The organism is Sphingomonas sanguinis (assembly GCF_001476905.1).
In the GTDB taxonomy this organism is placed as follows: Bacteria; Pseudomonadota; Alphaproteobacteria; order Sphingomonadales; family Sphingomonadaceae; genus Sphingomonas; species Sphingomonas sanguinis_B.
In genome coordinates this window covers 57672-173014 of record NZ_LDTE01000010.1, presented here as the reverse complement: position 1 = coordinate 173014, position 115343 = coordinate 57672, and the positions used below count along the sequence as shown (strand labels likewise).

Genomic DNA, 115343 nt, shown 5'->3' with positions numbered 1-115343 from the left:
AGGGTATAAGCGCGCGCATAGTCACGACCTACGGTCAGCGCATCGGCGAGCAGATCGGCATGACGCGCCCGTGCCGCCAGGCCGAGGAGGTGGCGACACGCCTCGCCCAATTCGCGCGCCATGTCCTCGTAATCGGGATCGGCGTCGGTCAGCTTCTTGGACGCCTTGCGCGGTTCGCCCTTCGCGGTGAAGACCGTGCCCATCAGTTCTTCGAGCGAAGCCACCCGCCCCGCCCGGTCGCTAGCGATCCAGCGCTCCAGCACCGCCGCCGCCTTGTCGCCGGTCGCAGTGCCCCAGGCGCGGTTCGCCCCCGCCAGCCGGACCACCGCGTCCTCGTCGATATCCTCGACACCCTCGGCAATCGCCTCGTCGATGTCGCCCGACGGCAGGTCGAGCGCACGGCGGAGCCAGGGCTGGATACCGGTTGGCAACGCCTCCAGCGCGCCCGGCGCACGGGCGCAGGCGGCGAGGAAGGCTTCCGCCCCGCCCTCGCCCAGCCGCAACGACAGCGCGCCGACCGTCTCGACCGGGCCGACCCGGCCCTCGCGCTCGGCGTTTTCCAGCATCCGGGCCAATGCCTCGCGTGCCAACACCGCCTCCTCGCGCGCCTCCAGCGGGCGGAAGCCCGGCGCAAGGCCCGCCTCGACCGGGAAGGCCGCGAGCAGCCCCTGGCAGAAGCCGTGAATGGTCTGGATACGCAATCCGCCGCCCGGCGCGTCGAGCACACGGGCAAACAGCGTCCGCGCCCGCTCGCGCAAGTCCGGGGTCGCCGTCTCACCCAGCGCGCGGAGGTCGGCGAACAGCTCGGTCTCGGGCATCCGCACCCAGGCGGCGAGGCGGCCGTTGATCCGCTGCGCCATCTCCGCCGCACCCGCCTTGGTGAAGGTCAGGCACAAGATCGCCTCAGGCGCGACACCCGCCAGCAGCAGGCGGAACACGCGGGCAGCCAGCACCTGCGTCTTGCCCGTGCCCGCCGAGGCGGACAGCCAGACATGGGCTTTGGGGTCGCTGGCGGCGGCCTGCGCGCCCTTCAGCGGCGGCAGATTGGCCATGGGACGCGCGCTCACTGGCCCACGCTCCACAGGCGGGAGTCCCCGTCCGCTACCGCTGCACGATCACCGATCACGGCCATACCATTCATCCCGCCGCATCAGCTGGTCATATTCCGCATAGGGCGCATATTCGGGCACCAGCTTGGCGGTGAAGGGCGCGTCGCCCGTCAGCCACTGGCCCGCCGCCTCGGCAAAGTTCGCCGCCGCGATGGCGACGAACTCGTCGGTCCGTATCCGCTCGCGCTTACCATCGGGATCGACCGGCGTCGCGATATAGCCCAGCCCCTCGCGCCCGCGCCCCAGCGACCAATATTCAAAGCCGCCCGCCTTGCCCGTCACGCCCTGGAACCCGCCCCGCTCGGCGATCAGGCCGAGCAGGCCGAGCTGCAGGCTGAACCCCTCGCGCACCGCCGTGGTCGAGGGTGGCTTGCCGGTCTTATAGTCGATCACCACCAGCGATCCGTCCGCCGCCCTGTCGATCCGGTCGAACCGGCCGGTCAGCGTGACGCCCGCGAGCTTCGCCTCGCCCTTGCCCTCGGCGCTCAGGACATGGCGTCCCTCGCCCGCCTTGGCGGCGACCTCGGCGGCGATCCAGTCGATCGCCTCGATCAGCCGGGGCTGCCACAGCGCACGCATCATCGGATGGGTATTCTGGTCGCGCAGCATCGCCAGCGCGCGGGGGCGAAGCGCCTCGACGTCACAGCGATCCTCCTTCCACCACATCTCCAGGACGTCGTGGACGGCGGTTCCGCGCCACGCCGCACTGGGATCGGCATCGACCGGATCGAGAGGCGACAGGCGCAACACGCGGCGCGCATAGAAGGCATAAGGATCGGCCTTCAGCCGGTCCACCTCGGTCACTGAAATGGTGGTGGGGCGAAGCGCGGCGGGCGGCTTGGGCGCGGGCCGGTCGACCGGAGCGTAATCCTCCGGGCGATCAAGCTCGACCGCCCAAGCAGCCAAGCTCGGATGCGCCTCGAACCGATCGCCCGCCATCGCCTGAAGCCGCAGCCAGAAACGCGAGGCCAGGGTCGGCCCGCTGGCATCGCGGCGGGCGCGGGTCAGGATCGCGCGGGGTGCCCCCATCGCCTGCGCCAGATCGTGCGCGGCGATGCCGATCCGCTGCTCCAGCCCGACCAGCCCCAAGAGCGAACGGATACGCGGCGCCAGCCACGGATCGGGCGCGGGTCGGCCCGGCCAGACACCCTCGTTCAGGCCGCTTGCGATCATCAGGTCGGCGGTCTGGAGACGCGCCTCGATCGGGCCGTATATGGCGAGGCGCGGATGCTGGCCTTCACGCGGGATGGCGCGGATGGCGATCTCGTCGAACAGGCTGCGCAGCAGGCCTGGCAGTTCGGCCGGGTCGACCCGCGCGGGGCCATGATCGGCCTGTTCCTCATAAGCCGCCAAAAACTCGGCCGCCGCGCGTCCTGCCGGGCCGGTCCATAGCGCATCGCCGCACAACGTCTGCCCACACTCGCGCAGACAGGCGAGCAGCCCACGCAACGATTGCGGCCCATCGCCAAAGGTCCGGCCCACCGCCTCCAGCATCGGCGCCGCCTTGGCCCAGAAGGCGGACGCGGGCGGCTTGTCGGCGACATGCGCGGCGATGCCGTCCAGCCCCGGCGCAGGGCGCGGCCCCCGCAGCGCCCGATCGAGCGCGCGGACGCCGTCGAGCCACTCGACCCGATCCATCTCCCCCCGGATCAGCGGATGCTTGAGGAGCGCCAGCAGCGGCAGGGGCGCGAAATGCTGTGCCGCCGCTTCGGCCAGTTGCAGCAGGAAGGTGCCCGGCAACAGGATCGACAAAGGCCGCCCGGCCGTATCGTCGATCAGGATGTTCCAGCGCCGACAATGAGCCGCCACCCGCCGCGCCAGCGCGCGGTCGGGGGTGACGAGCGCGGCGGTACGACCCGGCTCCTCGACCGCCTCGCGTAGCGCCAGCGCGATGGCCTGCGCCTCTTCCGCCGGGGTGGCGAGTTCGATGGTGGAGACGCCCGACAGCCGCCGGTCTTCGGCAGGCAGATCGGTCCATTTGCCGGTAAAATCTGCCGGGGCCATGGCGTTGGCGATGGCCCGTCCGCGCGCAGAGCCTGCATCATAATCGCCGCCACCGCGCCAGACCGTCACCTCGCCCCGCGCGACGCTCATCCGGTCGAGCAGCAGCTTCAACGCATATTGCGGATGGGTCTCGACCGACCGGCGGGTGCGACCCGTCTGGGGATCGGGCTTGTGCGGGCCCAGCGAATCCCACTCTTCGTCGGGCATGGTCAGGTCCAGCCCGGCGAACACCACCGATCCGCCCGGCATCTCCGACACGCAGCGCAGCAGCCGCGCGACCGCAGGCGCGGTATCGGTGACACCCGCCGCACAGACGAACCCGGCGGGCTGGGCCTCGCGCCACCGCGCGGCAACCCGGTCGAGCAACAGGGTTCGCCGCCTCGCCGCGTCGATCCGCCCCATCTTCGCCAGCACGGCGGGCCAGCGGTCGAGCACCACCGAAAAGGTCGCCAATGCCGACTGCCAATGCTCGGTCAGCTCGGGACCCAGGTCGAGCTGGGCCAGTTCCGCCGGATCGACCTCCTCGACCAGCATCTGGTCCAGCGTGCGCGCCAGATCGCCCGCCAGCCTGACGGCCTCCGCCGCCGTCACCGGCTGGCCCGCCCGCTGCCGCTCCTGCTCGACGAGCCGCGCCAGGATCATCCGGCGCGCCGACGGCGCGATGGCGGGTGGCGGCGGGGCTTCGGCATCGGCGGGATCGAGCGCGGAGCCGGCCGCTTCACCCAGTTCAGGATCGCCCAGCGCCACCATGCGCGGCAGGATCAGGCCGCCGCCGCTCGCGCGCACGAACGCCTCGGTCACCGCGCGGACACCGCGATTGGTCGGCAGCAGGATCATGCCCTGCGCCAGCGTCAGCGGATCGCCCCCGGTGCGCCGCATCAATCCGGCGACCAGCGCATCGGCGAACCCGCGATGCGCCGGAATGGTATGGAGCCTCGGGCGGCGGGGTTCAGCCATCCGAGAGGATCAGCTCCGTCTGCGGAATGGCACGCGGGGTGCCGACATCGAACCACAGCCCCTGATGAACTTGGCCGAAGGCACGTCCCGCCTCGATCGCGCGGTTCCAGAACAGGTTGGTCGAGAACGGCCCCTCGGGCGCGTCCGCGATCAGGCGGGGATGCAGGATCTGAAGCCCGGTATAGGAAAAGGGCGCGACCCGGCTACGCGCTCGGCGAGCGGTAATCCGGCCATCGGCACCCAGATAGAAATCGCCCTGCCCATCATGATTGTGCGCCCGCGCCAGCGGCACCATCAGCAGCAGCGCGTCCATCGTCGCGTCGTCCCAGCGCGAGGCGAGCAGGCGGATCGCATCGACCGGCCCGTCGATCCACAAATTGTCGCTGTTGATGACCAGGATCGGCTCATCGCCCAGCAAAGGCCTGGCCTTGACCAGCCCGCCACCGGTTTCGAGCAACTGCTCGCGCTCGTCGGAGATGATGACCTCGATCCCCGGAAAACGATCCTTCAGATGCGCTTCGAGCTGGTCGGCGAGATAATGGACATTGACCACTGCCCGTTCCACCCCAGCCGCGACCAGCCGGTCGAAGACATGATCGATCAACGGCTTGCCCGCCACCGAGACCAGCGGCTTGGGCCGCGTGGCGGTCAGCGGGCGCATCCGCTTGCCCAGCCCCGCCGCCATCACCATCGCGGTGCGCGGCACCCGGCCACCGGGGGTCGGGCGGATCGAGAGCTGGCGGGTCATTGCGAGAGCACCTTCGGGTCGCCGCGCAGTTCGGGCGGCACGTTATCGTCGAACCAGGCGGCCACCGGGGCCAGCACCGGATGCGTCAGGTCACGTTCCAGATAGGCCCAGACGCGCGGGCACAGCGCGGCATAACGCGGCTTGCCGTCGCGCTTCCACAGGCGGGTGAAGATGCCGATGATCTTGGCGTTCCGCTGCGCACCCAGGACATGATAGGCGTTCAGGAACGCATCGCCCTCGCCGGTCGCGGCCAGATAGCGCTTGAGCATCGCCTCTTCGATCGACGGCTCGACATCGCGCCGCGCATCCTGGAGCAGCGAAACAAGGTCATAGGCCGGATGCCCCGCCAGCGCGTCCTGAAAGTCGAGCAGGCCCAGCGTCCGCCCGGGCCCGACCAGCATCAGGTTCTCGACATGATAATCACGCAGCACGGTGACGGGCTTGTCGGCCAGCGCATGGGCGAACACCTGATCCCAGGCGGCACGATAGCCCTCGACATCGACGTCGAGGCCAACGGCGGGCGTGTACCATTCGGGCAAGAGCGCCGCCTCACGGTGGAGGACGGCGGTGTCGTACGGTGCCAATCCCTCGGGGGCGTGGTTTCGCAGCGCGGCGAGCAGGTCGACCGCATCGCTATAGAGTTGCACCGTCACGTCGGGATCGGCCTCAATCGCCTCGCGCATCCGGTCGTCGCCGAAATCCTCGATCAGGACCAGGCCGCGCGCTTCGTCGGCACCCAGGATCGCTGGCGCAGCAAAGCCCTTGCCGACCAGCCAGCGCGCGATGGCGATGAAGGGGCGCGGGTCCTCATGCGGCGGCGGCGCGTCCATCAGGACGGCACGGCGCGCCTCCAGCGTCACCCGGAAATAACGGCGAAACGAGGCATCTCCGGCGAGCGGGGCGATCACCGCCCCCTCCCATCCCAGCGTCGTCAGAAAGGCGGCGGCATCCGCCGGCGGGGTCATATCGGCCATCGGTTTTCCCAGCCCGAGGGCACTTGCGCTGTCAAGATGCGTCCGCCGTCCGGGTCCATCTCCAGGGTCAGCGCCAGCGCCTGCGGCCATACCCCCTCGCCCGCCCGGTCCGGCCATTCGACGATCAGCGCGGAGTCCCACAAGGCTTCGTCCAGCCCCAGTTCCTCCATCTGCTCCGGCCCGTCGAGCCGGTACAGGTCGACATGAAGGACCGGAAACACCGTCTCGGGCGGGGCATAGGGCTGGACGATCGCGAAGCTGGGGCTCGGGGCTTCGCCGGGCAGGCCAAGCGCGGCGAGCAGCCCGCGCGCCAGACTGGTCTTGCCCGCTCCCAGCGCCCCGGTCAGCGTCACGACGTCACCCGGCTGGATATGCGCGGCCAAGCGGCGGCCGAAATCCTCGGTGGCGGCGGCATCGGCCAGCCGGATCGTCATGGCTTTTCCTTTTCGCTCACGCGCCGGGGCAGTTCGACCGTGACCAGCGTACCCTCGCCCGGTTCGGACAACAGGGTGATGGTGCCGCCATGCGCCTCGACGAACTGCTTGGCGAGCGGCAGGCCCAGGCCCAGCGCGCGTTCGCCGGTCGCCTTGATCCCAGGCTCGGCAAAGCGGTCGAAGGCGCGGGCGACCGATGCGGCGTCCATGCCCTGTCCGTCGTCCGACACCACGATCCGCGCGCGCGCCGAATCGCCATCGGCATGGAGCAGGATGCGCCCGCCTTCAGGCGTCTGTTCGACCGCGTGGCGGAGCAGATGCTCGATGGTTTCCTGCAACCGGCGACGATCGCCGGTGATGCGCCCCAAGGAGCGCTGAATTTCAATGGCGAAGTCCAGCTTGCGCCGCCCCGCGATCGGCCGGATCGTGTCCGCCGCTGCGCGCGCGACGCGGGCCAGCTCCACATCCTCGCGCGTGATCTCGGCATCCGCCTGCATCCGGGTCAGGTCGAGCACGTCGTCGACCAGCAGGCCCAGCCGCTCGGTCGATTCCAAAATTGCCTCGACATAGGTCGTCGCGGTGTCGGGCAAGGGCCCGGCGAAACCGCCGTGCAGCATCTCCGCAAAACCGCTGATCGAGGTCAGCGGCGTGCGCAGTTCATAGCTCATATTGGCGACGAAGGCGGTCTTCACCTTGTCCGCCGCCTCCAGCGCGTCGGCACGGTCGCGCAAGGCCTGCTCGGCCCGCCTGCTGTCGGTGATGTCCAGCAGGGTGAACAGCGCATTGCCGTCGGGCAGCGGCACGCCCGCGAACTCGAAATGCCGCCCATCGGCAAAGGCGACACGCCCGCCGCGCTGCTGCCGTTCGAGCGTGGCCGAGCGGACCAGATCGACGATCAGGCCCGACCGCCCCGGCGTCGCCAGCCTCTCGGCAATGCGCTCTGCAAAGGTGTCGACGCGCGGATGGCTGGTCAGGAAATCCTCCTCCAGCCCCCACAGCGCGCGGAAACGGTTGTTCCACAACTGCAACCGGCCATCGGCGGCGAACACGCCGAGCGCCTCGAACAAATTGTCGAAAGTCGCGGTGCGCACCCGGAGCAGCGTGTCGCGCGCGGAGGCCAGTTGCACCTCCTCGGTCCGATCCTCGAAGATCACGAGCAGCCCGCCATCGGGCAGCGGCTGCGCCACGACGCGCAGATGCGTGCCGCCGGGCAGATGCCATTGCTCCTCGATGCCCGTTCCCGCCTGGCGGAACCACTCGATCCGCTCCGCCTTCCAGCCGGGGAAATCGCGGACCTCGGGGCTGCGATTGGCCTCGCGCATCCGCTCCAGGATACGGTCGAACTCCGGGTGATCAGCCAGCCATTCGGTGCGCATCGCAAACATGCGGCGGAAGGGCTGGTTGCAGAAGACCAGGCCGCGATCCGGCCCGAAATGCGCCACCGCCGCTGACAGCCGGTCGAGCATCGCGCGCTGCGCCTCGGCGAAACGCTTGGCCCCGGCGCGCGACTGTTCCAGGTCCTCGATATCGACCGCGAAGCCCGCAATACCCCCGGTAGGCAACGGCACGTCGAAGATGCGCAAGGCCCGGCGCGCGCCATCGATGGTCGCGGGCAATACCTGTTCGTGCGGCCGCCCCTGGTCGCGCGCCGCCGCCGCCCCGGCAAGCGGACCACCGCGTCCCGATCCCTCGACCAGTTCCAGGCCGCGTCCGACGACATCGGCGGCATCGCGCCCCTCGACCGCCTCGACATAGGCGCTGTTGACCATGGCGAGCCGCAGGTCGGTGCCGCGATACCACATGGGCAACGGCGCCGCCTCGATCAGCCCGGTCAGCGCCTGGAAGGCGTCGCCCAGCCGCCGTGCCTCGGCATCCAGACGCGCGATTTCGTCCTGCGCCTCGGTCATGTCGAACGCCCAGATGACGACCTCGCCCGCCGCGCCCTGATCCGCCGGTGCGCGCGCGCCCTCGAACAACAGGGTGCGCGTCGATCCCTGCGGGCGAACGACCCGGCGGAAGCGCCGCCCCGTCTTCTGCGCCGCGTTCAGATCGGCGGCGAGCAGCGCCCGGTCCTCCGCCGTCAGCCCGGCATCGTCGCTCGACAATTCCTCCAGGAAACGCGCCGCATCGATCAGGCCCAGCCAGTCGGCCAGGCGCGGCGGCATCTCCACCCGACCGTCGGTGCGGATCACCATCGGCTGGGCGGGCCCCGAGCGCATCAGCGCATCGAGCCGGTCGCGCTCCAGCCGCACGGTCGACGCCTCCGACCGCGCGCGAATGCCGAGGAACAGCAGGACCATGCCCAGGATAATGATCCCGCACGCCCCCGCGCCCAGCAGAACCGCCTCGACGTTACCGATCGTGATCATCCGTGAGGGTCTGGGCGAGGACGCTGCATCGGCCCATCTCTAGCGCGATCGGCGGGCGATACGCCATATGCAAGACGTGGCCTTTCCGGCCTCCGCCCATGAAAAAGGGGGCCGCCCTTTCGGACAGCCCCCGATTTTCGTCCGACCGAGGCCGGAAAGCGGGATCAATAGCGATAGTGATCCGGCTTGAACGGGCCTTCGACCGGCACGCCGATATAGGCGGCCTGCTTCTCGCTCAGCTTCGACAGCTGGACGCCCAGCTTTTCGAGGTGGAGCGCGGCGACCTTCTCGTCCAGGTGCTTCGGGAGCACATAGACTTCGTTCTTGTAGTTCTCACCCTTGGTCCACAGCTCGATCTGGGCGAGCGTCTGGTTGGTGAACGAGGCCGACATCACGAAGGACGGGTGGCCCGTCGCGCAGCCCAGGTTCACCAAGCGCCCCTTGGCCAGCACGATGATCTGCTTGCCGTCCGGGAACTCGACCAGGTCGGTGCCGGGCTTCACTTCGGTCCACTTGTAGTTCGACAGCGCCGCGATCTGGATCTCGCTGTCGAAGTGGCCGATGTTGCAGACGATCGACATGGGCTTCATCGCCTTCATGTGATCGGCGGTGATGACGTCGGCGTTGCCGGTCGCGGTGACGAAGATGTCGGCGCGCTTCACGGCCTCATCCATGGTCACGACCTCGAAGCCCTCCATCGCCGCCTGCAGCGCGCAGATCGGGTCGATTTCGGTCACGAGCACGCGCGCGCCGCCATTGCGGAGCGACTGGGCCGAGCCCTTGCCCACGTCGCCGAAACCGGCGACCGCGGCGACCTTGCCCGCCAGCATGACGTCGGTGGCGCGACGGATCGCGTCGACCAGCGATTCCTTGCAGCCGTACAGATTGTCGAACTTCGATTTGGTGACCGAGTCGTTGACGTTGATCGCCGGGAAAGGCAGCTCGCCCTTCTTCGCGATCTCGTACAGGCGGTGCACGCCGGTCGTCGTTTCTTCCGACACGCCCTTCAGGTTCTTGACCGTCTGGGTCAGATAGCCCGGCTTCTTGGCGATGAACGCCTTGACCGAACGCTGGAACTCGACTTCCTCTTCGTTCTCGGGCTCGCCGAAGCTCTGACCGGCTTCGAGCTTGGCGCCCCACAGCGCGAACATGGTCGCGTCGCCGCCGTCGTCCAGAATGATGTTGGCGGTGGTGCCGTCACCATTCTTGTCCCAGTCGAAGATGTCGCCGACATAGTCCCAGTACTCGGCCAGCGTTTCGCCCTTCACGGCGAAGACGGGGATACCGGCGGCGGCGATCGCGGCGGCGGCATGGTCCTGGGTCGAGAAGATGTTGCAGGTCGCCCAGCGGACGTCGGCGCCGAGCGCGGTCAGCGTCTCGATCAGCACGGCGGTCTGGATCGTCATGTGCAGCGAACCGGTGATGCGCGCGCCCTTGAGCGGCTGGGCTGCGCCGAATTCCTCGCGCAGGGCCATCAGGCCGGGCATCTCGGTCTCGGCGATCTTGATCTCGGCGCGGCCGAAATCGGCCAGGCCGATATCCTTGATGACGTAATCGTTCTTGGTGGCGGCAGTCGTGGACACGACGAAACTCCGTGCAAAATGGGGCCGACCAAGACGCTGAAGCACGCCGATCGGCACGCGCCACGCCTTAGCCGCGATCGCCTTAGGGATCAAATATAAAGATATCTTTATATGCTTGAGTGTCGCCTGCTCAGGCGGTGCCGCCGCCCGTCACCAGCAGGCGCGGGTCGATCCCCGCCGTGCCGAACGCCGCCTGCCAGCGATCCTCGGGCGCGACGTCGAACAGCACCTCGCGCTCGCCGCCGACCGTGAACCAGCAGCCGGGCTCGCGCAGTTCCTCCTCCAGCTGGCCCGCATCCCATCCGGCATAGCCGAGCGCCACGACCCAGCGTTCGGGCCCCTGCCCCTCGGCAATGGCCCGCAGCACGTCGACCGTGCTGGACAGGACCCAGCGGCCGCCGACATCGACGCTGTCCTGCCCCTGCCAGTCATGGCTGTGCAGCACGAAGCCGCGACGCGGCTCGACCGGGCCGCCATAATGGACCGGCGCGTCGGGCGCGTCGCCATGCGCGATCTCGAACTGGTCGAGCAACGTGTGGAAGCCGATGCCGTCGATCGTCGCGCCCAGCCCGATGCCGAGCGCCCCGCCCTCGTCATGCGCGCACATGGCGATGACGGCATGATCGAAACGGTGATCGGCCATGCCCGGCATGGCGAGCAGGAATTGGCCGGAAAGATAAGTCAGTTGATCCACGTACCCGACTATAGGGATCACCACGCCCGCTCGCCATGCTTGAAATCGCGGGGCGTCCTGCCCCATGAACGCCCGCGCAAGCCCGGCACCCTGCCGCGGCCTTTCCCGCAGGACGAAGCATCATGACGATCAAGGTCGGAGACCGCCTCCCCGCCGCTACGCTGGTCAAGGCGACGCCCGATGGCCCGGAACAGGTCAGCACCACCGATTTCTTCGCGGGCAAGCGCGTCGCACTGTTCGCGGTGCCCGGCGCCTTCACCCCCACCTGCTCCGCCCAGCACCTGCCGGGTTTCATCGCCCAGGCCGACGCACTGAAGGCCAAGGGCGTCGATGAGATCGCCTGCACCTCGGTCAACGACGTGTTCGTCATGAAGGCCTGGGGCCAGACCAATGCGGCGAGCGCGATCACGATGCTGGCCGACGGCAATGCCGATTTCGCCAAGGCGGTCGGCCTGACCATGGACGGCTCGAAATTCGGCATGGGCACGCGCAGCCAGCGCTACGCGATGCTGGTCAATGACGGCGTAGTCGAGCAGCTGTTCGTCGAGGCACCCGGCGAGTTCAAGGTCAGCTCGGCCGAGCATCTGCTGGGCGCGCTCTGACGCGATGCCGGTCTGCCCCCGATCCGGCGAAGCGCGCCCCGGACAGGGTGGTCGGTCGGATCGGGGGCGGAACAGCGCTGGCCGTAGCGGCGTTTTCAGCTAACGTGGACGGAAACGAGAGAGGAGCACTGGCCATGACCACCTATGTCCCCCCCGAAAAGCAGGCAGCGCCCAAGAGCTTCACCGAAAAGGCGCAAGACGCGGCGAAGGCCGCAGGCGGCAAGGTGAAGGAACACCCCTATGCCGCCGCCGGAATCGCGGCTGGCGTGGCCGCTGCCGTTGCGGGTGCCGCGTTCGGCGCATCCAAGCTGCGCAGCCCTTCCGACGACGAAAACTCCATTCACGGCGCCTGACTTGGGCGTCCAGGCACGCGCGGGCGATCCCGGTCGTCCGCGCGCTTGCCAGTGTCACAATCAGGGCTTAGCTCTGAACGATGACTCAAGCCGCAACGATCGTCGAGGAACTCGACCGCCTCTACACCGCCTCCGTCACGCGTCTGAAGGACGCGCTGACGCTCTACCTTCGTGATGGCACCACGCCGACGCCGGAAGACCGCGCGCATGGCTGCTTCGCCTACCCAGAAATCCGGCTGGTTTATCGTGGCGAGGGCGGACGCCCCGCCCCGATGCGCTCGTTCGGACGTCTGGTCTCGCCCGGCGATTACCGGATCAGCGTCACGAAGCCCGCGCTGTTCCGGGATTACCTGATCGAGCAGCTGACCCTGCTGATCGAGGATTACGACGTCTCGGTCGAGGCGGTGCCCGGTCACCAGGAAATCCCCTTCCCCTATGTGCTCGACCCCGGCCACGCGCTGAGCCTCGACACGGTGTCGGCGGCCGAACTGGCACGCTTCTTCCCGGCGACCGAGCTGGCGCATATCGGTGACGAGATCGCCGATGGCCTGTGGATGACCGCCGACGGCAACCGGCCGCTGGCGCTGTTCGACGGGTTGCGCACCGATTTCTCGCTCGCCCGGCTGCGTCACTATACCGGCACCCCGCCCGAGCATTGCCAGCGCTTCGTGCTGTTCACCAACTATCACCGCTATGTCGATGAATTCGTTCGCTGGGGCGCGTCGCAGCTGGGCGAGGGCTCGCGCTTCACCGCCCTGTCGGGTGCGGGCGGCATCGTCATCGAGCGGCCCGAGGATGTCGACAAGATCGTCACCGACAGCGCGTGGCGGCGGCACCAGATGCCCGCCTATCACCTGGTCGCTAAGGACGGCACCGGCATCACCCTGGTCAATATCGGCGTCGGCCCGTCCAACGCCAAGACGATCTGCGACCATCTCGCGGTCATGCGGCCCGAAGCGTGGCTGATGATCGGCCATTGCGGTGGCCTTCGTCCCAGCCAGCGGATCGGCGACTATGTACTCGCCCATGCCTATCTGCGCGACGATCATGTGCTGGACGACGTGCTGCCCCCCGAAATCCCGGTGCCCGCCATCGCCGAGGTGCAGGTCGCCCTCGCCAAGGCCGCCGAGATCGTCTCGGGCCAGTCGGGCGACGAGTTGAAACGTCGCCTGCGCACCGGCACGATCGTGACCACCGACGACCGCAACTGGGAGCTGCGTTACTCCAAGTCGGCGCTGCGCTTCTCGCTCAGCCGCGCGGTCGGCATCGATATGGAGTCGGCGACGATCGCGGCGCAGGGCTATCGCTTCCGCGTGCCGTACGGGACGCTGCTCTGCGTGTCCGACAAGCCGCTGCACGGCGAGCTGAAGCTGCCCGGCCAGGCCAACCGCTTCTATGAACGTGCGATCAGCGAGCATATGCGGATCGGCATCGAAACCTGCGAACAGCTGCGCCGCGAGGGCAACAAGCTGCACAGCCGCAAGCTGCGCGCGTTCAACGAGCCGCCCTTCCGCTGATTGGCAACCGGGGGCGGGCGCAAGCGTTACGGTGACGAACCGAAGCTGCTTTGTTGGAATGGGGGATTTCGTCATGGTCGATACCACGGACCCGAAAAAGCCACGCCCGCCCCGCCGCCGCGCCGCGCCCAAGGCGGCGGGCACCCCGGCCCCGCGTAAACGCCCCGTGGCCAAAGCAGAGCCGGCGATCGACGACGCCGTGCCTATAGTCGAACCGTTCGAGGGCACCGAAGTCCCCGCGACCGAGGCCCCGGCCAAGCCCAAGGCTCCGCCCAAACCCCGCTCGACCAAGCGTACCGCCCCGCGTAAGGCACCGCCGCGCAAGCCCGCCGCCATCAAGCCCGCCCCCGCGCCGGTGTTGGGCAAGCACGGGCTGGACCGGGTCGGCGGCAAATGGGGTGTTGCCTCGATCCTGGGCAGTCTGGCGGCGGCGGCCGGGCTCACCGCCGCGCTGTTGTCGCTGAAGGGGAGCAGCGCGAAGCGGGACAAGGACAACAAGAAGGACTGATTGCCCTTCCTCCGCTCAGCCTGAACGAGGGTGAGATTTCGGGGCGGGCCGACACCGTAAGCGGCCATGCCCATAAAACACCCTCTCCCCAGGCATGGCTTGGGGAGAGGGCGGGCATCACCAGCCCTGCGGCTTGCCCTTGTTCTGCTGGTCGAGCCAGACTTTCAGCGGCGCGAAATATTCGACCAGCGCCTTGCCCGACATCTCACGGCTGCCGGTGAAGACCTGAAGCGCGTCCGGCCACGGCTTGGACTGGCCCATCGCCAGCATCGCGTTCAGCTTCTCGCCGACCTTCTTGTTGCCATAGAAGGAACAGCGGTGCAGCGGGCCCTTCCAGCCCGCCTGATCGCAGGCCGCCTTGTAGAATTGGAACTGGAGCACCCGCGCCAGGAAATAGCGCGCATAGGGCACGCCCGCCGGAATGTGGTACTTCGCACCCGGATCGAACTTCGTCTCGTCCCGCGCGACCGGCGGTACCACGCCCTGATATTTCAGGCGCAGCGCGTCCCAGCCCGCCTGATACTGGCTGGCCGGAATCTGGCCGGAGAACACGCCCCAGCGCCACTTGTCGATCAGCAGGCCGAAGGGCAGGAACGCCACCTTGTCCATCGCCTGACGGAGAAGCAGGCCGATATCCTTGTCGGCGCTCGGCACCTTCGCGGGATCGAGCAGGCCGATCTTCACCAGATAATCGGGCGTGATCGACAGCGCGACGGTATCGCCGATCGCCTCGTGGAAACCGTCATTCGCGCCGTTCTTGTAGAGGAAAGGCTGGTTCTTGTACGCGCGCTGGTAGTAGTTATGCCCCAGCTCGTGATGGATGGTCACGAAGTCGTCGGCGTTGACCTTCGTGCACATCTTGATGCGGATATCGTCCAGATTGTCGATATCCCAGGCCGAGGCATGGCAGATGACGTCGCGATCGGCGGGCTTGGTGATCTGCGACCGCTGCCAGAAGGTCTGCGGCAGTGGCGCAAAGCCCAGCGAGGAATAGAAGCCCTCGCCCGTCTTCACCATCTTGATCGGGTCATACCCCTTGGCCTTTAGCAGCTCGCCCGTGTCGTAGCCGACGTCGCCCGCACCCTTGGGGGCGACCAGGTCATAGATGTTGCCCCATTCCTGCGCCCACATATTGCCGAGCAGGTCGGCGCGGATAGGGCCGGTCTTGGCCTGCACCGCATCGCCATATTTCTCGTTCAGCTTCCAGCGGACATAGGTGTGGAGCGCCTTGTACAGCGGCTCCAGCTCGCCCCAGATCTTGTCGGTCAGCTGCGCGAACTGCTCCGGCGGCATGTCATAGCCCGAACGCCACAGCGCGCCCGCATCGGCATAGCCCAGCTCCTTGGCGCCCTGGTTCGCGAGGCCGGTCATCTGCGCATAATCGGCGCGCATGGGGGCGCCGACATTGTCGTGCCAGCTGACCCACATCTCCTTCAGCTTGGCGGGATCGCGCTCGCTGCCCATCGCGGCTTCGATGTCCGATCCATTGATCGGCTGGCCGTTCTGCAAGCCCTTGCCCTTGCCATAGGAGGACGACATGCGCGTGGTCAGCATCGACAGCTGCGCCGAGGCGCCCGGCGTCGTCGGTGCGGGCAGCGTGATGCCGCCGCGCAGCAGGTCGAGCTTGCGCTTGGTGTCATAGGACAGGCCCGGCAGCGCCTGATATCGCGCCGCCTGCAAACCATATCGGACGGCAAGGTCGGTCATCTCCGCGCCCGACGCCGCGGCCAGCGCATCGGTGTCGTCGGTGATATAGGTCGCGTTGACCCAGGCGATCTGCTGCGCCCCGACCGATTTCTCGGCGAGGGTCTTCTCGGCCTCGGCGACAAAGGCGTCGGCCCCCGCGACGGTCGGCGCGGGCTGGGCCGCAGGCGCGGCGGGCGTCGGAGCGGTCTGGGCATGCGCGGCGCTGGCAAGCGCGAAGGTGAGTACGGTGCCCGACACGGCAGAACGGATCATGCTGGTCCCCTAAAGTCCTGAATCGCCCTCGAAACGGGGCGGATGGCGCGCAGTTGCGCGGCTTTGCCCGCCGCCGTCAAGCGGAGAGGAATTGCGCGATCGCCGTACCCAGTTCGGGCTTGGTCACCGAACTCATGTGATTGCCGGGAATTTCGACATAGCGGCCGCGCGGCAGGGCCTCCGCCAGATCGAGCGCCGCGCCATTGTCGAAATCATCGACCCCGGCCACGACCAGAGCAGGCAGGTCGAAGCCCTCGATCGCCGATAGCGGCGTGTCGGCAAAGGTCTGGAGAATATGGAGCAGCGCCACCGGGTCGCCACCGGTGGTCTTGAGAAACGCCTCGGCCATCCATTCCGGCGTGCCGCGCGGATGCTCGCCCAGTCGGGTGAGAATATTGGTAAAGTGCTCCACCCGCCGGTCGGTGTGGAGCAGCCCCTCCAGCCCCATGCCCGCAAAGATCGCCTTGCCCGGCTCCGCCCCGGTCGCCAGCATCCGGCTGACCGTCCGCGCGCCCAGCGAATAGCCGCCCAGATCATAGTCGGTCAGCCCCAGATGCTCGACCAGCGCATGGCCGTCGCGGGTCAGCGCGTCCTTGGGATAGGCGGCGGGGTCATGCGGCTTTCCGCTTTCTCCGTGCGCGCGCAGGTCGGGCATGATGACCCGGTAACCCTTGGCGGCGATGGCGGCGGCGTGGCCGTAGCGAATCCAGTTGGTCTGGGCGTCGGAGAAATAGCCGTGGATCAGCACCAATGGCCGCCCCTCCCCCATCTCGCGCCACGCGATCGGCGTCCCGTCGAAGCTGTCAAAGAAACGGGTTTCGGGGGCGGTGTCGGCCAAGGGTTCGGTCTCCGGTTGGAAGGCGGGATGGCCGCTTCCTAATACGGATCGGGCGGGATGTGGACCTCTCATCCGGCCACCCTATCCTCCTCTTCTCATTCCTCCCCTTGCAGGGGAGGAATGAAGGTCATCCCGTATCCTTGCGATTTCTCCTAACCCACATAGATGCCCGCAACGCGCCATTCACCGTTCTCCCGCTCCAGCGTCACGGTCTCGACGATCGCCGCCGAGGTGCCGAAGCGGGTGGTGAACCGTACCATCCGATACCCGGCGGGCGGTGCGGGAATATCGTCCTGGCTGAGCAGCGTCCGCGACACCGTCTTGCCCAAGGGCGTCCGCACCTTTTCCGACGCGGCGGCCCAGACCTGTTCGGTGTTGAGCTGGCGAAAGCTGGTCGTGGTCAGGTGATAGCTGTCGGCCCAGCGGCCCTGGTCGATCAATTGCAGGAAACGCTGTGCGACCTCTACTACCGCCGGATCGGCGGCCACCGTCGGAGCCGCTTGCGGCGGTGTGGAGGTCAGATGAGCCAAGCCGCCAAGGGCCAGCAGGCTGAGGACAAGGGTCATGAGCATCGCTCCGATAATGATCCGAGGGCGGCGGATGCCGCGCCCCGCGCCGATGTCCGGCGCCGAATCTTCCTGCGTGATCGGGCCCGACCGTTCCTCCCCGATTGGCCTGTCCCCCATAGAATTGGGGGTCGGTGGCCGATCCTCGACCTCCAGCAGCATCCGCGCCGCCTCCCGACTGCTCGACACCGCCAGCTTGCGCCGCGCGTCGCGAAGACGTTCGTTGATCGTGTGGACCGACAGGTTCAATTCGCGCGCGATCGACTTGGCATCGTGCCCCCGCACGATCAGGCGCAGCGTCTGCTTCTCCCGCTCGGTCAGCGCCGCGACGCCCGCTTTGCCCTGCATCGTCATAGGGCGAACTATGCCGTCGCGAGCCCCCGCCGCCACCCTTAAAAAATTGTACTTCGCCCTGCCGGAGGCTCCGCCGCTCGACGGCTGAGTCCCTGTGTCATCACATCGCCGCAAAATGGCGGGAATCCGTGCTTTTTTCTGCAAAAGCCTGAGTCCCGATTATGGACAAAAGGAGTACAAGCCGGTAGCCGCCATCCATGGCAGCCGCCCTGTTTCTCCTTCTGGCAGTCATCCTGGCCTTTGCCGGAGGGGGCGGACCGTGGATGCTGATCGCGACCGTGGCGGCGGCCACGGCGGCGGGAACGCGACTGCCCGATCTCGATACGCCGCTCCAGCTCCAGCATCGCAGCGCGCTGGTGCACAGCGTCCTGCCCTTCTACATCGCGACGCTCGACCTGCGGACCTGGCCGGTGGCGGCGGGGCTGGGCTTCGGCGTGGGCTTTCACCTGGCCGCCGATCTGTTTCCCGGCACGATGCGCGGTTTCGCCACGATCAAGATGCCGCTCATCGGATCGATCGGCGTCTTCCCATCCTATCTGTGGATCGCGGTCAACGCGGCGGCGAACATGGTCGGCGCGATCGTCACGCTGGAATGGATCGCCGCAGACCGGGTCGCGGCCTGTGCCCTGGCCGCGACAGGGGTGCTGGGCGCGAACTATCTGCTGCGCGCCAAGGGCGGGCTCTACGCGCTGACCGTGATGATCGGCCTGGGCTGGTTGATGCTGCGATAAAGCCCAGGAATTGGCGTTTCGGTTCGATTGCGGTAAGGGCTTCCGCTCTGCCGCCAAGAAGCAGGGCCATCAGGAGCGGATGCCGGACCCTTGACCCGGACCCTCGATGACCGCAGCGACCGCTTCCCCTGCCGAAACCCTGCCGCCCAGCCCGATCGGGCGTCCGCACAGCCTGCTCGAAGACGCCTATGCGATCTTCATCGGCGTGACCCTGCTGATCGTCGGACTGATGTTCCTGAAGGCGGCGGGGCTGGTGACCGGCGGGATCGCGGGCGTCGCGCTGCTGCTGTCCTATCTGCTGCCATTGCCCGCGGGCGTGCTGTTCACGCTGGTCAACATCCCCTTCTTCCTGTTCGCGCACAAGGTGATGGGCGCGCGGTTCGCGGTAAAGACGGTGCTGGTCAATGTCGGCATCGGCGTCGCCTCGGCGATCACGCGGGTGTCGGTACATGTCGACGGGGTGCATCCGGCCTTTGCCGCGCTGGTCGGCGGCACCGTGATCGGCATGGGCATCTTGGCACTCGCCCGGCACCAGGCCGGGGTCGGCGGCACCGGGGTCATCACCATCTGGCTCTATCGCAAGCGCGGATGGAATATGGGCATGACTCAGGTCGCGCTCGACGTCGTCATTCTCGCGATGGCGATCCCGGTCGTCTCGGGCCCGCAAATGATGTGGTCGGCGATCAGCGCGGCGGCGATCAGCCTGATCCTCTTCGCCTGGCACCGGCCGGGATTGTATATGGGGCGGTAAGAATATCCTCCCCGGCACGGGGAGGTGGCAGCGCGTATGCGCTGACGGAGGGGGGCTGCGACACAGGACTCGCCCGGCGGAGAGCCCCCTCCACCATGCTTCGCATGGTCCCCCTCCCCGTTACCGGGGAGGAGTTTAGGCTCAGTCGCCCTTCTTCAGGTGGCGGCGACCGAGCAGTTCGGCGATCTGAACCGCATTCAGCGCGGCACCTTTCCGCAGATTGTCCGACACGCACCACAGCGACAGGCCGTTATCGACCGTCGAGTCCTCGCGCACGCGGCTGATGAAAGTCGCATAGTCGCCGACGCACTCGACGGGCGTGACGTATCCCCCATCCTCACGCTTGTCGATCAGCATGACGCCGGGCGCCTCGCGCAGGATGTCCTGGGCTTCCTCGGCCGAGATTTCGTTCTGGAACTCGATGTTCAGCGCTTCCGAGTGGCCGACGAACACCGGCACGCGCACGCAGGTCGCCGTCACCTTGACCTTGGGGTCGAGTATCTTCTTGGTCTCGGCAACCATCTTCCACTCTTCCTTGGTCGAACCGTCGTCGAGGAAGCTGTCGATATGCGGGATCACGTTGAAGGCGATCTGCTTGGTGAACTTCTTGGGCTCGGCGGGGTCGCCGACGAAGATGTTGCGGCTCTGCTCGAACAGCTCGTCCATGCCCGCCTTGCCCGCGCCCGACACCGACTGATAGGTCGCGACGACGACGCGCTTGATAGTCGCCTTGTCATGTAGGGGCTTCAGCGCCACGACCATCTGCGCGGTCGAGCAGTTCGGGTTGGCGATGATGTTCTTCGCCTTGTAGCCGTCGATCGCGTCGGGGTTCACCTCCGGCACGATCAGCGGCACGTCCGGGTCCATGCGATAGAGCGACGAATTGTCGATCACGACGCAACCGGCGGCGGCGAATTTGGGCGCATAGACCTTGGTCGCGTCCGATCCGATCGCGAACAGCGCCATGTCCCAGCCGGTCGGATCGAAATGCTCGATATTCTTGATGGTGAGCATCTTGCCCGTCTCACCATATTCGATCTGGTCGCCCTGGCTGCGCGACGAGGCGACGACCGCCAGTTCGTCGATCGGGAATTCCCGCTCCGCCAGAATGTTGATCATTTCCCGGCCGACATTGCCCGTCGCCCCGGCGACCACCACGCGATAACCCATCATACCCTCCACTCGGAAGCGTGAGCCGGTAGCGTCATTGCGCGGACACGTCCACCAACTTTGCGAAAAGTGCGCGTTGGGCAAGGCCAAGCCGGGATTTACGCGGCCCGGCCCAGCGCTGCCTCCTGCCACTCATCGGGCAGGGTCTGCGGACGGATATCCGCCGACGCGATGCGCGGGGCGATCAGCGCGAAGCGGCCGCCCTCCACCATCACCTCGGCGGCCAGCGCGCGGCTGTTGTAGCAGGAGGCCATCGACGCGCCGTAAGCACCCACGTCCCGGATCACGGCCAGGTCGCCCTCGCCCACCCGGTCGATCATCCGCGCGCGAGCGAAGCGGTCGCTGCTTTCGCACACCGGGCCGACCACATGCGCGCGCATCGTGGCTCCGTTGGGTGCGACCGCCGCGAAATCGTGCCACGCGTCGTACAGCGCGGGCCGGGCAAGGTCGTTCATGCCCGCATCGATCACGACGAAGGGACATTCCTCCCCGGGCTTGACCCAGAGCACACGGGTCAGCAGCACTCCGGCATGGCCGGCGATATAACGCCCCGGCTCGAACAGCAGCGTCGCGTCCCAGTCTCGGGTGACGCGCGCCACCATCGCACCATAGGCCGCGACATCGGCATCCGCCCCGCCACGATAGTCGATGCCCAGTCCCCCGCCGAGATCGACATGGGTGATCCCATGCCCCCGCGCCCGCAGCGCCGCGACCAGTTCGCCGACGCGGCGATACGCGGCCTCCAGCGGATCGAGCGCCATGATCTGGCTGCCGATATGGACCGCCACGCCCTGAAGCGACAGGCCGGGGCGTGCGGCCAATCGATCGTAAATGGCGAGCGCATCGGCAATCGCTACCCCAAACTTGCTGTCGCTGGTGCCGGTGGTGATCTTGGCATGAGTGCCCGCATCGACATCCGGATTGACGCGCAGCAGCGCCGGGGCGGCCCGCCCCATGCGCACCGCGATCGCCGCCAGCACCTCGCCCTCGCGCTCGCTCTCCAGATTGATATGGCCGACCCCGGCACGAAGCGCCTGCGCCAGTTCCTCCGGCGTCTTGCCGACGCCTGAAAAAGCGATGTCGCGCGCCGCCATTCCGGCGTTGAGCGCGGCGGTCATCTCCCCGCCCGACACGATGTCGGCGCCGTACCCTTCGTCGCGCAACAGGTTCAGCACGGCGAGCGAGGGATTGGCCTTCACCGCAAAGGCCAGTGCTTTGCGCGGAACGGGGGCGAGCGCGTCGCGAAACCGCCGGGCCGCCGCGCGCAAGGCGGCGGCGGAATAGACATAGGTCGGTGTGCCCACGGCCTGCGCGATGGCGGCGAGCGACACGCCCTCGGCATGAAGCACGCCGCCGCGCACGGCAAAGCCCGGATCGGCGCTCATGACCGCCGCCCCCGCCGCAGCCGCGCGGCATGGATCGCCTCGGCCGTGTGATAATGGCCGCGCCGCTCGGCCCGCAGCGCCTGGACTAGGCGCTTGCCGTTCAGCAGCAGCGTCAGGCCGCCCAGCGCCACCAGGAACCAGAACAGCGCCAACAGCGAGCCCGTCGGCCCCATCAGCGTCGCCACCGACGCGCCCAGCATCATCGCACCGCCCAGCATCCGCCAGGCCATATCCCGTCCCGTCATGCCATCATCTCCTGGGGCACCCGCCCCTCGACCGGATCGCCGATCACCCATGTCCCCGCTGCCCGCAGCGCCCCCGTCAGCCCGCCGCCGCGATGCCAGACCACGATGTCGGCCGGAAACTCGCACTCGGTTGCCAGTGCCTCGGCCGGATCGGCGCGCTCGAAGACCAGTCCCATCGCCGCATCGCGATGCCGCCTCGCCGCCGCTTTCGCCCGGCCGATCAGCGCGGGAGAGCCGCCGATGCCGCGCCCCTCGATCGCGGTGAAACCCATCGCCCGCGCCCGCTCGGCGACCGCGATCAGGAAGCCGCCCGCACCGCAATCGGCGTCGACGATCCGCACCGCCCGGCGATGGTGTTCGCGCAAGGCCCCCAGCGCCGCCTCCACGGCAGGCCAGCGGGGATCGTGCCGGTGTCGCATCAGGGTATCCATCACGCGGCCTGCGGCATCGGCAAGGGGCCGAAGGGCACCAGCGGGATCAACGCCGTGCCCGACACCCGAACGCTGGCATGATAGATTTCAGCCTCTTCGGCGGCATAACGCATCGCCGCCCCGCGCGAGACGAAGCGCCCCTCCAGCAATCGCTCGCTATCCTGGACCAGCCAATGACCGTCCCGGTCCTGGCCGACATAGATGATCCGCGCCGGACCGTCCGGCTGGGGGAAAATATCGGAACTCATAAGGACTTGAAACCTCTGCCGATCGGGCGATCCGTCGCCCGCCCCGATCAGCTACGCCTCGACCCATAGGGTTTCGAGAGCGATTTCCGGCTTTCGCATAGTGGCGGCATAATGTCGCTCACACCCGCCGCCAGCGGGCGCTGACCGGCACCTCATCGAACACATGGCCACCCAGGATGGTGAGCGCGCTGCCCAGGCTGCCCGCCATGAAGCCCAGCGTGGCGAGCGCATAACCCGCAAGCGTCGCCCGCCCGCCATGGCCGGCCATCGCGACCAGATGCGCGATCATCCGCCACGCCAGCACGCAGAGCCCAACCCCCAAAAGGCGCAGCGCAAGCCCTTCCCCTGCTGTCCGAACCCGTGCCGCCATATTGCCTCCTTGCCAGGCTCAGCGGCTAATCTCAGGCGGCATAGCAATGCGAGAGCGATTCCCCGGTTTCGCATAGTGTGCGCATAGTGCCGGGGAAGGCATCCATCAGTCGTGGGTACTCGCCCCCCAGGTGGCGTGGGCGATGCCATGGACCGACTGGAAATGGTCCGTAATCCGGTCCAGTTCGCTAGCCTCCACGATGGTCGGGGTCAGCGTGGCGGTCACGCGGACCTGATCCTCGCCGCTCTCTTCGATGTCCAGTTCGCCCACGGGCAGCCCGGCGCCTTCCAGATGCTCGACCAGCAGGTCGCCGATCGGCCCGGCCTGGGCTGCGGTGGTCGTCAGGCTGACCGAATAGGTCGCCTCGACATGGCGTCCCTCGACCGGGAAGCGGTTGATCGCATCGACCAGCGGGCGCAGCGCGGTGTTGGCGAGCAGGACGATGACGGTCAGCAGCACGGCTTCGGCCACCATGTCGCTGCCCGCGATCGAGCCGACCGCCGCCGAGCACCACAGGGTCGCCGCGGTGTTCAGCCCGCGGACGTTCATCCCCTCTTTCATGATCACGCCCGCGCCCAGGAAGCCGATGCCGGAGACGACATAGGCGATGATGCGGATCGATTCGACATCGCCGCCCAGCCGCTGGCCGAGATCGACGAATGCCGCCGCGCCGATCGCGACCAGGGCGTTGGTGCGCAGGCCCGCCGTACGCTGGCGATATTGCCGCTCCGCGCCGATCACGGTGCCCAGGACGAACGCGGTCAAATAGCTGACCAGCGTGTCGAGGAAGGGCCAAAGGTAGAAGGTCTTCAGAAATGCCATGAGGTGCCCATCCTATTCCTCCCCTGCGAGGGGAGGTGGCAGGGCGAAGCCCTGACGGAGGGGTGTCACCATCAGCGGCGACACCCCTCCACCAGCTTCGCTAGTCCCCCTCCCCTTACAGGGGAGGAATGACGGGATCATTTCGTCTTCGGCTTGTCCTTCACCGTCCGGTCGAGAAAGTTCAGAATCGTGTGCCACAGATGCTCGGACACGCCCGGCCCGCCGACGCGGTGGGTCTGGCCGGGATAGAGCATCATCTCGAACGGCGTGTCGGTCTTCTGCATCTCGGCGGCAAAGGCCGTCGCGTTGTCGAGGAAGACATTGTCGTCCGCCATGCCGTGGATCAGCATCAGCGGATCGCGGATCTTGGCCGCATCGGTAATCGCCTGCGAGCCCGCATAGCTTTGCGGGTCGGTGTGCGGGTCGCCCAGATACCGCTCGGTATAGTGCGTATCGTAGAGCTGCCAGTCGGTGACGGGCGCGCCCGACACGGCGGCGGCATAGACGCCCGGCGTCTTCTCCAGCATCTTGATCGACATATAGCCGCCGTACGACCAGCCATAGGTCGCGATCCGAGCCGGATCGACGAAGGGCAGCGTCTTCAGATAGTTCGCGCCCGCCAGCTGGTCGGCGACCTCGACCGTGCCCATCGCGTGGTAGATGGCATCCTCGAACGCCTTGCCGCGATTGTACGAACCGCGATTGTCGATCTGGAAGAAGATCCAGCCCTGATCGACTAGATATTGTGGCAATGCGCCCTGCCAGCCGCGCGTGACCTGCTGGCCGGTGCCGGGGCCGCCATAATGCTGGAAGAAGACGGGGTAGCGCTTGCCCGGTTCCAGCTTGGGGGTAATCATCTCCCAATAGAGGGTCGTGCCGTCATCGGCCTTGATCGTGCCGAACTTCGTCTCGCGGTGGCTGGCGAGATAGGGCGCATAGGGGTGCCCAGCGACGATGGCGTTCTCGTTGATCCAGCTCAGCCGCTTGCCGGTCGTGTCGGCCAGATAGACCTGGGTCGGCTGGCTCGGGCTGGAGCGCGAGACGATGAAGCGGCTGGCCGATGAATCCATCGTCGCGCTGTTGGTATAGCCACGCTCGGTCAGGCGGGTGATGACGTTCGGCTGGGCGATGTCGACGGCATAGAGATGCTGTTCGAGCACATCGTCCTTTAGGCCGGTGAAATAGAGCCTTCCCTTCGCCTCGTCGACGCCGACCAGATTGGTCACGACCCACGGCCCCTTGGTCAGCTGCGTCCACTGGCCGTTCGCGAAATGATAGAGATGGCCATAGCCGTCGCGCTCCGACCGCCAGATCAGGCTGCCGTCCTTCATCGGGCGATAGGCGTCCGACAGGTTCAGCCAGCTGCGGTCGCCCGAACGCTCGGTAAAGAGAACCGTCGACTGGCCCGTCTTCGGATCGACGCGGAGCATGTCGAGCGTCTTCTGATCGCGGCTCTCACGCTGGACCAGCATCGCCGAGCCGTCCGGCGTCCAGTCGACGCGCGCCAGATAGATGTCGGGGTTGGTGCCGAGATCGACCTTTACCCGGCCCGATCCGTCCGCCTTCATGACGTACAGATCGACCAGTGCATTGGGCGTACCCGCCGCCGGATAGCGCTGTTCATAGACCTTGGTGCCCGCCGCGCCGATGGCGGCGCGGACGGCGACCTTGACGGGCGCATCGTCGAACCGTTCGACCGCGATATAGCGTTCGTCGGGGCTCCACCAATAACCGGTGAAGCGGTGCATTTCCTCCTGCGCGACGAATTCGGCCTCACCGAAATGGACGGTGCCGCCGCCGTCCTTGGTCAGCGCGCGCGCCTCGCCGCCGCCCAGCGGCATGGCCCAGAGATTCTGGTCACGCACGAAGCTGACATAGCCGCCCTTGGGGCTGACGATGGGGTTCAGCTCGCCGCCGGGTGTGTTGGTCAGGCGGCGGACCTGCCCGTCGAGACCGGCGAGATATAGGTCGCCGTCCAGCGGCACCAGGATCGACTTGCCGTCAGGGGCCCAGTCATAGGCGACGATGCCCTTCGACCCGCCGATCCGCGCACGCTCGCGCTGCATCTTTTCCGCCTCGGACAGCTCGGCGCCCGAGCCGACCTTCTTGGAGTCGACCAGCATCCGCTCCTCTCCGGTGCGGGTGTCGCGCGCCCAGAGGTCCAGCCGCTCGCGCTCGTCGGCGCGCGGGCGCAGCGAGGTCAACAGCGTGCCGTCGGGCGACAGGCGAAGGCCGCGCGGTTGCGATCCCGACAGGTCGGGGCTGCCGAATACACGGCCGAGGGTCAGTTCGCCCTGCTTGCTGCCTTGGACGGCCGGACCATCAGCGGCCATCGCCGGTGCTCCCGACCCGATTGCGATCGACGCTCCTACCGACGCCAGTGCGAGACCCAGCACCCATTTGCGCATTCATACCACTCCAGACCCTATCGCACCGGGTCGTCGCCCGATGTGTGAGGGCGCGTTATTGCGAGGCCACCACGATCCGGCAAGCAGGATCGGCACATCCTCCTGCAACGGGCGCGTTTCGTCGCGACGGAACGCCCGCATAACTCGTTACGGAAGCGATTTCGATTTCGTAAACCGCGTGTTAACGAAAACTGGTTAGGCCGACCGATCGGGAGCGACAAAGGGACCGGACGTCCCTGCGCCGCAACCACCCATTATCGGAACGGACATGGCGACCCTGACGGCATTGGACATTCAGAGTGATCGACGGGGCGACATCCGGGCCATCATGGCCCGGCTGGGCAGCGCCGGGCATCCGCATGTCCAGTCGCTACTTCTGCCGCAGGTTCTGCTCCACGACCTGACCGACGCCGTCCATGCCGTGTGTGCCGTGCACGGCAACCATCCGTGCATGATCGACTATGCCATGGCGCGCGGGATCGAACTCGACACGCTGCCTTGGCTGATCGGTTCGTCGAACGCCTTTTCGCACGAACGCGCCTTTCTCGCCCATCTGACCTCCGCCGCCGGTCCGCTGCCTTCCACGCCGGGACAGGCGCAGACCGATGCGGCGCTGACCCAGCTGCGCCAGACGCTTGAGATGCTGGCCAATTCCGACCGGCGGGGCTGCGCCACGGGCGCGGTGTCCGCGCTGATCCTCGACTGGCGATCGATCCGCCAGATCCTGTCGCAGGCGGCAATGCGCTTCGGCGTGTCCACGCCCCCCAGCACGCTGCCCGAGCCGCTGCTCGATTGCGAGGACGACGAATCGGCCATCGGCCTGGCCCGTGCCCGCGGTTTCGGTGCGACCCAGTTGCTGGGTCAGCATCGGGGTCTGTGGGACCTTCTCGAAGCCCGAGCGAGCGCCCGGCGCGGCTAGACTGTGATCCGCGCGCACGCCCTCCACCGGTCGCGCCTCCTACTCACTCCATCTCGTTACCAAGCCGTTAACCATGCCGGACAGGTGTGGATTAAGGCGTGCTTCATAGGGTCGACACCATGAAAGGCATGGTGTCCAAGGCAATCCTATCGCTCTGCGCACTGACGGTCGCTCTTCCGGCCGAGGCGCGTTCGCTGCTCGATTATGTCGGACAGTGCGTCCCCTTCGCACGCGCCGCCTCCGGCATTCCGATCTACGGCGACGCCTGGACCTGGTGGTCGCAGGCCGAGGGGAAGTATCCGCGCGGCCACACCCCGCGCGTGGGTGCCGTCGTCGTCTTTGAAAAGACCAGCCGCCTGCCGCTGGGCCATGTCGCGGTGGTCAGCCGGGTGGTCGAGGACCGGGTGCTGATGCTGACCCATGCCAACTGGTCGATCCAGAATGGCGAGCGGGGTCATGCCGAACAGGATGTAACGCTGTTCGACGTGTCGCCCGAAAATGACTGGAGTCGGGTCAAGGTCTGGTTCCGCGACTCGGACGGACTGGGCAGCTCGACCTATCCGATCTACGGCTTCATCTATGGCAAGGGCCGCCCGGCGCCGGGACTGACCAGCGACAAACCCGATTATGTCGGCGCGCTGATCGACGCCTATGTCGCGCGCTGATTGTCTCTGACGCGGTGACAATGTAACATCCTCTCATGTAAAGGGAGGAAGTCGATGATGTTGCTCGTCGCGTTGGCGCTCTTCGCCGATTCGGGCATTCCCTATTCCACCATGCCGACCATCGGCCAGCCGCCCGAACGCTGCGTGCCGAAAGACCGGCGGGTTCGCGGCAAGGCGGAGACGCCCAGCCTGCGCAAATTGAACGAGCTGCCGGATGCCGAGCCGCAATATACCGTGCTTCGCGAAATCGACGGCTGCCCCATCCCAGCCAAGGTCAACGCGAAGAGCGCCAAGCCGCGATAGGTCAGGCTCCAGCCGGGCGATGGATCACGCCGCCGGTCATCGCCTGCGGCACGCCGGTGGTGCCCGGAAAGCTGATCGGCCGCTCATCCAGCCGTCGGACCGCCATATAGGCGAACCCTTCCGCCTCCAGCGCATCGCCGTCCCAGCCGAGCATGTCGGTCGGCTCGGGCGTGAGCCCCGTCTCGGCCGCGATCATCGCCAGCATCGTCGCATTGTGCCGCCCACCGCCTGCGACCAGCAGACGCCGTGGCCGCTCGGGCAAATGGTCGAGTGCGCGTGAAACCGTCCGCGCGGTAAAGGCGGTCAGCGTCGCTGCGCCGTCCGCCGCCGATAAGCCCCGCGCGGGCTGGATGGTGAAGTCGTTGCGGTCGAGCGACTTGGGCGGCGCGAGGTCGAACCAGCCATTGTCCATCATCGTGTCGAGCACGGTCGGCTCGACCCGCCCGCTTGCCGCCGTCTGGCCGTTCGCATCATAGCGCTGGCCGGTTTCGGTCTCCATCCAGCTGTCGATCAGGCCGTTGGCAGGTCCGGTGTCGAAGGCGACCAACGCACCGTCGCGACCAATCCAGGTAACATTCGCCACCCCGCCCAGATTGAGGATCGCGACGGGCTTCTCCAGTCCGGCGGCCAGCGCAGCGTGATAGACGGGGATCAGCGGCGCGCCCTGCCCGCCCGCAGCCACATCGGCCGAGCGAAAGTCGGAGACGGTGACGATCCCGGTCGCGTCCGCCAGCGCCTGCCCGTCGCCGATCTGCCAGGTCCAGCCGCGATCGGGGCGATGCGCCACCGTCTGGCCGTGAAAGCCAATGACGTCGACCGTCCCCGCCTCGACGCCTGCATCGCGCAGCAGCTTCTGCACCGCCATCGCATGGGTCCGCACAATCAGCTCGCTCGCCGCGACAATGGGTGGACTGGCGCGCGGCCGGTCGAAGGTCAGCGCCAGCGCGGTCGCCTCGGCCAGTTCGGCCCGCGCCGCGTCCGAATAGGGTTCGCTGCGGAACGCGATCGGGTTCACCGCCGCCTCGCCATCGGTCTCAATCAGCGCGGCATCCACGCCGTCGAGCGAGGTCCCCGACATCAATCCGATCGCCAGCATCGCCCAGTAACCTTTTAACCCAGTTTCCCTTGCGTCATGCCGCGATCGCGGGCCCCTGTCGACCGGATCGAACCCCGCATCTGGAAAAGTGATCCAATCTGGACTATGTGCGCGCGCATCCCATGGCAACCAAACTCCCTACTCCGCCGCGTGTCGGCATGGTCTCGCTCGGCTGTCCCAAGAATCTGGTCGACAGCGAACGCATCCTGACCCAGCTGCGCGCCGATGGCTATCAGATGTCGCCCGACTATGCCGGGGCCGATGTCGTGCTGGTCAACACCTGCGGCTTTCTCGACTCCGCCAAGGAGGAAAGCCTGGAGGCGATCGGCGAGGCGATCAAGGAAAACGGCCGCGTCATCGTGACCGGCTGCATGGGCAAGGAAGCCGAGGCGATCCGCACCCGCTTCCCGGATGTGCTCGCGATCACCGGTGCGCATGAGTATGAGCAGGTGGTCGAGGCCGTCCACGCCGCCGCACCCGCGAATCTGTCGCCCTATATCGACCTGATCCCCGATGCGGGCCTGAAGCTGACCCCGCGTCACTACAGTTATCTGAAGATTTCGGAGGGCTGCAACCACCGGTGCAGCTTCTGCATCATCCCCAGCCTGCGCGGCGATCTGGTCAGCCGCCGCCCCGACGCGATCCTGCGCGAGGCGGAAAAGCTGGTCGCGGCGGGCACGCGCGAGCTGCTGGTCATCAGCCAGGACACCTCGGCCTACGGCATCGACATCCGCAAGGAACCACGGATGTGGAAGGGGCAGGAGGTCGTGCCGCACATGACCGACCTGGCCCGCGAACTGGGCAAGATCGCGCCCTGGGTACGCCTACACTATGTCTATCCCTATCCGCATGTGGATCAGGTGATCCCGCTGATGGCGGAGGGGCTGGTGCTGCCCTATCTGGACATCCCGTTCCAGCATGCCGCGCCGTCCGTCCTCAAGCGCATGAAGCGCCCCGGCAACGACGCCAAGGTGCTGCAACGCATCCACCAGTGGCGCGACATCTGCCCCGACATCACGATCCGCTCGACTTTCGTCGTCGGCTTCCCCGGCGAGACGGAAGAGGACTTCGAATATCTGCTGGACTGGCTGGACGAGGCCCAGCTCGACCGCGTCGGCGCCTTCCGCTTCGAGCCGGTCGAGGGTGCCGCCGCCAACGCCCTGCCCGATCACGTCCCCGAGGAAGTGAAGGAAGAGCGTTACGCGCGGATCATGGAAAAGACCGCCGCCATCTCGGCTGCCAAGCTCGCCGCCAAGGTCGGCCGCACCCTGCCCGTCATCATCGACGCGGTGGACGAAGAAGGCGGCGCGACCGGTCGCTCCCAGGCCGACGCGCCCGAGATCGACGGCGAGGTCTTCCTGCGCGACGCTGGGCATCTGACCGTCGGTGACATTGTGAAGGTCGCGATCGAGGATGCCGACGAGCACGATCTGTACGGCGTTCCCGTCACAGGAAACGCGTAAGCATCATCACCAGGCCGACCATCGACACAAGATAGGCCAGCGACCGCATATATCGGACGCCGAAGAGGTACAGCGGTACATAGGCGACCCGCGCGAGGAACCACACCCACGCGCCGGTCGCCGCGATGCCGCCGCTCCGCCCCGTCACCGCGAGACCGAGCGCGAGGGCGATGAAGATCGGCCACGTCTCCCGAAAATTGGCCGAGGCGCGCTCGGCGCGGCCCGCATAGCGGCCCAGCGGCGCGGGCGTCCCGTCGCGGGGCCCTGCGTTCCAGCCGATGCCCCGGTCCAGCGTCGCCATCTGCGATTGCAGCGCGATATGCACGAACAGCAGGATGATCGACCAGCCGAGGATGGTCAGTTCGGTGGTCAATTGCCTATCTCCCAAGACCACCCCGGCGGACGCCGGGGTCTAAACGCCATGCGGCCGTGAGGCGCGCCATGTCCTGTCCAACGCAAGACATTGCAACTGGCCCCCGGCCTCCGCCGGGGTAGTGCTGAAAAATGCCTTTCCCCTCGCACCATGCAGTCAGGGCGACGTCGAAGCCCAAGCACCCACACCCGTTGCGCGCTTCCCGCAAACCTGCTTCCTTGGCGCGCATGAGATACCCCCATTTGCTGGCGGCGATCGCGCTCATCGCTCCCGCCCCGCTCCTCGCCCAGGCCCTCACCCCGGCGGAAACCCAGAAGATCGATGCGCTGGTCACGAAGACGCTGGCCGATACCGGCGTCCCCTCCGCCTCCGTCGCGGTGGTGCGCGGCGGCCGGATCGTGCTCGCCAAGGCCTATGGCAAGCAATATGAGGGGCAGACCGGTCCCGCCGATCCCACGCTCCCCTATCAGATCGCCTCGGTGTCGAAGCAGTTCACCGCCGCCGCGATCCTGCTGCTGGCGGACCAGGGCAAGCTGTCGCTCGACGACACGGTGTCGAAGTACATCCCCGGCATAACCGATGGCGACAAGATCACCATCCGCCAGCTGCTCAGCCACACTTCTGGCCTGCGCGACTATTGGCCGCAGGATTACAGTTTCAAGGCGATGGCGACGCCGACCACGCCGCAGGGCATCGTCGACCGCTGGGCCAAGGCCCCGCTCGACTTCGCGCCGGGCACGCAGTGGCAATATTCCAACACCGGCTATGTCGTGGCGGGCATGATCGTCGAGAAGGTGTCGGGCCAGCCGCTGCTCGCCTTCCTTCAGGCCCATGTCTTCAAGCCGCTGGGCATCCGCGCGATCGACCAGGACAAGGCGGTCGGCCCCGGTTTCCCGCAGGGCTATCTGCGCCACGCGCTGGGCCCCGTGCGGGTCGAGACGCCCGCCGCTCCCGGCTGGCTCTATGCGGCGGGCGAACTGTCGATGTCCGCGGAGGACCTCGCCAAATGGGACATCGCCCGGATGAACCGCACGCTGCTTTCGCCCAAGGACTGGGCCGAGCAGGAAACGCCGGTCAACCTGACCAGCGGCGCCAGCACCGGCTATGGGCTAGGCGTCGGGATCGCCGTCGCCGATGGCCACCGCATGGTCGAACATAGCGGCGAAGCGGTCGGCTTCCTGACCGAGAATATCGTCTATCCGGAAGACAAGGCCGCCATCGTCGTCGCGGTCAATGCGTGGTTCGCCGATGCGCAGAACCGCATCGCCAAGGGCATTTCGCAGATCATCCTCCCCGCCCCCCAGGCCAATAGCGAGGATGCCGCCGCCCTGGCCCGCACCCAGGCGGTCTATGCGCAGTTGCAGGCCGGAAATCTCGACCGCGCACTGCTGACCGAGGACGCGGCCTATTATTTCACGCCCGCGACCATCGCCGACTATAAGGCCAGCCTGTCGCCGCTGGGCACTCCGGCCACGATCGAGCAGAGCGGCCGTACCCGGTTGCGGGGCGGCTTCGTCAATCGCAACTACCGCGTCACCTATCCGAACCGGACCTTGCGCATCAGCACCTATGCCGAGCCCGGTGCCAACGGAAAGATCGAACAGTTTCTGGTGAGCCCCGCAGAATGACCGACTTCGCTTCCCTTCTCCAGCCCGATCGTGGCCAGAGCGCCCGCATGATCACCCTGCTGACACCCGAAACGTTCGACGCCTGGCTGAACCGCCAGTCCGCCGCGACCCGCGCGCTGGCCACCGCACAGCGTTTCACCGCCAAGCCGGGCACCCATGTCCTGATCGCCGACGGGGACGGCATCGCCGTCGTCGCGGGGGTCGCCGACGCCAACTCGCCCTGGGCGCTGGCCAAGCTCGCCGAGGCACTGCCCGAGGGCAGCTATCGCCTCGACGGGGTGGAGGTCGGCGCCAATGCGCTCGGCTGGCTGCTCGGCCAATATCGCTTCACCCGCTATCGCAAGGCGGAGGACGCCGCGCCGCGAGTCCTGCTGACCCGCGACGTCGCGCACCGCGACGAGATCATCCGCATCGCCGCCGCGACCGCGCAGGTCCGCGATCTGGTCAATAGCGGCGCGGGCGATCTGGGGCCCGCCGAACTGGAGGCCGAGGCGCAGACGCTGGCGCGCGCGCACCATGCGGACGTGACCGTGACCAGCGGCGAGGCGCTGGCGCGCGACTATCCGATGATCCACGCGGTCGGCCAGGCCGCCACCCGCGAGCGCGCGCCCCGGCTGATCGAGCTCCACTGGGGCGACCCCAGCCATCCCCGCATCGCCATCGTCGGCAAGGGCGTGTGCTTCGACACCGGCGGGCTCGACATCAAGCCGTCGGCGGGCATGCGGCTGATGAAGAAGGATATGGGCGGCGCGGCGCATGCCCTGGCGCTGGCCGGGCTGGTCATGGCGGCCAAGCTGCCGGTGCGGCTCCACCTGCTGATCCCGGCGGTCGAGAATGCAGTGTCGGGGGCGTCCTTCCGCCCCGGCGACGTGCTGCGGACGCGCGAGGGCCTGACGGTCGAGAACACCAATACCGACGCCGAGGGCCGGTTGATCCTGGGCGACGCACTGACCCGCGCGGGCGAGGAAGCGCCGGAGCTGATCCTCGACTTCGCCACCCTGACCGGCGCGGCACGCGTGGCACTGGGTCCCGACCTGCCGCCCCTGTTCACCGATGACGAGGCGCTGGCCGCGGACCTGCTGACGGCGGGTGTGGCGGAGGACGATCCGGTGTGGCGGATGCCGCTCTGGGACGGTTATGACGACATGCTGAAGTCCGACATCGCCGACATGGTGAATGCGCCGGATGGCGGCTTTGCCGGGGCGATCACGGCCGCGTTGTTCCTGCGACGCTTCGTGCCGAAGTACACGACCTGGGCGCATCTCGACGTGTTCGCCTGGCGGCCCTCGGCCAAGCCAGGGCGGCCCAAAGGCGGCGATGCCTATGCGCTGCGGGCCGCTTATGCGATGTTGAAGAAGCGCTATCCGGGGGCTTGAGAAGCGTGCGGGGCGGGGCGTTCGACCACGCCCCGCCCTCACCCCATGATCACAACCCCGCTGCGGCCTCGATGATCGGCACGAACTTCGCGGCGGTCAGGCTTGCGCCGCCGACCAGCGCGCCGTCGACATTTTCGATGGCCAGCAGCGTGGCGGCATTGTCGCCCGTCACCGAGCCGCCATACAGGATGCGCACCTCGTCCGCCGCATCGCCGATCAGCATACGCAGCTTGGCCCGCGCGATCGCATGGATGGTCGCGATCTCCTCGACGGTCGGCGTCCGCCCGGTGCCGATCGCCCAGCGCGGTTCATAGGCGAGCGTGAACCAGCTGCCGTCCGCATTGTCGGGCACCGACTTCTCGATTTGCGCCTGCACCACCCGCTCGGCGCGGCCCGCATTGCGCTCAGCCTCGGTCTCGCCGCAGCACAGAATGACGTTCAGCCCCTGTCGATGCGCCGCCGCCGCCTTGGCCCACGCATCCTGACTGGTCTCGCCCTGATCCGCGCGGCGCTCCGAGTGACCGACGATCGTGAAGCGGGCCCCTGCCTCCTGCACCATCGCGGCCGAGACGCAGCCGGTATGCGCCCCCGAGTCGCGCTCGTGCACGTCCTCGGCCCCGATGGCGAGGCCGGGCACACGCTCGGCCGCCGGCGCGATCAGGGTGAAAGGCACCGCCATCGCCACATCGACATTCGGAGCCGCTTCCGCAGCCTTGGCAATGCCGTCCAGCTCAGCCAGCGCGGCGCGCGAACCGTTCATCTTCCAGTTGCCCGCCACCAATTTGCGCCGTGCCATATCAGGCTCCCGAATGAGTCGTCTGTTATACGTGTTCAACACCGATAGCGGATTGCGCTTTTCGCACAAGCTTGATGCGGGGCCGTCGCGCCCCTAAAGCACGTCCCGATTTTCTTTCTTGCCGATCGGTCGTCCATGCTCAGCTTCTTCCGCCGGATCATCAATTCCAAGGCCGGCGTCATCGTCACCTTCATCGTGCTGGGCGTGATCGCGATCGCCTTTGCCGCCGGCGACGTGACCAACATCTCCAGCATGGCGGGCGGCATCACCGGGTCCCAGGTCGCCAAGGTCGGCGACGCGAAGATCACCGCCAACGACCTGCGCAGCGCGGTGCAGAACGAGGTGGCATCCTATCGCCAGGAACAGCCCACGCTCGACGTCGCGCAATTCATCGCGGCGGGCGGATTCGAGGGCACGTTGCAGCGTGAGATCACCGGCCTGTCGCTGGAACAGTTCGGCAAGGATCAGGGCATGGTCGTCTCGCGCCGCCTGATCGACGGCCAGATCGCCTCGATCCCGGCGTTCCGTGGTCCCAACGGCCAGTTCGATCCGGCGCTCTACCAGCAGCTTCTGGCGCAGCGGAAGATGACCGACGCACAGGTCCGCACCGACCTGATCCGCACCACTTTTGCCCAGCAGCTGACCGTGCCGACCATCGGCGCGACGCAGATGGCGATGCAGATGGCACTGCCCTATGCTTCGCTGCTGCTCGAAAAGCGGCAGGGTGAGGTCGGCTATATCCCGACCCGCCTGGTGCCGACCGGCCCCGCGCCGACCGACGCGGATATCCAGACCTTCTACACGCGCAACGTGCAGCGCTACTCGCTGCCCGAGCGGCGCACCGTCCGCTACGCGCTGGTCAATACCGCCGCCGTAGCCGCCCAGTCGACGCCGAGCGAGGCCGAGATCGCGCGCTATTACCAGACCAACCAGTCGCGCTATGCCGCGACCCAGAAGCGCGATGTGACCCAGGTCGTCGTGCTGGACCAGGCGGGCGCGAACGCGCTGGCCGCCAAGGCGAAGGCGGGCACCTCGCTTGCCGATGCCGCCCGCGCCGCCGGTCTGGAAGCCTCGACCCAGAAGGCGGTCGACAAGGCCGCCTATGCCGCGCAGAGCTCGGCCGCCGTGGCCGATGCGGTGTTCGGTGCCGCGCAGGGCGCGATCGTCGGCCCGGTTCGCGGCACGCTGGGCTTCGTCGTCGCCAAGGTCGATGCGATCACCCAGGTCCCCGGCAAGACGCTGGCCCAGGCCCGCCCCGAGATCGTCGCCGAACTGACCAAGCAGAAGCAGGCCGCCGCACTGGGCGAGATGCGCAACGCGATCGAGGATGCGCTGTCGGGCAATGCGACCTTTGACGAGGTGATCGCCGACCGCAAGCTGCAGGCGCAGGCCACCCCGGCCGTGACGGCGCAGGGGCTCGCGCCCGATGCCCCCACCTTCCAGGCGACGCCGGAGCAGCGTGCGATGATCACCGCCGCCTTCACCGCCGAGGATGGCGACGCGCCGCAGGTGGTGCCGGTCGGCCAGGATGGCAGCTTCGCCGTCGTCGGCGTCGGCCAGGTCCAGCGCGCCGCCCCGCGTCCGCTGGCGCAGGTGCGCGCGCAGGTCGTCGCCGACCTGACCACCGACCGCGCCCGGGCCGCCGCGCGCAAGCTGGCCAATGCCGTGCTCGCCAAGGTGAACAAGGGCATGCCGATGGCGCAGGCGCTGAAGGAAACCGGCCTGGCCGTGCCGCCGGTCCGCCCGATCGCCGCCTCGCGTCGCGACCTGGCCGCTGCGCAGAACACCCCCGCCGCCGCACCGCTCGCCCTCCTGTTCTCGATGCCGCAGAACAAGGCCAAGACGCTGGAGGCGCCGCAGAACGAGGGCTGGTACATCATCCGCGCGACCAAGATCGAACCGGGTAACGCGACCGGCAACACCGCCGCGATCCAGGCTGCGCGGGGCGATATTGGTCGCCTGATCGGCCGCGAATATGTGGCGCAGTTCGCCCGCGCCGTGCGCGACGTGGTGGGCGTGAAGACCGATCCCAAGGCGGTCGCCAAGGTCCGCTCGGAGCTGCTGACCAATGGCGCCAACTGACGCCGCCGGGCGGCTGGCGGACGGCCAGCCGCAGCTGATCTGGCGGCGGCAGATCGCCGATACCGAGACGCCGGTCGCCGCCGCGCTGAAGCTGATCGAGCCGGGGCGCGGTGACTTCCTGCTCGAATCGGTCGAGGGTGGTGCGACGCGCGGGCGGTACAGCCTGATCGGCCTGGCCCCCGACCTGGTTTTCCGGGCCGATGGGCATAGCGCGACGATCAACCGGCACTGGACCACCGATCGCGAGGCCTTCACGCCGTGCGCCGCCCCGACGCTGGAAGCGCTGCGCCAGCTGGTCGCCGAGTGCCGGGCCAAGGTGCCGGAGGGCCTGCCCTCCGCGCTGGCCTGTCTGGTCGGCTATTTCGGGTACGAGACGGTCGGGCTGGTCGAGGCCCTGCCCCAGCCCGAGGTCGATCCGCTCGGTCTGCCCGACATGATCTTCGTGCGGCCGACGGTGATCCTGGTGTTCGACCGGCTGGCCGACGCGCTGTACCTCGTCGCGCCGGTCTGGCCCGATGCGAACCGCGACGCCGCCCGGATGATCACCGAGGCCGAGGAACGGCTGGACGCCACTGCCGCGCGGCTGGCTAGCGCGACGCTGCCCGCGCCGGTCCGCGCCGACCTGCCCGAACCCGCCTATCAGCCCGCCCTGCCCCCCGGCCGCTACGGCGAGATGGTGGCGCGCGCGAAGGACTATATCGTCGCGGGCGATATCTTTCAGGTGGTGCTGGCGCAGCGTTTCTCTGCCCCCTTCACCCTGCCGCCGTTCGAGTTGTATCGCAGCCTGCGGCGGATCAACCCCTCGCCCTTCCTCTATCACCTCGACCTGCCGGGCTTTTCGCTGATCGGGTCGAGCCCGGAAATCCTGGTCCGCGTCCGTGATGGCGAGGTGACGATCCGCCCCATTGCGGGCACCCGCCCACGCGGTAAGACCGGCGCCGAAGATGCCGCCAACCGCGACGGCCTGCTCGCCGATCCCAAGGAACGCGCCGAGCATCTGATGCTGCTCGACCTGGGCCGCAACGATGTCGGCCGCGCCGCCTCGGCGGGCAGCGTACGGGTGACCGACAGCTATACGGTCGAGTTTTACAGCCACGTCATGCACATCGTGTCCAACGTCGTCGGTGAGTTGGCGGACGACAAGGATGCGCTGGATGCGCTGTTCGCGGGCTTCCCCGCCGGTACGGTCAGCGGCGCGCCCAAGGTCCGCGCCTGCCAGATCATCGCCGAGCTGGAGCCCGAGCGGCGCGGGGCTTATGCGGGCGGCGTGGGCTATTTCTCACCCGATGGCTCGATGGACTCGTGCATCGTGCTACGCACAGCCGTGGTCAAGGACGGCACCATCCACGTCCAGGCGGGCGCGGGCATCGTCGCCGATAGCGACCCCGCCTATGAGCAGCGGGAATGCGAGGCGAAGGCTGGCGCCATGCTGGCAGCGGCGCGCGATGCGGTGGCACGGGCCGGTGAAGGCAGTTTCGGGCAGTAAGCGTACTGCCTATGCCCAAGGCTGTTCCCCGGCGAAGGCCGGGGCCCAGTTGCTATGACGTTTGCGGTACGAGAAATTGCCTCCCACGCACCGCCCTGCGCGCTTCCGGCGTGGTCGAAACTGGGCCCCGGCCTTCGCCGGGGAACAATAAAGGGTCAACCGTCAGTATCGGAAAATATCACTCACCATCGGCCGCAGGTGGCGTCGCTTCGGCGCGGCGCGCACGACGCTCGGCCTGATATTGCTGGTTCCACATCATGCTGCATCCGCTCTGGCCGCCCGTACCGACCGGCGAGCAGGTGTCGGGGATGCCGCCCGCCACGCGCCCCACCTGATCCATCGTCGCGGCCCGGTTCACCCAGCTCTGGTTCTGCGCCGGAATCGGCTTGTCGTTCCGCAGCGCCTTGGGAATGCGATAGGGTTCGTCGTCCCGGCCGCAGACCACCACTTCTTCGGCGGTGCTTTCGGGACATTTCTGATCGCCGGTCAGCGTGACCTGACGCACCCGCTTGGGCGGCTGGCCGCTTTCGGCCTGGGGGTTGTTCGGCGATTGCTGGCCCAAAGCCGCTCCCGGGGTCAGCAACAGGGCAGCGATCAGGGCGGCTCTTACCATGGCAACGGGACTCCTTTGAGACTCTAACGTCGGACGCGGCGCATTGCTCCGCGCTGAACGGGGCTCGACGCCGAACGGATCGTCCTAACGGCGCTATTCCGGCAAAATTGCGGCCATATGTCGCGGGCGGGCGCGATCCGGGCCGACCTATACGTCAGGCAGGCATTGCACCGCCCGCGCGATGGGCTATGGCGGTGGCATGATCCTGGTCGTCGACAATTACGACAGCTTCACCTGGAACCTCGTCCATTATCTTCAGGAATTGGGCAGTGAGGTGGAGGTGGTCCGCAACGACGCGATCTCGGCGGGCCAAGCGCTCTCGTCGGGGGCGCAAGCCTTTCTCATCTCTCCGGGTCCGTGCACCCCGACCGAAGCCGGCGTCAGCCTGGACCTGGTCGCCGCCGCCGCCGAGGCGGGGCGCCCGCTGCTGGGCGTATGCCTGGGCCATCAGGCGATCGGCCAGCATTTCGGCGGGCTGGTCGAGCGCGGCGGGCTGATGCATGGCAAGACGTCGCCGGTGCTGCACGACGGGACGGGGCTGTTCCGCGGCCTGCCCTCGCCCTTCACCGCGACCCGCTATCACTCGCTGATCGTCAACGATGTGCCCGACAGCCTGGTCGTCAATGCGCGGGCCGAAGACGGCACGGTGATGGGCTTCCGCCACGCGACGCTTCCCATCCACGGCGTCCAGTTCCACCCGGAGAGCATCGCCACCGAGTACGGCCATGCCATGCTCGCCAACTTCCTGCGCGAAGCGGGGGTGGCGCATGAACTGCCCGAGCGACTGCGTCCCCCAGTCGAGACCGCCGCGTGACCACCATCGCGCTGCTGCCCGATCCCGTCAGCCCGTTGTCGCGCGAAACCGCCTATGCGGCCTTTGCCGACATCCTCGACGGCCGTGCCGATGACGGAAGCATCGCGGCCTTCCTCATCGCCCTGTCCGATCGCGGCGAAACCTCGATCGAGATCGCCGAGGCGGCCCGGGCGATGCGCGAGCGGCTGATCCCGATCGAAGCGCCGCAGGGCACCGTCGATGTCTGCGGCACCGGCGGCGACGGGCATCATACGCTCAATGTTTCCACCGCCGTATCGCTGGTCGTCGCGGCGCTGGGCGTCCCGGTCGCCAAACACGGCAACCGCGCCGCCTCGTCCAAGGCGGGCGCGGCGGATACGCTGGAGGTCCTCGGCCTCGACATGGAGCGAGCCGGGGCCGTTGCGCAGGCGAGCTTGAGCGATATCGGCATCGCCTTCCTCTTCGCCGCCAACCATCACCCGGCCATGGCGCGCATCACGCCGATCCGCCGCAAGATCGGGCGGCGGACGATCTTCAATCTGATGGGTCCGCTCGCCAATCCGGCGCATGTCGGGCGCCAGCTGATCGGCATCGCCCGCCCGGATTATGCGAGCGTCTATGCCGAGGCGCTGGAACAGCTCGGCGCGACGGCCGCGCTGGTCGTGTCCGGCGAAGAGGGACTAGACGAACTGTCGGGTGCGGGGCCCAGCATCGCGGTCTCGGTCGGCGATGTCCGCGCGCCCGCGACGATCACGCCCGAGGACGCGGGGCTGCCCAGCCATCCCATCACCGCCATTCGCGGCGGCGACGCCCGGCATAATGCCGAGGCGCTGCGCCGCCTTCTCGCCGGAGAGACGGGCGCGTATCGCGATGCCGTCCTCCTCAACGCCGCCGCCGCCTTGCTCGTCGCCGGGCACAGCGCCGACCTCGCCCAGGGCGCGGTTGCCGCCGCCCGCGCGATCGACACCGGCGAGGCCGCGGCGCTTCTCGATCGATGGATTGCCTACCGATGACGATGCTCGACCGCATCCTGGAAACCAAGCGCGCCGATGTCGCCGCGCGCAAGGCGACCATGTCGCACGCCGATCTCGACGCCAAGATCGCGACCGTGTCCGCCCCGCGTGGCTTTCGCGCCGCACTGGACGCCAAGACCGGCCACGCGCTGATCGCAGAGGTCAAGAAGGCCAGCCCGTCCAAGGGCCTGATCCGCGAGGATTTCGATCCCCCCGCCCATGCCCGCGCCTATGAAGCCGGGGGCGCCGCCTGTCTGTCGGTGCTGACCGACGAGCGCTGGTTCCAGGGCGCGGACGTGTTCCTGGAACAGGCGCGCGCCGCCGTGTCGATCCCGGTCCTGCGCAAGGATTTCATGGTCGATCCCTGGCAGATCCATGAATCGCGTGCGCTGGGAGCCGACGCCATCCTGATCATCGTCGCCGCGTTGGACGACACCCAGATGCAGGAGATCGAGGCCGCCGCGATCGAATGCGGCATGGACGCGCTGGTCGAGGTGCATGACGCCGCCGAGATAGAACGCGCCGCGCGGTTGAAGTCGCGGCTGATCGGCGTGAACAACCGCGATCTGCGGGACTTCTCGGTCGATTTTCAGCGGACCTATGAGCTGGTCGGTCGTGCGCCGACCGGCTGCACCTTCGTCGCCGAAAGCGGGCTGACGACGCGCGAGGATCTGGACGCGATGGCCGCGCACGGCATCCACTGCTTCCTGGTCGGCGAAGCGCTGATGCGCCAGAAGGATGTCGAGGCGGCCACCCGCGCGCTGATCGGATGAGCGGGCTGACCCATCTGGATGACGAAGGCTCGGCGCGGATGGTCGATGTCGGCGCCAAGGCGGTGACCGCACGACAGGCGATCGCGTCGGGCCGCATCACCATGTCGCCGGATGCCGCCGCCGCGATCCGGGCGGGCAGTGTCCAGAAGGGCGATGTCCTGGCGGTCGCGCGTGTCGCCGGTATCATGGCCGCCAAGAAGACCAGCGACCTCATTCCGCTCTGCCACCCCCTGCCGCTGAGCAAGGTGGAGATCGACCTGGCGCTCGACGCCACGGGCGTGACCGCCACCGCAACCTCCGCAACCGCCGGGCAGACCGGGGTCGAGATGGAAGCGCTGACCGCCGTGTCGGTGACGCTGCTGACCGTCTACGACATGGCCAAGGCGCTCGATAAGCGCATGACGATCGGCGATATTCGCCTGATCGCGAAGACCGGGGGCAAGTCAGGCGACTGGCACGCCTGACGGAACGCCGGGATCGCCGAAGCGTCCTTTCGGCCAACAGGAGCGACCGTCATTCTCTTACCCGTCCCAGAAGCCCAGGCGCGCCTGCTCGCGCTGACCACCGAACGCCCAGAGGTCGAGGTGCCGTTGCGCGAGGCGGCGGGGCGCTGGGCAGCGCGGGACATCACCGCGCGCCGGACCCAGCCCGCCAGCGATCTGTCGGCGATGGACGGCTATGCGATCCGCTTTGCCGACATGCCAGGGCCTTGGACGGTAATCGGCGAAAGTGCGGCGGGGCGCCCCTTTGCAGGCCAGGTCGGGCCCGGGCAAGCGACACGCATTTTCACCGGCGCCGCCCTGCCGCCCGGCACCGACACGGTTCTGATCCAGGAAGAGGCCGGGCGCGACGGCGACCAGTTGCTGTTGACCGGCGAAGGCCCGGGCCATGTCGGTCGCAACGTCCGGCGGCGCGGACTGGATTTCGAGCAGGGCGCGACGCTGATCGCGGCCGGACAGCGCCTGACCCCGGCGCGCATCGCGGTGGCGGCGACCGGCGGGCACGGCCATCTGCCGGTCCGCCCCCGCGTCCGCGTCGCCATCGCGGCAACGGGCGACGAACTGGTGCCGCCGGGATCGGATGATGGGTTTGCCCTCCCCGAATCGAATGGCGTCATGCTCGCGGCGATGCTCGCCGACCTGCCGGTCGAGATTATCGACCTGGGCATATTGCCCGATAATCTCAACGCTCTGCGCGACGCCTTTGCCGGGGTGGAGGCCGATCTGCTGGTCACGACTGGCGGGGCCTCGGTCGGCGATCACGATCTGGTCCAACCCGCGCTGAAGGCGGCTGGCGGCAGCGTCGATTTCTGGCGCATCGCGCTGCGCCCCGGCAAGCCGATGATGGCGGGACGGCTGGGCGAAACCGTGGTGCTGAGCCTGCCAGGCAATCCCGTCTCCGCCTTCGTCACCGCGACCTTGTTCGTCCGCCCCCTGATCGCGCATCTGGCAGGCGCGGCCGATCCCTTTCCCACGCCCATCCCGGCGATCCTGGGTGAGGACCTGCCCGGCAATGGGCCGCGCATCGACTATCTGCGCGCCGCATTGATCGATGGCCGGGTCCATGCGGCGGCCATTCAGGACAGCTCGATGCTGCTCACTTTGGCGCGGTCCACCTGCCTGGTCATCCGTCCGCCGCATGCCGCCGCCGCGCAGGCAGGCGACTCGGCGGAAATCCTGATGCTCGCTTGACGCAAGCCAAAACGTTCCATATAAGTTCCACGTCTGTTCTGGACGGAGGATCGCGATGCTCACCGCAAAGCAGCATGAGCTTGTCTGCTTCATCAATGATCGTTTGAAGGAAACCGGCGTGTCGCCGTCCTTCGAGGAGATGAAGGAGGCGCTGGACCTCAAGTCCAAGTCGGGCGTCCACCGCCTGATCTCCGCGCTCGAGGAACGCCACTTCATCCGCCGCCTGCCCAATCGCGCCCGCGCGTTGGAAGTTCTGCGGATGCCCGACCGCCCCGAAAAGCCGGTATCCGCTCCGGCCGACGTGAATGTCCGTATCCCGGCGGCCAAGCCGCTCGCCGAGCCCGCGAACGACGTGGTCGAGATTCCGCTGCACGGCCGGATCGCCGCCGGTGTCCCGATTGAGGCGTTTGAGAGCAGCTCGACGCTGGCCGTCCCGGCCGCGCTGCTGGGGTCGGGCGAGCATTATGCGCTGGAGGTATCGGGCGACTCGATGGTCGAGGCTGGTATCCTCGACGGCGATTATGCGCTGATCCGTCGTACCGATGTGGCGCGCGACGGGCAGATCGTCGTGGCGCTGATCGACGATAGCGAGGCGACGCTCAAATATTTCCGCCGCGAAGGCTCGATGGTCCGGCTCGACCCCGCCAACCGGGCTTATGATCCGCAACGCTATGCCCCCGCACAAGTACGGGTGCAGGGCAAGCTGTCGGGCATTCTCCGCCGCTACGACTGATCCGGGCAAGGTCCGGCCATCACTCCCTCTCCCACCGGTAGAGGGAGGGAGACGCAAAGCGCCGAAAGGGTGAGGGTGAGGCGGTAAAGGCACCCACCGCCAATCCTCAATGCCCTCTCCCCTCCGCGATCGCGACCCAAGGATGCCGATCGCCCGGTTCGCGCACCGTCCGCACCATCGGCGGATCGAGCGCGATCGAAACCCCACCCGTGCGGCGCAAGGCGGGCGCATCCAACTTCAGCCAGCGCGGTTTGCAAGCCGCGGGCAACCGCCGATCGGCGATCACGATATCGACCCGCTCGCATAGAGCAACGAGCGTGGCCCAGGGCACGGGATAACCACTCCGCGTCGCGGCGATCCGCCAAGTCCGCTCCCCCCGCCACAACCGGGTCACGCACATGTCCAGGCCGCAACGCGCCATGGCTTGATCCGCTAGCGCCAGCGGCTCCGCGCTGCTCCCACCCAGCTCGGACAGGGTGGTGCGCATATAATCCCCCGCCCGGTCACGCAGGAGCGCCAGCCCCTTGTCCGTCGCGATGGCGGCATGGCGACCGTCACCGGTGACGATCAGATCGGGCGCGGGGGCCAAAAGCATGACCATGACGCCCAGCGCCAGGAATGGCGCCCCCAGCCATCGCCACCGCGTCCGCCACAAGGCGATCCACAGCCCCCCTGCCACCGCCACGCCGAAAGCCCATGACGGCGCGACCGGCAAGGCGACCACCGACCCCGGCATGGCCGAGACCCAGCGCGCAAGGCCCAGCAAGAGCCCCAGCGCCTTGCCCAGCAACCACCAGAAGGGGCCACCCAGCCCGAACGGTTCCAGCAACAACGCGACCATCTCCAGCGGCATCGCGACAAAGGTGGTCCAGGGGATAGCGACGATATTGGCGAAGGCACCGTACAGCCCGGCCTTGTGAAAGTGATAGACCGCGATCGGCATCAGCGCGGCCTCCACCACCACACCAGTCGCCAACAACGCGCAGAGATGGCGCAGCATCGCCCAGCGCCAGTCGGGATGTGGCCCCAGCCAGCGCCGCACCGCCGGATGCTCATGCAGCGCGACGATGGCGGTGATCGCGGCAAAGGACAGTTGGAAACTCGCGCCAACCAGCGCCTCGGGCCGGAAGAGCAGGACGATCAACGCGCCCGCCGCAACCAGCCGCAGGGTCATCGCCTCGCGCCCCAGCGCCAGTGCCGCCAGGACCAGCATCGCCGCCACGCAGGACCGGATCGTCGGCACCTCCGCCCCCGTTAGCCAGGTATAGCCGATCGCCGCCAGCGCCCCCGCCGCCGCGCCGACCAGCGGCAGGCGGACACGCAACGCCAGCCACGGCCAGAGCGCGAGCAGCCGGATCGTCAGCACCATGACGATCCCGACCACGGCGGTGATATGCAGTCCGCTGACTGACAACAGGTGCGCCAGCCCCGCGCGGCGCATCGCCTCGGCATCCTCCTCGCCGATCGCACCGACATCGCCGGTCGCCAGCGCCGCCGCGATACCGCCCTCGCTGCCTGCGACATGCGTGGTGATCCGCCGCGACAGTCGTTGGCGAAGGCCATCGACTCGTTCCGCGCCGCGCAGAACGGTGACCGGCGCAAAGCCCCGCCCGGTCGCGCCGATGCCCTGAAACCAGGCCGCCCGCGCGAAATCATAGCCGCCCGGCGCGACCGGGGGAGCCGGTGGCATCAACCTCGCCCGTAGCCGTACCCGCGCGCCCGGCCCCAGACCGGCCGGGGCGTCCTCTTGCGCCAGCGACACTCGGATGCGCGGCGGCAGGATGATGCGGGTGCCCCGCCCGTCTCGTGCGTCGACAGGATGGAGCATCAGCCGCACGATCTGCCGCGCCGCCAGCCGGTCGGCCAGCTCGACCTCGGCCGCCATGTCCGCCATGACCGACCGTGCGAGGACCGGTGACCGGACCGACTCGGACCGCACCCAGGCGACTAGCAGCCCGGCCAGCATCAGGCATGCACCCAGCGCCAACGCCCGCGTCACCCGCCCGCCGCCGGACCAGGTCAGCGCCGCCAGCGCCACCCCGGCGACCAGCAATGCCGCCGCGCACCATGCCACCGGATCGGGCAGCACGAACCAGGCCGCGATGCCGCCGCCCAGCATGACCGGACCCCACAGCGCCAACTGGTCCCGCTCCGCATCCGCCCAATTCTCCAGCGAAATGAGGCACGACATTTGGCGGCGCGGACGCTTGATGCTAGGGGCTGCGGCGGCTGAATGGGCCATCGAAATTCATGATTGGGAGTATGCGCGGTTGAGCGCAACACATGATATCGCCACCGGGTCGAACGCCACGCCAGTGGTAACCCGTTTCGCACCGTCGCCGACCGGGTTCCTGCACATCGGCGGCGCGCGAACCGCGCTGTTCAACTGGTTGTTCGCGCGGGCGAATGGCGGCAAGTTCCTGCTGCGGATCGAAGATACCGATCGCGCCCGCTCGACCCAGCCCGCGATCGACGCGATCCTGGACGGCATGCGCTGGCTGGGCCTGGACTGGGACGGCGACGCCGTGTTCCAGTTCGCCCGCGCCGACCGCCATGCCGAGGTCGCCCGAGAGATGATGGCGCGGGACCATGCCTATCGCTGCTATATGACGCAAGGTGAGATCGCCGCGCAACGCGAGGCCGCGCAGGCCGCCAAGCAACCGCTGCGTATCCGCTCGCCCTGGCGCGACGCGGACCCTGCGACCGCGCCCGAAGGCCAGCCCTTCGTCGTCCGCCTGCGCGCGCCGCGCGAGGGCGCGGTCACGATCGAGGACCGGGTGCAGGGCAGCGTCACCGTGCAGAATGCCGAGCTGGACGATCTGGTCCTCCTGCGGTCCGACGGCACGCCGACCTATATGCTGGCGGTGGTGGTCGACGACCATGACATGGGCGTGACCCATGTCATCCGGGGCGACGATCACCTGAACAACGCCTTCCGCCAGCTGCCGATCTACAAGGCGATGGGCTGGGCGGAGCCGATCTATGCGCATATCCCGCTGATCCACGGATCGGACGGCGCCAAGCTGTCCAAGCGCCATGGCGCAGTCGGGATCGAGGCCTATCGCGACGAAATGGGCATCCTGCCCGAAGCACTCGACAATTACCTGCTCCGCCTGGGCTGGGGTCATGGCGATGCCGAGATCATTGCCCGCGAGGATGCGGTGAAGTGGTTCGACCTCGCCGCCGTCGGCAAGGCCCCGTCGCGCTTCGACCTGAAGAAGCTGGAAAACCTCAACGGCCATTATATTCGCGAAGCCGATGACGCCCGTCTGGCCGAGCTGACCGCCAAGCGGATGGGTGTCGAGGACGTCGCGCTGCTGACCGCCGCCATGCCGTCGCTGAAGCCCCGCGCGGCGAACTTGAACGAATTGGCCGACGGCGCGCGGTTCCTTTTCGCGACCCGTCCGTTGAGCCTGGACGACGCCGCCACCGGCCTGCTCGATGAAAAGGCACGGGACATTCTCTTTTCCGTTCACACCGCGCTTGACGCGGTGCACAACTGGGATACGGAGCTTTTGGAAGACGCGGTACGCAAGGTGGCCGAAGCCGAGGGCGTGAAGCTCGGACAGGTCGCCCAGCCACTCCGTGCTGCCTTGACCGGACGCAAGACGTCTCCGGGGATCTTCGACGTGCTCGCTGTATTGGGCCGTGAAGAAAGCCTGGGGCGGATCGCGGACCAGATGACCGCAGATAGGAAGGATCATTGAGTATGAGCGACACCGCGAAATTCGACATCGGCGGCAAGGGCTTTGACTATCCGGTCATGTCGGGCTCGATCGGCCCGGACGTGGTCGACATCCGCAAGCTCTATGCCCAGACGGGTGCCTTCACCTATGATCCCGGCTTCACCTCGACCGCCTCGTGCCGGTCGGAGCTGACCTATATCGACGGTGACGAAGGCGTTCTGCTGCACCGCGGCTATCCGATCGGCGAGCTGGCCGAGAATAGCAGCTTCATGGAGGTCGCGTACCTCCTGCTGAACGGCGAACTGCCCAACCAGGGCGAGCTGTCGGAATTCACCACCACCATTACGCGCCACACCATGGTGCATGAGCAGTTGGCGGCGTTCTTCCGTGGCTTCCGCCGCGATGCGCATCCGATGGCGATCATGTGCGGTGTCGTCGGCGCGCTGTCGGCCTTCTATCACGACTCGACCGACATCCACGATCCGGTGCAGCGTACCATCGCCTCGCACCGCCTGATCGCCAAGATCCCGACGATCGCGGCGATGGCGTACAAGTACAGCGTGGGTCAGCCCTTCCTGTACCCGGACAACTCGCTGTCCTATACCGGCAACTTCCTGCGCATGACCTTCGGCGTTCCGGCCGAGCCGTATGAGGTGAACCCGGCCGTCGAAAAGGCGATGGACCGCATCTTCATCCTGCACGCCGATCACGAGCAGAACGCGTCGACCTCGACCGTCCGTCTGGCGGGTTCGTCGGGTGCGAACCCGTTCGCGTGCATCGCGGCGGGCATCGCCTGCCTCTGGGGTCCGGCGCATGGCGGCGCGAACGAAGCCGCGCTCAACATGCTGCGCGAGATCGGCACGCCCGAGCGTATCCCCGAGTTCATCGCGCGCGCCAAGGACAAGAACGATCCGTTCCGCCTGATGGGCTTCGGTCACCGCGTCTACAAGAACTACGACCCGCGCGCGACCGTGATGCAGAAGACCGTGCGCGAAGTGTTCGACGCGCTGAAGGTCAACGATCCGCTGTTCGAGACGGCACTCCGCCTCGAAGAGATCGCGCTGAACGACGACTATTTCGTCGAGAAGAAGCTGTTCCCGAACGTCGACTTCTATTCGGGCGTCATCCTGTCGGCGATCGGCTTCCCGACCGAGATGTTCACCGTGCTGTTCGCCCTGGCTCGCACCGTCGGCTGGGTCGCACAGTGGAACGAGATGATCACCGATCCCGACCAGAAGATCGGCCGCCCGCGTCAGCTGTACACCGGCCCGACGCAGCGTTCCTACGTCCCGGTCGAGCAGCGCTAAGCCATGAACCGGGCCCGGCCGATCCTGATCGCCATCGGCGTCCTTCTGGCGCTGACCGGTGGCTTATGGATCGGTCAGGGCCTGGGATACATTCATTGGCCCGATGAAAGCTTCATGCTCGGTCGCGGCGAATGGGCCGATCGCGGTGCGTTCGTCGCGGTCGGGGGATTGCTGCTGATCCTGATCGCCCGGCGATTGCCCAAAAGGCGGCGCTGAGCGTTCGTTCGCGGACACGAAAAGGGCTCCTTCGGGGGCCCTTTTTTGATGTTTCAGCGCATAGTTGCGGTATCCGTAATCTACGCACGATATGCGCCCCACATCCAGGGGGCGGAAGCGATCCGACCTATCGCGACCGAAGGCGGAAGGTGAAGGTCGCCCCCTCTCCCGGCACGCTCTCGACGCTCAACTCGCCGCCCAACGCGCGGGCCAAGCGACGGGCGATATAGAGCCCAAGGCCGGTGCCGCCCGGCTCGCTCGGGTCGACGCGCTCGAACTTCTCGAAAATGCGTGCCTGATCCTCGGGCGCGATGCCCTTGCCGCGATCGGCGACACTGACCAGCGCCCATTCGCCGTCCCGCTCGGCGGTGACCACCACCTCGCCGCCGCGTGGCGAATAGCGCACGGCATTGCCGATCAGGTTGATCATGATCTGCAGCGACCGGCCGAAATCGCCGAGCGCGGGCAGGCCCTCCGACAGCGCGGGGCGGCGGATCGTCACCCCGGCCGCCTCTGCACGGACGCCCAGCAGTCCGCCCGCGCGGCGCGCCACATCGGCCAGGTCGATCGGCGTCGCGGTCAGGCGGAAATCGGCCTGCTCGATCGCCTGCAACTCGACCAGATTGTCGACCAGCCCCATCAGATGCCGTCCGGCATGGGCGATGTCGTTCGCATAGTCGGCATATTCCGCCGCAATCGGCCCGTCTGCCCGCGCCGCGATGCTGTCGGCATTGGCGACGATCCGCGCCAAAGGCGTGCGCAGTGCCTTGTCGAGCCCGGCGGTGAATGTCTCGGTCAGCGGCGGACCGCCCGGCGGAATGAGCACGTCCGTATCGTCCTCGCCGGGCTCGTCGATCAGGAAGGTCGCGCCGACCAGACCCGCAATCCCGCCCATGCCGTCATGGCGGATCGCCGCCGACAGCCGCACCGGCGCATCGGTCGGACGCAGTCGGGCCCCGCGTCCATCGAGCGGTGCGGCTTCGTCCAGCAAGCGGCTTGTGCCCGTCGCCTTGGGATCGAATAGGAACAACGCGTTCAGCGGACGCCCCAGCATCGCCTCGGCATCGAAACCATGACGCAGGCCAGCCCCCGGCGACAGGAAGGTCAAGCGAAGCGCCGCATCGGTTTCCCAGCGGAAATCGGCGCCGGCCGCGGCATGATCGGGCGGCGGCGCACTCGGCTTCCACGCGTTACGGTCGCGCCAGCCGCTCACGCTCAGGCGGATCTGCCCGGTTTCGGGCCGGGCCTGGACCCACAGGTCGAGATCCCCCTCGTCATCGGCGACCACCACCTTGCGCGACACCGTGATGCCCAGCCGCCGGGCCAGCCGTGCCACTCGCGCGATCGGCGGCACCGCCATCCGGTCCCCCGCCCCGCCCCCGGCACGCATGTGCAGCAGCTCGATCGGGGGGTCGGCCGACAGGATATGGTCGCCTGCGTCCAGAATGGCACGCGCGACCATCGATTCGCCGGGGCTATCCATCGAGGTCATCGACGCGCGAAACCTTCCAAACGCTCCATCGCTTCGCGAAACGCGCGAGGCAGCCTCAGGGACGCGATGGCCTGGCGGGCATCCTCCGGCGACACCGCCATGATCGCCTCGACCGCGTCGGCAAAGCCCTCGACGTCGCGGCGACCATCGGCCTCGCACAGGGCCCAGCCGATCCGCGCGATCGTCGCCCGGTCCATATCGAGCGCGCGCAGCACGAGCCAGAGGCGATCCCCCTCCGGTTCCAGCACGATCTCGCGCACCAGGTCGACGTCCATCCCGCAGGCATGGGTCAGAAGCGCGATGAACAGGCCCAGCTGGCGATCGGACAGGCTCTCGACCAGCAATTCGGGCAGTTCCGCCGCGCGTGCGTCGATGGCGGCGGCCAGCTTCAGCGTCGCGGCGAGCGGCCGATCCCCGGCCTCCTGCGCGGCGAGCACGCGCTCCGCCGCCTTGGCCAGCACCTTGTCACGAGCCGCATCGCCGCCCTGGCGCAGCATCGCCGCAATCGTCCAGATTAGCCGGTGATGCTGCTCGGCGGGCAGCGCCACCGCCTCGCCCTCCAGCCCGGCAGTGCGGACACCCCCCTCGGCCACCAGCACGCCGCGCGCCGCCGCCGCGACGATCCGGTCGGGCGCTTCGGTCAGGCGGACGAGCAGGCTGGGCGCATCCCCCGCCATGCTGTCGATCGGCAATCCTTCGGCCAGCAAGGCCTGCCGGACCTGGGCCACCAATTCGGTCATGAGCCCAGCGTCGCTCAGGCATCCCGCCTGTCGCATCCGCTCGAACACGGTGCCGGGGGGCGGCATCGGGCTCGCACTCTCTCCATCGGGGGTCAGGCGTTCCACCTGGCGCAGCAGGTCGCGCGCCACCGTCTCCACCAGCGTGCGCAGCCGGGTCGTCACCTCAAACCGGATTCGCTCGGTCAGCCGGACGTCATCGGCCAGACCCAGGTCCGCGAGCGCTCCTTCGCGCCGGGCGACCGCACGCGCACGCGCCGCCGCGACGCGCGCGGACAATGCCGCGCCCTGCCATTCGGAAGCCTGAAATGGGTCCGGTTCGACCGCCATCCGGCACCGCTAAACCCTATGACGTTAAAGCGACACTAAACTTGCGACCGCAATGTCTCGATTGCGGACGCCAAAGTGACGATCGCATAGACGCTCGCCAGGGCCAGTCCCCAGACGCCGGCCCCCAACAGGGTCATGGGCCAAAGGACCATCAGATAGGCAGGCGGGCTGGCCCACCAGCGCCGACGAAAGCGATACAGCCCCGCCCGTTCCGCCAGGCTGCCCAGGATCACCAGCATCAGCGCCAGGACCGGGGCGACTTCATCACCGCCCATCCGATATTGCTGCCACCCCAGTGCCGCGATGGCGAGCGCGGCCAGTCCCGCGATCGCTGCCGACTGGGCACGGGCCGCCCCCTGTTCGTCACGCAAGCCCGCCAGCGTCTCGCCCAGGCCCAGGCCCAGCATTCCCGCAACCGCCGCAAATAGGCCGAGCGCGGGGAAACCGAACAGGATCAGCACCAGACCCAACACGCCCAGTCCGACGCCCGCCCCCCCGGCAACATGTGCGGGCACGGCGCGCTCGACCAGGCGCGGCAAGGCGAGCCGCGCGACCGGCGCCAGGACATAGCGATCGAACCAGCTGCGCCGTCCCGACACCAACCGGGCCACGACCGCGCGGCCACGCACGTCCAGCGTCTCGGCGCGGTGCACGATGCCGTGCCCCGCCTTCTCGGCATCGGCGGGCAGCAGGATATGCGTTGCACGGGCCTGCGCCGCCATTCGCAACAGGGTGGATTGCAGGTCATAGTCTCGCGGCAACGCGGCGACCTCGGCCACCCGGCGCGGATCGAGCCGGGCGACCCCGGCCCAGGCCATGTGCCCGCCCACCCGCTCCAGCCCCGGTTCGGCCGCCGCCTCGGGCAACACGATCAGCGCGTCATGCCCGGTGTCTCGCAGGACCATCGCGATCGTGTCCTCGGTGGTGATCAGCCCGTCGGCCAGCACCACCAGCCGCGACAGCGGATGCAGCTTCTCGGCCGCCTCGACCGCACTGCGCACCGTATCGACCACGACCCCGCGCTGGGCGATGCGCGCGATGGCGCCCAGCAACTCGGGGGTCAGCCGGGCGACGACGATGATGATCTGCGCCGCCCCCGCCGCCATCAGCAGCCGCGCCTGATACTCGATCAGGGTGACGCCTGCGAACGGCAAGGTGGCCGTCAACCGCCCGGGGCGGTCGTCGGCGTCGTCAATCGCGAAAAGAAGACCGGACAGCATGGCGTGCTGTTAGGCGCTTGCCGCCCGCCATGCCAGCCCCGTGCGTCCGAAGCGGTCGCCCGCCCCGGCCCAGCCACCGTTCAGAGCCGGGCAACGACCTCGGCGATCTTGTCCAACAGCGCGGGGTCGCGGGTGTCGCGGTCCGCGGCCTGCCCGGCCAGGGTCATCAGCGGCAACGCATTGACGCTGGCGGCCAAGCCCTTGAGTCGCAAGGACGCTTCGCGCCATTCCTGGCCGTCCCCGGCTAGGCGCATCGACTCCAGCGCGCGCGTCACGCCCTCGACGAACGCGCAGCGCAAATCCTGGATGACGGCCGGTTCATCACCGGCCACCGCCGCCAGGGCAGAGTCCATCATACCGTGCTCATAAGTCATGCGCTCCCCCCTAAACCGGGAGAGGCGATGCACGGAATAGCGCAATTCGCTTTCTGCGACGAACAAACGTGATAAACCGACCCATTGTGACACGGGGGCTCAGATGATCGTGGATTTGCGCGCGGAGCGTCAGGACAGGTCGGACATGCCGGACGTGGATGCCGAGCAGGCGGCCTATCCCGCGCCATTCCCGGCCGATGAAGCCGCGCCGTCGCCGCTCCCCCTCGCCGACAGTCCGTGGCTGGACGAAGGCGCCGATCCCGCCGAGCCGACGCCGCCCGCGCGCGCGCCGATGATCCTGGCCATCGCGGCGGCGCTGGTCTGGGCCGGAGCGGTGCTGGGTTGGGGGCTGAGCCGCACGTCCGAATTGTCGCCCGCCACGCTGGCACCGCTCGTCACCATGGCGCTGGCCGGACCGATGCTGATCGCCATCCTCTGGCTGATCGTGCAGCGGACCAGCCGCGCGGAACAGCGCCGCTTCGCCATGACCGCGCACGACATGCGGATCGAAGCGATGGCGCTGGAGCGCGCGGTCGAGGCGATCGGCCAGGCGCTGGCCGCGAACCGCTCCGAATTGTCGGCCCAGGCGGTTGCCCTGTCTGAAATGGCGCAGGCGGCCGAAACCCGTTTCAACACCATCGCCCGCGATCTGGCCGACGATATCCAGATGGTCGAGGCGCATGGCCGGACGCTAGCCGAGATCGCCGGGACCAGCCAGGCAAGCCTGACCCAGTTGCTGGACGCCCTACCCCGCGCGGCGGACGAGGTCGGCGAGGCGAGCGATCGGATGGCAGAGGCGGCCCGCTCGGCGGAAAGCCATGCGGCGGCGCTCGACGCGCAGTTCGTGGCGCTCGGCCGGCGCGGACAGGACGCCGACACGATCGCCAGCGGTGCGGCGCTGCGGCTTGCCACCCATATCGAACAGATGGAGGCGACCAGCCGGACCGCCAGCGAGCATCTGGAAAACGTCACCGCCAATGTCGCGGTCACCATCGACGAACTGCTCGACCGCACGGCGGAGGCGATCGACCAGTCGCGCAAGGGTATCGCAGCGCAGGGCGAGGCGATGCTGGCGATGGTCAGCGCCAACCAGGCCGCGCTCGACAACGCCGCCCGCAACAGTGCCGACGCGCTGGCCGAACGGATCACCACGGTCGACGGTGCGGTAACGCGGCTGACCGGCGAGTTGGAGGCGCAGCGTATCGCGGGCGAGGCGATGATCGACACGCTCGACACCGCGCTGGACCGAGTGGAGGCACGGATCGCCGTGCTCCATTCCCAGGGGACCGAGAAGTCGCAGATGCTCGCCGCCTCGATCAGCGCGCTCGGCGGCTCGGCGGATGCGATGACCGGCGCGCTGGAGGCGGGCGAGACCATGGCCAACCGCGTCATCGGCACTACCGAGACGCTGCTCATCGCCCTAGATGCCGCCGCGCGCGAGATCGACGAGACCCTGCCCGAGGCGCTGGGCCGGCTCGACCAGCGGATGCATGCCAGCCACGAGGTCGTGGTGCAGACCAAGCCCGAACTGCTCGCACTGGTCGCCGCGGCGGAGAGCACGCATGAGGCGATCGAGGCCATTGCCGATGTCATCGCCGAACAGCGCCAGACACTGGAGACGCTGTCCGGCTCGCTGATCGAAACGCTGACCAGCGGTCGGGCGAAAGCCGATGCACTAGGCATGATGGTCGACGAGACGATCGACCGCACCCATCGCTTCGCCGACGAAGCCGCGCCCAAGCTGGTCGATGCGCTGCTGCATGTGCGCGAAACCGCCGCGACCGCCGCCGAAAAGGCGCGCGAGACGCTGGCCGAGGTCATTCCCCAGGCCGCCCAGGCGCTGGAACAGGCGAGCGCCGAGGCGATGCGCCGCGCCACCGGCGACACGGTCGAGCGACAGGTTCACGCCATCATCGACGCGACCCAAGGCGCGGTCGAGGCCGCGACCCGCGCGACCGAGCGGCTGGCGCGCCAGGCCGACCTGATCGTCGAGAAGACGGGACTCGTCGAAGCTCGGATCGAAGACGCCCGGACCGAACGCGAAGAGGCCGACCGCGACAATTTCGCACGTCGGGCCTCTCTGCTGGTCGAATCGCTCAACTCCGCGTCGATCGACATCACCAAGATTTATGCGCCCGAGGTCACCGACAGCGCCTGGGCCGCCTATCTCAAGGGGGATCGCGGTGTCTTCACCCGGCGCGCGGTGCGCATCCTAGACTCGCATCAGGCGCGCGACATCGCCGACCTGTATGACGACGATGCGAAGTTCCGCGACCATGTGAACCGCTACATCCATGATTTTGAAGCGATGCTGCGCGGCGTGCTCGCCCAGCGCGACGGATCGCCGCTGGGCGTGACGCTGCTCTCCTCGGACATGGGCAAGCTCTATGTCGCACTGGCCCAGGCGATCGAGCGGTTGCGGTGACTCGCTACGGCGCTCAGCCGTTCAGCGCATAGACCCGCACCCGATGCCCGTCGGGATCGAGCGCGACAAAGCTTCGCCCGAAGGGTCGGTCCGTGGGCGGCATCAGCATCGTCACACCTTGCGCACCCATTCGGCGTAACGAGCATCCACTCCCTCGCGGCGGTTCTGCTTGAGCCCGATCTCGATGCTCCCCGTGGGACTGTCGGAGGGCGGATCGATCACGTCACGCTGCCAGAGTCCCAGTGCATGGCCGGGCGACAGGGCGAACAGGGCAAAGGCGTCGCTGACATCCAGCGGCTCACGGCCTAGAATTTGACGGTAGAATTCCGCGCTGGCGGCCGTATCGGCGACGTGCAGCAGGATCGTTGTTTCCGGACAGGTCATGGCATAGCTCCTTGGTTCGAGAAGCCTTTGCCTATGCGAGGCCCGCGTCAGTTTCCGTCAGCAGGAAGCGCTCCAGCGGAAGGTCGTTCGCCTCTCGCCATTCGTGCAGTAGCACCGCGCGGCGACGCGGATAGCGCCCCTCCAGAACGCGCGCCGCAACGATCCGGTCGATGCGAAACGTCCGATAGTCGCTCCGCAACTCGCACCAGCCGAGCAGGACATCCGCCCTGTAGAACAAGGCGATCGCAAACGGCCAGACGATCCGTTCGGAAGGCTGCCCCTCCGCATCGCGGTATATCAGCGACAGGCGTCGCTCGCTGCGGATCGCCGCGCGCAAGGGGGCCGGATCGACCTTTGCCTCATAAGGCTCGGCGTGCGGGCCGATAAACAAATGGGTGCCGCGCATCGCCTCGGCCTGTTCCGGCGTCATCGCGCGCATGATCCGCGCGGCAGCACTACGCGCCGCCTGCCCCATCGCCGGGTCCGCCCGCTCGGCGACCATGCGCGCTCCCAGGACCAGCGCTTCGACCTCCTCGACGGGGAAGCTCATCGGCGGCAGCATGAAACCGGGCTTCAGGCGATATCCCACCCCTGCCCCGCCCTCGACATCCGCACCCATCGCCTGAAGCGTCGCGATATCGCGGTACAGCGTACGAAGCGAGATACCGAGCCGCTCGGCCAGATGCCGCCCGGACACGACGCCGCTCTGGCGGTGGAGCAGATGAAGCAGATCGAACAGGCGGGACGCACGCGCCACGTCAGACGCCCCGGCTTACCCCGCTCCAGTCGAGCATGTCGGCGGTGATCCAGCCATAGACATAGTTCAGATAGAACAGCACGAACATCACCGTCGCGACGATCGTCGTGCGAACGAAGAAGCGCCCGATCAGGAAGACGTGCGGCGCACTCTCGGCGGTGCCGGGGATATGCTCGGCACCGACCTCGTGCGTGGTCCTGACCCCGAAGGGCAGGACCAGGAACACGGCGAGGAACCAGAACAGGACGTAGATCGCGAGGGCCGACGTCCAGTGCATGGCTTAGCCCTCGATCAGCAGGACGTCGACGATCGGCTTCTTGCCGGTCCAGCGCGTCGCGACCTTGCGCACCGACAGGCGGATATCCTCGCGCAGCTTGTCGGTGTTGCGGCGCGGGCCGTCCACCGCCTTGGCGGCGGCGGCAATGGCCTCGGCGATGAAGGCATCGCGTTCGTCCTCGACCGGCACGCCCTGCACCCGGACCTGCGGGCTGCCAACCAGCCGCCCCTTGGCGACCGCGACACCGACCGAAATCTGGCCGTTGATCGCCAGCTTGCGCCGCTCGTTCATCGTCGAGCCGTCCGAGGGCAGGATCACGTCACCGTCCAGGACCAGCCGCCCGACCGGCGCCTGACCGATCTTGGTCGCATTGCCGGGCAGCAGGCGGACGATGTCGCCGTCCGACTGGACCAGCGTCGCGGGCACGCCCTGCGTCGTCGCAAAGCGGGCATGTTCCATCATGTGCCGCATCTCGCCGTGGACGGGCATCAACGTGCGCGGACGCAACCACTTGTACATCTGCGCCAGTTCGGGCTGGCCGGGATGGCCCGAGACATGGACATGCGCCTGCCGCTCGGTGACCATGCGGACGCCCTTGCCCGCCAGGATGTTCTGGATACGGCCGACCGCCGTCTCGTTGCCCGGAATCTGGCGTGCCGAGAAGATCACCGTGTCGCCAGTGTCGAGCCGGATCGTATGGCTGCCCTCCGCGATGCGCGACAGCGCCGCGCGCGGCTCGCCCTGGCCGCCGGTCGCGACGATCAGCACGCGGTCCTTCGGGAGTCGCATCGCGGTTTCGGGATCGACCGTCTCGGGGAAGCCCTTGAAGTAGCCACAGGCCTTGCCGACCTTCAGGATCCGGTCGAGCGAGCGGCCGGTGACGCACAGCTTGCGGCCCGTTTCCTTCGCGACCTCGCCCAGCGTCACCAGACGCGCGGCGTTGGAGGCGAAGGTGGTCACGACGACGCGCCCCTTGGCCTTGGCGACCGTCTCGGCGATGCCGGGGCGCACGCTGGCTTCCGAGCCCGAGGCTTCGGTGTTGAAGGCGTTGGTCGAGTCGCACACCAGCACGTCGACGCCCATGTCGCCGATCGACGACAGTTGCGCCGGGCTGGCGGGCTTGCCGATGACCGGGGTCTGGTCGAGCTTCCAGTCGCCGGTATGGAAGACACGGCCGACCGCGGTCTCGATCAGCAGTGCATTGGCCTCGGGAATCGAGTGCGACAGCGGCACGAAGGTGAAGTCGAACGGGCCGACCTCGAACGTCTTGCCCGTCTCCATCACGCGCAGCTTGACGCGGTTGGCGCTGCCCTCTTCCTCCAGCTTGCCGCGGACGAGCCCGGCGGTGAAGGCGGTGGCATAGATCGGCACGCCCAGGTCTTCGGCCAGATAGGGCAGCGCGCCGATATGGTCTTCGTGGCCATGGGTCAGCACGATGCCGACCAGATCGTCCAGACGATCCTCGATGAAGCTGAGGTCGGGCAGGATCACGTCGATGCCGGGATAGGCCGGATCGGCAAAGGTGATGCCACAATCGACCATCACCCACTTACCTTCGGTGCCGTACAGGTTCACGTTCATGCCGATTTCGCCCGATCCACCGAGCGCGCAGAACAGCAATTCTTTCTTGGGAGTCATTCACTTCCTGACAATGGAAGCCCCTCCCCGCTGCAAGCGAGGTCCAGGGGCATTAGGTTTTGCGCCGGTCAGGGCGCGGTCATTCTTTCGCGGATACGGACGCCCTGCGGCTTTTCGCGGGCTGTCCGATCCGAAACTTCAGTTCGCAATATGGGCGCGTTCCCACAGGATCGCCAGCCCCTGAATGGTCAGGTCGGGCTCGATATGGTCGAAAACATCGGTGTGAGGGCTCAAAAGCGCCGCCAATCCGCCGGTCGCCAGCACTTTCACCGGGCGACCGACCTGCGCCTTCAGCCGCGCGACCAGCCCCTCGATCATCGCAACATAGCCCCAGAAGATGCCGATATGCATCTGGTCGACCGTGTTGCGGCCGATGACGCTGCGGCTTTCCGGGGCCTCGATCGCGATGCGGGGCAGCTTGGCGGCGGCCGTCACCAGCGCATCGAGCGACAGGTTGATGCCCGGCGCGATGATCCCGCCCTTATACGCGCCCTGATAGTCGCTGATGTCGAAGGTCGTCGCGGTGCCGAAGTCGATCGTGATGAGGTCACCGGGATAGAGCGCATGCGCCGCGATCGTGTTGACCGCCCGGTCCGCGCCCAGCGAGGCGGGTTCGTCGACGTCGATGGCGATCCCCCACTCCACCGGCGCGCGTCCGGCGATCAGCGGGTCGACCTTGAAATATTTCTGCGCCAGCACCTGAAGATTGTGGAGCGCGCGCGGCACGACGGTGGCGATGATGACGCCGGTCACGTCCTCGCGCGCATAGCCTTCCAGCGCGAGCAGCTGGCTCAGCCACACCGCATATTCGTCGCCCGTGCGGCGCGGGTCGGTCGCGATGCGCCAGCGGCCCTTGATCGTCCGCCCGTCGAGCAGCGCGAAGACCACGTTCGTGTTCCCGGCATCGATGGCAAGCAGCATGAAAGTCCCTCAGACCAGGAAGATATCGCCAGCATGGATGACATGCGCCGAGCCGTCCGCCAAGCCGAGCCGAAGCGCGCCGTCGCTCGCCAAACCATCGAAGGTGCCGGTCAGCACCTGCCCATCGGGCAGTCTGGCGGTGAGCGGGGTGCCGCGCGGATGCGCGCGCGCTTCCCAGCGTGCGATGACGGCGGCCAGCCCCTGCGTCCGCCAGATCGCGACCCAGCGGGTCATCGCATCGGCAAGGAGCGCCTGCATTTCCGCGGGCGGGACAGCGACGCCATGATCGCCCAGCGCGGTCGTGGCGCGATCGGATAGCTGCGGGGCCGACGCCAGATTGATCCCCATGCCGATGACGATCGCATCGCCGGTGCGCTCCAACAGAATACCCGACAGTTTCGCACCGTCGATCAACAGGTCATTGGGCCATTTGAGCGCCAGGCGCGCGCCGATATCGGGCAGGCAGGCGCGAACCGCCTCTTCGATCGCCACCGCCGCGACCAGCGCCAGCGTGGCCGCCATCGGATCGCCGGGGCGCAGCCGTACCAGGGTCGATCCATAGAAGTTGCCGGATGGCGAGGACCAGTCCCGCCCTTGGCGTCCGCGCCCCGCCGTCTGGCGGTCGGCGCGGAGCCAAAGGCCGTCTTCGCCGCCCGCTTCCGCAAGCTGGCGAAGATCGGCATTGGTCGATCCCGTTTCCGGGACGTGGAGCAATCGGCTCAGAACAGCGCCCGTGCCGCCGCCAGCGACCATGCGCCGAGCAGCGGGATCGCCAGATAGCCGACCGGCGATACGAACAGCGCCGACAGCGCGATCAGGCCGCTCTCGACCGGTTCGGCCTCGGTATTGGCCCAGGAGCCGACCGGCTCGTCGAAGAACATCGTCTTGACGATGCGCAGATAGTAGAAGGCACCGATCACCGAGGCGACGACACCGATCACTGCCAGGGGGAACAGGCCCGCCGCGACCGCCGCATTGAACACCGCGAACTTGGCATAGAAGCCGAGCAGCGGCGGAATGCCCGCGACCGAGAACATAAAGAAGGCCATCGCCCAGGCCAGGCCCGGACGCGTGCGCGACAGACCCGACAGGCTGGCGATCGACTCCAGCGGGTTGCCATTCTCGTCACGCATACGGATGACGATCAGGAACGCACCCAGCGTCATGATGACATAGATGGTCAGATAGGTCAGCACCGCCGCGACACCCTGTGCCGTACCCGCCGCCAGACCGATGAGCGCGAAACCGACATTGTTGATCGACGAGTAAGCGAGCAGCCGCTTGATGTTGGTCTGCCCGATCGCCGCAACCGCACCCAGGATGATCGACGCCAGCGCGGCGAAGGTCACGATCTGCTGCCACTGCTGCGCGGCCGAACCCATCGCCTCGACGGCGACACGTACCGCCAGCGCCATCGCCGCGACCTTGGGGGCCGAGGCAAAGAAGGCCGTCACCGGGGTCGGCGCGCCTTCATAGACGTCCGGGGTCCACATGTGGAACGGCACCGCGGACATCTTGAACGCGAGACCGGCGAACACGAACACCAGACCGAACATCAGGCCCAGCGAGCGCGTGCCAGCGGCGGCATCACGACCATAGGCCAGGGCGATCTGGGCGAAGTCGGTCGAACCCGAGAAGCCGTAAACCAGCGAGATGCCGTAAAGCAGAATGCCCGAGGCGAGCGCGCCGAGGACGAAATACTTTAGGCCCGCTTCGGCCGAACGACCGTCGCGACGCATGAAGCTCGCCAGCACATAGGCCGACAGGCTCTGCAGTTCGAGACCGACATACAGCGTCAGCAGATCGCCCGCCGACACCATCATGCCCATGCCGACCGACGAGAGCAGCATCAGGATGGGATATTCGGGACGCAGATCCTCACCCGGCGAGCGGGCGAAGAAGCGCGGCGCCATGATGATCGCCACCGCGGTCGCCAGATAGATCAGGACCTTGGCGAAACCGGCAAAGGCGTCGGCGCGGTACAGACCGCCAAAGGCGAGCCCGCCCGTGGTCGCCGGACCGGCCAGCGCGACCATCGCCCCCGCCAGTACGAACACCGCCGCGATCGAGATGCCGCGCGTGGCGTTCGTTCCGCCCCAGGCAGCGACGAGCATCAGCGCGATCGCGCCGAGGGTCAGCACCAGCTCGGGCAGGACCATCAAAAGGTTCAACGAATAGCTCATCAGTGCGCCTCCCCGTGCGCAGCTTGGTGCTCAGGGGCATGGGTGGTGGCGAGCGCGGGGTTACCGGCGGTCGGACGGCTGTCCGAACCGGGATTCGCCCGGTCGATCCGCTGGAGCAGAACCTGCACATCCTTGCGCATCGGCGCCAGGAAGCTCTCCGGATAGACACCCATCCACAGCGTCACCGCCGCAATCGGGGCAAGTAGCCACAGCTCACGGCTCGACAGGTCCGGCATGGCCGCCACCTCGTCCGACTTGATCTCGCCATAGGCGACCCGCCGGTAGAGATAGAGCATATACGCCGCACCCAGGATGATGCCGGTGGTGCAGAGCAGCGCGGTCCAGGTCGACACCTGATAGGTGCCCATCAGCGACAGGAACTCGGCGACGAAGCCGCTGGTGCCCGGTAGACCGATCGACGCCATGGTGAAGAACAGGAACAGCACGGCATATTTGGGCATGTTGATCGACAGGCCGCCGTAACGCGCGATCTCACGGGTGTGCAGACGATCATAGATGACGCCGACGCACAGGAAGAGCGCGCCCGACACCAGACCGTGGCTGAGCATCATGATCATCGCGCCCTCGATGCCCTGCTGGTTGAAGGCATAAAGGCCGATGGTCACGATCGCCATGTGCGCGACCGACGAATAGGCGATCAGCTTCTTCATGTCGGACTGCACCAGCGCGACCAGCGAGGCATAGATCACCGCGACCGCCGACAGGCCGAAGATCAGCCAGGTCAGCTGGCCGCTCGCCTCCGGGAACATCGGCAGCAGGAAGCGCAGGAAGCCGTAACCGCCAAGCTTCAGCAGCACGCCCGCCAGGATGACGGAACCCGCCGTCGGCGCCTGCACGTGCGCGTCGGGAAGCCAGGTGTGGACCGGCCACATCGGCATCTTGACCGCGAACGAGGCGAAGAAGGCGATCCACAACCAGGTCTGGACCGAGGCCGGGAAGTCATAGGCGAGAAGCGCCGGGATCGAGGTCGTGCCCGCCGTGCGTGCCATATAGAGCATCGCGACGAACATCAGCAGCGAGCCGAGCAGCGTGTACAGGAAGAACTTGTACGACGCGTAGATGCGGTTCGCCCCGCCCCAGATACCGATGATCAGATACATCGGGATCAAACCAGCCTCGAAGAAGACGTAGAAGAGGAACAGGTCCTGCGCCGCGAAGGTGCCGATCATCAGCACTTCGGTGAACAGGAACAGGCCCATATATTCCGGGACCCGCTTGTCGATCGCGCGCCAGCTGGCGCCGATGCAGATCGGCATCAGGAACACGCTGAGCATGATCAGCAGCAGCGCGAAACCATCGATGCCGAGCGACCAGCCGAACGGGCCGAAGATGCCGGGGGCATGTTCGACGAACTGCCACTGGGCGCCGCCCACATCGAACTGCGTCCAGAGCACGATGCCCAGGGCGAAATCGATCAGCGTGGCGGCGAGCGCCAGCAGGCGAGCCCCCTGCGCGGAGAGGAAAAGGCAGGCGATCGCGGCAACAGCCGGGACCGCCAGCATGACGGAGAGGATCGGGAAGCCCTGCATCACGCGATCAACCCAAAATGGCCCAGGTGACGGCCGCGGTCAGGCCGATCAACATGACGAAGGCATAGCTGTAGAGGTATCCCGTCTGGAAGCGCGCCGCACCCTTGCTGCCGAGCTGGACGAGCCAGGCGACACCATTGGGGCCGAAGCGGTCGATCGTCTTCTCGTCGCCACGGTGCCACAGCAACCGGCCGATCGCGAAGGCGGGGCGCACGAAGAGGAAATGGTAGATCTCGTCGAAATACCATTTGTTGAGGAGGAAGCGGTACAGGATGCGGAACTGGTCCGCGAACTTGGCCGGAAACTCCGGGGCACGGATATAGGTCAGATACGCGGTCAGCAGACCGAGCAGCATCACCACCGTCGCCGACAGCTTCACCCAAACCGGCACGCCGTGCATCGAGTGCATCAGATGCTCGTTGAAGGCGATCGCGCCCTTCCAATAGCTTTCGCCCGCTTCCGGCTCGATGAACCAGCCATGGAAGACGAAGCCCGCCGCGATCGCACCGATCGACAGGACGATCAGCGGGATCAGCATGACCAGCGGGCTCTCATGCGGATGATAACCGCCGGTGCCTTCCGGCACATCGTGATGACCCGCGTCGTGGGTATGCGGCTCGTGACCGGCATCTTCCGAATGCGCGTCGTTGTGATGCGCATCATGAGCGTGGCCGTGCGTATGATCGTCATGGCCGTGGCCGTGCGCGTCATGGATCGCGTGCTGGATATGCTCCGACCCGGTCCAGCGCGGCTTGCCCCAGAAGGTCAGGAACATCAGGCGCCACGAATAGAAGCTGGTCAGCAGCGCGGCGATCACGCCCGCCCAGAAGGCAAAGCCCGAACCACCCGCATAGGCGACTTCGATGATCGCGTCCTTCGAATGGAAGCCCGCGAAGCCGAACGCCATCGGATTGCCGAACAGAGCCGGGATACCGACGCCGGTGATCGCCAGCGTGCCCATCATCATCGCCCAGAAGGTGAGCGGGATATGACGACGCAGGCCGCCATAATAGCGCATGTCCTGCTCATGGTGCATGGCATGGATCACCGAGCCCGCACCCAGGAACAGCAGCGCCTTGAAGAAGGCGTGCGTGAACAGGTGGAACATCGCCGCACCATAGGCGCCGACGCCGGCCGCGAAGAACATGTAGCCGAGCTGCGAACAGGTCGAATAGGCGATGACGCGCTTGATGTCGGTCTGCACCGTGCCGACGGTCGCGGCAAAGAAGCAGGTGCACGCACCGATTACGGTGATGACACCCAGAGCGGTCGGCGAGGTTTCGAACATCGGCGACAGGCGGCACACCATGAACACGCCCGCGGTGACCATCGTCGCCGCGTGGATCAGCGCCGAAACCGGGGTCGGGCCTTCCATCGCGTCCGGCAGCCAGGTGTGGAGGCCGAGTTGCGCCGACTTGCCCATCGCGCCGACGAACAGCAGCAGGCAGAGCACGGTCATCGTGTCGAACCGATAGCCCAGGAAGCCGATGGTCGAGCCCGCCATGCCGGGGGCCGCCGCCAGGATCGCCGGGATCGAGACGGTCCCGAACACCAGGAAGGTGCCGAAGATACCGAGCATGAAACCGAGGTCGCCAACGCGGTTGACGACAAACGCCTTGATCGCAGCCGCATTGGCCGAGGGCTTACGGAACCAGAAGCCGATCAGCAGGTAGGACGCGAGACCCACGCCTTCCCAGCCGAAGAACATCTGGACCAGATTGTCCGCCGTCACCAGCATCAGCATCGCGAAGGTGAAGAGGCAAAGATAGGCGAAGAAGCGCGGCTGATCCGGCTCCTCGCTCATATAGCCCCAGCTGTAGAGGTGGACGAGCGCCGAGACGCTGGTGATGACCACCAGCATGATCGCGGTCAGCGAGTCGACGCGCAGCGCCCAGTCGACCGACATGGCCCCGCTGGTGATCCAGTGGAGCACCGGCGTCACCGTCGCGACATTATGGCCCGCCAGATAGCCGATGAAGATCGGCCATGAGAGAGCACAGGAGATGAACAGCGCGCCGGTCGTGACGACCTTGGCGGGCACGTTCCCGATGGCCTTGTTGCCGAACCCCGCAATGGCGGCGGCCAGCAACGGCAGGAAGACGATAGCGAGGATCAACCCGATTACCCCTTCATCCGGTTGACGTCGTCGACCGCGATGGTGCCGCGGCCACGGAAATAGATGACCAGGATCGCCAGACCGATCGCCGATTCACCGGCGGCCACGGTCAGCACGAACATGGCGAAGACCTGCCCCACCAGATCCTGAAGCGCGGCCGAGAAGGCGACGAGGTTCAGGTTCACGGCGAGCAGGATGAGCTCGATCGCCATGAGGATGACGATCAGGTTCTTCCGGTTCAGGAAGATACCCAGCACCCCCATGGTGAACAGGATCGCTGCAACGACCAGATAATGGACGAGACCGATCGTCACAGTTCCACCCCCTGCCCGATGGGCTGATTGATGTTGCGGATCGCCTCATGCGGCTGACGCGCATTCTGCTTGGCGATGTTCTGCGGACGGACGCCGCCGCGCTTGCGATGGGTCAGCACGATCGCGCCGATCATTGCGACGAGCAGGACCAGGCCCGCACCCTCGAAGATGAACAGATAGCGCGTGTAGAGCAGGTTGCCGATCGCCTGGATGTTGGACACCTCCGGCGCGATCGGGGCCGCACGAGCCGCCAGCTGCACGCCGCCGACGCTCCACGCCTGGAACGCGATGATGACCTCGGCCAGCAGGGCGACGGCCAGCGCCAGCCCCAGCGGCAGATAGCGCGCAAAGCCCGCCCGCATCGCCGCGACCTCGATATCGAGCATCATGACGACGAAGAGGAACAAGACCGCGACCGCGCCCACATACACGATGACCAGCAGCATCGCGATGAACTCGGCCCCGCACAGCACCATGAGGCCCGCAGCGTTGAAGAACGCCAGGATCAGCCACATGACCGAGTGCACCGGATTGCGCGACGCGATCGTGAGCCCTGCGGACACGATCACCACGGTCGCGAAAATATAGAAGGCGATAGCCTGTATCACTGCCTGTCAGGCCCCTTTTCTGTCCGCCCCGAACCGTTGGTCGCGGGCTTTAACGGTACGGCGCATCGGCGGCAAGGTTCGCCGCGATCGCGCTTTCCCAGCGGTCACCGTTATCGAGCAATTTCGACTTGTCGTAGATCAGCTCTTCGCGGGTCTCGGTCGAAAATTCGAAGTTCGGCCCCTCGACGATGGCGTCCACGGGGCAAGCCTCCTGGCACAGCCCGCAATAGATGCACTTGGTCATGTCGATGTCGTAGCGCGTCGTGCGGCGGCTGCCGTCGTCGCGGGGTTCCGCCTCGATCGTGATCGCCTGGGCGGGGCAAATCGCCTCGCACAGCTTGCACGCGATGCACCGCTCCTCGCCATTGGGATAGCGACGCAGCGCGTGCTCGCCCCGGAAGCGCGGAGAGATGGGGTTCTTCTCGAACGGATAGTTGATCGTCGCCTTCGGCTTGAAGAAGTAGCGAAGGGTAAGCGCATGGCCCTTCACGAACTCCCACAGCGTAAAAGCCTTGACGTACTGAGCAACGCTCATGCCGGAACTCCCACGCGCGCATACATCAGCACGCCAGACACCAAGAATACCCAGAACAGCGACACCGGCAGGAACACCTTCCAGCCCAGCCGCATCAGCTGGTCGTACCGGTAACGCGGCACGGTCGCCTTCACCCAGGAAAAGACGAAGAAGAAGAAGCACATCTTCAGCAGCAGCCAGACGATGCCCGGCACGACGTAGAGCGGTGCCCAGTTCACCGGCGGCAGATAGCCGCCCCAGAATAGGATCGCGTTCAGCGCGCACATCAGGATGACGTTGGCATATTCGCCCAGCCAGAACAGCGCGAACGACATCGAGCTATATTCGGTCTGGTAACCCGCGACGAGCTCCGACTCCGCTTCGGTCAGGTCGAACGGCGCGCGCTGCGTCTCGGCCAGCGCCGAGATGAAGAACATGATTGCCATCGGAAAGAGCAGCGGATTCAGGAAGAAGCCATTGACGCCCGTGTTCAGCACGCTCTTCTGCGCTTCGACAATGGCCGTCAGGTTGAAGCTGCCCGACCACATCACGACCGAAATCAGGATGAAGCCGATCGCAACTTCATAGGACACCATCTGCGCGGCCGCACGAAGCGCCGAATAGAAGGGATATTTCGAGTTCGACGCCCAGCCCGCCAGGATCACGCCGTATACGCCCAGCGACGACGCCGCGAGGACATAGAGCAGGCCGACATTGATGTTGGCGACGACCACGCCCGGCTGGAACGGCACCACCGCCCAGACGATCAGCGCGACCGTGAAGGTGATGATCGGCGCCAGCAGGAACAGCCCGCGATTGGCGGCGGCCGGAACGATGGTTTCCTGCAGGAAGACCTTCAGACCGTCAGCGAAGGACTGGAGCAGACCGAAGGGACCGACCACGTTCGGACCCCGGCGCAGCGCCATCGCCGCCCATATCTTGCGGTCGACATAGATGACCATCGCGACGGCCAGCATCAGCGGCAGCGCGATCGCCAGGATCCCGACCAGCGTCGCGATCGTCCAGGCCCAGCCATAAGGAAGGCCGAGCGTCGTGTTGAAAAACGCGGTCACTCCGCTGCCTCCGCATAGCTCTCACCATGGACCAGTTCGGCCGAACAGCGCTGCATCGTCGGGCTGGCGCGGCAGATCGCGTTGGTGAGGTAGAAGTCCTTGATCGGATAGCCTTCCAGCGTGCCGGTCGCGGTCGCGTTCAGCGACGGCGCGGCCCAGTCGAAGGTCACCAGGTCGAGCTTGCCCAGCGCCGGAACCTCGGCCGCCATGGCGGTGCGCAGCTCTTCGAGCGTGTCGAACGGCAGGGTCTGGCCCAGCACTTCGGACAGCGCGCGGAAGATCGTCCAGTCGTCGCGCGCATCGCCCGGTGCGAACACCGCACGGTCGCCGCGCTGCACCCGACCTTCCAGATTGACCCAGGTGCCCGACTTCTCGGCAAAGGTCGCGCCCGGCAGGATGACATCGGCGTGATGCGCACCCTTGTCGCCATGATGGCCGACGAACACCTTGAAGCTGCTGCCGAACTTGGCGAAGTCCACCTCGTCGGCGCCCAGGAAGAAGGCCAGCTTCGGCGCGGCCGAAACCACGTCGGCGATGCCGCCCTTCTGCGCATAGCCGAGCATCAGCCCGCCCATGCGAGCGGCGGCCATATGAACGACATTATAGCCGTTCCAAGCCGAGCCATCTTCCAGCGTCCGCACCAGATTGAACTGGTCGACCAGCTTCAGGCTCGCGCCATGCGCGCCCTTCAGCGCCGCGCCACCGACGATCACCATGGGGCGTACGGCCTTGCCGAACAGCTCGGTAACGCCCTCGGGCAGGTTGCCCAGCACCGACAGGTCGGCACCCAGCCACTCGACCTTGTAGGTCAGGTCTGTCTCGGAGCCGATCGCGAAGACCTTGGCACCCTTCTTGATCGCCTTGCGGATACGGGTGTTCACCAGCGGCGCTTCCCAGCGCAGATTGGTGCCGATCAGCAGGATCGCATCGGCGCGCTCGACGCCCGCAATGGTCGTGTTGAAGTTGACCGCAGCCAGGCTCGACACGTCATAGTCCATACCGGTCTGACGGCCCTCGAGCAGGGTCGAACCCATCTTGGCGAGCAGCGCCTTGGCGGCGAACATCGTCTCGCAATCGACCAGATCACCGGCGATGGCGGCGACGCTCGAACCGGCATTCACGTCACGGATCGCGGCGAACGCCTCGTCCCAGGTGGCGGGCACCAGCTTGCCGTCGCGGCGGATGAAAGGACGGTCGAGACGACGACGGACCAAGCCGTCGATCGCATGACGCGTCTTGTCGCTCGCCCACTCCTCGTTCACCTCGTCGTTGATGCGCGGCACGCAGCGCAGCACCTGGCGACCACGACTGTCGAGACGGATATTGGTGCCGACCGCGTCCATCACGTCGATGGCGAGCGTCTTCTTCAGCTCCCAGGGACGCGCCTCGAACGCATAGGGCTTGGACGTCAACGCGCCCACCGGGCACAAGTCGACGACATTGCCCGACAGCTCGCTCGACACCGCCTGTTCGAGATACGACGTGATCTGCATATTCTCGCCGCGATAGATCGCGCCAATTTCCTCCACGCCCGCGACCTCTTCGGCGAAGCGGACGCAGCGGGTGCACTGGATACAGCGGGTCATGACCGTCTTGACGATCGGACCCATATACTTCTCGGTGACGGCCCGCTTATTCTCGTCATAGCGGCTATGGCCCTTGCCATAGGCCATGGACTGATCCTGCAGGTCGCACTCGCCGCCCTGATCGCAGATCGGGCAGTCCAGCGGATGGTTGATCAGCAGGAATTCCATCACGCCTTCGCGTGCGGCCTTCACCATCGGGGTGGTGGTGAAGATCTCCTGATTGTCCGCCGCCGGAAGCGCGCAGCTCGCCTGCGGCTTGGGGGGCCCAGGCTTCACCTCGACCAGGCACATGCGGCAATTGCCCGCGATGGACAGCCGCTCATGATAGCAGAAGCGCGGGATTTCCTTGCCCGCCAGCTCGCAGGCCTGCAGCACGGTGGCGCCCTGCGGCACCTCGATCTCGACGCCGTCGACTTTGACCTTAGGCATTATTCGGCAGCTTCCATCATCGGGGCGTTGCCGCCCGTCTCGCCTTTGCGTTCGCGAATGCGGCGTTCCATCTCCGGGCGGAAGTGGCGGATCAGGCCCTGGATCGGCCAGGCCGCCGCGTCGCCGAGCGCGCAGATGGTGTGACCTTCGACCTGCTTCGTCACCTGGAACAGCGTGTCGATCTCGGACACATCGGCATCGCCGGTGCGCATCCGCTCCATCACACGCCACATCCAGCCGGTGCCTTCACGGCACGGCGTGCACTGGCCGCAGCTCTCATGCTTGTAGAAGTAGGACAGACGGCTGATCGCGCGGACGATGTCGGTCGACTTGTCCATGACGATGACGGCCGCCGTGCCGAGGCCCGATCCGACCGCCTTCAGGCCGTCGAAATCCATAGGCGCGTCCATGATCTCGGCGGCGGGCACCAGCGGCACCGACGAACCGCCCGGGATCACCGCGAGCAGATTGTCCCAACCGCCACGGATACCGCCACAATGCTTCTCGATCAGCTCGCGGAAGCTGATCGACATGCTTTCCTCGACCACGCAGGGGCGATCGACATGGCCGGAGATCTGGAAGAGCTTGGTGCCCTTGTTGTTCTCGCGCCCGAAGGACGAAAACCACTCGGCACCGCGCCGCAGGATGGTCGGGGCAACCGCGATCGATTCGACGTTGTTGACCGTCGTCGGGCAGCCATAGAGGCCCGCCCCCGCCGGGAAGGGCGGCTTTAGGCGCGGCTGGCCCTTCTTGCCCTCCAGGCTCTCGATCATCGCGGTTTCTTCCCCGCAGATGTACGCGCCGGCACCGCGATGGACGAAGACGTCGAAGTCGTAACCAGAGCCACAGGCATTCTTGCCCAGGAAGCCCCGGTCATAGGCCTCGGCGACCGCCGCGAACAGCGTCTCGGCCTCACGGATATATTCGCCGCGGATGTAGATATAGGCCGCCCGCGCACGCATCGCGAAGCCCGCAACCAGCGCGCCCTCGATCAGCTTGTGCGGGTCGTGGCGGATGATCTCGCGGTCCTTGCACGAACCCGGCTCGGACTCGTCGGCGTTGATGACCAGGAAGCTCGGCCGGTCGGGGCGCGGTTCCTTGGGCATGAAGCTCCACTTCATGCCGGTCGGGAAGCCCGCACCGCCGCGCCCACGCAGACCAGACGCCTTGATGACGTCGATGATCTTGTCTTGGCCCAGCTCCAGCAGCGCCTTGGTATTGTCCCAATCGCCACGCTTCATCGCCGCGTCGACGTTCCACGGCTGATAGCCGTAGAGATTGGTGAAAATGCGGTCCTTGTCAGCGAGCATTATGCGCCCCACTCCCCGCGATAGTCGTGATTGTCGCCGACCATGGCGGTCAGCGTGGTCGGGCCGCCGATCGGCTCGACCGTGTGGCGACCCGGCTCCTGCGTACCGGTCTTCGGCTGCTCGCCACGGGCCAGCGCCTCCAGGATCGTGACCGTGCGGTCGTAATCCAGATCCTCGTAATTGTCGTCGTTGATCTGGACCATCGGTGCGGAGGCGCAATTGCCCATGCACTCGACCTCGGTCAGCGTGAACATACCGTCGGGCGTGGTCTTGCCCTTGATCAGGCCCTTGTTCTTGCACGCCGCCAGCACATCGTCCGACCCGCGCAGCATGCACGGCGTCGTGCCGCACACCTGGACGTGATAACGGCCGACCGGCGCGAGGTTGAACATCGTGTAGAAAGTCGCGACCTCATAGATGCGCATGTACGCGACACCCAGTTGACGCGCGACGAACTCGATCACCGGCACGGGCAGCCAGCCCTGCGTCTGCGTCTCCGCCCCCACCTGGCGCTGGGCCAGATCGAGGAACGGGATCGAGCAGGACTGTTCGCGGCCCTTCGGATAGCGCGCGAGGATCTCGTTCGCCTTCTTCTGGTTCTCGTCGGTCCAGGCAAAATTGCCCCAGCGGGCGCGGACTTCCGCCTCATCGGGGATGTTGGGAGCGTCAGCCATTAGCGGTCACATTCACCAAAAACGATGTCCATCGCGCCCAGGATCGCGGTCGTATCGGCCAGCATATGCCCCTTGGACATGAACTCCATGGCCTGGAGATGGCTGAACGCGGTCGGGCGGATCTTGCAGCGATAGGGTTTGTTCGATCCGTCGGAGACGAGGTACACGCCGAATTCGCCCTTGGGGCTTTCGGTCGCGACATACACCTCACCGGCGGGGACGTGATACCCTTCGGTATAGAGCTTGAAGTGGTGGATCAGCGCTTCCATCGAGCGCTTCATCTCGGCGCGCTTGGGCGGCGTGACCTTGCGGTCGGTGGCGAGCACCGGACCTTCGGGCATCTGCGCCAGGCACTGCTTCATGATCCGGGCCGACTGGCGCACTTCCTCGACGCGCACCATGAAACGGTCATAGCAATCGCCGCTGGTGCCCACCGGCACGTCGAAGTCCACCTTGTCATAGGCGTCGTAAGGCTGCGACTTGCGCAGGTCCCACGGAATGCCCGAGCCGCGGATCATCGGGCCGGAGAAGCCCCACTTGATCGCGTCCTCGCGGTTGACCACCGCGATGTCGACATTGCGCTGCTTGAAGATGCGGTTGTTGGCGACCAGGCCGATCGCATCCTCGAATAGCTGCGGCAGACGCGTATCGAGCCAGTCGGCGATGTCGGTCAGCAGCTTGAGCGGCACGTCCTGGTGGACGCCGCCGACGCGGAAGTAATTCGCATGCATGCGCGCGCCCGAGGCCCGCTCATAGAAGTTCATGCAGTCTTCGCGAATCTCGAACAGCCACAGGTTCGGCGTCATCGCGCCGACGTCCATGACGTGGCTGCCGATGTTGAGCATGTGGTTCGAGATGCGCGTCAGCTCGGCGAAGAACGTCCGCAGATATTGCGCGCGCAGCGGCACTTCCAGATCGAGCAGCTTCTCGACCGCCAGCACATAGCTGTGCTCCATGCACATCGGCGAGCAATAATCGAGGCGGTCGAAATACGGCAGCGCCTGCGAATAGGTCTTGTACTCGATCAGCTTCTCGGTGCCGCGATGCAGCAGGCCGACATGCGGATCGACGCGTTCGACGATCTCGCCGTCCAGCTCCATGACAAGGCGAAGCACGCCGTGCGCCGCCGGATGCTGCGGACCGAAGTTGATCGTATAGTTCTGGATCGACACGTCGCCCGTGGTCGGGTCGGCATCGTCCGTCTTGTGGAGCAGTTCGTCGACGTAGTCGCTCACTGGTTCTGTCCTCCGCCCTTGCCCGGCACGACGTCCGGGTTTTTGGGCTTGTCCTCGGCCTTGTTGCCCGGATGCGGCTGACCCGCGCCGGTCTGCTTCGGCGCCTCGGTGGTCTTAGCCTCGGCGGCCTTGGGCATCGTGCCCTTCTCGTCGCCCGGCAGCACGTAGTCGGCGCCTTCCCACGGGCTCTGGAAGTCGAAATTGCGGAAGTCCTGCGCCAGCTTCACCGGCTCATAGACGACGCGCTTTTCCTCTTCCGAGTACCGCAACTCGGTATAGCCGGTCAGCGGGAAGTCCTTGCGCAGCGGATGGCCGCGGAAACCATAGTCGGTCAGGATGCGACGCAGGTCGCTATTGCCCGCGAACAGCACGCCGTACAGGTCATAGACCTCACGCTCCAGCCAGCCCGCGACCGGCCACAAGCCCGTCACCGACGGCACCGGCTTGTCCTCGTCGGTCGAGACATGGACGTGCAGGCGGTGGTTGCGGGTCAGCGAGAGCAGGCAATAGACCACCTCGAAACGCTCGTCGCGCTCGGGGTAATCGACGCCCGCGATTTCCATGAGCTGCTGATATTCCAGCCCCTTGGTATCGCGCAGCGCGGTCATCGCCGGAACCAGGTTCGCGCGGTCGACGACCAGCGCAACCTCACCAACATGCTCGCGCGCGCCGAGCAGCCAGGGGCCGAGCGCGGCACGGGCCGCGTCGATCACGCCGTCATTCGCGGCGAAACGGGGAGCAGGCGCCCTCACCGTTCGATGCTCCCGGCGCGGCGGATCTTCCTCTGCAGCTGCATCACGCCGTACAGCAGCGCTTCGGCGGTCGGCGGGCAACCGGGGACATAGATGTCCACGGGCACGATCCGGTCACAGCCGCGCACCACCGAATAGCTATAATGGTAATAGCCGCCGCCATTGGCGCAGCTGCCCATCGAGATGACATATTTCGGGTTCGACATCTGGTCGTACACACGACGCAGCGCCGGGGCCATCTTGTTGCACAGCGTGCCCGCGACGATCATCACGTCCGACTGGCGCGGCGACGCGCGCGGTGCGGCGCCGAAGCGCTCCAGATCGTAACGCGGCATGTTGACGTGGATCATCTCCACCGCGCAGCACGCCAGACCGAAGGTCATCCACCAGAGCGAGCCGGTGCGCGCCCATTGGAACAGTTCCTCGGTCGAGGTGACGAGGAAGCCCTTGTCGGTCAGCTCGCCGTTGAGCCCGTCGAAAAAGCCCTGATCGGGCTGAATGACGGCCTGGCCATCATGGGCGAGTCCGCCATGGGCCTGAGGCTTGAACTCAACCGGACCGGAGTGAAGATTTACTCCCAATCCAACGCTCCCTTCTTCCACGCATAGACGAGACCCAGCGCGAGCTCGCCGATGAAGATCATCATCGAAAACCAGGCGGTCCAGCCGAGGCTGAAGACACTCACCGCCCAGGGGTACAGAAACGCCGCTTCCAGATCGAAGATGATGAACAGGATGGCGACGAGGTAGAACCGCACGTCGAACTGGCTGCGCGGGTCTTCAAACGCGGGGAAGCCGCATTCATATTCGGACAGCTTCTGCTCGTTGGGCTTATGGGCACCGGTCAGGCGCGCCACGAGCATCGGCAGAAACACGAAGGCCGACGACAGTACCAGGGCAACGCCCAGGAACAGGAGGATCGGCAGATATTGCGACAGATCGACCAAGTTTTTCTCTCGCAGATGCGGAACTGGATGCGGATGGCTTTAGGCCGATGGGTCGGCCGGAGCAAGCCAGCGGAGGCATGAGAATGAATCGCAACTGAACCGTGCCATTCACCCCGTTCGACGAAATTTAAGATGGTATCTGAATAGGTTGAGCGCAATAGCAGCAGGCGATTGCGCTCAAAATCCCTTCAGCGCGTTAACGAAGCGCGTTCGCCAACAGCTTGTGCAGCTTGGAATGCAGGCCTTCGTTCGCCGCCAGATACTCGCCGCGCTCGAGCGACTTGTCCGAACCCCGGAAGTCGCTGACGAAACCGCCCGCTTCTCGCACCAGCAGCATGCCCGCCGCCGCGTCCCAGGGCTTCAGGCCCGACTCCCAGAAGCCGTCATAGCGACCCGCCGCGACCCAGGCGAGGTCGAGCGCGGCTGAGCCGAACCGGCGGATGCCGGCGACCTGCGGCGCGATCGCACCGAAAATGCGGCTCCACTGGACGAAATCGCCATGTCCCAGGAACGGGATGCCGGTGGCGATCAGCGCTTCCGACAGGTCGCGACGCGACGACACGCGCAGGCGGCCGTCCTGCAACCAGGCGCCCCGGCCCTTCTCGGCCCAGAAGCTCTCATCGGTCAGCGGCTGATAGATCAGGCCGGTGGTGACCTCACGCTTGCCGTTCGCCAGCGGCTCCTCGACCGCGATCGAGATGGCGAAGTGCGGGATGCCGTGCAGGAAGTTCGAGGTGCCGTCGAGCGGGTCGATGATGAAGCGCGGCTTGGACGGATCGCCCTTGATCTCGCCGCCCTCCTCCATGAGGAAGTTCCAGTCGGGACGCGCCTTCTTCAGTTCCTCGAAGACGGTTTCCTCGGCACGCTTGTCGGCCATCGACACGAAGTCGGCAGGGCCCTTGCGACTAACCTGGAGGTGCTGGACTTCGTTGAAGTCGCGGCGGAGACGCGGGGCGGCCTTGCGCGCGGCGCGTTCCATGATGGTGAGAAGCCCGGAGTGCGAGGCCATGATCGTCCTTTCGATCGCGCCGCTGCTCGTTCCCAGGGCGCTCAAAATTGAAAAGGCCCGCCGCGAACGACGGGCCGGGACGGCGGATGACGGGGTCGCGCTACGCTGCGCCGGTCATCCGCCGATCGTCATTAGTCCGCGCGGCGGACGTAGGTCTGTTCGTACACGTCGACGACGATGCGCGTTCCGCTCGCGATGTGCGGCGGCACCATCACGCGGACGCCATTGTCGAGGATGGCGGGCTTGTACGAGGACGAGGCGGTCTGCCCCTTCACCACGGCGTCGGCCTCGACGATGGTCGCTTCGATCTGGTCGGGCAGCTGGACCGAGATCGGCTTTTCCTCGTGCAGTTCCATCACGACGTCCATGCCGTCCTGCAGGAACGCGGCGGCATCGCCCAGCAGGTCGCGCGGCAGCGTGATCTGCTCATAGGTTTCCTTGTCCATGAAGGTCAGGTCGTCGCCTTCCGCGAACAGGAACTGGAAGTCCTTGGTATCCAGGCGGACGCGCTCGACCGTCTCGGCGGAGCGGAAGCGGACGTTGGTCTTGCGGCCGTCGATGAGGTTCTTCATCTCGACCTGCATATACGCACCGCCCTTGCCGGGCTGGGTGTGCTGAATCTTCACGGCGCGCCAGATGCCGCCTTCATACTCGATGATGTTGCCGGGACGAATGTCCACGCCGCTGATCTTCATGGGTCTTCAACCTGCTGGAAAGAGCGAAGGACACCGGCGCGACACACGCGGCCCGGCCTCCTGTGTCGGCCGCTTTAACGCGAAGCGGTCTTTCCGGCAAGCAGCGGATAGGGGTCGACCGGCTCACCCTGATACCAGCCGTCACCGGCCCGCATCCAGTGGACGGCGAAATGTAGATGGGTGTTGCCCGGCCCCGCATTGCCGCTGTCGCCGACATAACCGACGACCTGACCCTGGCGAACCCGCTGCCCTTCCGCCAGCCCCGGCGCGTACCCCTGAAGATGCGCATAATAGAGGCTCCAGCGCTGATCCGGCGAGCGGATATAGAGCGTATGGCCGCCGCGTTCGCTATCGAACAGCTTCTCGATCGTGCCCCCAAAGGCCGCGACCACCGGGGTTCCGGCCGGGGCCATGATGTCCAACCCTTGATGCTGCCGCTTGCCACCCTCGCGCGGGTCGCCCCAGTCGCGGTGCAACTTCGCCACGGGATAGCCCGCCACCGGCATGACGAGGGACGCGGAGCTCCCCGCGACGCCCGGCGTCTTGGGTGCCGGAGCCATCGGCACGACCACGCCGCCCGTCCCGAAGGACAACATCGACACGAAGCCGCCGACCACCACGACGATCGCGCCCAGCATCACCCAGCCGAAGCGCGACAAGGGCCCCGTCCCCCTCGCCTTCCTCATTCCTGGAACACCGCCTGCGTGCCGGGCTTCACCATCAACGACAGCCGTGCAGCATCCCAGTTGGTCAGGCGGATGCAGCCATGGCTCTCGGCCCGCCCGATCGTCTCGGGACTAGGCGTCCCGTGGATGCCGTAATGCGGCTTGGACAGGTCGATCCAGATCACCCCGACCGGTCCGTTGGGACCCGGCGGCAGCATCGCCTTGCGATCCCCCTTGTCGGCATCCCAGAACAAGGCGGGGTTGTAGTGAAATTGCGGATTATAGTCCGCGCCATAGATTTTCCACGTACCGATGGGCAGCGGATCATGCTCCGACCCCATCGTCGCCTGGAACTGCGCGACCAGCTTGCCCTGCCCGTCCAACACACGCAGCACGGAATCCGACTTGTCGACGACGATCTTCTCGCCGCGCGGCTGGCGCGCATCGACGTTCAGGCTGTTCAGCGTCGCCTTCCAGTCCGCCGGAAAGACATCCGGGTAAGCGCGCGACGTGGGTAGCGAGTTGGGCACGACCAGCCGCTGGCCGACCTTCACCTGCGCACCCGGATTGAGCGCGGCGAGGATGGCAGGCGTGGTATGGAAACGCTCGCCCAGCGCTTCCCAGGCGTCGCGATAGCCCAGGCGCGGCAGCTTGGCCTGCTCCGGCGGGTCCTTGGGCAGTGGGTTGGTATAGGGGCCGTCGACCGTCTTCTGGTCGATCACCACCGTCTTGGTCGGACGCCAGCCACGATAGGGATACAGCGCCTTCAGCGTCGCGCTGTCCGGCTCACCGGTCACCGGCAGGCCGCGCGCCTCCTGAAAGCCCTTGAGCGCGGCGGTCAGCGACATGCCACGCCGCCCGTCGATCACCCCCGGCGAGAAGGCCAGATGGTCCAGGATCACCTGAACATGCATCACGCTAGGGTCGATTTCGCTGCGATCGATCGGCTTGACCTCCTGCGCGGGGGCGGGCGTCGGATGGGTGGCGACGGCCACCAGTGCCAGTGCCACTCCGCCGCCCATCGCGATCGCCAGCTTCTTCATGCGCCCCATCCTTTACGCCGTTCGTACCTGGTTGATAAACGCAGGCAACGGCGCTTGTTTCCGATGCGCAACGGGTTGGCGCCGCCGGCAACGGGATGGGGCGATGGAAATCAGTTCTTCAAAATCTCGGCAAAGGCCTTCACCGCCGTGGCTTCGTCGCCATTCCACACGCCAGCCGACACCGCCAGGAAGTCCGCCCCCGCCTTCACCAACGGCGCGGCATTGTCGGGCGTGATGCCGCCGATCGCGACGCAGGGCAACTCGAACAGGGTCGACCACCAGGATAGGATCACCGGCTCGGGCCGATGCTGGGTGTCCTTGGTCGTGGTCGGATAGAAGGCACCGAACGCCACATAGTCCGCGCCGCTTTCGCCCGCCTGCATGGCGAGGTGGCGGCTGTCGTGACAGGTCACGCCGATCTGCACCGTCGGGCCGAGCACGTCGCGGGCCTCGCGCGCATCGCCGTCGTCTTGCCCCAGATGCACGCCGTCCGCGCCCAGCCGCTTGGCCAGGCTGATGCTGTCATTGACGATGAACGCCACGTCGCGGTCGGCACAGATACGCTGGAGCGGCTCGGCCAGCTTGGCGGCGGCGTGCTGGTCCATGTCCTTGACGCGGAACTGGAAGGCCGCGACCGGCCCGGCATCCAGCGCGCGCGCCAGACGGTCGGCGAAGCCACCGGTCACGTCGAGCGGCGAGATCAGGTAAAGCTGGCAGGGGGGGCGCCGCATGTCGCGCACAAAGGCGTCGGCGAATTGCGGATCGAGGGGCCCCAGGGGATCGTCTTCAAGCGTCATGGCCCTTCCCCTAGCGCCTGACGCGGCGTCCGTCACCTATGCGGTGCCGGTGCGGAATGGGCGTCCCGGTTCCCCAACCGGAACGCCCAAGCCTAGCAAGAACTTATTCCTCGTTCTTGTAGATCGCGATCAGCTTATCGAGCATCGCCAGCGCCTCGTCGCGCGGACGCTGGAAGGTATTGCGGCCGATGATCGAGCCATTGCCGCCACCATCGCGAATGTCGCGGGCGTCCTGATAGACGGCATCGGCGCCCTTGGCCGCGCCGCCGGAGAAGACGACGATCCGGCGGCCCGCGAAGCTCGACTGGACGACGTGGCGCACCCGGTCGGCCTGGTTGGACCAATCGGTGCCCTCATAGGCCGACTTCGCTTCGGCCTGTTCGATATGATCGGTCGGCAGCTTCACCTTGATGATATGTGCGCCGAGCAGCGCGGCCATGTGCGCGGCATAGGCACCGACGTCGAGCGCCAGCTCGCCGTCCTTGGACAGCTTGCCACCACGCGGATAGCTCCAGATGACGGTGGCGAGACCCGCCTCGCGCGCTTCGGCCGACAGGATGGCGATCTGGTCCATCGCGTCGAAAATGCCGTCCGAGCCCGGATAGATGGTAAAGCCGATCGCCGCGCAGCCCAGCCGTACCGCATCCTGCACGCTGCCCGTCACGGCCTGGGTGATCGAGGTGCCCCAGCTATTCGAGCTGTTGATCTTCAGAATGGTCGGGATCTGGCCTGCGAAGGTGTCGGCCCCGGCCTCCAGCATGCCCAGCGGCGCGGCATAGGCCGACAGCCCGGCGTCGATCGCCAACTGAAAATGGTAATGCGGGTCATAGGCGGGCGGATTGACCGCAAAGCTGCGCGCCGGGCCGTGCTCGAAACCCTGGTCGACCGGCAGGATGATGACCTTGCCGGTGCCGCCCAGCTTGCCCTGCATCAGGATGCGGGCCAGGTTCGCCTTCACCGCGGCGGGCGTACCTTCATACTTGTCGAGAATGGCCTTTACGGTCGGGGTCATCATGTCTCTCCAGATTGGTGTCGGGCTGTAAAAAGATCAGAGCATCAGCCAGCGGCGCAGCGCCTGATCGACCTGCTCCATCCGGGTGGGCGAAGCATGGCCGATGACTTTGACGATATGATTGCGGGGGATGGACAGGATCTTGTCCACCTGCACCTCGCACTCGACGGTCAGGCCGGTATGCTCGCGCGGAGAAAAGGCGACACGGAACAGCGCCTCGCCGCCGACGACCGAGGTCATCGGGCAGACGGTGATGGTGTTATGCGTCTCGTTATAAAGGTCCGACTGAACGACCAGGAACGGGCGGTGGTCGCCCCCCTCCCCGTTCGTGGCCAGCACGATGGCGGCATGGGCGATCGTCATGCGTCACCCTTCTTGGCCAGCGCGTTCCAGAAGGCGAAGTCCTCCGGCGTGTCACGCTTCGACGCGCGGGTCGACTGGCGGCGCGCCTCGCGGCGATAGGCCTCGTCATGCAGGTCGACATAGCGACGCACCGCTTCGCGCGCGATGTCGCTCTTGCTGCGCCCCTGCGTGCGCGCGACGGCGGCCAGCCGCTCTTCCAATTCGGTGTCGAGACGGACGCCGAGCATTGCCACTTCCTTCGTTTAACGCGTTTAACCTAGCAAGTCTGGCGCGGCGGATCAAGCGGCTGTCTGACCAATTGCGACGCCCAAGAAAAAACCCCGCCGCCCGGGTAGGCGACGGGGTGATCGTCATGCCGAGTGGCTCGACCGTCAGGCCGTCAGTGCCGCGACGCCGGGCAGGTCCTGCCCTTCCATCCATTCGAGGAACGCGCCCCCCGCCGTCGAAACGAAGGTGAACTGCGTGCCGACGCCCGCCTGGTTCAGCGCAGCGACGGTATCGCCACCACCGGCGACCGAAACGAGGCTGCCGTCCTGGGTCAGCGCCGCCGCCGTCTTGGCGAGCGCGACGGTCGCCATGTCGAAGGGCGGCGTCTCGAACGCGCCGAGCGGACCGTTCCAAACCAGCGTGCGGCAGTTCTTCAATACGTCGCCCAGCGCCTCGACGGCATTGGGGCCGAGGTCGAGGATCATCTCGTCGGCGGCGACTTCGTGGACGTTGACGGTGCGGGTTTCGGGGTTCGGCTTGAACTCCTTGGCGACGACGACGTCATACGGCAGATGCACGGTGCAGCCCGCCTTGTCGGCCGCGTCGAGAATCTCCTCGGCGGTGCCGGCCAGGTCATGCTCGCACAGCGACTTGCCCACATCGACCCCGCGCGCGGCCAGGAAGGTGTTGGCCATGCCGCCGCCGATGATGAGGTGATCGACCTTGCCGACCAGATGCTTGAGAACCGCGAGCTTGGTCGAGACCTTGGCGCCGCCGACCACCGCCGCGACCGGATGCTCGGGATTGCCCAGCGCCTTTTCCAGCGCGTCGAGTTCGGCCTCCATCGCCCGGCCGGCAAACGCCGGGAGGACGCGAGCCAGACCCTCGGTCGAAACGTGCGCGCGGTGCGCGGCCGAGAAGGCGTCGTTGACATAGAGGTCGCCCAGCTTGGCGATCTGCGCCGCCAATTCGGCGTCGTTCTTTTCCTCACCCGCATGGAAGCGCGTGTTTTCCAAAATCGCGATATCGCCGGGGTTGAGCGTCGCGACCGCGGTCTCCGCTGCCTCGCCCGCCACGTCGTCGATGAAACGCACCGGGCGGCCCAGCACGTCGCTGTACGGCTGGGTCAGCATCGCCAGCGAGAATTCGGGGTTGCGCTGCCCCTTGGGGCGGCCGAAATGGGCCAGGATCAGGACGATCGCGCCCTTGTCAGCCAGTTCGGTCACCGTCGCGATCGTCGCGCGCAGGCGGGTGTGGTCCGTCACGCGGCCATCGGCCATCGGCACGTTCAGATCCTCGCGGACCAACACGCGCTTGCCCTGGACATCGCCCATATCGTCGAGCGTCTTGAAGGCCTTGGTCATGATTCCTCGATCCTGATGTTATCGCCGATGCGGATCGTGCCGCCCTCGATCACGCGGGTGCATACGCCGCCGCGCCAGTCGGACTTGAGGGCCGCCTGCAATCCGTCGGCGATCGCGTCCATGCGGTGGCACGGATCGCATTCGATGGTGATTTCCAGAAGGACGGGCCCGACGCGTAAGCGGGTGCCCGGAATTTGGGGAAGGTCGAAATCCTCGACCAGCAGGTTCGCCCGGCGCTCCTGCCAGGGGATGTCACGGCCGATCTCGGCCAGCGCGGCGTCCCAGTCGGCTCGCTCGATCAGCGTGACCTGTCGACGCCCGCGGCCGCCGGGCTTCACGCGCCCGCGCACATCGCCTTCCACCCCGCCGTCCAGGGTGACGATGGCGGTGTCGATCACCTCCATCGGCCCCTTCGGCACGGCATGGCGGGCGATGCCGGCCAGACGCCCGGTCATCGCCCGCGCCGTCGTCATCAGAGGAACTTCGCCATCGCGGTCGCGGTGTCGACCATGCGGTTCGAGAAGCCCCATTCATTGTCGTACCAGGACACGACGCGCACCAGCTTGCCGTCGATCACCGCCGTCTCCAGGCTGTCGACGGTCGAGGACTGCGGCGAGTGCATCAGGTCGATCGAGACCAGCGGCTCGTCGGTGTAGACCAGCACGCCCTTCAGCGCCTCGCTCTCCGATGCCGCCTTCAGGATCGCGTTGACCTCTTCCTTGGTCGTGTCACGCGCGGGCGTGAAGGTCAGGTCGACCAGGCTGACGTCCGGGGTCGGCACGCGGATGGCCGAGCCGTCCAGCTTGCCCTTCAGTTCCGGCAGAACCTCACCCACCGCGCGGGCAGCGCCCGTGGTGGTCGGGATCATCGACATGGCGGCGGCGCGGGCGCGGCGCAGGTCGGGGTGGATCTGGTCGAGGATCTTCTGGTCGTTGGTATAGGCGTGGACCGTGGTCATCAGGCCGCGCTCGATGCCGATCGCGTCGTTCAGCACCTTGGCGACCGGCGCCAGACAGTTGGTGGTGCACGAGGCGTTCGACACGATGGTGTGGTCGGCGGTCAGCTTGTCATGGTTGACGCCGTACACGACGGTCAGGTCGACATTCTTGCCCGGCGCCGAGATCAGCACCTTCTTGGCACCCGCGGCGATATGCTTTTCGCACGACGCCTTGTCGGTGAAGAAGCCAGTGCACTCCAGGACCAGGTCGACACCCAGTTCCTTGTGCGGCAGGTTCGCCGGATCACGCTCGGCGGTGACGCGGATGCGCTTGCCGTCGATCACGATGTCGTTGCCCTCGGCCGAGACTTCACCCGGATAGCGGCCATGGATGCTGTCGCGGCTGAACAGCCAAGCGTTCGACTTGGCGTCGGCGAGATCGTTGATCGCGACCAGCTCCAGCGCGTCACCACCCCGCTCGAGGATCGCACGGGCGACCAGTCGACCGATGCGGCCGAAACCGTTGATTGCAACCTTGACCGTCATGCCAGCAAGCTCCTGTCTCATATCGGCCGTGCCTTGGACGACACCGCCCCGGTAGGATGGAAATCGCAGATTGCGATTCCATCGTCAGCGCCACGCCTTTCGGAGGCGATCGGTTCGCTGTCAACCGCCGCGACGCGCCGAACCGTCCAATTCCGGGTTGCCGCGATATGTCAGCCTGCTAAGCCGATTTCATGTCCGAACCCATTGCCGACGACGCCCTTTCCTCGGTCGAGCGGATCGACCGCGCCATCGCCCGGATCGAACGCGCGATCCGAACCCGCGCGGCGAAGGAAGACGCGCTCGCCCGCCGTCACGCCGCCCTGAAGGCGCGCATGGCCGAGGCGGTGACCGCGTTGGACGACGTCATCAGCCGGGGGAGCGCCGCCTGATGGCCGAGGTCACGATCATGGTCGGCGACCGCCCGCACCGGGTGGCGTGTCAGGACGGCGGCGAAGCGCGTGTGCGCATGCTGGGCCAGATGCTGGACCAGCGCTGGCCGGCGGCCCTGCGTGCCTCGGGCGGCCATAATGGCGAGCGGGCGCTGCTGTTCGTCGCGCTGATGCTCGCCGATGCGCTGGAAGAAGCCGAGCGCCGCCCCCCGGCGGGATCGGCGGTCACCGAGGCCGCGCTGGCCCGGATCGCCGAGCAGCTGGAGGCGCTGGCCGATGCACTGGATGAGGAAAGCCGCCCTTGAGTAACGCGGAGCCCTCGCCTACATGGGTTGGCGGCGGGTTCTGCCCGGTACGAGCCACGATAATCCCTGAGGCTATTCTTCATCCAAGGGGGCTGTCCCTGCCCGGACTCTGGTCCGACGCACATGGTCCCCACCTGACGTATTGGGCGTCAGTGGATATTACGGCACACGGCCACGGCGGTCCCGCCACCCGCCCCTTTCCAACATGATCGACAAACGCGCCCTCCGCGCCCGGATGCGCGCCATACGGGATGCGCATGGCCCCGGCCTGTTGCCGGTCGCACGCCCCTTTCTGGACCGCCTGCTGCCCGGACAGATCGTCGCAGCGTATCGCCCGCTCGGGGCCGAGGCGGACCCGGCGTTGTGGGTGGAGGCGGCGCTCCATGCGGGGGCGACGATCGCCCTGCCCCATGTCGTCGACCGGGCAAGCCCGATCCGCTTCCTGCGCTGGGCCGATGGCCAGCAATTGCAGGTGGGCGCGTTCGGCCTGCATCAGCCCGATCCCGACGCCCCCGAATGCACGCCCGACATCATCCTGACGCCGCTGGTCGGCTTCGACCGGCACGGCAACCGGCTGGGCCAAGGCGCAGGCCATTACGACCGCGCCTTCGCCGCCCATCCCGATGCCTGGCGCATCGGCATCGCATGGGGGGTGCAGGAGGTCGCAGAGCTCAAACCCGATGACTGGGACGTGCCGCTCCACGCCATCGCCACCGAATCGGAATGGATCGCCCCATGACCCCCAGTTGGCGCAAACCCGCCGGAATGCTGCTGATCGTCGCGATCATCATCGTCTGGGCGATGCTGGTGGTCAGCCTCTCCGGCACGGTCGGCCAGTGGCATTGGGTGCTGCAGCTGGTGTTCTACATCGTTGCGGGGATCGTGTGGATCACGCCGATGAAGCCGCTGCTACGCTGGATGGAGGGCGATCGACGCTAAGGATCGCAGCATGGGGAGGACGCGAGGGCCATCCTCGCGCGGTGGCAAAGAAAAACGCCATCCCGAAGGATGGCGCGAGTGACGGGGCTCGAACCCGCGACCTCCGGCGTGACAGGCCGGCGCTCTAACCAACTGAGCTACACCCGCTTGAAAGCCATGTGATGCCGACCCAAGTCAGCACCGGCCCCAATGGGGATTTCGACATTTTCAGCCATTCTCTTGAAGAGGATGGCGCGAGTGACGGGGCTCGAACCCGCGACCTCCGGCGTGACAGGCCGGCGCTCTAACCAACTGAGCTACACCCGCTGAAAGCGTCGAGGCGCGCCAACTAGGCGAGCCTCCCGGACCTGTCAACGGATCATTTCAACTTTCTTGCGGAACGTCCGCCGGATCACTTTCACGGTCGAGATGGGTGAGCGTGCCATGCTCGAACAGGAAGCCTGCGATGTCGGGCTTCCCGGCAGCCTTCAGCACGGTCTGGAGGATGATCAGCAGTGGCACGGCCAGCAGCGCGCCCGTGGTGCCCCAGACCCATCCCCAGAAGCTCAGCGAAACCAGGATCAGCACCGGGCTGATGGTCAGGCGATGCCCGACGATCAACGGGGTGATCAGGTTCGCCTCGATCAGGTGCATGCCGTACATGATCGCGGGGGGCGCCAGCGCGACCCAGATGTCGCTGAAGGTCATCAAGCCCCCGACCGCGAGCAGCAGAGCGCCGATCACCGGCCCGAAATAGGGAATATAGTTCAGCAGCGCGACGATACCGCCCCACATGAGCGGATAGGGCATGCCGAACAGCGACAAGGCCCCCGCCACCGCGCCGCCCAGCGCCAGATTGATGATGGTGATGGTGCCCAGATAGGCGGACACGTCGTCCACCACCTCCTGGATCACCCGCGCAGTCGCCATCGCGCCGTCGAAGCTGGTCCGCCCGCGAATCGTCTCGCGCCGCATCCGGGTCCAGCCCGACAGGACGAAGAAGACGACGAGAACACCGAACAGGAACTGCACGATCAGGCCGGGCGCGGAGGTCGCCGCCAGTTCCAAGATCGAACTGGGCGGTGAGACGGCGGCGGTCTGCGGCTGGCGGATCGGAGTCGTGGCGACCTGGCGCAGCGCCTTGTTCACATAGCGTTCGAGGCTGGAATACAGGTCGAGCAGCGGAGCCAGATTGTCCTGGATGCGCCCGATCCGGCTGGGCAGCAGGCGGAAGAAATCGGTCGCAGGCACGATGATCGCGGCCAGCGCGACATTGGCGACGATCAGGAACAGCAGCACACACATCAGCGCCGCCACCGCCGAAGGCACGCGCCGCCGCTCCAGCCACTCCAGGATCGGGACCAGCGCGATGGCGATGACCAGCGCGGTGGTCAGCGGCAGGAAGAACTCCGCCCCCTCCTTCAGCGCGAAAGGCAGCGCCAGGACGAAGCCTGCCCCGGCCGTCAGCGTCAACCCGGCCAGCAGCCGATCGCGCCGCATCGCGATCCGTACCGCATCCCGAGACCCCATGCCGACCGGCAGCCCCAGGACCGAATCACCATCTGTCCGAATTTTTTCGACCGGGTCGTCTTGCGCGTCACTCATGGCGGACACGTTAGCGGCTTTCCCCGTCCAGAAAAGCCGCTAACGTCGCAGGAAGATGACGTTTATGTCATGATTGTCCCGACCCGGTTCCAGGCCGGCTCTTACCAGGCGCGCGGGATACCCCCGGTACGCTCCGCCACGGCATTTTCGATCGACTGAAGCTGGGTCCGGGACAGGACGCCCGCATCCATCAGGTGACGCATCAATTCGTCGGTCAATGCCGCCAGAAAATGCAGTTCGGCCCGTTCCGAGGCACCATCTTCGTTCAACGCGTCCATCGCCTACTCCAACCACCCTTGATCGACGCCCTTGGTGTAGCGACGCGTTCCGGGCCGCGAAAGTATCTTTCCACCCGCCACACCCCATTGACGTTTACGTGAGCGGCAACCATCACCCTGGGGATGACCGACCGAACGCTCCCCTCCCCCGAAGCACTGGCACAGGGCCTTGTCGCCCTGCTCGATGTCGAGGAGATCGACACCGACCTGTATCGCGGCGCCAGAAAGCCCGGCGGCGAGGGTCGCGTGTTCGGCGGACAGGTGATCGCCCAGGCGCTGCAGGCGGCGCAGCGATCGACCGAGGCCCCGCGCACCGCCCACTCGCTCCACGCCTATTTCATGCGGCCCGGCGACGAGCGCTATCCCATACTCTACCGCGTCGAGCGCGATTTCGAGGGACGCAGCTTCGCCACCCGCCGCGTGATCGCGATGCAGAAGGGCAAGCCGATCCTGAACCTGGCCTGCTCGTTCCAGACGCCCGAAGAGGGGCTGCATCATCAGGATGCGATGCCCGACGTGCCCGCGCCCGACACGCTGACGCCGGAGCGTGAATTGCTGGCGCGGCTGGGCGACCAGGTTCCGGCTCCACTCCGCGCTTTTCTCCAGCGTCCACGCCCGATCGAGCTGCGCCCCGTCGACCCGCGCCAGATGCTCACACCCGAGCCGCGCGACCCCACCCAAGCGATCTGGTTTCGCCTGGTCGCACCGATCGGCGACGACCCCGCGCTGCACCGGGCCGTCCTGGCCTATGCCAGCGACTTCGCACTGCTCGGCACCTCGACCCTGCCGCATGGGGTGAACTGGCTGATCGACGACATGCAGACCGCCAGCCTCGACCATGCGCTGTGGCTGCACGAGCCGTTTCGCGCCAACGAATGGCTGCTCTACACGACCGACAGCCCCTGGGCGGGCCATGCGCGCGGGTTCAACCGGGGGCGCATCTTCTCAGCGGACGGGCGGCTGGTGGCCAGCGTCGCGCAAGAGGGGCTGATCCGCCTGCGCTCCTCCAGTTCCGTTGACGCCTAAGCGGCTTGGAAAGCCCGGGACAGGCCGATCACGCGGACCAACTGACCCCGCTTCGGCCATACCCTCTTTTTGATGGCGCGCAGGTCCGCTCGGCTTTTCCGTGCCTCAACCTGCGAAAGCCCGGTGACCGGCGATACTTTTTCTTTTAATACAGCCATCCGTGCGGCGCAGGATGCCTCGCGGACGAGCGAGGGGATGACGACAGATGACGGCGATGCCCGTCGGTGAAGGACAGAATACCGAGCGTTTTCGTCAGAAACGCGACGCCATATTGGCGGCGGCGGCGCAGGCGATCAACGAGCAATCGGCCAAGGGCATGACCTTTGCCGATGTCGCAAGGCGCGTCGGGCTGAATACCACCAGCGTCACCTATTATTTCCGCCGCAAGGAAGAACTGGCGGCGGCGGCGTTCGAGCATACGCTGGATCGCCTGCTGGAGATGCTGACCGAAGCGGCGGCGGAGGCTACGCCTCAGGCGCGCGTCGCCCGCTATCTGGCGATCAACATGGCGCGCCTCGCCCGGATCGAACGGGGCGAGGAAACGCCCTTTGCCGTGCTGTCCGACCTGCGGGCCATGGAGGAGCCGATCCGCGGCCGGTTGATGGCTGGCTGGCAAAAGGTGTTCCGCGCCACGCGCAGCCTTTGGGGCCCCGCTGCCAGCCGCGCGCATACCGACCTGTATGGGGCACGCGCGCATGTGCTGCTGGAGAACACCTTCTGGCTGCCGATCTGGCTGGTCCGCTACGAGCCCGACCAATATGCGCGGGTGGAGGAACGGCTGCTCGATGTCCTGACCAGCGGCATCGCTGCGCCGGGCTCCACCTGGTCGCCCACCATGCTCGATCTGGAAGCGCGCCAGGGTTCCGGCACCGAGCCGGGGCGCGAGGCGTTTCTGCTCGCCGCGACACGGCTGATCAACCAGCTGGGCTATCGCGGGGCCAGCGTCACGCGCATCGCGTCCGAGCTGAACGTCACCAAGGGCAGCTTCTACCACCATCTCGATGCCAAGGACGATCTGGTCGCCGCCTGTTACCGCCGCAGCTTCGATACGATCACCGCCGCGCAGCAGCTGGCCGATGCGGCGGGGGGCAGCCATTGGCACCGCCTGTCGAGCGCTATCGCCACGCTGCTCGACATTCAGTTCGCCGAGCGTGGGCCGCTTCTGCGCACCAGCGCGCTATCCAGCCTATCGGGGGAGGTCCGTTCCCAGATGGTCGAGCGGTCCAACCGCATCGCCCGGCGCTATGCGGGCACGATCATGGACGGCGTGGGCGAAGGATCGATGCGCGCGGTCGATGCGCTGATCGCGGCCCAGGCGCTGATGGCGATCCAGAATGCCGCCTTCGACATGCGCAAATGGGCGAGCACCATGGAGCGTCCCCAGGCGATCGCGCTATATGCCTCGACGATCCTCTACGGCATGTTCGACGACCGGCTGCTCGGCTGAGTCGCACAATTTGCGACAAATGCGGGGGATGCGCGACATGATCGGGCGACAGGCGCGGGGCAAAAGGGTGACCATTCGGAAGGGACTTCACCCTTGCCGCCCAGAGGATGCCCAACCCATGCGAAAGACCCTGATCGGCCTTTCCCTGCTCACCATGCTGGCCGCCACCGCCGCCCAGGCGCAGACCGACGCACCCTCGCCCCCGCACGGGGGTGGTGGCATGATGGGCGTCCGCCCCGATGCCGAAGGCAACATCACCCGCGCCGCGGTGATGGCCGCCGCCGACCAGCGCTTTGCCGCGATGGACACCGATCATGACGGCACCATTTCTGCGCAGGAGATGCAGGCGTACCGCGAACAGCGGCGTGCCGAATGGCAAGCGCGTCGGGGCGGCGGCGGAGGCGGCGAGCGCGCCGGTCGTCCCGATCGCCCCGCGCCCCGGCCGGTGACCGCCGAGGCTTTCCGCGCCCGCGCGCTGGCGATGTTCGACCGTCTCGACACCAATCACGACGGCAAGATCGACGCGGCCGAGCGCGCCGCCGCGCCCCGTTTCGGTCGCCGCCCCCAGGGCGACGTGCCGCCCGCCGCTCAGCCTGCCGGACAGGACGACTGAGCCGACAAGCGGGGCGACCGATTCTCCCACCGGTCGTCCCGCTTGCTAGGCCCATCCGCCATGCTAGACCCCTGCCCTATGTCCGATACGCCGCATTTGCTGCTCGTCGACGACGAGCGTTCGATCCGTGAGCCGCTGGCCGTCTATCTGACCAAGCAGGGCTTTCGCGTGACCCAGGCGGGCGATGCCGCCTCGGCCCGTACGCGCCTGGCCGCCTATGCGATCGACCTCGTCATCCTCGACATCATGATGCCGGGCGAGGACGGGCTGAGCCTGTGCCGCCATATCGCGGCGACCAGCGAGGTGCCGGTCATCCTGCTGACCGCCCGCGCCGAGGAGACCGACCGCATCGTCGGGCTGGAGATGGGCGCGGACGATTATGTCGTGAAACCCTTCTCGCCACGCGAACTGGCGACGCGGGCCAAGGTGGTGCTGCGCCGGACCCAAGCCGGGGGTGCCCGCCACCATGCGCCGGACAGCGGGTCCTACGCCTTTGCGGGCTGGGTGCTGAAATCGGGCGAGCGCTCGCTGGTCGACCGTGAAGGCGTGTCGGTCATGCTGTCGACCGGCGAATATAACCTGCTCCTCGCGCTGGTCAGCCGACCGCGCCAGGTGCTGACGCGTGACCAGCTGCTCGACCTGACGCAAGGGCGCGAGGCCGCCGCCTTCGACCGCGCGATCGACAACCAGGTCAGCCGGTTGCGCCGCAAGATCGAGGCGGACCCGAAATCGCCCGAGATCATCAAGACGGTCTGGGGCGGCGGCTACACGCTCGCCGCCGAGGTCACCCGCCTGTGACGCTGCGTCTGTGGCCGCGTCGGCTCGCGGCCCAAATGGCGCTGCTGATCGCCATCGCCCTGTTCCTCGCGCAGGCGATCAGCTTCACGCTGCTGCTCAGTGAGCGGCGCTCGTTGATCCTCGAACAGGTGACGGGCCCCGCCGTCGCCCGGCTGAACGACGCGGTCGAGCGAAGCGCCATGGGGCGCGGCCCCGGGGCGGATCGCGGGCGGGTGCGGCGCGTCCCGTCCAACCCGGTCAAGCCCGGTCTCCCCCGCGTGGCCGCAGTCGAAACCGTGGTGCGCGAGGGGATGAAGGAGCTGGGCCATCCCGTCCTGCAAGTCGTGACGGGCATCCGCCCCTTCAACACCGCCGAATTCGACTGGCCGCGCCGCCGGTTCGACCGCAACCGCCATCCGGTCGACGAATTGCTGATCGCGATCGAGACGCCCAAAATGGGTTGGTTCGTGACCCGGTCGGGCTGGCCGCATGACGGACTGTTCATCGTCTGGCGACTGATTACCCAGACGCTGATCCTCTACGGCATCATCCTATTGCCGGTGCTGTGGATCGGGCGCCGTATCTCCCGCCCGTTGCGTGACCTGACCCGGGCGGCCGAGCGCTTCGACCCGCGCGAACGGGGCGAGCCGATCCCCGAACAGGGGCCGCTCGACGTGTCCGGCCTGATCGCCGCTTTCAATGCGCTGCGCCTCAGGATCGGAGCGATGCTGGACGAGAAGGACCGGATGCTGGGCGCGATCGGCCACGACCTGCGCACCCCGCTTGCCGCCCTGCGTGTCCGTATCGAGTCGGTCGAGGACGAGCAGGATCGGCTGCGCATGGCCGATACCATCGCCGAGATGAACAAGACGCTGGAGGACATCCTCTCGCTCGCGCGGATGGGACGGCCCAGCGAGATGGAGACCGATGTCGACCTGAGCGCGCTGGTCGATGCGGTCGTCGCCGACTTCCATGATCTGGGCCAGGACGTGACCTTCGAGGAAGGCGGGCGGCTGCGGCTGAAGCTACGCCCTACGCTGATGCGGCGCGCGGTGCGCAACCTGATCGAGAATGCGGTCAAATATGGCCAGTCGGCCGATGTCCGCATCGATGCGCGCGCCGACCGGGTGGCGATCGTGGTGGCCGATGACGGTCCCGGCATCGCCCCCGATCAGCTGGAGACGGTGTTCGATCCCTTCACCCGCCTGGAAACCTCACGCAATCGCGAGACGGGCGGGATCGGTCTGGGCCTGGCGCTCGCCCGTTCGATCGTGCGCGAGGCGGGGGGCGATATCGTGCTGGCCAACCGGCCCGAAGGCGGGCTGGCGGCGACGATCACGCTGCCGCGTTCCTAGGCATCCCGAGCGACCCGCAGCATCGCCAGCGCCGCCAAGCCCATCACGCCCGCCGCGATGGCCATCGTCCAAACGATGTCGTGCGGAAAGAAGTGAACCACCACCGCCCCCATGATCGACGACACGATCAGCTGCGGCAGCACGATGAAGATGTTGAACAAGCCCATGTAGATGCCCAGCTTTTCTGCCGGTAGCGCCGCCGACAGTATCGCGTAGGGCATGGTCAGGATCGAGGCCCAGGCGATGCCGACCAGCACCATCGCGCCCATCAGCACCCACGCGTCGCGGATAACCAGGAACGACGCAAAGCCCGCCGCCCCGCACAGCAAGCCCAGAACATGGGTATTCCGCCGCCCGATCGCGCGCGCCAACGGCGGCAGCGCGAACGCCCAGAGCGTCGCGACCCCGCTATAGACCGCGAACAGGACGCCGACCCAGTTCGCTCCGGCGTTGAACGCCGCGCTGTTGGCGTCGGTGGTGTGGAAGACCCGCTCGGCGACGATCGGCGTGGTGTAGATCCACATGATGAACAGGGCCGACCAGGTGAAGAACTGGACCAGCGCCAGCCGCTTCATCGTGGACGGCATGGCCGAAAGGTCGGCCAGGATCTGGCTGAGCGCATTCTGTCCCTTACCCGCCCGCACCAGCATGGCGCTGACGATCTGGGCCAGCCCAAAGGCGCTCACCCCGCCGCCGAGCAGATAGACCGGCTTGTCGAGGGCGAACCATTTGACCGCCGCGACGATCAGGAGGCCCGCAACGATCCACAAGGGCGCCGTACGGATGCCGCTGGCCGGTACGGCATCGCTGTGCCCGGCCTGTCGCTCATCGCTTTCGGCAAAGCGGGCGAGTTGCTCGGGCGAATATTCGCGGGTCGTCAGGACCGTCCAGAGCACCGCCGTGAATAGCGCGGCGGCCCCGATATAGAAGCCGTAGCGTACCGATGGCGGCACCTCTCCCGGCCCGGCGACATTGGCGACATGGAAGACATCGGTCAGCACCATCGGCGCCAGCGACCCCAGGACCGCGCCTGCGCCGATAAAGCCCGTCTGGAAGGCATAACCCGCCGTCCGCTGGCGGCTGGGCAGCATGTCGCCGACAAAGGCGCGGAACGGCTCCATGGATATGTTGAGCGACGCGTCGAGCAGCCAGAGCAGCAGGGCCGCCCCGATCAGCCCGCCCGCATTGGGCATCCCAACCAGCGCCAGCGTCGCCAGCACGGCTCCGGCTAGGAAGTAAGGCCGCCGCCGCCCGAACCGGCCCCAGGTCCGGTCGCTGTAGTGCCCGATCACCGGCTGGACCAGCAGCCCGGTCAGCGGTGCTGCGATCCACAGAAAGGCGAGGTCCTTTTCGGCGGTGCCCAGCGACTGGAAGATGCGGCTGACATTGGCGTTTTGCAGGGCAAAGCCGATCTGGATGCCGAAAAAGCCGAACGAGGTGTTCCACAACCCCCAAAAGCCCTGACGCGGCTTCTCCATAACCCCTCCCAAAATTCTGTTATCATTATAATTTATGGTCTTATGCTCGACCCGCGCACGACCAGGGTGGCGGGCAGCAGCGTCGGCGTCGGCGGCTTGCCGGCAATTTCGGCCAGCAGCGCGCGGACCAGCAGCCGCCCGGCGGCGGCGGCATCCTGCACCACGGTCGTCAGCGGCGGATGCGCAAAGCTGGCCGCAGGAATATCGTCGAAGCCGACCAGCGAGATGTCGGCGGGCACGCGCAAACCCGCCCCGGCCAGCACGCGCATTGCGGCCAGGGCGATCAGGTCGCTCGCCGCCATGATGCCGTCGAACGCCTTGCCCCGTGCCAGCAATTCGCGCGCGGCGCGCTCGCCCTCTTCCTCACTGGATATCGCGCCGACCTGTAGCGCCGGGTCGCAAACCAGCCCCGCTTCCGCCAGCGCATCGCAATAGCCGCGATAGCGGTCATGGAATTCGGGATAATGGTCGGTCGCATCGCCCAGGAACGCGATCCGCTTGCGCCCCTGCGCCACCAGATGGCGGGTGGCGGCCAGCGCGCCCGCATGATTGTCGCAGCCGATGGTCAAACCCGGCTGCCCGGGTGCCACCGAACCCCAGCGGACGAAATGGGTGCCGCGCGCGACCAGCGTCTCCAGCTGTTCGCGATAGGCGGCATAATCGCCATAGCCGAGCAGGATCAGCCCATCGGCGCGGTGACTGTCCTCATAATCCGCCTGCCAGTTGCTGGTTGGGTTCTGGAACGAGACCAGAAGGTCGTACCCGACTTCGGCGCAGCTCTCCATGATGGAGCCTAACATACCGAGAAAAAAGGGATTGATTAGCGTGCGGCCTGGCGAGGGATCGCGGAACAGCAGCAGCGCCAGCGTCCGCGTCTGCCCGCTGCGCAGGTTCGAGGCGGCCCGGTCGACCGTATAGTTCAGCGTCTTGGCGATCGCCTCGATCCGCGCGCGGGTGGCGGCGCTGACCGAGGGGCTGCCGCGCAGCGCACGGCTGACCGTCGGCTGGGACACGCCCGCCATTTGCGCGATGTCGAACGATGTGGGCTTACGCGGACCGGCCAAGACGTGCGCTTCCTCCTCTCCTCCCCGCATACCGACTTTCGTGATCCGGGTTAAGCGCGAGCCCTGTCGTAATAATGCAACAGGCCGAAACGGCCGCATTGAATACGTATGCGGCATTATTCCTTTTCGACGCGAACGATTTCACAGAGGCGTCAACAACCATACCCGTTGGTCGATCAAGAAAACGGGATTTCTTGGAGGGGATTTCATGACGGTTCGCCCTGTGGCGCCGGCCGATGCCGCGCGCTCGTTCCTGAAGCTCGGGGTCAGCACGCTGGCCATGGTCGTCGCCGCGCCGGTCTTCGCGCAGACCACGACGATCGTGCCCGCGCCCACCACCAACAGCACCGACGCCGCCGCGCAGCAGGCACAGACCGATGCAGAACCCGGTGAAATCGTCGTCACCGGCTTCCGCGCCGCGCTGGAAAACGCCGTCGCCGAGAAGAAGAACCGCGATCTGGTCGTCGAGTCCGTCTCGGCCGAGGATATCGGCAAGCTGCCCGACGCCTCGATCGCCGAGTCCATCGCCCGCCTGCCCGGCGTCACGTCGCAGCGGGTGAACGGCCGCTCCAACGCCATCTCGATCCGCGGCTTTGCTCCGGACTTCTCGACCACGCTGCTGAACGGGCGCGAGCAGACCTCGACCGGCGACAATCGCGCGGTCGAGTATGACCAGTATCCGGCCGAGGTCGTGAACCAGGTCCTGATCTACAAGACCGCCAATGCCGGGCTGATCGGCCAGGGCCTGTCGGGCACGGTCGACCTGAAGACGATCCGCCCGCTCGATTACGGCAAGCGCGTGATCTCGGTCGGCGCGCGCGGCACCTATGCCGATATCGGCAAGCTGAATGCGGGGTCAAAGGACTTCGGCTATCGCGCCACCGCGACCTATGTCGACCAGTTCGCCGATGACACGATCGGCGTCGCACTATCGGCCAGCTATCTGAACGAACCATACCAGATTCAGGAAGGCAATGCCTGGGGCTATGCCCAGACCACCGTCGGCGGCCAGCCGGTGGACGTCATCGGCGGCTCCAAGTCCTATGTCACCTCGACCACGCTGAAGCGGCTGGGCCTTTCGGGCACAGTGCAGTGGCGGATGAGCGACACCTTCACCAGCACGCTGGACGGCTTCTATTCCGACTTCAACGACGACCAGATCAAGCGCGGTATCGAACTGCCGCTGCAATGGGGGTCGGGCACGTCGCTGACCAATGCCGTCGTCAATAACGGACTGGTCACCTCGGGCACCTTCAACAAGGTCGAAGGCGTCGTCCGCAACGACTCGTTCCAGCGCAAGGCCAAGCTCTATTCGTTCGGCTATAATGGCAAGTACAAGGGCGATGACGGCTGGAGCGCGTTCATCGACCTCAGCTATTCGCGCACCGACCGCGATGAAGTGACGCTGGAGACCTATAGCGGCACCGGTTACGGCCAGGGTGTCGGCGCGACCGACACGCTGGGCTTCACCACCGGCCGGACCGGCACCGTGTTCAAGCCGACGCTGAACTATTCCGACCCCAACCTGATCCAGCTGACCGATCCGCTGGGCTGGGGCGGCTCCACGCGCCAGACCGGCTATTATAACGACCGCAAGGTCACCGATGAGATCAAGCAGTATCGCATCGAGATCGAACGCGAAGTCGAGACCCCGATCGTCAGCGCGCTACGCTTCGGCCTGAACTATACCGATCATGCCAAATCGCTGGCACCCAACGAGTCCTTCGTGACGCTGCCCGGCACGGCCACCATCGCGCCGGTGCCGCAGCAATATCGCCAGACGCCGACCGACCTGACCTATCTGGGTCTGGGGCCGATGCTCAGCTATGATCCGCGCGCGCTGCTGGCGGGCGGGGTCCTCGTGCTGACGCCGAACACCAGCCCGGACATCCCCGCCAAGGCGTATCGCACCACCGAGCATCTGATGACCGCCTATGTCCAGGCGGACCTGAAGGCGCAGCTGGGCGCGGCCGAGCTGACCGGCAATATCGGCGTGCAGGCGGTCGGCACCGAACAGAAGTCGCGTGGCTTGGTCTATAACGGCACCGGCTATACCAACATCACCCAGGGCGACGATTACTGGGATATCCTGCCCAGCGCCAACCTGTCGCTGCGCCTGCCCAGCGACTGGGTGTTCCGCCTGGCCGCCGCGCGCCAGATGATGCGCCCGCGCTTCGACGACATGCGTGTCGCCCTGTCCTATGGCTTCGATGCCCAGCAGGGCCTGATCTCGGGCAATGGCGGCAACCCGTATCTCCGCCCGATCCGCGCCAATTCGTTCGACGCGACGATCGAGAAATATTTCGGGACCAAGGGCTATCTGGCGGCGCAGGGCTTCTACAAGGATCTTAAGAGCTTCGTTTACAATCTTGAGCAGCCTTACGACTATACCGGCCTGCCGCTTCCCGCCGCGCTGCCCGCGGGCATCCCGACCTTCGGACGCATCACCCGGCCGATCAACGGCACCGGCGGCAAGATCTATGGTGCCGAGCTGGCGGGCACCCTGCCGCTCGGGCAACTGGTCGGCTTCCTCGACGGCTTCGGCCTGACGGGTGGTGGTTCGTACACCAAGACCGAGATCACCCCGACGCCCGGCGGCAATGCCGAGGACATCCCCGGCTATTCGCGCTGGGTGGCCAACGGCACCGCCTATTTCGAGAAGTGGGGCTTCAACATCCGCGGCTCGGTCCGGTATCGTTCGACCTTCGTGGGTGAGCTGTCGGGCTTCGGCGCCAACCGCGTCCGCCGCCGCGCCATCGACGAGACGATCGTCGACGGCCAGATCGGCTATGACTTCCAGGACGGGTCGCTGAAGGGCCTGTCGCTGTTCGTGCAGGGCCAGAACCTGACCGACACCCCCTTCGTCACCGTCAATGGCGGTCGCCGCGACGAGGTGATCGATTATCAAAGCTATGGCCGCCGGTTCCTGGCCGGGTTTACCTATCGCTTCTGATGATCCCCTACCCCCGCGCCGGTGAGCCCACCACCGGCGCGGGGAAGTTGTGAGACGCCGCATGGACGCCGCCCCTTCCGCAGACCGTATCGCCCGACGGGTCGTGATCGTCGGCAGCGGCACCGCCGGATGGATGGCGGCGGCGGCGCTGGCGCGGTTCCTGCCCGCCGACCACCGCATCACCCTGATCGAATCCGACGCCATTGGTACGGTTGGCGTAGGCGAGGCGACCATCCCCGGCATCCGCCTGTTCAACCAGATTCTGGGCCTGGACGAGGCCGAGTTTCTCCGCGCGACGAACGGCAGCTTCAAGCTGGGTATCCGGTTCGAGGGATGGTCGAGTGAAGGCAGCGGCTATCTCCACGCCTTTGGCAGCATCGGTCGCGCGCTGGGGCTGGTGCCGTTTCACCATTACTGGCTGCGCGGCGGCGGGGCGGCGAACCCGGCCTCGCTCTGGGGCCATAGCCCAAGCGCACAAGCCGCGATGGCGGGCCGCTTCGCCCCCGATCCCGGCCGCCCCGACCTGCCGAGCGGTCTGGCCTGGGCCTATCATTTCGACGCCAGCCTCTATGCCGCGTTGCTCCGCCGCCATGCCGAAACGGCGGGCGTGGTGCGGGTCGAAGGGCGCATCGCCTCGGTCGCGCGCGATAGGGGCGGGCGGATCGACCATGTCGTGCTCGACGGCGGAGACGCCCATGCGGGTGACCTGTTCATCGACTGCACGGGTTTCCGCGCTCTGCTGATCGGCGAGACGCTGGCCGAGCCGTTCGACGACTGGTCGGAGTTGCTGCCCTGTGACCGCGCGCTGGCGGTGGCGGGCGAGCGTGCCGCCCCCCTGCCCCCCTATACCCGCGCGATCGCGCATGGTGCGGGCTGGCGCTGGCGCATTCCGCTTCAGCATCGCACCGGCAATGGCCTGGTCTATGACAGCCTCCATCTTTCGGACGACGAGGCCACTGATCGCCTGCTGACCGCGCTGAACGGCGAGGCCATGGGCGAGCCGCGCCGTTTGCGCTTCACCACCGGACGCCGCTGCCGCGCCTGGGTCGGCAATTGCGTTGCGCTCGGGCTGGCGGCGGGATTTCTGGAGCCACTGGAGTCGACCAGCATCCACCTGATCCAGTCGGGCATCGCGCGACTGCTCGAATATTGGCCGGGCTCGACGCTCCAGCCGGTCGAGATCGACGCCTATAACGCCGAGACCGCCGCCGAGTGGCTGGCGATCCGCGACTTCCTGATCCTGCATTACCACGCCAATGCGCGGACCGAGCCCTTCTGGACCGAGCGGCGGGCGGTGCCCTTGCCCGATAGCCTCGCTGCCCGGATCGCGCTGTTCCGTGCGAACGGCCGATTCCGTCGTGAGGGCGAGGAGCTGTTCGCCGAACCCGCCTGGGTCCAGGTGATGATCGGACAGGGCATCATTCCCACCGGCCATCATGCGCTGGCCGATACGCTGACGGCGCATGAGCTCGACGATTTCCTCAACCTCACCCGGCGTCATGCCGCGCAGGTGGCCGCCCGGTTGCCGACGCACGACGCCTTCCTCGCCGCGCATTGCGCCGCTCCTGCCCCAAAGGTTTTCGCATGAAAAAGCTGCTGCTCGCGCTCCTCGCGACCGCTACGCCGCTCGCCGCACAGGATTACCGCCAGCGCCTGCCGCAGGACGAAGTGATCTATTTCGTCCTGCCCGACCGGTTCGATAATGGCGACACCGCCAATGATCGCGGCGGCCTGAAGGGCGGGCCGCTGACCACCGGCTTCGACCCGACGCATAAGGGCTTCTACCATGGCGGCGACCTGAAGGGGCTGACCAAGCGGCTCGACTATATCCAGGGGCTGGGCGCGACTGCGATCTGGCTGGGGCCGATCTTCAAGAACAAGGCGGTGCAGGGCGCCAAGGGGCAGGAGAGCGCGGGCTATCACGGCTATTGGATCACCGATTTCACCACGGTCGATCCGCATCTGGGCAGCGAGGCCGATCTGCGCGCCTTCATTGCTGCGGCGCATGGCCGGAGGATGAAGGTCTATATGGACATCATCGTCAACCATACGGCGGACGTGATCCAGTATCGCGAATGCGCCGAAGGCTTGCCCTGCCCGTATCGCGACCGCGCGACCTATCCCTATCAGCGGCGCGGCGGCGTGAAGGGCACGGCGATCAATCCGGGTTTTCTGGGCGACGATGTGCAGACGGCGGCGAACTTCGCGAAGCTGACCGACCCGAATTACGCCTACACCCCTTACGTCCCAGCAAGCGAGAAGAACGCCAAGACCCCGGCCTGGCTCAACGACCCGATCTATTATCACAATCGCGGCAATACGAGCTTCGAGGATGAAAGCTCGACCATGGGCGACTTCTCGGGACTGGACGATCTCTACACCGAAAATCCGCGCGTCATTGCGGGCATGATCGACATTTATGGCAGCTGGATCGACCGCTTCGGCATCGATGGCTATCGCATCGACACCGCCAAGCATGTGAACCCGGCGTTCTGGCGCAGCTTTGTCCCCGCCATGCTGGACCGCGCGAAAGCCAAGGGTATCCCGAACTTCCATATCTTCGGCGAAGTGACGGCGGGGATGGACCCCGGCTACCTCGCACGCTGGACCAAGATTGCAGACTATCCGGCGGTCCTCGACTTCGCGTTCATGAACGCGGTGATCCAGACCGTCGCCGAGAATAAGCCGACGCGTGTGCTATCCAACCTGTTCGAGGGCGATGTGCTCTATGCCAAGGGCGAGGCGACGGCGGACATATTGCCGACCTTTCTCGGCAATCACGATCATGGCCGCTTTGCCCGTGATGTGCGTGAAGCCAACCCGAATGCCTCGGACGAGGAAATCCTGAAGCGGGTCGAACTCGGCCATGCGATGCTGCTGACGCTGCGAGGTGTGCCGACCATCTATTCGGGCGATGAACAGGGTTTTGCGGGTGACGGCAACGACCAGGACGCGCGCGAGGACATGTTTGCCAGCAAGGTCGCGAGCTACAACGACAACAAGCTGGTCGGCACCTCCAAGACGACCGCGACCGACAGCTTCATGCCCTCCCATCCGCTCTACCGCGAGATCGCGACACTCGCCCGCTTGCGCACCGCTAATCCTGCGCTCACGCGAGGGCGACAGGTGATCCGGGCACGTGGCGATGCGCCGGGACTGTTCGCCGTCTCGCGCTTCGATCCCGCCACGGGCCGCGAATATGTGATTGCCTTCAACACCTCGGCCAAGCCTCTTGCTCAGGCCGTACAGGTTGAAACGGCGTCGCAACGTTTCGCGACCATGGCCGGCACCTGTGCCCCGACCGCCGCCGCGCCGGGGAGCCTGATGTTGGAATTGCCCGCCTTCGGTTATGCCGTCTGCGCGGCGGAGAGCCGTTGATGACCGAGACTTACCCCAATCCCCCGCGCCCCTGGTGGAAGGGCGCGGTGATCTATCAAATCTACCCGCGCAGTTTTGCCGACAGCAATGGCGACGGCATCGGCGACCTGCCCGGCATCACGGCGCGGCTGGACCATGTCGCCAGCTTGGGCGTGGATGCCATCTGGCTGTCGCCCTTCTTCACCTCGCCGATGAAGGATTTCGGCTATGACGTGGCGGATTACCGCGATGTCGATCCGATCTTCGGCACGCTGAAGGACTTCGATGCGCTGGTCGCGCGGGCGCACGAACTGGGACTGAAGGTCGTCATCGATCAGGTGTACAGCCATACCTCGGACGAACACCCCTGGTTCACCGAGAGCCGGTCGAGCCGCACCAACGCCCGTGCCGACTGGTATGTCTGGGCCGATGCCAAGCCCGACGGTTCGCCGCCGTCCAACTGGCAGTCGGTGTTCGGCGGCCCCGCCTGGACCTGGGATGCACGACGCGGGCAATATTATCTGCACAATTTCCTGAAGGAACAGCCGCAGCTTCACGTCCACCACCCGGACGTGCAGGCCGAATTGCTGGCGACCGCGCGCTTCTGGCTGGACCGGGGGGTGGACGGCTTCCGCCTCGATGCGATCAACTTCATGATGCATGAGCCGACCATGCGCGATAACCCGCCCGCGCCGGATAACGGCAAGACGCGCACCCGGCCGTTCGACTTCCAGTTGAAGCTCTATAACCAGAGCCACGCCGATATCGTGCCGTTCCTAGAGCGTATCCGCGCCACGCTGGACGAGTATGGCGACCGCTTCACCGTGGCGGAAGTCGGCGGCGATGAGGCGGATCGCGAGATGAAGCTGTTCACCGCCGGGGACCATCGGCTGAATACGGCTTACGGCTTCGACTTCCTTTATGCCGACCGGCTGACCCCGCGCATCGTCGCCGAGGCGGTCGCGAAATGGCCCGCCGAGCCGGGCATCGGCTGGCCAAGCTGGGCGTTCGAGAACCATGACGCGCCACGCGCCGTATCGCGCTGGGCTAGCCCCGAGCATCGCGACGCCTTTGCGCGGATGAAGATGCTGTTGCTGCTGTCGCTTCGCGGCAATGCCTTTGTCTATCAGGGCGAGGAACTGGGACTGACCCAGGTCGATGTCCCCTTCGAGCGACTGGTCGACCCCGAGGCCATTGCCAATTGGCCACTGACCCTGTCGCGCGACGGGGTGCGGACGCCGATGCCGTGGAGCAGCAACGCGATCAACGGCGGCTTTTCGGATGCCGAGCCTTGGCTGCCGACCGGCCCGGATCACGCGGCGCTGGCAGTCAATCGGCAGGACGGCGACCCGGACTCGCTGCTGAACCTCACCCGTCGCCTGGTGCGGCTGCGTGCCGAAACGCCCGCGCTGGCGGTCGGCGACCTGACGCTGCTCCATGCCGACGACCAGCTGCTCGCATTCGAGCGTCGCGAGGGCGACCAGCGCCTGCTCTGCCTGTTCAATCTGGGCGACATGCCCATCGCATTGCCCTCTAACCTTCCACGCGGTGGGCGGGTGCTGGTCCAAATCAATAGCGCCACCGACGAACGCCTGGGCGCGTTCGGGGCGGCGATCCGGGAGATGACTGTATGAAGACCACCATCGCCATCGGGCTGGGGCTGATCGCCAGCGCCGCCTCGGCCCAGAACGGCCCCGCCGATCCGGCGGTCAACGAGACGTTCAAATTTGCCAAGCCCGCCGGGCAGCCCGATGCGATCGAAACCTCACCCGACGGCCAGATCACCGTGCAGGTGTCGACCGACAATGACGGCCGCGCGGTCTATATGATCGCCCGCAACGGTAAGGCGATCGTTGCGCCCTCGCGGCTGGGCATGATGTTCACCGACGCGCCCAAGATCGAGCGCGGCATGAAGATCGAAGCCGTGTCGCACGCCAAGTCCGACACCAGCTGGACCCAGCCCTGGGGCGAGTGGCGCACGATCCGCGACAATCACCGCGAGATGCGCGTCCGCCTGATGGAGTCGAGCGCACTCCACCGCCGCTATGACGTGGTGTTCCGGGTGCAGGACGACGGCGTCGGCTTCCGCTACGAATTTCCCGAGCAGCAGGCGATGCCCCATGGAAACATCGCCGAGGAGCTGACCGAGTTCAACATCGCGCAAAACGGGACCGCCTGGTGGAAGCCCGCCTTCCTGTGGAACCGCGAGGAATATCTCTACGACCGCACCCCGATCAACGCGGTCGGCACGGCGGCAACGCCGATCACCATGAAGCTGGACGACGGCACGCACATCGCCATCCATGAAGCGGCTCTGGTCGACTATGCCAGCATGGCGGTGATGAAGACCGAGGGGAACAGCTTCAAGGCGGTCCTCACCCCCGGCTCGGGCGCGCCCAAGGTGGTGAAGACGGGTGCCTGGACGACGCCGTGGCGCACCTTCCTGATCGCCCCCGATGCGGGGGGGCTCTATATGAGCCACCTGATGCTCAACCTGAACGAGCCCAACAAGCTGGGTGACGTGTCCTGGGTGAAGCCGGGCAAGTTCGTCGGCGTCTGGTGGAAGATGATCAAGGGCGAATGGAGCTGGGCGCGCGGCCCTCGCCACGGTGCGACCACCGCAAACGTAAAGACCTATATCGACTTCGCCGCGAAGTACGGCATCCCCGGCGTGCTGGTCGAGGGGTGGAATATCGGCTGGGACGGCGACTGGGCGGGCAATGGCTCGGCGATGCAGTTCGCGACCCCGACCGAGGATTTCGACGCCGACGCGCTGGCGAAGTACGCCAAGTCCAAGGGCGTTTCGCTGATCGGCCATCACGAGACCGGCGGCGCGGTCAGCCATTATGAGAGCCAGTTCGATCCCGCCTTCAAATTCGCTGCCGATCATGGCGAGCATGTCGTCAAGACCGGCTATGTCGCCGATGCCGGGCAAATCGAGCGGGTGAATGCGGACGGTTCAGTGTCGCGCGAATGGCATGAGGGCCAGTGGATGGTGAACCACCATCTCCGCGTACTGGAGGCCGCCGCCAAATATAAGGTGTCGATCGACTCCCATGAGCCGGTCAAGGACACGGGCCTGCGCCGGACCTATCCCAACTGGCTGGCGCGCGAGGGCTCGCGGGGGATGGAATATAACGCCTGGCCGGGCAAGAACCCGCCCGAGCATGAGGTCAACCTGGCTTTCACCCGGATGCTGGAAGGCCCGATGGACTTCACGCCGGGCGTGCTCAGTCTGACCGGCAGTGACAATAGCCCGATCCAGTCGACCATCGCCAAGCAATTGGCGCTCTATGTGGTGCTCTACTCGCCGGTGCAGATGGCGGCCGACACGCCCGAGAATTACGCGAAATATCCGCAAGCCTTCCGCTTCATTGCGGATGTGCCGGTGGATTGGGAGGATAGCCGGGTGCTCAACGGCGAGGTCGGCGATTACGTCACCTTCGCGCGGCGCGACCGCAAGAGCCGCGATTGGTATATCGGATCGATCACCGACGAGAATGCGCGGGAGCTGACCGCGACGCTCGACTTCCTCGATCCGGGCAAGACTTACGAGGCGCAGGTCTACAAGGACGGCCCCGGTGCGACCTATGCGACCGACGCGCGGCATTCGATCGCGTTCGAGACCAAGCGGGTGAAGAAGGGCGATATCCTCACCCTCTCGCTGGCCCCCGGTGGTGGTCAGGCGATCCGGTTGAAGGCACTGTAAACCTGTTCCTCTCCCACAGTGGGAGAGGGACCTTGCGTAGCATGGTGGAGGGGTATCGCAGGTGGCGAGGTTGGTTTGCCCTCGCCGATCGGGACACCCCTCCGTCAGGGCGTCGCCCTGCCACCTCCCCTTGCAGGGGAGGAATTTCTTACTTCGTCGGGAAACCGCGTTGCTCCAGCAGCGCGTTCACATCCGGGTCGCGGCCTCGGAACGCGCGATAGGCCTCCGCGCGGTCGGTTTCGTTGCCGGTCGACAGCAAGATCTTAGCGAAGCGATCCGCCGTCGCCTTGTCCCACGGGCTCCCCGCTTCCTCGAACGCCGCGAAGGTGTCGGCGTCCATCGTCTCCGACCAGAGATAGCTGTAATAGCCCGCCGAATAGCTGTCCGACGAGAAGAGGTGATTAAACTGCGGCAGGCGGTGCCGCATCACCAGTTCCTTCGGCATCCCGATCTCCTTCAGCGTCGCCGCCTCGAACGCCGCCGGGTCGACGATCCCATCGGGCACGGTGTGCAGCTTCATGTCGACGATCGCCGACGACAGATACTCGGTCGTCGCGAAACCCTGGTTGAAGGTCTCCGACGCCTTGATCTTGTCGAGCAGCGCCTGCGGCATGGGCTGGCCGGTCTTGTAGTGACGGGCATATTTGTCGAGCACGTCACGGGTCAGCAGCCAATGCTCGTTCACCTGGCTGGGATATTCCACGAAGTCGCGCGGCGTGCCCGCCAGCCCCGGATAGGTCACGTTCTGCAGCATCGCGTGGATCGCGTGGCCGAATTCGTGGAACAGCGTCTCGGCATCGTCCAGGCTGATGAGCACCGGCTCGCCGGGCGCACCCTTGGCGAAGTTGTTGTTGTTCGACGACAGGACATTCTGCACCGGCGGCAGGTTGCGCTGGCCGCGATAGGTGTTCGCCCAGGCGCCCGAACGCTTGCCGGTTCGCGCGAAATCGTCGCGGTAGAACAGGCCCACTTCCTTGCCGTTGCGGGTCACATGCCAGACGCGCATGTTCGGCTCGAACACCGGGACCGTGCCGGTGATTTCCTTGAACTCCAGCCCGTAAAGCCGGTTCGCGGCATAGAGCGAACCCTGGATGATGTTGTTCAGCTCGAAATAGGGCTTCAGCTCGGCCTGATCGAGGTCGTAGCGGCTCTTGCGGACCTTCTCCTGATAGAAGCGATAGTCCCAGGGCTCGATGGTGATCTTCGCCCCTTCCCTATCCGCAATGGCCTGCATGTCGCGGACTTCCTCGGCGACGCGCGCCTTGGCGGCGGGCCAGACGCGCATCATCAGGTCCATCGCGGCGGCCGGGGTCTTGGCCATCGTATCCTGCATCCGCCAGTCGGCATGGGTCTTGAAGCCCAGCAGATGCGCCCGATTGGCGCGCAGGCGGACGATGCGGGCGATGGTCGCCTTGGTGTCGTTGATGTCGCCATTGTCGCCGCGCTTGGTGAAGGCGCGCCACACCTGCTCGCGAAGCGCCCGGTCGGTGGCGAAGGTCAGCACCGGATCGACCGCCGAGCGAGTGTTGACGATCGCCCAGCCCTGCTGCCCGCGCTCGGCCGCCGCCGCCTTGGCCACCGCCTTCACACTGTCGGGCAGGCCCGCCAGCCGGGCCTCGTCGGTGACGATGATCGCCGTGCCTTCATCGGCGAGCAACCGCTGCGAAAATTCACTGAAGTTGATCGCCAGATTCTGATTGAAGGCGGACAGTTCCTCCTTCTGCGCCGGGGTCAGCTTGGCCCCCTGCCGCACGAAGCTGTCATAGGTGCGCGTGACCAGCCGCTTTTGCTGCGCGTCCAGGCCGGACGTATCGCGCGCCTTGTAGATCGCCTCGATCCGCGCGAACAGCTTGGGGTTGAAGGTGATCTCGTCCGACGCCTTGGACAGCTTGGGCGACCATTCGCGGTCCAGTGCCTGATAAGCGGGCGTGTTCATATTGCCCGTCATCACCCCGAACAGCGTCATTACGCGGTTCAGCGTCTGCCCGGCATTCTGCATCGGCACGAAGGTGTTGGCGAAGGTCGGCTTGGCGGGATTGTTGGCAATCCGCTCATATTCGGCGCGACGTTCGGCCAGCGCCGCCGCGAAGGCCGTGGGGAACAGTTCGGGCTTGACCTTGTCCCATGGTGGCACCCCGCCATAGGGGCCGGTCCAGGGGCTGAGCAGCGGGTTGGTGGCGGGGGCCTGGGCCGCCTGCGGCGGAGCGGCCATGGCCGAACCGCTCATGAGGGCCGACAACGCGACGGCGAGGGACAGATGACGCAAGAAACACTCCCGTTCATGAAATACGCGTCATCATAGGGCCCGGATCGAACGGGTAAAGCGTTGCGAGGCATCAGGAATTGGCGATCTGCGCCTCCGCCTGGCGCGCGGCGGCGACTAGCCCCTCTCCCGTCCGGCGCGCGGCAGCAGGAGTCATAGCCACCGCCACGCCATTGGGACCATCTAGCATCACGATCCCCTCCTCTGCGGTCGCGATCCCGGCATCACCATGGACCTGCGACGGAATGCCGGGGCCGGTCACCGGCTCATCCTGTCGAGGGTCGGACCACCGCCATAGAGATAGCCGGGGTCGAAATCGGCCAGCGTGGCGAGCGCCTCTAGGTCCTGAATATGCACGTCGCCGCTACGAAAGGTCATCAGCCCACGCTCGCGCAACGATCGCAGCACACGATTGAGGTGGACGGGCGTAATCCCCACCGCCTCGGCCAGATCGATCTGGGTCACCGGGAAACGGAACCTGCCGTCTCGGACCAGATCGACCATGGTCAGCCGCGCATGAAGCTCGCAGAACAAATGCGCGACACGGCCGTCTGCCTCCAGCCGCCCCAGCCGGAACACCCATTCCCGGTGCATCGCGGCGTCAAGCAGGGTCGAGAACCACAAAAGCCGGGTCAGGCGCGGATAGCCTGCGACGATCCGCTCCAGCCCGTCATGCCCGGCCAGCGCGACACGGACCGGGGTCAGCGTCGCGACGTCATGGTCCAGATGCCGCATCGCAAAGCCGTGCAGGTCGACGAAATCGCCCGGCACATGGAAGGCCACGATCTGGCGATTGCCCTGCCGGTCATCCATGTACCGGCACATGACGCCTTCGAGCAGCAGGCTACTATAGCGGACACGCTCGTCGCGGCGGATGACGATGGTGCGGGCGGAGATCGAGCGAACCTCGTCGATGCTGTCCTCCAGCACCGCGATATCCTCCGCCGTCATGGTATCGCGCCCCCGTTCCTTGAGGAACAGGCCGGTCAGCAGCGACTTGCCCGAGGGCGGCCGCTCCTGGCGCAGGGCATCTATGGCGGACACGGACATGGTTTCGATCCCTCACCCAGCTATCGGACAGCCAATCCTCCGCCGGGCCAAAGAGTTCCATCATCACGTCCTCGCAACGGTTCAATCGCCGATCGGCTTGCCCGACGGGTGGACCGGGTCGGCTTCGATCACGGCCTGTTCGGGATACTTGCGATTGCTGCGCACCGACGCCCAGAAGGCCAGACCGATCAGCGTCGCACCGATCAACCCAGTGATGGTCTCGGGAATATGGAACCGCACGGACAGCAGCATGATCGCGGCCAGCGCGACGATGGCGTAGAAGGCGCCGTGCTCCAGATAGCGATATTGCGCGAGCGTGCCGTGATCGACCAGCATGATCGTCATCGAACGCACGAACATCGCGCCGATGCCCAGGCCCAAGGCGATGATGAACAGATTGTTGGACAGCGCGAACGCTCCGATCACCCCGTCGAACGAGAAGCTGGCGTCCAGCACCTCCAGATACAGGAATGCGGCAAAGCCCGACCGTGCGACCGCGCCTGTCGCCGCATCGCCATCACCCTCCAGCACGACGCCGATGGCATGGACCGCGATATAGGTCAGCAGGCCGAAGATACCGGCGGTGATGAACGTCATCCCCTCCCCGGCCGGAATAAGCTGCGCGATGCCATAGAGCGCCAGCAGCACGATGCCGGTCGCCAGCCCCGAAATCTTGCGCAGCGCGGCCAGCGGGCGTTCGATCAAGGGAAGCCAATGCTCCTCCTTCTCGTCGTCGAGGAAGAAGTTCAGTCCGACCATCGCCAGGAAGCTGCCGCCGAAACCCGAGATGCCGATATGGGCCGAGGTGATGATCTGCTCGTAGCGAACGGGCTCGCCGATCGCCAGCTTCAGCGCCTCGATCGGCCCCATATGCGCCGCAATGGCGACGATCGCGAGCGGAAAGACGATCCGCATCCCGAACACCGCAATCAATATGCCCCAGGTCAGGAAGCGGTGGCGCCACTTGTCGTCCATGTCGCGCAGCACGGTCGCGTTGACGACCGCATTGTCGAAGGACAGCGACACTTCCAGCACGCCGAGAACCAGGACGATCCACAGGACCCCCAGCGTACCGGGCAAGGTGCCGGTGCTCTGGAATCCCAACCAGGCGGCAATGCCAAGGCAGAGTGCCGTGAAAAGAAGCGAACCCTTATAATATTTCAGCAGCACCCATCGCCCCTTTGTACCTGCCCCGCCGATCGCTCGCATGACGATCCGGCGACAGGCACGGTAAAATCCGGGTCGCCGAAATTGTTCAATCGGATCGTCGGCTCTATCGCCGCGAAGCCGATCGGGGACAAGCCGGGATCAGATACGGGCGTCGCTGCCGATCATCTGTTCGGAGATGACCTGCGCGGTGTGGCGCAACCGGGCCAGCGCCTCATCCTCAGTGACGAGCGCATCGGTGATTCGGATGAAGGGCACGGTCAGGACCGCGCAGGCCCTATCGCCGCGCATGATGGGCACCGCCAGTTCCACCATGCCGAGCAGTTCGGTGCTGTCCACGCGGGCGAACTCCTGTGCGCGCAGAGCATCGGCCTCGTCCTGCAACTCTCGGAGCGCTCCATCGGACAGCGGCGGATCGAACAGCGTTTCCCATTCCCGCCGCGTCGCCTCGTTCTGAAAGGCATAAAGCAGCAGGCCTGACGGCGTTTCGCACAGCGGGCGGCGATAACCGACGCGGACCGAAAAACCAACCGCGGTGCTCGCCTCCATCCGGGCGATCACCGACGATGCCGCACCCGAGGGAATGGCGAGGTAACAGGACTGGCCTATGTCGTCCGCCAGCTTGCGCATCTCGGGAAGCGCCTGCTCCATCAGGCTGCGCACGGGCGGACGCTTCAACCCCAGATGGAAGAGGCGCGGCGTCATCTCATAGCCATCCGGGCCCTGCGCGACGTAACCGCGATGCTCGAGCACCTGGATCATGCGGAACAACTCGCCGGTCGAGCGCCCCAGACGGTTGACGATCGCACTCATCGTCAGCGGATGCTCCTCGGCCGCCAGCAACTCGAGAATATCGAGGCCTTTTTCCAATGCTGGCGCGCGATACAGCCGCTTGTCATCGGCGTTGTTCGCGGGTTCCGTGGGCAAGCTGTCCCTCCTCGTGATCGCGGCCTTATCGCGCTCGGGGTGTTCCATCGAACTGTGACACTTCGCCTACATCGTTTGATTGCCCACGAGCAACACATCTGACGTCAAAATGACACCAATTTAATCTGTTAGAACATGGATCGTATCGTTCGCAACGCGAACCGTCGCGCGTACCCGATCGAGCGGCACCTCCTCGGCGCGGGTCGGATCGACCAGCACGATGCGCCAGCGCCCCGCATGATGGCTGGCGGCCGCGATGTTGGCCGACCCGCCCAACGCCTTCACCACCGCATCGGGCAAGGCCGCAGTTCCCGAACCGGACGGCGTGACCGAAGCCACGGTGGCCGGAGCATCGGACGCGGGGACGGCCTGACGCGTGGCCGGGATCGGTCCGCTCTCGATCGCGGCGCGCATCTCCATCGCGACCGTATCGGCGACCGGGCCCAGCACGACCTGCACGCCGCTAGGCGACGGACGCAGGATACCGCGTGCCCCCAGGCGCTTGAGCGCAGGCTCGTCCACCCTGGCCGGATCGGCGACGATCAGGCGCAGGCGGGTGGTGCAGGCGGCGATCTCGGTCAGATTGGTGCTGCCGCCCATCGCGGCGACGAAGGACGCGCCACGCCCGCCAGCTTCCCCGGCGGTGGCCGCTTCGGCCTGCCCGTCCTCGATCCCGCCATCGGCTTCGCGACCCGGCGTCTGCAGGTTCCAGCGGCGAATGGCCCAGCGGAATACCCCGTAATAGAGCAGCGCATAGACCAGACCGACCGGGATCAGCAGCAGCGGCTTGGTCGCCTTGCCGAAATTCAGGCCATAGTCGAACAGCCCGGCGGAGAAGGTATAGCCCAGCCGCACACCCAGCGCGTTCATGATGACTTCCGACAGGCCGGTCAAAACCGCGTGGAAGGCATAGAGGACCGGCGCGAGGAACATGAAACTGAACTCGATCGGCTCGGTCACGCCGGTCAGGAACGACATCAGCGCCAGGCTGAGCAACATGCCGCCGACCGCCTTCTTCCGCTCCGGCAATGCCTCTTGGTACATGGCGAGGCAGGCGGCGGGCAGGCCGAACATCATGACCGGGAAGAAGCCGCTCATGAACGCGCCCGCGCTCGGATCGCCCGCAAAGAAGCGGTTCAGGTCGCCGGTCTTGCCATGAAAATCGCCGACCACGAAATAGGCGACGGTGTTCAGGATGTGATGGAGGCCGGTCACGATCAGCAGCCGGTTGAGCACACCAAAGGCGAACAGTCCCAAGCCACCCGCCTGCACCACGCCCTGGCTCAGCCCGTCGATGCCCGCATTGACCGGCCCGAACGCTACGCCCAGCAAGCCCGCCAGCGCCAGCCCGGCGATGCCGGAAATGATCGGCACGAAGCGACGACCACCGAAAAAGGCCAGATATTCCGGCATCTTGATGGTAGCGAACCGGTTATAGAAGCTGCCGCCGATCAGACCCGCGACGATCCCCACCGGCACGTCGAACTTGTGCACCGACTTGGTGCGCCACGCCGCCTCGACGGTGGCCGCGATATCCGTCGCCAGCCCCTTGGCGATATCCGCAGGCGGCACGACCAGCGTCTCCGCCCCCTTGATGGTGACGAGGTAACAGGTGACCCCGGCCAGTGCCGCCGCACCGTTGCCGTCACGCGCGAAAGCGGTGGCGACGCCGACCGCGAAGAGCAGGCCCAGATTGTCGAAGATCGCATTGCCCGCATTCGCCATGAAGGCGATGTCGAGCAGGTCGGGCTGTCCCAGGCGCAGCAGCAGACCTGCCACCGGCAGGACCGCGATGGGCAGCATCAGCGCCCGGCCGAGCGATTGAAGTGAGGCCATGGGCGAGCTCATGCGCCGATCTCCTGAAGCATATTGGTGATGCGCGCACGAACGGCCGCCGCCGAGGGGAGCGCCAGCGCATGGATCGCGGCGGCGCGGCATTTCGCCATGTCGAGCTTGCCGACCAGCGCCTTGATCGCGGCGACGCGGGCGGGCGGCACCGACAATTCGGTGACGCCCAGGCCCAGCAGGATCGGCACCGCCAGACGATCGGCGGCGAGCGAGCCGCAGACGCCGACCGGGGTGTCATGCTTGGCCGCCCCGTCACAGGTCGCGCCGATCAGCCGCAGCACCGCCGGATGCAGGCCGTCGACCCCGGCCGCCACCGCCGCGTTGCCGCGATCCATGGCGAGCGTATATTGGGTCAGGTCGTTGGTACCGATCGAGAAGAAGTCGGCCTTGGTGGCCAGGATATCGGCGGAAATCGCGGCGGCGGGCGTTTCGATCATGACGCCGACCTCCGCCTTGCCCCCCTGCCGCTCGACAACGGCGCGCACCGCCTCCAGCTCGGAGAGGCTGGCGATCATCGGCGCCATGATCCGGCATGGCTGGCGCACCGACAGGATCGCGCCGACCTGATCCTCCAGCAGTTGCGGATCGGCCAGCGACACGCGGATACCGCGCAGGCCCAGTGCGGGATTTTCCTCGACGGGCAGGTCCATGTACGGTGCGGGCTTGTCGCCGCCGACATCGAGCAGCCGGACGATCATCGGCCGATTGCCCAGCGCATCGGCGATCGCTTGGTAATCGCGGGCCTGTTCGTCGCGGGTCGGCGCGGTTTCCCGTTCCAGGAACAGGAATTCGGTGCGCAGCAGGCCGCAGCCCTCCGCGCCCTCGGCCACCGCCGCCTCGGCATCGGCGACCGAGCCGAGATTGGCGAACATCTCGATCCGCGTGCCGTCCAGGGTCCGGCACGGGCCGGTGGCGGCACGGGCGGCCTCGGTCTCGGCCTTGCGACGGGCGATGGTGTCGCGCGCCTCGGCTTGCGTATCCGCATCGGGCTCGGGATCGATCAGGCCGCGATCGGCGTCGAGCACGATCACCCGGCCATCCTCCAGCGCGGCCAGCGGCTCGCCGAACGCCACCGCCATGGGCAGGCCCATACCCGCCGCCAGGATCGCGGCGTGCGAGGTCGGCCCGCCCTTGACCAAGGCGATGCCCGCCACGACGCCTGCGTCGAGCGCGGCGACCTGGCTGGGCAGTAGATCCTCGGCGACCAGGATGGCGCCGGTCGGCACGCTCGGCCCCTCGATGGGCATGCCCACCAGCGCGGCGAGCACATGGCGTTCCAGATCACGGAGATCGTCGGCGCGCTCGGCGATGCGGCGGTCGCCGCTGGAGATCAGAACCGCAACCTGCTCGGCGATGGCCTCCTGCCATGCGACGCCCGCGCTGAGGCCGCGATCAACGGCGGCCAGCGCCGCGTCGCCCAGCGTCGGGTCGGCCAGCATCGCGGCGTGGGCCGCCATCACCCCGCCGCGCGCGCCACCGGCGGTCGCGGCCTGGGCCAGTCCTTCACGCACACGGGCGAGCGCATCGATCAGCTTCGTGCGTTCCGCCTCGACCGTTTCCGCCACCGTCTCGACAGGGATCGCGGCGCGGCTCAGGCGATGGATCGGCCCGACCGCAAGGCCCGGCGCGGCCGGAACGCCACCCAGGCCCGGCCCCTCGCCCCGCATCGGTTCGGGCACGTCGATCGGCGTGTCCTCGACCGTGGCGTCGTTCAGGAAGGCGATGACCTCGGCCATGGCGGCGGCGGCCTGTGCCCCGGTCGCCTCGATCCGCACGGTCGTGCCATGGCCCAGGCCCAGTCCGAGCAGTCCGACCGCACTCAGCGCGGAGGCGTGCCGCTCGCCATGATAGAGCGTGACCTTCGCCTCATGACGGCGCACCGCCTCAACCAGCCGCGCGGCGGGTCGGGCGTGCAGGCCGTGCGAGAGCGCCACCACGGTTTCCTCGATCAGCGTCTCACCGGTCGCCGCCGTCTCGACCGTCTCGGCCGCCAGCGGCACGACGCGGAGCAGCGCATCACCGACCGCGACCAACCCCTTGGCGATCGGCTCGACGGCATAGCGGCTGGCATCGGCGACGATGATCGGGGTCACGACCGCAGGCGCGTTCTGGACCAGATAGTCGAGGTCGAAGCGGATCAGCGGCTGACCCGCGAGCACCTTCGCGCCCGCCTGCACCTGTGGAGTCAGGCCCTTGCCGCCCAGCGACACGGTGTCGACACCGATATGGCAGATCAGCTCATAGCCATCGGTACTGCGCAGCGTGACGGCGTGCCCCGCCTCGTGCACGGTCAGCACGGTCGCATCGCACGGCGCACACAGCGCGTCGTTCACCGGATCGATAGCGAGCCCGTCGCCCAACATCTTTTCGGCGAAGACCGGGTCCGGCACATCACCCAGCGGCGTCACCCAGCCGGCGAGCGGCGCAAAAACGGTCCAGTCACTCATCGCACGTCACTTTCGCCAAGCTGCATTCCTTCACGTCCCCCGGCATCAGCGCGGGGCGACCGTCACCCGGCCCAGCAGGCCGCTTTCGATATTGCCCATGCCCGCCACGATCAGCGCGATGGTCCGCTTGTTCGCGCCCGAGGGCAGCGTCGCGGTCATCGGGCCGGGCTTGGGATCGCGCTTATCGGCGACCATCTGGCCATCGACCCACAGGCTCGCCATGCCGCCGACCGAGGCGAAGCGGATCTCGCCGCCCCGTGCCGCGACGGATCGCTTCGGCGTCACGACGGTGCGATAGACACGCCATCCCGCCCCCTCCGCCGGGGTCGGGGTGCCCGCCCGGACAAAGGCCCAGCCATTATTGTCGCTGGTCGCGGGCGCGAGATCGGGCGACGGCTTGTCCACCATAAGCGGCGAACGCCGCCAGTCGCGCACGTCCATGTCGCCCGCCACCACCGGCACCTGCGCGCGCGGAGCCACGCCCAGCCGGTCGAGCTTGAGCGTCGCAGGCTTCAGGCCATCGGCGGTCGCACGGATGGTGATCCGTCCGCGACCGGTATCGGATCGCACGATCATCTGCGCCAAGCCGTTGAAGAGCGAGCGCTGGTTGCCCTTTTCGGGCTCATGGCTGTTGGGATCGCCATTGCCGACGCCGATGCTCGCGCCGCCCTCGATGGTGAAGCGGGTCATCAGGTTGGCGGTCGGGACATGCCGTCCCTTGGCATCCACGGCGTCGATCGTG

The 115343-nt window shown here is 66.8% G+C and carries 110 protein-coding genes and 2 tRNA genes (2 of these 112 cut by a window edge); 38 read left to right on the top strand and 74 right to left on the bottom strand.

Features of this window, described 5'->3' with window-relative positions:
* From addA to SB4_RS03070, 8 genes are all read right to left on the bottom strand, one after another.
* Positions 1-1052, bottom strand: the start of a protein-coding gene (gene addA, locus SB4_RS03105) for a double-strand break repair helicase AddA (RefSeq protein WP_058751399.1). 2389 nt of this gene lie to the left of the window's left edge; 1052 of the gene's 3441 nt are visible here — the first part of the coding sequence; it begins with the start codon at positions 1050-1052; the stop codon falls past the left edge of the window.
* A 63-nt stretch (positions 1053-1115) separates the two neighbouring features.
* Complete coding sequence (locus SB4_RS03100; RefSeq protein WP_058751367.1) at positions 1116-4070, bottom strand: PD-(D/E)XK nuclease family protein; 2955 nt, start codon at positions 4068-4070, stop codon at positions 1116-1118.
* Complete coding sequence (locus tag SB4_RS03095; RefSeq protein ID WP_058751366.1) at positions 4063-4818, bottom strand: nucleotidyltransferase family protein; 756 nt, start codon at positions 4816-4818, stop codon at positions 4063-4065. Before SB4_RS03095 ends, SB4_RS03100 begins: the two co-directional genes overlap by 8 nt.
* On the bottom strand, positions 4815-5783 hold the full coding sequence (locus SB4_RS03090) for an aminoglycoside phosphotransferase family protein (RefSeq protein ID WP_082669922.1): 969 nt from the start codon (positions 5781-5783) through the stop codon (positions 4815-4817). The genes SB4_RS03095 and SB4_RS03090 overlap by 4 nt, the downstream gene beginning before the upstream one ends.
* Positions 5780-6226 carry a tRNA (adenosine(37)-N6)-threonylcarbamoyltransferase complex ATPase subunit type 1 TsaE gene (gene tsaE, locus SB4_RS03085; protein ID WP_058751364.1) on the bottom strand — a complete coding sequence of 149 codons (447 nt, stop codon included), beginning with the start codon at positions 6224-6226 and terminating at the stop codon, positions 5780-5782. Before tsaE ends, SB4_RS03090 begins: the two co-directional genes overlap by 4 nt.
* The gene (locus SB4_RS03080) at positions 6223-8595 is read right to left on the bottom strand and encodes a sensor histidine kinase (RefSeq protein WP_058751363.1); all 2373 of its coding nucleotides are present in this window, start codon (positions 8593-8595) and stop codon (positions 6223-6225) included. The genes tsaE and SB4_RS03080 overlap by 4 nt, the downstream gene beginning before the upstream one ends.
* Positions 8596-8759: 164 nt before the next feature.
* Positions 8760-10178 carry an adenosylhomocysteinase gene (gene ahcY / locus SB4_RS03075; RefSeq protein ID WP_058751398.1) on the bottom strand — a complete coding sequence of 473 codons (1419 nt, stop codon included), beginning with the start codon at positions 10176-10178 and terminating at the stop codon, positions 8760-8762.
* A gap of 130 nt (positions 10179-10308) precedes the next feature.
* Positions 10309-10872: a YqgE/AlgH family protein gene (locus SB4_RS03070; protein WP_058751362.1), complete on the bottom strand. Its 564-nt coding sequence runs from the start codon at positions 10870-10872 to the stop codon at positions 10309-10311.
* Positions 10873-10994: 122 nt separating this feature from the next.
* Here SB4_RS03070 and SB4_RS03065 point away from each other — a divergent pair, with 122 nt between their 5' ends.
* From SB4_RS03065 to SB4_RS03050, 4 genes are all read left to right on the top strand, one after another.
* Positions 10995-11474: a peroxiredoxin gene (locus SB4_RS03065; protein ID WP_058751361.1), complete on the top strand. Its 480-nt coding sequence runs from the start codon at positions 10995-10997 to the stop codon at positions 11472-11474.
* A 134-nt stretch (positions 11475-11608) separates the two neighbouring features.
* On the top strand, positions 11609-11827 hold the full coding sequence (locus SB4_RS03060) for a hypothetical protein (RefSeq protein ID WP_058751360.1): 219 nt from the start codon (positions 11609-11611) through the stop codon (positions 11825-11827).
* An 80-nt stretch (positions 11828-11907) separates the two neighbouring features.
* The gene (locus tag SB4_RS03055; protein WP_058715924.1) at positions 11908-13344 is read left to right on the top strand and encodes an AMP nucleosidase; all 1437 of its coding nucleotides are present in this window, start codon (positions 11908-11910) and stop codon (positions 13342-13344) included.
* 73 nt (positions 13345-13417) lie between these two features.
* Complete coding sequence (locus SB4_RS03050) at positions 13418-13852, top strand: hypothetical protein (protein ID WP_058751359.1); 435 nt, start codon at positions 13418-13420, stop codon at positions 13850-13852.
* A 117-nt stretch (positions 13853-13969) separates the two neighbouring features.
* On the opposite strand, the gene SB4_RS03045 is transcribed toward SB4_RS03050, so the two are convergent.
* The 3 genes from SB4_RS03045 to SB4_RS03035 all read right to left on the bottom strand — a co-directional run bounded on the left by SB4_RS03045 (position 13970) and on the right by SB4_RS03035 (position 17569).
* Positions 13970-15811: a M2 family metallopeptidase gene (locus SB4_RS03045; protein ID WP_058751358.1), complete on the bottom strand. Its 1842-nt coding sequence runs from the start codon at positions 15809-15811 to the stop codon at positions 13970-13972.
* 76 nt (positions 15812-15887) lie between these two features.
* A complete protein-coding gene (locus SB4_RS03040; RefSeq protein WP_058751357.1) occupies positions 15888-16649 on the bottom strand; it encodes an alpha/beta fold hydrolase in 762 nt (253 codons plus the stop codon).
* Positions 16650-16801: 152 nt separating this feature from the next.
* Positions 16802-17569 carry a helix-turn-helix domain-containing protein gene (locus SB4_RS03035; RefSeq protein WP_058751356.1) on the bottom strand — a complete coding sequence of 256 codons (768 nt, stop codon included), beginning with the start codon at positions 17567-17569 and terminating at the stop codon, positions 16802-16804.
* Between the two features lie 197 nt (positions 17570-17766).
* Here SB4_RS03035 and SB4_RS03030 point away from each other — a divergent pair, with 197 nt between their 5' ends.
* Both SB4_RS03030 and SB4_RS03025 read left to right on the top strand, forming a co-directional pair.
* The gene (locus SB4_RS03030) at positions 17767-18300 is read left to right on the top strand and encodes a hypothetical protein (RefSeq protein WP_058751355.1); all 534 of its coding nucleotides are present in this window, start codon (positions 17767-17769) and stop codon (positions 18298-18300) included.
* Between the two features lie 106 nt (positions 18301-18406).
* Positions 18407-19051, top strand: a complete 645-nt coding sequence (locus tag SB4_RS03025) for a YitT family protein (RefSeq protein WP_058751354.1) — start codon at positions 18407-18409, stop codon at positions 19049-19051.
* A 141-nt stretch (positions 19052-19192) separates the two neighbouring features.
* Here SB4_RS03025 and SB4_RS03020 read toward each other — a convergent pair whose 3' ends face one another.
* The 8 genes from SB4_RS03020 to SB4_RS02990 form a co-directional block, all read right to left on the bottom strand.
* The gene (locus SB4_RS03020; protein ID WP_058751397.1) at positions 19193-20221 is read right to left on the bottom strand and encodes an aspartate-semialdehyde dehydrogenase; all 1029 of its coding nucleotides are present in this window, start codon (positions 20219-20221) and stop codon (positions 19193-19195) included.
* A gap of 98 nt (positions 20222-20319) precedes the next feature.
* Complete coding sequence (gene lysA / locus SB4_RS03015; protein ID WP_058751353.1) at positions 20320-21606, bottom strand: diaminopimelate decarboxylase; 1287 nt, start codon at positions 21604-21606, stop codon at positions 20320-20322.
* Entirely contained in the window at positions 21603-21851 is a 249-nt protein-coding gene (locus SB4_RS03010; RefSeq protein ID WP_153006031.1) for a hypothetical protein, read from the bottom strand. The genes lysA and SB4_RS03010 overlap by 4 nt, the downstream gene beginning before the upstream one ends.
* Positions 21848-22270, bottom strand: coding sequence for an SAM-dependent methyltransferase (locus SB4_RS03005; protein WP_241488454.1), 423 nt, complete (start codon positions 22268-22270; stop codon positions 21848-21850). Before SB4_RS03005 ends, SB4_RS03010 begins: the two co-directional genes overlap by 4 nt.
* Before the next feature lie 11 nt (positions 22271-22281).
* Positions 22282-22530, bottom strand: coding sequence for a hypothetical protein (locus SB4_RS03000; RefSeq protein WP_058715915.1), 249 nt, complete (start codon positions 22528-22530; stop codon positions 22282-22284).
* Positions 22531-22648: 118 nt separating this feature from the next.
* Entirely contained in the window at positions 22649-22900 is a 252-nt protein-coding gene (locus SB4_RS19405) for a hypothetical protein (RefSeq protein WP_153006030.1), read from the bottom strand.
* Between the two features lie 105 nt (positions 22901-23005).
* Positions 23006-23722 (bottom strand): MgtC/SapB family protein, encoded by a 717-nt coding sequence (locus SB4_RS02995; protein WP_058751350.1) that lies wholly within the window; start codon positions 23720-23722, stop codon positions 23006-23008.
* Between the two features lie 137 nt (positions 23723-23859).
* The gene (locus SB4_RS02990) at positions 23860-26130 is read right to left on the bottom strand and encodes a S9 family peptidase (protein WP_058751349.1); all 2271 of its coding nucleotides are present in this window, start codon (positions 26128-26130) and stop codon (positions 23860-23862) included.
* Between the two features lie 268 nt (positions 26131-26398).
* Between SB4_RS02990 and SB4_RS02985 the strand changes: the two genes are divergently transcribed.
* The 3 genes from SB4_RS02985 to SB4_RS02975 all read left to right on the top strand — a co-directional run bounded on the left by SB4_RS02985 (position 26399) and on the right by SB4_RS02975 (position 28017).
* On the top strand, positions 26399-27049 hold the full coding sequence (locus SB4_RS02985) for a DUF6975 family protein (protein ID WP_058751348.1): 651 nt from the start codon (positions 26399-26401) through the stop codon (positions 27047-27049).
* A 128-nt stretch (positions 27050-27177) separates the two neighbouring features.
* Positions 27178-27714, top strand: coding sequence for a CHAP domain-containing protein (locus tag SB4_RS02980; protein ID WP_241491150.1), 537 nt, complete (start codon positions 27178-27180; stop codon positions 27712-27714).
* A gap of 54 nt (positions 27715-27768) precedes the next feature.
* On the top strand, positions 27769-28017 hold the full coding sequence (locus SB4_RS02975) for a hypothetical protein (RefSeq protein WP_058751347.1): 249 nt from the start codon (positions 27769-27771) through the stop codon (positions 28015-28017).
* Between the two features lies 1 nt (position 28018).
* Here the strand turns inward: SB4_RS02975 and SB4_RS02970 are convergent, their stop codons facing one another.
* On the bottom strand, positions 28019-29113 hold the full coding sequence (locus SB4_RS02970) for an anhydro-N-acetylmuramic acid kinase (protein WP_058751346.1): 1095 nt from the start codon (positions 29111-29113) through the stop codon (positions 28019-28021).
* Between the two features lie 122 nt (positions 29114-29235).
* Between SB4_RS02970 and rimO the strand changes: the two genes are divergently transcribed.
* A complete protein-coding gene (gene rimO, locus SB4_RS02965; RefSeq protein ID WP_058751345.1) occupies positions 29236-30576 on the top strand; it encodes a 30S ribosomal protein S12 methylthiotransferase RimO in 1341 nt (446 codons plus the stop codon).
* Here the strand turns inward: rimO and SB4_RS02960 are convergent.
* Positions 30560-30949: an MAPEG family protein gene (locus SB4_RS02960; RefSeq protein WP_082669916.1), complete on the bottom strand. Its 390-nt coding sequence runs from the start codon at positions 30947-30949 to the stop codon at positions 30560-30562. The two genes, rimO and SB4_RS02960, sit on opposite strands and share 17 nt — an antisense overlap.
* A gap of 227 nt (positions 30950-31176) precedes the next feature.
* Between SB4_RS02960 and SB4_RS02955 the strand changes: the two genes are divergently transcribed.
* A complete protein-coding gene (locus SB4_RS02955; protein ID WP_058751343.1) occupies positions 31177-32577 on the top strand; it encodes a serine hydrolase domain-containing protein in 1401 nt (466 codons plus the stop codon).
* A complete protein-coding gene (locus SB4_RS02950; protein ID WP_058751342.1) occupies positions 32574-33953 on the top strand; it encodes a leucyl aminopeptidase family protein in 1380 nt (459 codons plus the stop codon). The genes SB4_RS02955 and SB4_RS02950 overlap by 4 nt, the downstream gene beginning before the upstream one ends.
* Before the next feature lie 49 nt (positions 33954-34002).
* Here the strand turns inward: SB4_RS02950 and tpiA are convergent, their stop codons facing one another.
* Positions 34003-34749, bottom strand: a complete 747-nt coding sequence (gene tpiA, locus SB4_RS02945; RefSeq protein ID WP_058751341.1) for a triose-phosphate isomerase — start codon at positions 34747-34749, stop codon at positions 34003-34005.
* A 135-nt stretch (positions 34750-34884) separates the two neighbouring features.
* On the opposite strand from tpiA, the gene SB4_RS02940 reads away from it, so the two are divergent.
* Both SB4_RS02940 and trpE read left to right on the top strand, forming a co-directional pair.
* Positions 34885-36831: a peptidylprolyl isomerase gene (locus tag SB4_RS02940; RefSeq protein ID WP_058751340.1), complete on the top strand. Its 1947-nt coding sequence runs from the start codon at positions 34885-34887 to the stop codon at positions 36829-36831.
* A complete protein-coding gene (gene trpE / locus SB4_RS02935; protein WP_058751339.1) occupies positions 36818-38317 on the top strand; it encodes an anthranilate synthase component I in 1500 nt (499 codons plus the stop codon). The genes SB4_RS02940 and trpE overlap by 14 nt, the downstream gene beginning before the upstream one ends.
* A 178-nt stretch (positions 38318-38495) precedes the next feature.
* Here the strand turns inward: trpE and SB4_RS02930 are convergent, their stop codons facing one another.
* Positions 38496-38930: a hypothetical protein gene (locus SB4_RS02930; protein ID WP_058751338.1), complete on the bottom strand. Its 435-nt coding sequence runs from the start codon at positions 38928-38930 to the stop codon at positions 38496-38498.
* A gap of 199 nt (positions 38931-39129) precedes the next feature.
* Here SB4_RS02930 and SB4_RS02925 point away from each other — a divergent pair, with 199 nt between their 5' ends.
* Genes SB4_RS02925 through lexA form a run of 6 tightly spaced genes read left to right on the top strand, consistent with a single transcriptional unit; the run spans position 39130 to position 43933 of the window.
* Positions 39130-39744, top strand: coding sequence for an anthranilate synthase component II (locus SB4_RS02925; RefSeq protein WP_058751396.1), 615 nt, complete (start codon positions 39130-39132; stop codon positions 39742-39744).
* Positions 39741-40736 carry an anthranilate phosphoribosyltransferase gene (trpD, locus tag SB4_RS02920; RefSeq protein WP_058751337.1) on the top strand — a complete coding sequence of 332 codons (996 nt, stop codon included), beginning with the start codon at positions 39741-39743 and terminating at the stop codon, positions 40734-40736. Before SB4_RS02925 ends, trpD begins: the two co-directional genes overlap by 4 nt.
* The gene (gene trpC / locus SB4_RS02915) at positions 40733-41509 is read left to right on the top strand and encodes an indole-3-glycerol phosphate synthase TrpC (RefSeq protein WP_058751336.1); all 777 of its coding nucleotides are present in this window, start codon (positions 40733-40735) and stop codon (positions 41507-41509) included. Before trpD ends, trpC begins: the two co-directional genes overlap by 4 nt.
* Positions 41506-41973: a cyclic pyranopterin monophosphate synthase MoaC gene (moaC, locus tag SB4_RS02910; RefSeq protein WP_058751335.1), complete on the top strand. Its 468-nt coding sequence runs from the start codon at positions 41506-41508 to the stop codon at positions 41971-41973. The genes trpC and moaC overlap by 4 nt, the downstream gene beginning before the upstream one ends.
* 51 nt (positions 41974-42024) lie before the next feature.
* Positions 42025-43200 carry a molybdopterin molybdotransferase MoeA gene (locus SB4_RS02905; protein ID WP_420893872.1) on the top strand — a complete coding sequence of 392 codons (1176 nt, stop codon included), beginning with the start codon at positions 42025-42027 and terminating at the stop codon, positions 43198-43200.
* A gap of 55 nt (positions 43201-43255) precedes the next feature.
* Entirely contained in the window at positions 43256-43933 is a 678-nt protein-coding gene (gene lexA / locus SB4_RS02900; protein ID WP_058751333.1) for a transcriptional repressor LexA, read from the top strand.
* Positions 43934-44039: 106 nt separating this feature from the next.
* On the opposite strand, the gene SB4_RS02895 is transcribed toward lexA, so the two are convergent.
* The gene (locus SB4_RS02895) at positions 44040-46124 is read right to left on the bottom strand and encodes a ComEC/Rec2 family competence protein (RefSeq protein WP_058751332.1); all 2085 of its coding nucleotides are present in this window, start codon (positions 46122-46124) and stop codon (positions 44040-44042) included.
* A 79-nt stretch (positions 46125-46203) separates the two neighbouring features.
* Here SB4_RS02895 and gltX point away from each other — a divergent pair, with 79 nt between their 5' ends.
* From gltX to SB4_RS02880, 3 genes are read left to right on the top strand one after another with little or no spacing between them, the layout of a single operon-like run.
* On the top strand, positions 46204-47640 hold the full coding sequence (gene gltX / locus SB4_RS02890; RefSeq protein ID WP_058751395.1) for a glutamate--tRNA ligase: 1437 nt from the start codon (positions 46204-46206) through the stop codon (positions 47638-47640).
* A gap of 2 nt (positions 47641-47642) precedes the next feature.
* Positions 47643-48926 carry a citrate synthase gene (locus SB4_RS02885; RefSeq protein WP_058751331.1) on the top strand — a complete coding sequence of 428 codons (1284 nt, stop codon included), beginning with the start codon at positions 47643-47645 and terminating at the stop codon, positions 48924-48926.
* Positions 48927-48929: 3 nt separating this feature from the next.
* Complete coding sequence (locus SB4_RS02880) at positions 48930-49142, top strand: hypothetical protein (RefSeq protein WP_058751330.1); 213 nt, start codon at positions 48930-48932, stop codon at positions 49140-49142.
* A gap of 127 nt (positions 49143-49269) precedes the next feature.
* On the opposite strand, the gene SB4_RS02875 is transcribed toward SB4_RS02880, so the two are convergent.
* The 4 genes from SB4_RS02875 to SB4_RS02860 form a co-directional block, all read right to left on the bottom strand.
* A complete protein-coding gene (locus SB4_RS02875) occupies positions 49270-50634 on the bottom strand; it encodes a sensor histidine kinase (RefSeq protein ID WP_338112930.1) in 1365 nt (454 codons plus the stop codon).
* The gene (locus tag SB4_RS02870) at positions 50631-51701 is read right to left on the bottom strand and encodes a DUF2336 domain-containing protein (protein ID WP_058751329.1); all 1071 of its coding nucleotides are present in this window, start codon (positions 51699-51701) and stop codon (positions 50631-50633) included. Before SB4_RS02870 ends, SB4_RS02875 begins: the two co-directional genes overlap by 4 nt.
* A 35-nt stretch (positions 51702-51736) precedes the next feature.
* Positions 51737-52921: a glycosyltransferase family protein gene (locus SB4_RS02865; protein ID WP_058751328.1), complete on the bottom strand. Its 1185-nt coding sequence runs from the start codon at positions 52919-52921 to the stop codon at positions 51737-51739.
* Positions 52922-53001: 80 nt separating this feature from the next.
* Positions 53002-53277: an Hpt domain-containing protein gene (locus tag SB4_RS02860; protein ID WP_241488453.1), complete on the bottom strand. Its 276-nt coding sequence runs from the start codon at positions 53275-53277 to the stop codon at positions 53002-53004.
* Between the two features lie 121 nt (positions 53278-53398).
* Between SB4_RS02860 and SB4_RS02855 the strand changes: the two genes are divergently transcribed.
* Positions 53399-55720: a coiled-coil domain-containing protein gene (locus SB4_RS02855; protein ID WP_241488452.1), complete on the top strand. Its 2322-nt coding sequence runs from the start codon at positions 53399-53401 to the stop codon at positions 55718-55720.
* Between the two features lie 13 nt (positions 55721-55733).
* Here the strand turns inward: SB4_RS02855 and SB4_RS20540 are convergent, their stop codons facing one another.
* The 32 genes from SB4_RS20540 to gap all read right to left on the bottom strand — a co-directional run bounded on the left by SB4_RS20540 (position 55734) and on the right by gap (position 83625).
* Positions 55734-55829 carry a VOC family protein gene (locus tag SB4_RS20540; RefSeq protein WP_338112929.1) on the bottom strand — a complete coding sequence of 32 codons (96 nt, stop codon included), beginning with the start codon at positions 55827-55829 and terminating at the stop codon, positions 55734-55736.
* A 2-nt stretch (positions 55830-55831) separates the two neighbouring features.
* Positions 55832-56104, bottom strand: coding sequence for a VOC family protein (locus SB4_RS02850; RefSeq protein WP_206597979.1), 273 nt, complete (start codon positions 56102-56104; stop codon positions 55832-55834).
* 31 nt (positions 56105-56135) lie between these two features.
* On the bottom strand, positions 56136-56861 hold the full coding sequence (locus SB4_RS02845; RefSeq protein WP_058751327.1) for a helix-turn-helix transcriptional regulator: 726 nt from the start codon (positions 56859-56861) through the stop codon (positions 56136-56138).
* 1 nt (position 56862) lies between these two features.
* Positions 56863-57138, bottom strand: coding sequence for a DUF1467 family protein (locus SB4_RS02840; protein ID WP_058733369.1), 276 nt, complete (start codon positions 57136-57138; stop codon positions 56863-56865).
* A 3-nt stretch (positions 57139-57141) separates the two neighbouring features.
* Positions 57142-58776: a ribonuclease J gene (locus SB4_RS02835; RefSeq protein ID WP_058751326.1), complete on the bottom strand. Its 1635-nt coding sequence runs from the start codon at positions 58774-58776 to the stop codon at positions 57142-57144.
* 138 nt (positions 58777-58914) lie between these two features.
* A complete protein-coding gene (locus SB4_RS02830) occupies positions 58915-59697 on the bottom strand; it encodes a type III pantothenate kinase (RefSeq protein WP_058751325.1) in 783 nt (260 codons plus the stop codon).
* A 9-nt stretch (positions 59698-59706) separates the two neighbouring features.
* Complete coding sequence (locus tag SB4_RS02825; RefSeq protein ID WP_058751324.1) at positions 59707-60450, bottom strand: biotin--[acetyl-CoA-carboxylase] ligase; 744 nt, start codon at positions 60448-60450, stop codon at positions 59707-59709.
* Complete coding sequence (gene nuoN, locus SB4_RS02820; protein WP_058751323.1) at positions 60417-61880, bottom strand: NADH-quinone oxidoreductase subunit NuoN; 1464 nt, start codon at positions 61878-61880, stop codon at positions 60417-60419. Before nuoN ends, SB4_RS02825 begins: the two co-directional genes overlap by 34 nt.
* Complete coding sequence (locus SB4_RS02815; RefSeq protein WP_058751322.1) at positions 61880-63430, bottom strand: NADH-quinone oxidoreductase subunit M; 1551 nt, start codon at positions 63428-63430, stop codon at positions 61880-61882. Before SB4_RS02815 ends, nuoN begins: the two co-directional genes overlap by 1 nt.
* Positions 63431-63437: 7 nt before the next feature.
* Complete coding sequence (nuoL, locus tag SB4_RS02810) at positions 63438-65552, bottom strand: NADH-quinone oxidoreductase subunit L (RefSeq protein WP_153006029.1); 2115 nt, start codon at positions 65550-65552, stop codon at positions 63438-63440.
* Positions 65552-65860, bottom strand: coding sequence for an NADH-quinone oxidoreductase subunit NuoK (nuoK, locus tag SB4_RS02805; protein ID WP_007404079.1), 309 nt, complete (start codon positions 65858-65860; stop codon positions 65552-65554). Before nuoK ends, nuoL begins: the two co-directional genes overlap by 1 nt.
* On the bottom strand, positions 65857-66468 hold the full coding sequence (locus tag SB4_RS02800) for an NADH-quinone oxidoreductase subunit J (protein WP_007404217.1): 612 nt from the start codon (positions 66466-66468) through the stop codon (positions 65857-65859). The genes nuoK and SB4_RS02800 overlap by 4 nt, the downstream gene beginning before the upstream one ends.
* Before the next feature lie 49 nt (positions 66469-66517).
* The gene (nuoI, locus tag SB4_RS02795; RefSeq protein WP_042483186.1) at positions 66518-67003 is read right to left on the bottom strand and encodes an NADH-quinone oxidoreductase subunit NuoI; all 486 of its coding nucleotides are present in this window, start codon (positions 67001-67003) and stop codon (positions 66518-66520) included.
* Entirely contained in the window at positions 67000-68055 is a 1056-nt protein-coding gene (nuoH, locus tag SB4_RS02790; RefSeq protein ID WP_058751320.1) for an NADH-quinone oxidoreductase subunit NuoH, read from the bottom strand. Before nuoH ends, nuoI begins: the two co-directional genes overlap by 4 nt.
* A complete protein-coding gene (gene nuoG, locus SB4_RS02785) occupies positions 68052-70070 on the bottom strand; it encodes an NADH-quinone oxidoreductase subunit NuoG (RefSeq protein WP_058751319.1) in 2019 nt (672 codons plus the stop codon). The genes nuoH and nuoG overlap by 4 nt, the downstream gene beginning before the upstream one ends.
* Positions 70070-71380 (bottom strand): NADH-quinone oxidoreductase subunit NuoF, encoded by a 1311-nt coding sequence (gene nuoF, locus SB4_RS02780; protein WP_042483195.1) that lies wholly within the window; start codon positions 71378-71380, stop codon positions 70070-70072. Before nuoF ends, nuoG begins: the two co-directional genes overlap by 1 nt.
* Positions 71380-72054 (bottom strand): complex I 24 kDa subunit family protein, encoded by a 675-nt coding sequence (locus SB4_RS02775; RefSeq protein ID WP_058733358.1) that lies wholly within the window; start codon positions 72052-72054, stop codon positions 71380-71382. Before SB4_RS02775 ends, nuoF begins: the two co-directional genes overlap by 1 nt.
* Positions 72054-73289 carry an NADH-quinone oxidoreductase subunit D gene (locus SB4_RS02770; protein WP_058751318.1) on the bottom strand — a complete coding sequence of 412 codons (1236 nt, stop codon included), beginning with the start codon at positions 73287-73289 and terminating at the stop codon, positions 72054-72056. The genes SB4_RS02775 and SB4_RS02770 overlap by 1 nt, the downstream gene beginning before the upstream one ends.
* Positions 73286-74041, bottom strand: a complete 756-nt coding sequence (locus SB4_RS02765) for an NADH-quinone oxidoreductase subunit C (RefSeq protein WP_058751317.1) — start codon at positions 74039-74041, stop codon at positions 73286-73288. Before SB4_RS02765 ends, SB4_RS02770 begins: the two co-directional genes overlap by 4 nt.
* Positions 74038-74622 (bottom strand): NuoB/complex I 20 kDa subunit family protein, encoded by a 585-nt coding sequence (locus tag SB4_RS02760; RefSeq protein ID WP_206378809.1) that lies wholly within the window; start codon positions 74620-74622, stop codon positions 74038-74040. The genes SB4_RS02765 and SB4_RS02760 overlap by 4 nt, the downstream gene beginning before the upstream one ends.
* Entirely contained in the window at positions 74613-74987 is a 375-nt protein-coding gene (gene ndhC, locus SB4_RS02755) for an NADH-quinone oxidoreductase subunit A (protein WP_058733355.1), read from the bottom strand. The genes SB4_RS02760 and ndhC overlap by 10 nt, the downstream gene beginning before the upstream one ends.
* 196 nt (positions 74988-75183) lie before the next feature.
* A complete protein-coding gene (locus SB4_RS02750; RefSeq protein WP_056438117.1) occupies positions 75184-75996 on the bottom strand; it encodes an inositol monophosphatase family protein in 813 nt (270 codons plus the stop codon).
* Between the two features lie 131 nt (positions 75997-76127).
* Entirely contained in the window at positions 76128-76691 is a 564-nt protein-coding gene (efp, locus tag SB4_RS02745) for an elongation factor P (protein WP_058716349.1), read from the bottom strand.
* Positions 76692-76765: 74 nt separating this feature from the next.
* Complete coding sequence (locus SB4_RS02740) at positions 76766-77350, bottom strand: M23 family metallopeptidase (protein ID WP_058751316.1); 585 nt, start codon at positions 77348-77350, stop codon at positions 76766-76768.
* Between the two features lie 23 nt (positions 77351-77373).
* Positions 77374-78399 carry a L,D-transpeptidase family protein gene (locus tag SB4_RS02735; RefSeq protein WP_058716347.1) on the bottom strand — a complete coding sequence of 342 codons (1026 nt, stop codon included), beginning with the start codon at positions 78397-78399 and terminating at the stop codon, positions 77374-77376.
* Between the two features lie 110 nt (positions 78400-78509).
* On the bottom strand, positions 78510-79196 hold the full coding sequence (gene thiE, locus SB4_RS02730; RefSeq protein WP_058751315.1) for a thiamine phosphate synthase: 687 nt from the start codon (positions 79194-79196) through the stop codon (positions 78510-78512).
* Positions 79197-79299: 103 nt separating this feature from the next.
* The gene (locus SB4_RS02725; RefSeq protein ID WP_058716366.1) at positions 79300-80208 is read right to left on the bottom strand and encodes a class I fructose-bisphosphate aldolase; all 909 of its coding nucleotides are present in this window, start codon (positions 80206-80208) and stop codon (positions 79300-79302) included.
* A gap of 36 nt (positions 80209-80244) precedes the next feature.
* On the bottom strand, positions 80245-80571 hold the full coding sequence (locus tag SB4_RS02720; protein WP_058716345.1) for a type II toxin-antitoxin system PemK/MazF family toxin: 327 nt from the start codon (positions 80569-80571) through the stop codon (positions 80245-80247).
* Entirely contained in the window at positions 80568-80798 is a 231-nt protein-coding gene (gene relB, locus SB4_RS02715) for a type II toxin-antitoxin system RelB family antitoxin (RefSeq protein ID WP_058751314.1), read from the bottom strand. Before relB ends, SB4_RS02720 begins: the two co-directional genes overlap by 4 nt.
* A 144-nt stretch (positions 80799-80942) precedes the next feature.
* Positions 80943-82142, bottom strand: coding sequence for a phosphoglycerate kinase (locus tag SB4_RS02710; RefSeq protein ID WP_058751313.1), 1200 nt, complete (start codon positions 82140-82142; stop codon positions 80943-80945).
* A complete protein-coding gene (locus SB4_RS02705; protein ID WP_058751312.1) occupies positions 82139-82615 on the bottom strand; it encodes an MOSC domain-containing protein in 477 nt (158 codons plus the stop codon). Before SB4_RS02705 ends, SB4_RS02710 begins: the two co-directional genes overlap by 4 nt.
* Positions 82615-83625: a type I glyceraldehyde-3-phosphate dehydrogenase gene (gene gap, locus SB4_RS02700; protein ID WP_056438132.1), complete on the bottom strand. Its 1011-nt coding sequence runs from the start codon at positions 83623-83625 to the stop codon at positions 82615-82617. The genes SB4_RS02705 and gap overlap by 1 nt, the downstream gene beginning before the upstream one ends.
* 191 nt (positions 83626-83816) lie before the next feature.
* On the opposite strand from gap, the gene SB4_RS02695 reads away from it, so the two are divergent.
* The 4 genes from SB4_RS02695 to SB4_RS02680 all read left to right on the top strand — a co-directional run bounded on the left by SB4_RS02695 (position 83817) and on the right by SB4_RS02680 (position 85258).
* Positions 83817-84014, top strand: a complete 198-nt coding sequence (locus tag SB4_RS02695) for a hypothetical protein (protein ID WP_058716340.1) — start codon at positions 83817-83819, stop codon at positions 84012-84014.
* On the top strand, positions 84014-84319 hold the full coding sequence (locus tag SB4_RS02690; protein WP_058716339.1) for a cell division protein ZapA: 306 nt from the start codon (positions 84014-84016) through the stop codon (positions 84317-84319). Before SB4_RS02695 ends, SB4_RS02690 begins: the two co-directional genes overlap by 1 nt.
* A 205-nt stretch (positions 84320-84524) precedes the next feature.
* Positions 84525-85058, top strand: coding sequence for a 5-formyltetrahydrofolate cyclo-ligase (locus tag SB4_RS02685; protein WP_058716338.1), 534 nt, complete (start codon positions 84525-84527; stop codon positions 85056-85058).
* Positions 85055-85258 (top strand): DUF2842 domain-containing protein, encoded by a 204-nt coding sequence (locus tag SB4_RS02680; RefSeq protein WP_058751392.1) that lies wholly within the window; start codon positions 85055-85057, stop codon positions 85256-85258. Before SB4_RS02685 ends, SB4_RS02680 begins: the two co-directional genes overlap by 4 nt.
* 70 nt (positions 85259-85328) lie before the next feature.
* Here SB4_RS02680 and SB4_RS02675 read toward each other — a convergent pair.
* From SB4_RS02675 to SB4_RS19905, 4 genes are all read right to left on the bottom strand, one after another.
* Positions 85329-85405 (bottom strand) — tRNA-Asp (locus SB4_RS02675).
* An 82-nt stretch (positions 85406-85487) separates the two neighbouring features.
* Positions 85488-85564, bottom strand: a tRNA-Asp gene (locus SB4_RS02670).
* A 57-nt stretch (positions 85565-85621) separates the two neighbouring features.
* Entirely contained in the window at positions 85622-86842 is a 1221-nt protein-coding gene (locus SB4_RS02665; protein WP_058751311.1) for an AI-2E family transporter, read from the bottom strand.
* A 101-nt stretch (positions 86843-86943) separates the two neighbouring features.
* Positions 86944-87120, bottom strand: a complete 177-nt coding sequence (locus tag SB4_RS19905; protein WP_167348921.1) for a hypothetical protein — start codon at positions 87118-87120, stop codon at positions 86944-86946.
* A gap of 123 nt (positions 87121-87243) precedes the next feature.
* Here SB4_RS19905 and SB4_RS02660 point away from each other — a divergent pair, with 123 nt between their 5' ends.
* The 5 genes from SB4_RS02660 (at position 87244) to SB4_RS02640 (ending at position 92338) form a co-directional block, all read left to right on the top strand.
* Positions 87244-88146, top strand: a complete 903-nt coding sequence (locus SB4_RS02660) for an acyl-CoA thioesterase (protein ID WP_058751310.1) — start codon at positions 87244-87246, stop codon at positions 88144-88146.
* 205 nt (positions 88147-88351) lie between these two features.
* Entirely contained in the window at positions 88352-89593 is a 1242-nt protein-coding gene (locus SB4_RS02655; protein WP_058751309.1) for a TetR/AcrR family transcriptional regulator, read from the top strand.
* A gap of 118 nt (positions 89594-89711) precedes the next feature.
* The gene (locus SB4_RS02650; RefSeq protein WP_058751308.1) at positions 89712-90206 is read left to right on the top strand and encodes an EF-hand domain-containing protein; all 495 of its coding nucleotides are present in this window, start codon (positions 89712-89714) and stop codon (positions 90204-90206) included.
* A gap of 78 nt (positions 90207-90284) precedes the next feature.
* On the top strand, positions 90285-91004 hold the full coding sequence (locus SB4_RS02645) for a response regulator (protein WP_058716332.1): 720 nt from the start codon (positions 90285-90287) through the stop codon (positions 91002-91004).
* Between the two features lie 35 nt (positions 91005-91039).
* Positions 91040-92338 carry a sensor histidine kinase gene (locus SB4_RS02640; RefSeq protein ID WP_082669918.1) on the top strand — a complete coding sequence of 433 codons (1299 nt, stop codon included), beginning with the start codon at positions 91040-91042 and terminating at the stop codon, positions 92336-92338.
* Here SB4_RS02640 and SB4_RS02635 read toward each other — a convergent pair.
* Both SB4_RS02635 and SB4_RS02630 read right to left on the bottom strand, forming a co-directional pair.
* Positions 92335-93816, bottom strand: coding sequence for an MFS transporter (locus SB4_RS02635; RefSeq protein ID WP_058751307.1), 1482 nt, complete (start codon positions 93814-93816; stop codon positions 92335-92337). The two genes, SB4_RS02640 and SB4_RS02635, sit on opposite strands and share 4 nt — an antisense overlap.
* Positions 93817-93848: 32 nt before the next feature.
* Entirely contained in the window at positions 93849-94880 is a 1032-nt protein-coding gene (locus tag SB4_RS02630) for a LacI family DNA-binding transcriptional regulator (protein ID WP_153006027.1), read from the bottom strand.
* Positions 94881-95088: 208 nt separating this feature from the next.
* On the opposite strand from SB4_RS02630, the gene SB4_RS02625 reads away from it, so the two are divergent.
* The 5 genes from SB4_RS02625 (at position 95089) to SB4_RS02605 (ending at position 104899) form a co-directional block, all read left to right on the top strand.
* Positions 95089-97833 (top strand): TonB-dependent receptor, encoded by a 2745-nt coding sequence (locus SB4_RS02625; protein ID WP_153006026.1) that lies wholly within the window; start codon positions 95089-95091, stop codon positions 97831-97833.
* Between the two features lie 61 nt (positions 97834-97894).
* Complete coding sequence (locus SB4_RS02620; RefSeq protein ID WP_058751305.1) at positions 97895-99421, top strand: tryptophan halogenase family protein; 1527 nt, start codon at positions 97895-97897, stop codon at positions 99419-99421.
* On the top strand, positions 99418-101211 hold the full coding sequence (locus SB4_RS02615) for an alpha-amylase family glycosyl hydrolase (RefSeq protein ID WP_058751304.1): 1794 nt from the start codon (positions 99418-99420) through the stop codon (positions 101209-101211). Before SB4_RS02620 ends, SB4_RS02615 begins: the two co-directional genes overlap by 4 nt.
* Complete coding sequence (locus SB4_RS02610) at positions 101211-102824, top strand: alpha-glucosidase (protein WP_058751303.1); 1614 nt, start codon at positions 101211-101213, stop codon at positions 102822-102824. The genes SB4_RS02615 and SB4_RS02610 overlap by 1 nt, the downstream gene beginning before the upstream one ends.
* Positions 102821-104899: a glycoside hydrolase family 97 protein gene (locus SB4_RS02605; protein ID WP_058751302.1), complete on the top strand. Its 2079-nt coding sequence runs from the start codon at positions 102821-102823 to the stop codon at positions 104897-104899. The genes SB4_RS02610 and SB4_RS02605 overlap by 4 nt, the downstream gene beginning before the upstream one ends.
* Positions 104900-105047: 148 nt before the next feature.
* Here the strand turns inward: SB4_RS02605 and SB4_RS02600 are convergent, their stop codons facing one another.
* The 8 genes from SB4_RS02600 to galA form a co-directional block, all read right to left on the bottom strand.
* Positions 105048-107165, bottom strand: a complete 2118-nt coding sequence (locus SB4_RS02600) for a M3 family metallopeptidase (protein ID WP_058751301.1) — start codon at positions 107163-107165, stop codon at positions 105048-105050.
* A gap of 70 nt (positions 107166-107235) precedes the next feature.
* On the bottom strand, positions 107236-107424 hold the full coding sequence (locus SB4_RS02595) for a hypothetical protein (RefSeq protein ID WP_058751300.1): 189 nt from the start codon (positions 107422-107424) through the stop codon (positions 107236-107238).
* Positions 107421-108212, bottom strand: a complete 792-nt coding sequence (locus SB4_RS02590; RefSeq protein ID WP_082669915.1) for a Crp/Fnr family transcriptional regulator — start codon at positions 108210-108212, stop codon at positions 107421-107423. Before SB4_RS02590 ends, SB4_RS02595 begins: the two co-directional genes overlap by 4 nt.
* Positions 108213-108293: 81 nt before the next feature.
* The gene (locus SB4_RS02585) at positions 108294-109379 is read right to left on the bottom strand and encodes a DUF475 domain-containing protein (RefSeq protein WP_241488456.1); all 1086 of its coding nucleotides are present in this window, start codon (positions 109377-109379) and stop codon (positions 108294-108296) included.
* Positions 109380-109520: 141 nt separating this feature from the next.
* A complete protein-coding gene (locus SB4_RS02580; protein WP_058733428.1) occupies positions 109521-110306 on the bottom strand; it encodes an IclR family transcriptional regulator in 786 nt (261 codons plus the stop codon).
* Between the two features lie 120 nt (positions 110307-110426).
* Positions 110427-112154: an N-acetylglucosamine-specific PTS transporter subunit IIBC gene (gene nagE, locus SB4_RS02575; protein WP_193753719.1), complete on the bottom strand. Its 1728-nt coding sequence runs from the start codon at positions 112152-112154 to the stop codon at positions 110427-110429.
* Positions 112151-114601, bottom strand: coding sequence for a phosphoenolpyruvate--protein phosphotransferase (gene ptsP / locus SB4_RS02570; protein ID WP_058751298.1), 2451 nt, complete (start codon positions 114599-114601; stop codon positions 112151-112153). Before ptsP ends, nagE begins: the two co-directional genes overlap by 4 nt.
* 45 nt (positions 114602-114646) lie before the next feature.
* Positions 114647-115343, bottom strand: the end of a protein-coding gene (gene galA / locus SB4_RS02565) for a beta-galactosidase GalA (RefSeq protein WP_058751297.1). 2207 nt of this gene lie beyond the right edge of the window; only the last 697 of its 2904 coding nucleotides appear in the window; its start codon lies beyond the right edge, outside the window; the stop codon is at positions 114647-114649.

Coding starts and splice junctions, on each gene's coding strand:
- SB4_RS03100 (WP_058751367.1), bottom strand. CDS start 4,070: ATGGCTGAACCCCGCCGCCCGAGGCTCCATACCATTCCGGCGCATCGC.
- SB4_RS03095 (WP_058751366.1), bottom strand. CDS start 4,818: ATGACCCGCCAGCTCTCGATCCGCCCGACCCCCGGTGGCCGGGTGCCG.
- SB4_RS03090 (WP_082669922.1), bottom strand. CDS start 5,783: ATGACCCCGCCGGCGGATGCCGCCGCCTTTCTGACGACGCTGGGATGG.
- tsaE (WP_058751364.1), bottom strand. CDS start 6,226: ATGACGATCCGGCTGGCCGATGCCGCCGCCACCGAGGATTTCGGCCGC.
- SB4_RS03080 (WP_058751363.1), bottom strand. CDS start 8,595: ATGATCACGATCGGTAACGTCGAGGCGGTTCTGCTGGGCGCGGGGGCG.
- SB4_RS03065 (WP_058751361.1), top strand. CDS start 10,995: ATGACGATCAAGGTCGGAGACCGCCTCCCCGCCGCTACGCTGGTCAAG.
- SB4_RS03060 (WP_058751360.1), top strand. CDS start 11,609: ATGACCACCTATGTCCCCCCCGAAAAGCAGGCAGCGCCCAAGAGCTTC.
- SB4_RS03055 (WP_058715924.1), top strand. CDS start 11,908: ATGACTCAAGCCGCAACGATCGTCGAGGAACTCGACCGCCTCTACACC.
- SB4_RS03050 (WP_058751359.1), top strand. CDS start 13,418: ATGGTCGATACCACGGACCCGAAAAAGCCACGCCCGCCCCGCCGCCGC.
- SB4_RS03045 (WP_058751358.1), bottom strand. CDS start 15,811: ATGATCCGTTCTGCCGTGTCGGGCACCGTACTCACCTTCGCGCTTGCC.
- SB4_RS03035 (WP_058751356.1), bottom strand. CDS start 17,569: ATGACGATGCAGGGCAAAGCGGGCGTCGCGGCGCTGACCGAGCGGGAG.
- SB4_RS03030 (WP_058751355.1), top strand. CDS start 17,767: ATGGCAGCCGCCCTGTTTCTCCTTCTGGCAGTCATCCTGGCCTTTGCC.
- SB4_RS03025 (WP_058751354.1), top strand. CDS start 18,407: ATGACCGCAGCGACCGCTTCCCCTGCCGAAACCCTGCCGCCCAGCCCG.
- SB4_RS03020 (WP_058751397.1), bottom strand. CDS start 20,221: ATGGGTTATCGCGTGGTGGTCGCCGGGGCGACGGGCAATGTCGGCCGG.
- lysA (WP_058751353.1), bottom strand. CDS start 21,606: ATGAGCGCCGATCCGGGCTTTGCCGTGCGCGGCGGCGTGCTTCATGCC.
- SB4_RS03010 (WP_153006031.1), bottom strand. CDS start 21,851: ATGACGGGACGGGATATGGCCTGGCGGATGCTGGGCGGTGCGATGATG.
- SB4_RS03005 (WP_241488454.1), bottom strand. CDS start 22,270: ATGCGACACCGGCACGATCCCCGCTGGCCTGCCGTGGAGGCGGCGCTG.
- SB4_RS03000 (WP_058715915.1), bottom strand. CDS start 22,530: ATGAGTTCCGATATTTTCCCCCAGCCGGACGGTCCGGCGCGGATCATC.
- SB4_RS19405 (WP_153006030.1), bottom strand. CDS start 22,900: ATGGCGGCACGGGTTCGGACAGCAGGGGAAGGGCTTGCGCTGCGCCTT.
- SB4_RS02995 (WP_058751350.1), bottom strand. CDS start 23,722: ATGGCATTTCTGAAGACCTTCTACCTTTGGCCCTTCCTCGACACGCTG.
- SB4_RS02990 (WP_058751349.1), bottom strand. CDS start 26,130: ATGCGCAAATGGGTGCTGGGTCTCGCACTGGCGTCGGTAGGAGCGTCG.
- SB4_RS02985 (WP_058751348.1), top strand. CDS start 26,399: ATGGCGACCCTGACGGCATTGGACATTCAGAGTGATCGACGGGGCGAC.
- SB4_RS02980 (WP_241491150.1), top strand. CDS start 27,178: ATGGTGTCCAAGGCAATCCTATCGCTCTGCGCACTGACGGTCGCTCTT.
- SB4_RS02975 (WP_058751347.1), top strand. CDS start 27,769: ATGATGTTGCTCGTCGCGTTGGCGCTCTTCGCCGATTCGGGCATTCCC.
- SB4_RS02970 (WP_058751346.1), bottom strand. CDS start 29,113: ATGCTGGCGATCGGATTGATGTCGGGGACCTCGCTCGACGGCGTGGAT.
- rimO (WP_058751345.1), top strand. CDS start 29,236: ATGGCAACCAAACTCCCTACTCCGCCGCGTGTCGGCATGGTCTCGCTC.
- SB4_RS02955 (WP_058751343.1), top strand. CDS start 31,177: ATGAGATACCCCCATTTGCTGGCGGCGATCGCGCTCATCGCTCCCGCC.
- SB4_RS02950 (WP_058751342.1), top strand. CDS start 32,574: ATGACCGACTTCGCTTCCCTTCTCCAGCCCGATCGTGGCCAGAGCGCC.
- tpiA (WP_058751341.1), bottom strand. CDS start 34,749: ATGGCACGGCGCAAATTGGTGGCGGGCAACTGGAAGATGAACGGTTCG.
- SB4_RS02940 (WP_058751340.1), top strand. CDS start 34,885: ATGCTCAGCTTCTTCCGCCGGATCATCAATTCCAAGGCCGGCGTCATC.
- trpE (WP_058751339.1), top strand. CDS start 36,818: ATGGCGCCAACTGACGCCGCCGGGCGGCTGGCGGACGGCCAGCCGCAG.
- SB4_RS02930 (WP_058751338.1), bottom strand. CDS start 38,930: ATGGTAAGAGCCGCCCTGATCGCTGCCCTGTTGCTGACCCCGGGAGCG.
- SB4_RS02925 (WP_058751396.1), top strand. CDS start 39,130: ATGATCCTGGTCGTCGACAATTACGACAGCTTCACCTGGAACCTCGTC.
- trpC (WP_058751336.1), top strand. CDS start 40,733: ATGACGATGCTCGACCGCATCCTGGAAACCAAGCGCGCCGATGTCGCC.
- moaC (WP_058751335.1), top strand. CDS start 41,506: ATGAGCGGGCTGACCCATCTGGATGACGAAGGCTCGGCGCGGATGGTC.
- lexA (WP_058751333.1), top strand. CDS start 43,256: ATGCTCACCGCAAAGCAGCATGAGCTTGTCTGCTTCATCAATGATCGT.
- SB4_RS02895 (WP_058751332.1), bottom strand. CDS start 46,124: ATGTCGTGCCTCATTTCGCTGGAGAATTGGGCGGATGCGGAGCGGGAC.
- SB4_RS02885 (WP_058751331.1), top strand. CDS start 47,643: ATGAGCGACACCGCGAAATTCGACATCGGCGGCAAGGGCTTTGACTAT.
- SB4_RS02880 (WP_058751330.1), top strand. CDS start 48,930: ATGAACCGGGCCCGGCCGATCCTGATCGCCATCGGCGTCCTTCTGGCG.
- SB4_RS02875 (WP_338112930.1), bottom strand. CDS start 50,634: ATGACCTCGATGGATAGCCCCGGCGAATCGATGGTCGCGCGTGCCATT.
- SB4_RS02870 (WP_058751329.1), bottom strand. CDS start 51,701: ATGGCGGTCGAACCGGACCCATTTCAGGCTTCCGAATGGCAGGGCGCG.
- SB4_RS02865 (WP_058751328.1), bottom strand. CDS start 52,921: ATGCTGTCCGGTCTTCTTTTCGCGATTGACGACGCCGACGACCGCCCC.
- SB4_RS02860 (WP_241488453.1), bottom strand. CDS start 53,277: ATGATGGACTCTGCCCTGGCGGCGGTGGCCGGTGATGAACCGGCCGTC.
- SB4_RS02855 (WP_241488452.1), top strand. CDS start 53,399: ATGATCGTGGATTTGCGCGCGGAGCGTCAGGACAGGTCGGACATGCCG.
- SB4_RS20540 (WP_338112929.1), bottom strand. CDS start 55,829: ATGCTGATGCCGCCCACGGACCGACCCTTCGGGCGAAGCTTTGTCGCG.
- SB4_RS02850 (WP_206597979.1), bottom strand. CDS start 56,104: ATGACCTGTCCGGAAACAACGATCCTGCTGCACGTCGCCGATACGGCC.
- SB4_RS02840 (WP_058733369.1), bottom strand. CDS start 57,138: ATGCACTGGACGTCGGCCCTCGCGATCTACGTCCTGTTCTGGTTCCTC.
- SB4_RS02835 (WP_058751326.1), bottom strand. CDS start 58,776: ATGACTCCCAAGAAAGAATTGCTGTTCTGCGCGCTCGGTGGATCGGGC.
- SB4_RS02830 (WP_058751325.1), bottom strand. CDS start 59,697: ATGCTGCTTGCCATCGATGCCGGGAACACGAACGTGGTCTTCGCGCTG.
- SB4_RS02825 (WP_058751324.1), bottom strand. CDS start 60,450: ATGGTCGCTGGCGGCGGCACGGGCGCTGTTCTGAGCCGATTGCTCCAC.
- nuoN (WP_058751323.1), bottom strand. CDS start 61,880: ATGAGCTATTCGTTGAACCTTTTGATGGTCCTGCCCGAGCTGGTGCTG.
- SB4_RS02815 (WP_058751322.1), bottom strand. CDS start 63,430: ATGCAGGGCTTCCCGATCCTCTCCGTCATGCTGGCGGTCCCGGCTGTT.
- nuoI (WP_042483186.1), bottom strand. CDS start 67,003: ATGAGCGTTGCTCAGTACGTCAAGGCTTTTACGCTGTGGGAGTTCGTG.
- nuoG (WP_058751319.1), bottom strand. CDS start 70,070: ATGCCTAAGGTCAAAGTCGACGGCGTCGAGATCGAGGTGCCGCAGGGC.
- nuoF (WP_042483195.1), bottom strand. CDS start 71,380: ATGCTCGCTGACAAGGACCGCATTTTCACCAATCTCTACGGCTATCAG.
- SB4_RS02775 (WP_058733358.1), bottom strand. CDS start 72,054: ATGGCTGACGCTCCCAACATCCCCGATGAGGCGGAAGTCCGCGCCCGC.
- SB4_RS02750 (WP_056438117.1), bottom strand. CDS start 75,996: ATGGCCTCGCACTCCGGGCTTCTCACCATCATGGAACGCGCCGCGCGC.
- efp (WP_058716349.1), bottom strand. CDS start 76,691: ATGAAGATCAGCGGCGTGGACATTCGTCCCGGCAACATCATCGAGTAT.
- SB4_RS02735 (WP_058716347.1), bottom strand. CDS start 78,399: ATGAAGAAGCTGGCGATCGCGATGGGCGGCGGAGTGGCACTGGCACTG.
- thiE (WP_058751315.1), bottom strand. CDS start 79,196: ATGACGCTTGAAGACGATCCCCTGGGGCCCCTCGATCCGCAATTCGCC.
- SB4_RS02725 (WP_058716366.1), bottom strand. CDS start 80,208: ATGACCCCGACCGTAAAGGCCATTCTCGACAAGTATGAAGGTACGCCC.
- SB4_RS02720 (WP_058716345.1), bottom strand. CDS start 80,571: ATGACGATCGCCCATGCCGCCATCGTGCTGGCCACGAACGGGGAGGGG.
- relB (WP_058751314.1), bottom strand. CDS start 80,798: ATGCTCGGCGTCCGTCTCGACACCGAATTGGAAGAGCGGCTGGCCGCC.
- SB4_RS02710 (WP_058751313.1), bottom strand. CDS start 82,142: ATGACCAAGGCCTTCAAGACGCTCGACGATATGGGCGATGTCCAGGGC.
- SB4_RS02705 (WP_058751312.1), bottom strand. CDS start 82,615: ATGACGACGGCGCGGGCGATGACCGGGCGTCTGGCCGGCATCGCCCGC.
- gap (WP_056438132.1), bottom strand. CDS start 83,625: ATGACGGTCAAGGTTGCAATCAACGGTTTCGGCCGCATCGGTCGACTG.
- SB4_RS02695 (WP_058716340.1), top strand. CDS start 83,817: ATGTCCGAACCCATTGCCGACGACGCCCTTTCCTCGGTCGAGCGGATC.
- SB4_RS02690 (WP_058716339.1), top strand. CDS start 84,014: ATGGCCGAGGTCACGATCATGGTCGGCGACCGCCCGCACCGGGTGGCG.
- SB4_RS02685 (WP_058716338.1), top strand. CDS start 84,525: ATGATCGACAAACGCGCCCTCCGCGCCCGGATGCGCGCCATACGGGAT.
- SB4_RS02680 (WP_058751392.1), top strand. CDS start 85,055: ATGACCCCCAGTTGGCGCAAACCCGCCGGAATGCTGCTGATCGTCGCG.
- SB4_RS02665 (WP_058751311.1), bottom strand. CDS start 86,842: ATGAGTGACGCGCAAGACGACCCGGTCGAAAAAATTCGGACAGATGGT.
- SB4_RS19905 (WP_167348921.1), bottom strand. CDS start 87,120: ATGGACGCGTTGAACGAAGATGGTGCCTCGGAACGGGCCGAACTGCAT.
- SB4_RS02660 (WP_058751310.1), top strand. CDS start 87,244: ATGACCGACCGAACGCTCCCCTCCCCCGAAGCACTGGCACAGGGCCTT.
- SB4_RS02655 (WP_058751309.1), top strand. CDS start 88,352: ATGACGGCGATGCCCGTCGGTGAAGGACAGAATACCGAGCGTTTTCGT.
- SB4_RS02650 (WP_058751308.1), top strand. CDS start 89,712: ATGCGAAAGACCCTGATCGGCCTTTCCCTGCTCACCATGCTGGCCGCC.
- SB4_RS02645 (WP_058716332.1), top strand. CDS start 90,285: ATGTCCGATACGCCGCATTTGCTGCTCGTCGACGACGAGCGTTCGATC.
- SB4_RS02640 (WP_082669918.1), top strand. CDS start 91,040: ATGGCGCTGCTGATCGCCATCGCCCTGTTCCTCGCGCAGGCGATCAGC.
- SB4_RS02635 (WP_058751307.1), bottom strand. CDS start 93,816: ATGGAGAAGCCGCGTCAGGGCTTTTGGGGGTTGTGGAACACCTCGTTC.
- SB4_RS02625 (WP_153006026.1), top strand. CDS start 95,089: ATGACGGTTCGCCCTGTGGCGCCGGCCGATGCCGCGCGCTCGTTCCTG.
- SB4_RS02620 (WP_058751305.1), top strand. CDS start 97,895: ATGGACGCCGCCCCTTCCGCAGACCGTATCGCCCGACGGGTCGTGATC.
- SB4_RS02615 (WP_058751304.1), top strand. CDS start 99,418: ATGAAAAAGCTGCTGCTCGCGCTCCTCGCGACCGCTACGCCGCTCGCC.
- SB4_RS02610 (WP_058751303.1), top strand. CDS start 101,211: ATGACCGAGACTTACCCCAATCCCCCGCGCCCCTGGTGGAAGGGCGCG.
- SB4_RS02605 (WP_058751302.1), top strand. CDS start 102,821: ATGAAGACCACCATCGCCATCGGGCTGGGGCTGATCGCCAGCGCCGCC.
- SB4_RS02590 (WP_082669915.1), bottom strand. CDS start 108,212: ATGTCCGTGTCCGCCATAGATGCCCTGCGCCAGGAGCGGCCGCCCTCG.
- nagE (WP_193753719.1), bottom strand. CDS start 112,154: ATGAGCTCGCCCATGGCCTCACTTCAATCGCTCGGCCGGGCGCTGATG.
- ptsP (WP_058751298.1), bottom strand. CDS start 114,601: ATGAGTGACTGGACCGTTTTTGCGCCGCTCGCCGGCTGGGTGACGCCG.